At 67.0% G+C, this 111,972-nt stretch carries 107 protein-coding genes and 3 pseudogenes (1 of these 110 only partly in view); 47 read left to right on the top strand and 63 right to left on the bottom strand.

Going from position 1 to position 111,972, the window contains the following annotated elements; translation table 11 throughout:
- Positions 1-198 precede the first annotated feature (198 nt).
- From JTE92_RS11925 to JTE92_RS30695, 6 genes are all read left to right on the top strand, one after another.
- On the top strand, positions 199-855 hold the full coding sequence (locus JTE92_RS11925; protein WP_063237581.1) for a PepSY-associated TM helix domain-containing protein: 657 nt from the start codon (positions 199-201) through the stop codon (positions 853-855).
- Between the two features lie 75 nt (positions 856-930).
- Positions 931-1,455 carry a DUF2271 domain-containing protein gene (locus tag JTE92_RS11920; protein ID WP_063237580.1) on the top strand — a complete coding sequence of 175 codons (525 nt, stop codon included), beginning with the start codon at positions 931-933 and terminating at the stop codon, positions 1,453-1,455.
- A 70-nt stretch (positions 1,456-1,525) separates the two neighbouring features.
- Positions 1,526-2,341, top strand: coding sequence for a DUF4198 domain-containing protein (locus JTE92_RS11915; protein ID WP_371136912.1), 816 nt, complete (start codon positions 1,526-1,528; stop codon positions 2,339-2,341).
- 13 nt (positions 2,342-2,354) lie between these two features.
- A complete protein-coding gene (locus JTE92_RS11910) occupies positions 2,355-3,374 on the top strand; it encodes an FAD:protein FMN transferase (RefSeq protein ID WP_063237578.1) in 1,020 nt (339 codons plus the stop codon).
- Entirely contained in the window at positions 3,371-4,969 is a 1,599-nt protein-coding gene (locus JTE92_RS11905; RefSeq protein ID WP_174544839.1) for a sulfite reductase subunit alpha, read from the top strand. The genes JTE92_RS11910 and JTE92_RS11905 overlap by 4 nt, the downstream gene beginning before the upstream one ends.
- 78 nt (positions 4,970-5,047) lie before the next feature.
- Positions 5,048-5,221: a hypothetical protein gene (locus tag JTE92_RS30695; RefSeq protein WP_157096914.1), complete on the top strand. Its 174-nt coding sequence runs from the start codon at positions 5,048-5,050 to the stop codon at positions 5,219-5,221.
- A gap of 193 nt (positions 5,222-5,414) precedes the next feature.
- Here the strand turns inward: JTE92_RS30695 and JTE92_RS11895 are convergent, their stop codons facing one another.
- Both JTE92_RS11895 and JTE92_RS11890 read right to left on the bottom strand, forming a co-directional pair.
- Entirely contained in the window at positions 5,415-6,107 is a 693-nt protein-coding gene (locus tag JTE92_RS11895) for an SDR family NAD(P)-dependent oxidoreductase (RefSeq protein ID WP_063237565.1), read from the bottom strand.
- 173 nt (positions 6,108-6,280) lie between these two features.
- Positions 6,281-7,237 carry a LysR family transcriptional regulator gene (locus JTE92_RS11890; RefSeq protein ID WP_063237564.1) on the bottom strand — a complete coding sequence of 319 codons (957 nt, stop codon included), beginning with the start codon at positions 7,235-7,237 and terminating at the stop codon, positions 6,281-6,283.
- Between the two features lie 215 nt (positions 7,238-7,452).
- Between JTE92_RS11890 and JTE92_RS11885 the strand changes: the two genes are divergently transcribed.
- The 4 genes from JTE92_RS11885 to JTE92_RS11870 all read left to right on the top strand — a co-directional run bounded on the left by JTE92_RS11885 (position 7,453) and on the right by JTE92_RS11870 (position 11,091).
- Entirely contained in the window at positions 7,453-8,400 is a 948-nt protein-coding gene (locus JTE92_RS11885) for a hydroxymethylglutaryl-CoA lyase (protein ID WP_063237563.1), read from the top strand.
- Between the two features lie 8 nt (positions 8,401-8,408).
- The gene (locus JTE92_RS11880) at positions 8,409-9,566 is read left to right on the top strand and encodes a CaiB/BaiF CoA transferase family protein (protein WP_063237562.1); all 1,158 of its coding nucleotides are present in this window, start codon (positions 8,409-8,411) and stop codon (positions 9,564-9,566) included.
- 72 nt (positions 9,567-9,638) lie between these two features.
- Positions 9,639-10,628, top strand: a complete 990-nt coding sequence (locus JTE92_RS11875) for a Bug family tripartite tricarboxylate transporter substrate binding protein (RefSeq protein ID WP_063237561.1) — start codon at positions 9,639-9,641, stop codon at positions 10,626-10,628.
- Between the two features lie 76 nt (positions 10,629-10,704).
- Entirely contained in the window at positions 10,705-11,091 is a 387-nt protein-coding gene (locus tag JTE92_RS11870; RefSeq protein WP_063237560.1) for a DUF427 domain-containing protein, read from the top strand.
- 34 nt (positions 11,092-11,125) lie between these two features.
- On the opposite strand, the gene JTE92_RS11865 is transcribed toward JTE92_RS11870, so the two are convergent.
- The 5 genes from JTE92_RS11865 to JTE92_RS11845 form a co-directional block, all read right to left on the bottom strand.
- Positions 11,126-11,944 (bottom strand): GntR family transcriptional regulator, encoded by an 819-nt coding sequence (locus JTE92_RS11865; RefSeq protein WP_063237559.1) that lies wholly within the window; start codon positions 11,942-11,944, stop codon positions 11,126-11,128.
- Positions 11,945-12,034: 90 nt separating this feature from the next.
- Positions 12,035-13,024, bottom strand: a complete 990-nt coding sequence (gene puuE / locus JTE92_RS11860) for an allantoinase PuuE (RefSeq protein ID WP_063237558.1) — start codon at positions 13,022-13,024, stop codon at positions 12,035-12,037.
- 58 nt (positions 13,025-13,082) lie between these two features.
- Entirely contained in the window at positions 13,083-13,817 is a 735-nt protein-coding gene (locus tag JTE92_RS11855; protein ID WP_029045211.1) for an aspartate/glutamate racemase family protein, read from the bottom strand.
- Between the two features lie 43 nt (positions 13,818-13,860).
- On the bottom strand, positions 13,861-15,387 hold the full coding sequence (locus JTE92_RS11850) for an NCS1 family nucleobase:cation symporter-1 (protein ID WP_063237557.1): 1,527 nt from the start codon (positions 15,385-15,387) through the stop codon (positions 13,861-13,863).
- Positions 15,388-15,527: 140 nt separating this feature from the next.
- On the bottom strand, positions 15,528-15,893 hold the full coding sequence (locus tag JTE92_RS11845; RefSeq protein ID WP_147318596.1) for a hypothetical protein: 366 nt from the start codon (positions 15,891-15,893) through the stop codon (positions 15,528-15,530).
- On the opposite strand from JTE92_RS11845, the gene JTE92_RS11840 reads away from it, so the two are divergent.
- A complete protein-coding gene (locus tag JTE92_RS11840; RefSeq protein ID WP_063237577.1) occupies positions 15,892-17,235 on the top strand; it encodes a lysozyme inhibitor LprI family protein in 1,344 nt (447 codons plus the stop codon). The genes JTE92_RS11845 and JTE92_RS11840 overlap by 2 nt on opposite strands.
- 81 nt (positions 17,236-17,316) lie before the next feature.
- Here JTE92_RS11840 and JTE92_RS11835 read toward each other — a convergent pair whose 3' ends face one another.
- Entirely contained in the window at positions 17,317-19,479 is a 2,163-nt protein-coding gene (locus tag JTE92_RS11835) for a TonB-dependent siderophore receptor (protein WP_063237556.1), read from the bottom strand.
- 323 nt (positions 19,480-19,802) lie between these two features.
- On the opposite strand from JTE92_RS11835, the gene JTE92_RS11830 reads away from it, so the two are divergent.
- Both JTE92_RS11830 and JTE92_RS11825 read left to right on the top strand, forming a co-directional pair.
- Complete coding sequence (locus JTE92_RS11830; protein WP_063237555.1) at positions 19,803-20,069, top strand: type II toxin-antitoxin system RelB/DinJ family antitoxin; 267 nt, start codon at positions 19,803-19,805, stop codon at positions 20,067-20,069.
- Entirely contained in the window at positions 20,056-20,247 is a 192-nt protein-coding gene (locus JTE92_RS11825; protein WP_084254463.1) for a type II toxin-antitoxin system mRNA interferase toxin, RelE/StbE family, read from the top strand. The genes JTE92_RS11830 and JTE92_RS11825 overlap by 14 nt, the downstream gene beginning before the upstream one ends.
- A gap of 20 nt (positions 20,248-20,267) precedes the next feature.
- Here JTE92_RS11825 and JTE92_RS11820 read toward each other — a convergent pair whose 3' ends face one another.
- Positions 20,268-20,612, bottom strand: coding sequence for a lysozyme inhibitor LprI family protein (locus tag JTE92_RS11820; protein WP_063237554.1), 345 nt, complete (start codon positions 20,610-20,612; stop codon positions 20,268-20,270).
- A gap of 97 nt (positions 20,613-20,709) precedes the next feature.
- A complete protein-coding gene (locus tag JTE92_RS11815) occupies positions 20,710-22,236 on the bottom strand; it encodes an amino acid permease (RefSeq protein ID WP_063237553.1) in 1,527 nt (508 codons plus the stop codon).
- 380 nt (positions 22,237-22,616) lie between these two features.
- Between JTE92_RS11815 and JTE92_RS11810 the strand changes: the two genes are divergently transcribed.
- Positions 22,617-24,290 carry a phospholipase D family protein gene (locus JTE92_RS11810; protein WP_063237552.1) on the top strand — a complete coding sequence of 558 codons (1,674 nt, stop codon included), beginning with the start codon at positions 22,617-22,619 and terminating at the stop codon, positions 24,288-24,290.
- A gap of 108 nt (positions 24,291-24,398) precedes the next feature.
- On the top strand, positions 24,399-25,490 hold the full coding sequence (locus JTE92_RS11805) for a Zn-dependent alcohol dehydrogenase (protein WP_063237551.1): 1,092 nt from the start codon (positions 24,399-24,401) through the stop codon (positions 25,488-25,490).
- 17 nt (positions 25,491-25,507) lie between these two features.
- Here JTE92_RS11805 and JTE92_RS11800 read toward each other — a convergent pair whose 3' ends face one another.
- Positions 25,508-26,014: a DUF6630 family protein gene (locus tag JTE92_RS11800; protein WP_063237550.1), complete on the bottom strand. Its 507-nt coding sequence runs from the start codon at positions 26,012-26,014 to the stop codon at positions 25,508-25,510.
- A gap of 79 nt (positions 26,015-26,093) precedes the next feature.
- Positions 26,094-26,783: an ArsR/SmtB family transcription factor gene (locus tag JTE92_RS11795; protein ID WP_063237549.1), complete on the bottom strand. Its 690-nt coding sequence runs from the start codon at positions 26,781-26,783 to the stop codon at positions 26,094-26,096.
- Between the two features lie 255 nt (positions 26,784-27,038).
- Here JTE92_RS11795 and JTE92_RS11790 point away from each other — a divergent pair.
- The 6 genes and pseudogenes from JTE92_RS11790 (at position 27,039) to JTE92_RS11765 (ending at position 33,290) form a co-directional block, all read left to right on the top strand.
- A pseudogene (locus JTE92_RS11790) lies at positions 27,039-27,862 on the top strand (IS5 family transposase).
- 775 nt (positions 27,863-28,637) lie between these two features.
- Entirely contained in the window at positions 28,638-29,447 is an 810-nt protein-coding gene (locus JTE92_RS11785) for an alpha/beta fold hydrolase (protein WP_306431097.1), read from the top strand.
- Between the two features lie 41 nt (positions 29,448-29,488).
- Positions 29,489-31,102, top strand: a complete 1,614-nt coding sequence (locus JTE92_RS11780; protein ID WP_063237547.1) for an MFS transporter — start codon at positions 29,489-29,491, stop codon at positions 31,100-31,102.
- Positions 31,103-31,200: 98 nt separating this feature from the next.
- The gene (locus JTE92_RS11775) at positions 31,201-32,583 is read left to right on the top strand and encodes a sigma-54 interaction domain-containing protein (RefSeq protein WP_063237546.1); all 1,383 of its coding nucleotides are present in this window, start codon (positions 31,201-31,203) and stop codon (positions 32,581-32,583) included.
- Positions 32,584-32,690: 107 nt separating this feature from the next.
- Positions 32,691-33,044 (top strand): DUF779 domain-containing protein, encoded by a 354-nt coding sequence (locus JTE92_RS11770; protein ID WP_084254462.1) that lies wholly within the window; start codon positions 32,691-32,693, stop codon positions 33,042-33,044.
- 72 nt (positions 33,045-33,116) lie between these two features.
- The gene (locus JTE92_RS11765; RefSeq protein ID WP_157096913.1) at positions 33,117-33,290 is read left to right on the top strand and encodes a hypothetical protein; all 174 of its coding nucleotides are present in this window, start codon (positions 33,117-33,119) and stop codon (positions 33,288-33,290) included.
- Between the two features lie 269 nt (positions 33,291-33,559).
- Here JTE92_RS11765 and JTE92_RS11760 read toward each other — a convergent pair whose 3' ends face one another.
- The 9 genes from JTE92_RS11760 to JTE92_RS11720 all read right to left on the bottom strand — a co-directional run bounded on the left by JTE92_RS11760 (position 33,560) and on the right by JTE92_RS11720 (position 41,571).
- Positions 33,560-33,712 (bottom strand): hypothetical protein, encoded by a 153-nt coding sequence (locus JTE92_RS11760; RefSeq protein WP_157096912.1) that lies wholly within the window; start codon positions 33,710-33,712, stop codon positions 33,560-33,562.
- 152 nt (positions 33,713-33,864) lie between these two features.
- Positions 33,865-34,830, bottom strand: coding sequence for a Bug family tripartite tricarboxylate transporter substrate binding protein (locus JTE92_RS11755; RefSeq protein WP_063237545.1), 966 nt, complete (start codon positions 34,828-34,830; stop codon positions 33,865-33,867).
- A 107-nt stretch (positions 34,831-34,937) separates the two neighbouring features.
- Positions 34,938-36,476: an AMP-binding protein gene (locus JTE92_RS11750; RefSeq protein ID WP_063237544.1), complete on the bottom strand. Its 1,539-nt coding sequence runs from the start codon at positions 36,474-36,476 to the stop codon at positions 34,938-34,940.
- Between the two features lie 11 nt (positions 36,477-36,487).
- Complete coding sequence (locus tag JTE92_RS11745) at positions 36,488-37,510, bottom strand: NAD(P)H-dependent flavin oxidoreductase (protein WP_306431056.1); 1,023 nt, start codon at positions 37,508-37,510, stop codon at positions 36,488-36,490.
- 53 nt (positions 37,511-37,563) lie between these two features.
- Positions 37,564-38,376: an SDR family NAD(P)-dependent oxidoreductase gene (locus tag JTE92_RS11740; protein ID WP_063237542.1), complete on the bottom strand. Its 813-nt coding sequence runs from the start codon at positions 38,374-38,376 to the stop codon at positions 37,564-37,566.
- A gap of 51 nt (positions 38,377-38,427) precedes the next feature.
- On the bottom strand, positions 38,428-39,219 hold the full coding sequence (locus JTE92_RS11735; RefSeq protein ID WP_063237541.1) for an enoyl-CoA hydratase/isomerase family protein: 792 nt from the start codon (positions 39,217-39,219) through the stop codon (positions 38,428-38,430).
- A 25-nt stretch (positions 39,220-39,244) separates the two neighbouring features.
- Positions 39,245-40,390: a thiolase family protein gene (locus tag JTE92_RS11730; protein ID WP_063237540.1), complete on the bottom strand. Its 1,146-nt coding sequence runs from the start codon at positions 40,388-40,390 to the stop codon at positions 39,245-39,247.
- Positions 40,387-40,791: a PhlB family protein gene (locus JTE92_RS11725; RefSeq protein ID WP_147318597.1), complete on the bottom strand. Its 405-nt coding sequence runs from the start codon at positions 40,789-40,791 to the stop codon at positions 40,387-40,389. The genes JTE92_RS11730 and JTE92_RS11725 overlap by 4 nt, the downstream gene beginning before the upstream one ends.
- Before the next feature lie 96 nt (positions 40,792-40,887).
- The gene (locus JTE92_RS11720) at positions 40,888-41,571 is read right to left on the bottom strand and encodes a TetR/AcrR family transcriptional regulator (RefSeq protein ID WP_116386895.1); all 684 of its coding nucleotides are present in this window, start codon (positions 41,569-41,571) and stop codon (positions 40,888-40,890) included.
- 288 nt (positions 41,572-41,859) lie between these two features.
- Here JTE92_RS11720 and JTE92_RS11715 point away from each other — a divergent pair, with 288 nt between their 5' ends.
- From JTE92_RS11715 to JTE92_RS11695, 5 genes are read left to right on the top strand one after another with little or no spacing between them, the layout of a single operon-like run.
- Entirely contained in the window at positions 41,860-43,545 is a 1,686-nt protein-coding gene (locus tag JTE92_RS11715) for an ABC transporter substrate-binding protein (protein ID WP_063237537.1), read from the top strand.
- 3 nt (positions 43,546-43,548) lie between these two features.
- Complete coding sequence (locus tag JTE92_RS11710) at positions 43,549-44,547, top strand: ABC transporter permease (protein ID WP_063237536.1); 999 nt, start codon at positions 43,549-43,551, stop codon at positions 44,545-44,547.
- Positions 44,548-44,569: 22 nt separating this feature from the next.
- Complete coding sequence (locus JTE92_RS11705; RefSeq protein ID WP_116386896.1) at positions 44,570-45,457, top strand: ABC transporter permease; 888 nt, start codon at positions 44,570-44,572, stop codon at positions 45,455-45,457.
- Between the two features lie 43 nt (positions 45,458-45,500).
- Entirely contained in the window at positions 45,501-46,052 is a 552-nt protein-coding gene (locus JTE92_RS11700; protein ID WP_063237534.1) for a carboxymuconolactone decarboxylase family protein, read from the top strand.
- Complete coding sequence (locus tag JTE92_RS11695) at positions 46,039-47,751, top strand: ABC transporter ATP-binding protein (protein ID WP_371136890.1); 1,713 nt, start codon at positions 46,039-46,041, stop codon at positions 47,749-47,751. Before JTE92_RS11700 ends, JTE92_RS11695 begins: the two co-directional genes overlap by 14 nt.
- Before the next feature lie 154 nt (positions 47,752-47,905).
- Here the strand turns inward: JTE92_RS11695 and JTE92_RS11690 are convergent, their stop codons facing one another.
- From JTE92_RS11690 to JTE92_RS11670, 5 genes and pseudogenes are all read right to left on the bottom strand, one after another.
- Positions 47,906-48,562, bottom strand: a complete 657-nt coding sequence (locus tag JTE92_RS11690) for a methionine ABC transporter permease (protein WP_063237532.1) — start codon at positions 48,560-48,562, stop codon at positions 47,906-47,908.
- Between the two features lie 31 nt (positions 48,563-48,593).
- Positions 48,594-49,370, bottom strand: a pseudogene (locus JTE92_RS11685) (methionine ABC transporter ATP-binding protein); the annotation flags it as partial.
- A gap of 10 nt (positions 49,371-49,380) precedes the next feature.
- Complete coding sequence (locus JTE92_RS11680) at positions 49,381-50,193, bottom strand: MetQ/NlpA family ABC transporter substrate-binding protein (protein WP_063237530.1); 813 nt, start codon at positions 50,191-50,193, stop codon at positions 49,381-49,383.
- 114 nt (positions 50,194-50,307) lie between these two features.
- Complete coding sequence (locus JTE92_RS11675) at positions 50,308-51,648, bottom strand: LLM class flavin-dependent oxidoreductase (protein WP_063237529.1); 1,341 nt, start codon at positions 51,646-51,648, stop codon at positions 50,308-50,310.
- A 23-nt stretch (positions 51,649-51,671) separates the two neighbouring features.
- The gene (locus tag JTE92_RS11670) at positions 51,672-52,910 is read right to left on the bottom strand and encodes an acyl-CoA dehydrogenase family protein (protein ID WP_063237528.1); all 1,239 of its coding nucleotides are present in this window, start codon (positions 52,908-52,910) and stop codon (positions 51,672-51,674) included.
- 211 nt (positions 52,911-53,121) lie between these two features.
- On the opposite strand from JTE92_RS11670, the gene JTE92_RS11665 reads away from it, so the two are divergent.
- From JTE92_RS11665 to JTE92_RS11650, 4 genes are all read left to right on the top strand, one after another.
- Positions 53,122-53,826, top strand: a complete 705-nt coding sequence (locus JTE92_RS11665) for an alpha/beta hydrolase (RefSeq protein ID WP_063237527.1) — start codon at positions 53,122-53,124, stop codon at positions 53,824-53,826.
- A 49-nt stretch (positions 53,827-53,875) separates the two neighbouring features.
- Positions 53,876-55,498, top strand: a complete 1,623-nt coding sequence (locus tag JTE92_RS11660; protein ID WP_063237526.1) for an ATP-binding protein — start codon at positions 53,876-53,878, stop codon at positions 55,496-55,498.
- 66 nt (positions 55,499-55,564) lie between these two features.
- Complete coding sequence (locus tag JTE92_RS11655) at positions 55,565-56,155, top strand: sigma-70 family RNA polymerase sigma factor (RefSeq protein ID WP_063237525.1); 591 nt, start codon at positions 55,565-55,567, stop codon at positions 56,153-56,155.
- 46 nt (positions 56,156-56,201) lie between these two features.
- On the top strand, positions 56,202-56,405 hold the full coding sequence (locus JTE92_RS11650) for a zf-HC2 domain-containing protein (RefSeq protein WP_063237524.1): 204 nt from the start codon (positions 56,202-56,204) through the stop codon (positions 56,403-56,405).
- Positions 56,406-56,511: 106 nt separating this feature from the next.
- Here JTE92_RS11650 and JTE92_RS11645 read toward each other — a convergent pair whose 3' ends face one another.
- Complete coding sequence (locus JTE92_RS11645; RefSeq protein WP_063237523.1) at positions 56,512-56,817, bottom strand: hypothetical protein; 306 nt, start codon at positions 56,815-56,817, stop codon at positions 56,512-56,514.
- Between the two features lie 246 nt (positions 56,818-57,063).
- On the opposite strand from JTE92_RS11645, the gene czcI reads away from it, so the two are divergent.
- The 6 genes from czcI (at position 57,064) to JTE92_RS11615 (ending at position 64,536) form a co-directional block, all read left to right on the top strand.
- Positions 57,064-57,432, top strand: coding sequence for a cation efflux protein, CzcI family (gene czcI / locus JTE92_RS11640; protein ID WP_063237522.1), 369 nt, complete (start codon positions 57,064-57,066; stop codon positions 57,430-57,432).
- A gap of 96 nt (positions 57,433-57,528) precedes the next feature.
- Positions 57,529-58,809, top strand: coding sequence for a TolC family protein (locus tag JTE92_RS11635; RefSeq protein WP_063237521.1), 1,281 nt, complete (start codon positions 57,529-57,531; stop codon positions 58,807-58,809).
- Positions 58,810-58,826: 17 nt separating this feature from the next.
- Positions 58,827-60,137, top strand: coding sequence for an efflux RND transporter periplasmic adaptor subunit (locus JTE92_RS11630; RefSeq protein ID WP_063237520.1), 1,311 nt, complete (start codon positions 58,827-58,829; stop codon positions 60,135-60,137).
- A gap of 12 nt (positions 60,138-60,149) precedes the next feature.
- On the top strand, positions 60,150-63,362 hold the full coding sequence (locus JTE92_RS11625) for a CusA/CzcA family heavy metal efflux RND transporter (protein WP_063237519.1): 3,213 nt from the start codon (positions 60,150-60,152) through the stop codon (positions 63,360-63,362).
- A 50-nt stretch (positions 63,363-63,412) separates the two neighbouring features.
- The gene (locus JTE92_RS11620) at positions 63,413-63,769 is read left to right on the top strand and encodes an antibiotic biosynthesis monooxygenase family protein (protein ID WP_063237518.1); all 357 of its coding nucleotides are present in this window, start codon (positions 63,413-63,415) and stop codon (positions 63,767-63,769) included.
- 11 nt (positions 63,770-63,780) lie between these two features.
- On the top strand, positions 63,781-64,536 hold the full coding sequence (locus JTE92_RS11615) for a sulfite exporter TauE/SafE family protein (RefSeq protein ID WP_063237517.1): 756 nt from the start codon (positions 63,781-63,783) through the stop codon (positions 64,534-64,536).
- A 191-nt stretch (positions 64,537-64,727) separates the two neighbouring features.
- Here the strand turns inward: JTE92_RS11615 and JTE92_RS11610 are convergent, their stop codons facing one another.
- Together JTE92_RS11610 and JTE92_RS11605 are read right to left on the bottom strand one after the other, a co-directional pair.
- Positions 64,728-65,477, bottom strand: coding sequence for a carbonic anhydrase (locus tag JTE92_RS11610; protein WP_063237516.1), 750 nt, complete (start codon positions 65,475-65,477; stop codon positions 64,728-64,730).
- 213 nt (positions 65,478-65,690) lie between these two features.
- Entirely contained in the window at positions 65,691-65,891 is a 201-nt protein-coding gene (locus JTE92_RS11605) for a DUF3606 domain-containing protein (RefSeq protein WP_063237515.1), read from the bottom strand.
- Between the two features lie 152 nt (positions 65,892-66,043).
- Between JTE92_RS11605 and JTE92_RS11600 the strand changes: the two genes are divergently transcribed.
- Positions 66,044-67,144 carry an extracellular catalytic domain type 1 short-chain-length polyhydroxyalkanoate depolymerase gene (locus tag JTE92_RS11600; protein ID WP_063237514.1) on the top strand — a complete coding sequence of 367 codons (1,101 nt, stop codon included), beginning with the start codon at positions 66,044-66,046 and terminating at the stop codon, positions 67,142-67,144.
- 28 nt (positions 67,145-67,172) lie between these two features.
- Here the strand turns inward: JTE92_RS11600 and JTE92_RS11595 are convergent, their stop codons facing one another.
- Both JTE92_RS11595 and JTE92_RS11590 read right to left on the bottom strand, forming a co-directional pair.
- The gene (locus tag JTE92_RS11595; RefSeq protein WP_063237513.1) at positions 67,173-67,487 is read right to left on the bottom strand and encodes a 2Fe-2S iron-sulfur cluster-binding protein; all 315 of its coding nucleotides are present in this window, start codon (positions 67,485-67,487) and stop codon (positions 67,173-67,175) included.
- The gene (locus tag JTE92_RS11590; protein ID WP_063237512.1) at positions 67,480-68,097 is read right to left on the bottom strand and encodes an IMPACT family protein; all 618 of its coding nucleotides are present in this window, start codon (positions 68,095-68,097) and stop codon (positions 67,480-67,482) included. The genes JTE92_RS11595 and JTE92_RS11590 overlap by 8 nt, the downstream gene beginning before the upstream one ends.
- Before the next feature lie 306 nt (positions 68,098-68,403).
- Between JTE92_RS11590 and JTE92_RS11585 the strand changes: the two genes are divergently transcribed.
- Complete coding sequence (locus tag JTE92_RS11585; protein ID WP_063237511.1) at positions 68,404-70,392, top strand: PhoX family protein; 1,989 nt, start codon at positions 68,404-68,406, stop codon at positions 70,390-70,392.
- A 113-nt stretch (positions 70,393-70,505) separates the two neighbouring features.
- Positions 70,506-71,123, top strand: coding sequence for a DUF938 domain-containing protein (locus tag JTE92_RS11580; protein ID WP_063237510.1), 618 nt, complete (start codon positions 70,506-70,508; stop codon positions 71,121-71,123).
- A gap of 18 nt (positions 71,124-71,141) precedes the next feature.
- On the opposite strand, the gene JTE92_RS11575 is transcribed toward JTE92_RS11580, so the two are convergent.
- Positions 71,142-71,906, bottom strand: a complete 765-nt coding sequence (locus JTE92_RS11575) for a sulfite exporter TauE/SafE family protein (protein WP_063237509.1) — start codon at positions 71,904-71,906, stop codon at positions 71,142-71,144.
- Between the two features lie 205 nt (positions 71,907-72,111).
- Here JTE92_RS11575 and cysK point away from each other — a divergent pair, with 205 nt between their 5' ends.
- The gene (cysK, locus tag JTE92_RS11570) at positions 72,112-73,029 is read left to right on the top strand and encodes a cysteine synthase A (RefSeq protein WP_063237508.1); all 918 of its coding nucleotides are present in this window, start codon (positions 72,112-72,114) and stop codon (positions 73,027-73,029) included.
- Between the two features lie 50 nt (positions 73,030-73,079).
- Here cysK and JTE92_RS11565 read toward each other — a convergent pair whose 3' ends face one another.
- Both JTE92_RS11565 and alkB read right to left on the bottom strand, forming a co-directional pair.
- On the bottom strand, positions 73,080-73,565 hold the full coding sequence (locus tag JTE92_RS11565; RefSeq protein ID WP_063237507.1) for a GFA family protein: 486 nt from the start codon (positions 73,563-73,565) through the stop codon (positions 73,080-73,082).
- A gap of 105 nt (positions 73,566-73,670) precedes the next feature.
- On the bottom strand, positions 73,671-74,333 hold the full coding sequence (gene alkB / locus JTE92_RS11560) for a DNA oxidative demethylase AlkB (protein WP_063237506.1): 663 nt from the start codon (positions 74,331-74,333) through the stop codon (positions 73,671-73,673).
- 224 nt (positions 74,334-74,557) lie between these two features.
- Between alkB and JTE92_RS11555 the strand changes: the two genes are divergently transcribed.
- Complete coding sequence (locus JTE92_RS11555; RefSeq protein WP_063237505.1) at positions 74,558-75,541, top strand: tripartite tricarboxylate transporter substrate binding protein; 984 nt, start codon at positions 74,558-74,560, stop codon at positions 75,539-75,541.
- Between the two features lie 385 nt (positions 75,542-75,926).
- Here JTE92_RS11555 and JTE92_RS11550 read toward each other — a convergent pair whose 3' ends face one another.
- From JTE92_RS11550 to fliF, 6 genes are read right to left on the bottom strand one after another with little or no spacing between them, the layout of a single operon-like run.
- A complete protein-coding gene (locus tag JTE92_RS11550) occupies positions 75,927-77,363 on the bottom strand; it encodes a flagellar hook-length control protein FliK (RefSeq protein WP_063237504.1) in 1,437 nt (478 codons plus the stop codon).
- Between the two features lie 36 nt (positions 77,364-77,399).
- Positions 77,400-77,852: a flagellar export protein FliJ gene (gene fliJ / locus JTE92_RS11545; protein ID WP_063237503.1), complete on the bottom strand. Its 453-nt coding sequence runs from the start codon at positions 77,850-77,852 to the stop codon at positions 77,400-77,402.
- Positions 77,830-79,314: a flagellar protein export ATPase FliI gene (gene fliI / locus JTE92_RS11540; protein ID WP_063237502.1), complete on the bottom strand. Its 1,485-nt coding sequence runs from the start codon at positions 79,312-79,314 to the stop codon at positions 77,830-77,832. Before fliI ends, fliJ begins: the two co-directional genes overlap by 23 nt.
- Positions 79,307-80,140, bottom strand: a complete 834-nt coding sequence (gene fliH / locus JTE92_RS11535; protein WP_063237501.1) for a flagellar assembly protein FliH — start codon at positions 80,138-80,140, stop codon at positions 79,307-79,309. Before fliH ends, fliI begins: the two co-directional genes overlap by 8 nt.
- Complete coding sequence (gene fliG / locus JTE92_RS11530; RefSeq protein ID WP_063237500.1) at positions 80,127-81,149, bottom strand: flagellar motor switch protein FliG; 1,023 nt, start codon at positions 81,147-81,149, stop codon at positions 80,127-80,129. The genes fliH and fliG overlap by 14 nt, the downstream gene beginning before the upstream one ends.
- Positions 81,136-82,881 (bottom strand): flagellar basal-body MS-ring/collar protein FliF, encoded by a 1,746-nt coding sequence (gene fliF, locus JTE92_RS11525; protein ID WP_063237499.1) that lies wholly within the window; start codon positions 82,879-82,881, stop codon positions 81,136-81,138. Before fliF ends, fliG begins: the two co-directional genes overlap by 14 nt.
- Before the next feature lie 331 nt (positions 82,882-83,212).
- On the opposite strand from fliF, the gene fliE reads away from it, so the two are divergent.
- Positions 83,213-83,536 carry a flagellar hook-basal body complex protein FliE gene (gene fliE / locus JTE92_RS11520; protein ID WP_063237498.1) on the top strand — a complete coding sequence of 108 codons (324 nt, stop codon included), beginning with the start codon at positions 83,213-83,215 and terminating at the stop codon, positions 83,534-83,536.
- Positions 83,537-83,823: 287 nt separating this feature from the next.
- Here the strand turns inward: fliE and JTE92_RS11515 are convergent, their stop codons facing one another.
- From JTE92_RS11515 to JTE92_RS11480, 8 genes are all read right to left on the bottom strand, one after another.
- A complete protein-coding gene (locus JTE92_RS11515; protein ID WP_063237497.1) occupies positions 83,824-84,114 on the bottom strand; it encodes an EscU/YscU/HrcU family type III secretion system export apparatus switch protein in 291 nt (96 codons plus the stop codon).
- Positions 84,111-85,418 (bottom strand): flagellar hook-length control protein FliK, encoded by a 1,308-nt coding sequence (gene fliK / locus JTE92_RS11510; RefSeq protein ID WP_063237496.1) that lies wholly within the window; start codon positions 85,416-85,418, stop codon positions 84,111-84,113. The genes JTE92_RS11515 and fliK overlap by 4 nt, the downstream gene beginning before the upstream one ends.
- 108 nt (positions 85,419-85,526) lie before the next feature.
- Positions 85,527-85,859, bottom strand: a complete 333-nt coding sequence (locus JTE92_RS11505) for a flagellar protein FliT (protein WP_063237495.1) — start codon at positions 85,857-85,859, stop codon at positions 85,527-85,529.
- Between the two features lie 13 nt (positions 85,860-85,872).
- Complete coding sequence (gene fliS, locus JTE92_RS11500) at positions 85,873-86,268, bottom strand: flagellar export chaperone FliS (protein ID WP_063237494.1); 396 nt, start codon at positions 86,266-86,268, stop codon at positions 85,873-85,875.
- A gap of 18 nt (positions 86,269-86,286) precedes the next feature.
- Complete coding sequence (gene fliD / locus JTE92_RS11495) at positions 86,287-87,693, bottom strand: flagellar filament capping protein FliD (protein WP_063237493.1); 1,407 nt, start codon at positions 87,691-87,693, stop codon at positions 86,287-86,289.
- Between the two features lie 65 nt (positions 87,694-87,758).
- Positions 87,759-88,130: a flagellar protein FlaG gene (locus JTE92_RS11490; protein ID WP_063237492.1), complete on the bottom strand. Its 372-nt coding sequence runs from the start codon at positions 88,128-88,130 to the stop codon at positions 87,759-87,761.
- Between the two features lie 138 nt (positions 88,131-88,268).
- A complete protein-coding gene (locus JTE92_RS11485; RefSeq protein WP_063237491.1) occupies positions 88,269-89,825 on the bottom strand; it encodes a flagellin N-terminal helical domain-containing protein in 1,557 nt (518 codons plus the stop codon).
- A gap of 222 nt (positions 89,826-90,047) precedes the next feature.
- Positions 90,048-90,365: an RNA chaperone Hfq gene (locus JTE92_RS11480; RefSeq protein ID WP_063237490.1), complete on the bottom strand. Its 318-nt coding sequence runs from the start codon at positions 90,363-90,365 to the stop codon at positions 90,048-90,050.
- Positions 90,366-91,252: 887 nt separating this feature from the next.
- Between JTE92_RS11480 and JTE92_RS11475 the strand changes: the two genes are divergently transcribed.
- The gene (locus JTE92_RS11475; protein WP_063237489.1) at positions 91,253-93,250 is read left to right on the top strand and encodes a methyl-accepting chemotaxis protein; all 1,998 of its coding nucleotides are present in this window, start codon (positions 91,253-91,255) and stop codon (positions 93,248-93,250) included.
- Between the two features lie 62 nt (positions 93,251-93,312).
- On the opposite strand, the gene JTE92_RS11470 is transcribed toward JTE92_RS11475, so the two are convergent.
- Together JTE92_RS11470 and JTE92_RS11465 are read right to left on the bottom strand one after the other, a co-directional pair.
- Positions 93,313-94,281: an oxygenase MpaB family protein gene (locus JTE92_RS11470; RefSeq protein ID WP_063237488.1), complete on the bottom strand. Its 969-nt coding sequence runs from the start codon at positions 94,279-94,281 to the stop codon at positions 93,313-93,315.
- 242 nt (positions 94,282-94,523) lie between these two features.
- Positions 94,524-94,817, bottom strand: coding sequence for a hypothetical protein (locus tag JTE92_RS11465; protein WP_157096911.1), 294 nt, complete (start codon positions 94,815-94,817; stop codon positions 94,524-94,526).
- A 318-nt stretch (positions 94,818-95,135) separates the two neighbouring features.
- Between JTE92_RS11465 and JTE92_RS11460 the strand changes: the two genes are divergently transcribed.
- Positions 95,136-95,579, top strand: coding sequence for a BON domain-containing protein (locus JTE92_RS11460; protein WP_063237487.1), 444 nt, complete (start codon positions 95,136-95,138; stop codon positions 95,577-95,579).
- 118 nt (positions 95,580-95,697) lie between these two features.
- On the opposite strand, the gene ku is transcribed toward JTE92_RS11460, so the two are convergent.
- The 5 genes from ku to JTE92_RS11435 all read right to left on the bottom strand — a co-directional run bounded on the left by ku (position 95,698) and on the right by JTE92_RS11435 (position 103,944).
- The gene (ku, locus tag JTE92_RS11455; protein ID WP_063237486.1) at positions 95,698-96,783 is read right to left on the bottom strand and encodes a non-homologous end joining protein Ku; all 1,086 of its coding nucleotides are present in this window, start codon (positions 96,781-96,783) and stop codon (positions 95,698-95,700) included.
- A 210-nt stretch (positions 96,784-96,993) separates the two neighbouring features.
- Positions 96,994-99,090: a hybrid sensor histidine kinase/response regulator gene (locus tag JTE92_RS11450; RefSeq protein WP_063237485.1), complete on the bottom strand. Its 2,097-nt coding sequence runs from the start codon at positions 99,088-99,090 to the stop codon at positions 96,994-96,996.
- 281 nt (positions 99,091-99,371) lie between these two features.
- Positions 99,372-99,791 (bottom strand): hypothetical protein, encoded by a 420-nt coding sequence (locus tag JTE92_RS11445; RefSeq protein WP_063237484.1) that lies wholly within the window; start codon positions 99,789-99,791, stop codon positions 99,372-99,374.
- Between the two features lie 104 nt (positions 99,792-99,895).
- A complete protein-coding gene (gene ligD, locus JTE92_RS11440) occupies positions 99,896-102,667 on the bottom strand; it encodes a DNA ligase D (protein ID WP_063237483.1) in 2,772 nt (923 codons plus the stop codon).
- A gap of 218 nt (positions 102,668-102,885) precedes the next feature.
- A complete protein-coding gene (locus JTE92_RS11435) occupies positions 102,886-103,944 on the bottom strand; it encodes a GlxA family transcriptional regulator (protein WP_063237482.1) in 1,059 nt (352 codons plus the stop codon).
- Between the two features lie 154 nt (positions 103,945-104,098).
- Between JTE92_RS11435 and JTE92_RS11430 the strand changes: the two genes are divergently transcribed.
- A complete protein-coding gene (locus JTE92_RS11430; protein ID WP_198065776.1) occupies positions 104,099-104,689 on the top strand; it encodes an OsmC family protein in 591 nt (196 codons plus the stop codon).
- 94 nt (positions 104,690-104,783) lie between these two features.
- On the opposite strand, the pseudogene JTE92_RS30835 reads toward JTE92_RS11430, so the two are convergent.
- The 6 genes and pseudogenes from JTE92_RS30835 to JTE92_RS11405 form a co-directional block, all read right to left on the bottom strand.
- Positions 104,784-104,945 (bottom strand): annotated as a pseudogene (locus JTE92_RS30835) (MFS transporter); the annotation flags it as partial.
- A gap of 20 nt (positions 104,946-104,965) precedes the next feature.
- Positions 104,966-105,670, bottom strand: a complete 705-nt coding sequence (locus JTE92_RS11425) for an aquaporin (RefSeq protein ID WP_063237480.1) — start codon at positions 105,668-105,670, stop codon at positions 104,966-104,968.
- Between the two features lie 5 nt (positions 105,671-105,675).
- Positions 105,676-106,170, bottom strand: a complete 495-nt coding sequence (locus JTE92_RS11420; RefSeq protein ID WP_063237479.1) for an arsenate reductase ArsC — start codon at positions 106,168-106,170, stop codon at positions 105,676-105,678.
- A 43-nt stretch (positions 106,171-106,213) separates the two neighbouring features.
- A complete protein-coding gene (locus JTE92_RS11415) occupies positions 106,214-106,708 on the bottom strand; it encodes an arsenate reductase ArsC (RefSeq protein ID WP_063237478.1) in 495 nt (164 codons plus the stop codon).
- A 9-nt stretch (positions 106,709-106,717) separates the two neighbouring features.
- Positions 106,718-107,200: an ArsI/CadI family heavy metal resistance metalloenzyme gene (locus JTE92_RS11410; RefSeq protein ID WP_063237477.1), complete on the bottom strand. Its 483-nt coding sequence runs from the start codon at positions 107,198-107,200 to the stop codon at positions 106,718-106,720.
- Complete coding sequence (locus JTE92_RS11405; RefSeq protein WP_063237476.1) at positions 107,197-107,532, bottom strand: ArsR/SmtB family transcription factor; 336 nt, start codon at positions 107,530-107,532, stop codon at positions 107,197-107,199. The genes JTE92_RS11410 and JTE92_RS11405 overlap by 4 nt, the downstream gene beginning before the upstream one ends.
- A gap of 373 nt (positions 107,533-107,905) precedes the next feature.
- Here JTE92_RS11405 and JTE92_RS11400 point away from each other — a divergent pair, with 373 nt between their 5' ends.
- Both JTE92_RS11400 and JTE92_RS11395 read left to right on the top strand, forming a co-directional pair.
- Positions 107,906-109,198, top strand: coding sequence for a TrkH family potassium uptake protein (locus tag JTE92_RS11400; RefSeq protein WP_232353504.1), 1,293 nt, complete (start codon positions 107,906-107,908; stop codon positions 109,196-109,198).
- Complete coding sequence (locus JTE92_RS11395; RefSeq protein ID WP_084254461.1) at positions 109,188-109,886, top strand: potassium channel family protein; 699 nt, start codon at positions 109,188-109,190, stop codon at positions 109,884-109,886. The genes JTE92_RS11400 and JTE92_RS11395 overlap by 11 nt, the downstream gene beginning before the upstream one ends.
- A 207-nt stretch (positions 109,887-110,093) precedes the next feature.
- On the opposite strand, the gene JTE92_RS11390 is transcribed toward JTE92_RS11395, so the two are convergent.
- On the bottom strand, positions 110,094-110,651 hold the full coding sequence (locus tag JTE92_RS11390) for a DUF2062 domain-containing protein (protein WP_371136911.1): 558 nt from the start codon (positions 110,649-110,651) through the stop codon (positions 110,094-110,096).
- A 1-nt stretch (position 110,652) separates the two neighbouring features.
- Positions 110,653-111,972, bottom strand: the 3' portion of a protein-coding gene (gene nhaA, locus JTE92_RS11385) for a Na+/H+ antiporter NhaA (protein WP_063237474.1). 81 nt of this gene lie beyond the right edge of the window; only the last 1,320 of its 1,401 coding nucleotides appear in the window; the start codon falls outside the window, past its right edge; the stop codon is at positions 110,653-110,655.

Raw genomic sequence — 111,972 nt, 5'->3', positions numbered from 1 at the left:
TTGTAATGCGCCGTAACCTGCCGTGCCGCGGAACCGTTTGCGCATTCAAATGCGAACGATTATCCTTCTCTCCTGCGTTCGTCATTGTGATGACAATGACACAACCTCGCGTCGTGTGCGCGAGGCGGCGCTCCAGCTTCCCAGGATCCCGGCAGGGCCGGCCGCCGGCTCGGCCGGGCCACCCCGCTTACCACCGCAATGACCGAATCCCAGCCAGCTTCCGGCCAGCAGCGCCGCGCGTTCTGGCTCAAGCACCTTCACCAGTGGCACTGGATCAGTTCCGCGATCTGCCTGATCGGGATGATGCTGTTTGCCGTGACCGGTTTCACGCTCAACCACGCATCGCAGATCGAGGCAAGGCCCGCGGTCGAGACGCGCCACGCCACCGCGCCCGCCGCGCTGCTCGCCACGCTGCGCGCGCAGCAGCCCGCCGGCGAAGGCAAGTCCCGCGAGCGCAAGGCCCCGGTGCCCGCAGCGCTGGCCGCATGGCTGGCACAGGCGCTGGATGTCGATGCCGGCGGACGCGAGGCCGAATGGTCGGCCGACGAGATCTACGTGGCGCTGCCGCGCCCGGGTGGCGATGCCTGGGTCAGCCTTGCGCTCGACAGCGGCGAAGCCCAGTACGAGAAAACCACGCGCGGCGCGATCTCCTACCTGAACGACCTGCACAAGGGCCGCAACACCGGCACGGCATGGAGCCTGTTCCTGGATGTGTTCGCGTTCGCGTGCCTGGTCTTCAGCGTCACCGGCCTGTTCCTGCTCAAGCTGCATGCGGGCGGGCGCCTGGCGACCTGGCCGCTGGTCGGCCTGGGGCTGGTGGTGCCGCTGCTGCTGGCGGTGTTGTTCATTCACTGAGCCTGGCCTGCGCCAGGCACGCCGGCATCCCGAACGATTTTCCTGCTGCATCTCACTGACGAGGTTTCTCTGAATATGCGCCGACTGCTCTCCGTCACCCTGACCGGCATGGCCACGGTCCCGTTCGTGGGCCCCGCGCTGGCCGCCGACCTGAACGTCAAGGTGGAAATCCCGCGGCTCAACGTGGCCGAGTACCACAAGCCCTATGTGGCGATGTGGGTCGAGCGCGCCGACCAGGGCCCGGTGCAGACCCTGGCGGTCTGGTACGACGGCAAGCTCAAGGAAAACGAGGGCACCAAGTGGCTCAAGGACATGCGCCAGTGGTGGCGCAAGGCCGGCCGCGACCTGAACATGCCGGCCGACGGCATCTCGGGCGCGACCCGCGCGCCGGGCGAGCACACGGTCAGCTTCCGCGACGGCAAGAACCCGCTGGGCAAGCTGCCGGCGGGCGACTACCAACTGGTGGTCGAAGCCGCGCGCGAAGTCGGCGGGCGCGAACTGGTGCGCGTGCCGTTCACCTGGCCGCCGCAAGCCGCACAGACCGCCCGCGCCAGGGGCGACCACGAACTCGGCGGTGTCACCGTCGACCTGAAGCCGTAATCCTTCCCGGAGCCTGACGATGAAACCCACTGCCAACCTGTCTGCGATCCTGTCCCCAGTCCGTTCCCGCATGGCTACCCGCGTGGCTACGCGCGTGACCCTGCTCGCCCTGGCCGCGCTGGCGCCGCTGGCCGCGCACGCGCACCGCCAGTGGCTGCTGCCGTCGGCCACCGTGCTGTCGGGCAATGACCCGTGGGTGACCGTTGACGCCGCCGTCTCCAACGACCTGTTCTACTTCGAGCACGTGCCGCTGCGCCTGGACAACCTGCAGGTCACCGCCCCCGACGGCAGCGCCGTCAAGGCCGAGAACGCCGCCACCGGCAAGTACCGCAGCACCTTCGACCTGCACCTGACGCAGCCGGGCACGTACCGCGTGGCGGTGGTCAACCAGGGCCTGTTCGCCAGCTACAAGATCGACGGCCAGGCCAAGCGCTGGCGCGGCGCGGCCGAGAACTTCGCCAGGGAAGTCCCGGCCAACGCGCAGGACCTGACGGTCACGCAGGCCGAAGGCCGGGTGGAGTCTTTCGTCACCGCCGGCAAGCCCAGCGACAAGGGCCTGCGCACCACCGGCCGCGGCCTGGAGCTGGCGCCGATCACGCACCCCAACGACCTGGTCGCCGGCGACACCGCCAGCTTCCGCCTGCTGCTCGACGGCAAGCCTGCCGCCAACCTGAAGGTCGAGGTGGTGCCGGGCGGCATCCGCTATCGCGACAAGCTGCAGGAGCTCAGCGTCACCACCGACGCCGACGGCAAGTTCAGCGTCAAGTGGCCGGCGCCCGGCATGTACTGGATGGAAGCCGAGGTGCGCGACGACAAGGCGACCTTCAAGCAGGCCAAGTCGCGCCGCGCGACCTACGCGGTGACGGTGGAAGTGCTGCCGCAGTAAGCGTCGTCCTGACTTGAACCGCATCCTCGTTCCCGTCGCGCTGCAAGCGCCCCCGGTGCCGCCTGCGCGCGATGCGCGCCAGCACCGCTGGGGCGGCGCGAGCATGGGCACGACCTGGTCGGTCGTGGCCATGTTGCCGCCGGCTGCGGATGCCGATGCCATCGGTGCGGGCATCGTCGCCGTACTCGACGGCGTGATCGCGCAGATGAGCAACTGGGAGCCGGATTCCGATATCAGCCGCTTCAACCGTGCCGAGGCGGGCAGCTGGCACGCGCTGCCCGCCGATTGCTTTGCCGTGCTGCAATGCGCGCTGCAGGTGGCGCGCGACAGCGGCGGCGCCTATGACCCGAGCACCGGGCCGCTGGTCGACCTGTGGGGCTTCGGCCCGGCGCCGCGGCGCAGCGCGCCGCCGTCGCCCGATGCCGTGCAGGCGGCACGGGGCCGCTGCGGCTGGTCGCGCATCGAACTCGATGCCGACACGCGGCGCGCGCGCCAGCCCGGCGGCGTGTCGCTGGATTTCTGCGCCATCGCCAAGGGCTTTGCCGTCGACGCGGTGGCGCGCTACCTCGACACGCAGGGTGTGGAACACCACCTCACCGAGATCGGCGGCGAACTGCGCGGCCATGGCGTCAAGCCCGACGGCATGCCGTGGTGGGTCGCGCTGGAAGCGCCGCCGGGTCTCGGCAGCGGCGAACAGGAACAGCAGCACGGGCAGACCCTGGTGGCGCTGCACGGCCTGTCCGTCGCCACCTCCGGCGACTACCGCCGCTACTTCGACAGCGATGGCCGGCGCTATGCGCACACCATCGACCCGCGCACCGGCTACCCGGCCAGCCACGCGCTGGCTTCGGTCACGGTGATCCACCCGCAGTGCATGCTGGCCGATGCGCTGTCCACCGCGCTGACCGTGCTCGGCCCGCAAGCCGGTATGGCGCACGCGCGCCGCCACGGCATTGCCGCGCGCTTCCTGGTGCGCACGCCGGGCGGCTTCGACGAACATCTTTCCCCGGCTTTTGCCGCGCTGCTGGCATGAGCCGTCCCATCCTTTCCCCCTTTGCCGGCGCCAGCTGGCTGGCGCTGGCCGGCGGCGTGGCGCTGTCGCTGCTGGGCCCGTCGCGCAGCGCCACCGCCGCCGGCGTGGTCGCCGCCTATGCCGGCTTCTGCGGCACGGTGCTGGCGCACCACCGCCAGCGGCGCGCGCGCGTGGCGGCCCTGGCAAGTACCACGGACGGCGCCACGCTGGTCGCCTATGCCAGCCAGACCGGTTTTGCCGAGCAGCTGGCACTGCAGACCGCGACCGCGCTGCAGGGCGCCGGCATGCCGGTGCAATTGCTGTCGCTGGCCGAGGTCGACGCCGCCCGCCTGGCCGCCTGCCGGCAGGCGCTGTTCGTGGTCAGCACCACCGGCGAGGGCGACGCGCCCGACAGCGCCTCCGGGTTTGCGCGGCGGCTGCTGGCAGGCCGCGCGGACGGGCTGCGCGAGCTGCGCTACGGCATCCTGGCGCTCGGCGACAGCAGCTACGCGCGCTTCTGCGCCTTCGGCCACGCGCTCGACCACTGGCTGCAGCGCCATCGCGCGCAGCCGCTGTTCGACCTGATCGAGGTCGACAACGGCGATGCCGGCGCGCTGCGCCACTGGCAGAACCACCTGTCGGCGCTCAGCGGCGGCGCCGAGATTGCCGACTGGGAGCGCCCGCGCTACGGCGACTGGGTGCTGGCGCAGCGCCACCTCCTGAATCCCGGCAGCCAGGGCGCGCCGGCGTTCCATCTGGTGCTGGAGCCGCGGGACCGCGACGCGCTCGACTGGCAGCCGGGCGACATCGCCGAAGTCGGCCCATGCCATGCGCCGGCCGAGGTGGAGCGGCTGCTGGCGCGGCTTGCGCTGGACGGCGCCACGCCGGTGCGCTGCGACGCCCGCGACCTGACGCTGGCCGAGGCGCTGGCCACGCGCATGCCGCTGCCCGACGCCCACTTTGCCGCGATGCAGGGCGTACCGGCGCAGCAGCTGGTCGATGCGCTGTCGCCGCTGCCGCATCGCGAATATTCGATCGCATCGCTGCCGCAGGACGGCACGCTTGAGCTGCTGGTGCGGCAGGCGCGCCGCGACGACGGCCGCCTGGGGCTGGCCTCGGGCTGGCTGACCGGGCATGCGGCCGTGGGCGCGCACATTGCGCTGCGCATTCGCGCCAACCGCAGCTTTCATCCGCCCGCCGACGACCGGCCGCTGATCCTGATCGGCAATGGCACCGGGCTGGCCGGCCTGCGCGCCCACCTGAAGGCGCGCGCCGCGGCGGCACGGCGCCGCAACTGGCTGCTGTTCGGCGAGCGCTCTGCGCAGCATGACGCCTTCTTCGCCGACGAACTGGCCGCATGGCAGGCCGACGGCACGCTGCAGCGCGTCGACCATGCCTGGTCGCGCGACGGCGGCACGGCGCGCTACGTGCAGGACGCCCTGCGCGCGCAGGCGGCGCTGGCGCGCCGATGGGTGCAGGAAGGCGCGGCCATCTATGTTTGCGGCAGCCTGCAAGGCATGGCCGGCGGCGTCAACGAGGCCCTCACGGACATCCTCGGCGAATCCGCGCTGCGCGAGCTTGCCGACGAGGGCCGCTACCGGCGCGACGTCTACTGATTGCGCCACGCGCCGTGCGGAGATCGGCCGCGCCTTCCTTTACCCACTCGCGCCCCGGCCGCGCATGCACAATCATCGATGGGGACTGCAAAGCACGCAGCCAACACAACACCGAGGAGACCTGATGCGACGCACGCGCCCGCGCAGGCCGAACGCCTGGCTGCTTCCGGCCTGGAGAAACCGGCGACCGTGCTGGTCGACCGCTGGGGTGTGCCGCATATCTACGCCGGCACGCTTTACGACGTCTTCTAAGTGCAGGGCTTCATGGCGGCACGCGACCGCCTGTGGCAGATCGTGGGGGAGCAAACCGGTTGCAGGGGCCAAGGCTAGCGGTTGGCCGGTTGCCGCAAGCTGGCGCCGCTGGCAAAGGCTCCCCTCTCCCGCGCGCGGGAGAGGGGAGCAAACCAGTCGCAGCAGCCAAGGGCTAGCGCGCCGCGGCCAGCGCTCAGGCGCGGTTGACCACCGGCACCAGCGCGCCTTGCACCGCGCGTGCGGCGTCGGAGGCGAGGAACAGGATCACGTCGGCCATTGCATCCAGCCCGACCCAGCGCGAGGTGTCGGCATCCGGCATGGCCTGGCGGTTCTCGGGCGTGTCGAGGATGCTGGGCAGCACCGCGTTGACGCGGATGCCCTGGTCGCGCAACTCGGCCGACATCGATTCGGTGACACGCGCCAGCGCGTCCTTCGAGGCGCAGTAGGCGCCCATCTGCGCCAGCCCGCGCGCCGCCGAATTGGCGCCCACGTTGACGATGGCCCCGCCGCCTGCGGCCAGCATGTGCGGCACCACCGCGCGCGCCATGTTCAGCACCGTGCCCACGTTCATGTCGAACAGGCGGTTCCAGTCGGCGGCGCTGGTCTCGTGGATGCCCGTGCCCATCGCGAAACCGCCGGCCAGGTTGCACACCACGTCGATGCGCCCGCACGCCTGCACGGCTGCGCCGATGGCCTTGCCGAGGCTGTCCGCATCGAGCAGGTCGGCCTGCAGCGCCAGGTGGCCGCTGCCGACTTCCGGCAATGGTGCGTCGTGACGGTCCAGCAGTACTACGCGCGCGCCTGCCTGCGCGAAGGCGTGCGCGACCGCGCGGCCCAGGTTGCCGCGTGCGCCGGTGACCAGTACGTTCTTGCCGTTGAAGTTCATTTGCGTGCTCCTGCGCCGTGGCGGCGCGCATTGTCGTGATCAGGCTTCGCCCCGCTTTACCATCGTGGCCGGCAGCGAAAAACGCAAGCCAGTCTACGCAACGGCACGCAACATAAGCTTGCGAAAACGCCTCGGGGTAACCCTCGAAACGCACGAGAAGTTGCGCGCGCGGCTTACCGTTTGCGCCGTGCCGGGGTCTGCGCGGGCACAACGCCTGAAGCGGCCGCTTCCTTCGCCGCGGCTTCCTCCAGGAACTGCACCAGCAACTGCGCCGCGGGCGATAGCAGCGAGAAGTCGCGGCAGCAGATCGCAAAGCGCCGCCGCGCCCAGTCGTTGCGCAGCGGGATGACGCGCAGGCCGAAGGCCGTGGCAATGAGCGTGGCGATCTCCGCCGGGATGATGGCGATGCCGAGTTCCGCGCGCACGCAGCGCAGCGCGGCGTCGAAGGTGGACACCACCGCGCGATGCGCCATGCGGCGGCCCAGGATCGCGGCATAGCGCGTCAGCATGATCTGCACCGCGGTCTGCGCCGGCATGGCGATCTGGTCGTAGTCCAGCGTCTCTTCGAACAGGCAGGTATCCGCCCGTGCCAGCGGGTGCCCGGCATGGACCACGGCGGCAAGGTGGTCGGTGCGGTAGGGGCGGGTCTGGAAGCCCTCCAGGTCTGCCGCGTCCCAGCAGATGCCCAGCGGCGCGGTGCCGTCGCGCAGCGCGCGCACCACTTCGCTGCTCAGGCTCTCCTCGATGGTCACGCGCACGTCGCGGTGCGCGGGCAGTTGCATGAAGGCGGCGATGTCGTCCGGCAGCGATTCCGCCATCGTCGACACCGTGGCGAGCAGGCGCACCTGCCCGCGCACGCCGGAGCCGTAGTCGGCCATGTCGCGCGTCACCCGGTCGGCCGCGGCGAGCATCGCGCGCGCATGCGCCAGCACGATCTCGCCGGCGGGCGTGGGGATGACGCCGCGGCGGCGGCGTTCCAGCAGCGTGGCGCCGACGGTCTCTTCCAGTTGCGCCAGGCGCTTGCTGATGGCGGAAGCGACGATGTGTTCCTGCTCGCCCGCGCGCGCCATGTTGCGGGTTTCGCAGACGGCGACGAACAGGCGCAGCGTGGTGAGGTCGAGATCTCGCATGGCGGGGGGCGGCAATGTTTCCGGATTGGAATGTTACGCGCCTCCGCGGATCGATGACATCGCATCCGGGAAATTCCGTAGCATGGCAAGCGGCGCATCCGTGACTTTCCGTTTCGGCATGTTTGGCTGCGTAAATCACCGCTTCAGCTTGACCACAGAAACCCATAGAGTTCTTCCGTCGCCCCCGCCGAGGGACGCCTCAGTCTCCGAGAACCATGACCCACCCCATCCCCCGCCAGGCCGTGATCCGCGAAGTCGGACTGCGCGACGGCCTGCAAAGCATCCGCACCATCCTGCCCACCGCCAGCAAGCTCGCATGGATCCGCGGCGCGCATGCCGCCGGCCTGCGCGAACTGGAAGTTGGGTCGTTCGTTCCCGCGCGCCTGTTGCCGCAGCTGGCCGATACCGCCGAACTGGTCGCGTTCGCGCGCACGCTGCCGGGCCTGTTCACGTCGGTGCTGGTGCCCAACCTGCGCGGCGCGCAGGATGCGCTGGAGTGTGGCGCCGACCTGATGATCGTGCCGCTGTCGGCCAGCCATGCGCACAGCCTTGCCAACCTGCGCAAGACGCCCGATGAGGTGGTCGCCGACGTGGCGCGCATCCGCGCCGCGCGTGATGCCAGCGGCGCGAAGACGCTGATCGAAGGCGGCGTCGGCACGGCATTCGGCTGCACGCTGCAGGGCCATGTCGAGGCCGAGGAAGTGTTGCGGCTGATGCAGGCGCTGCTCGATGCCGGCGCCGACCGCGTCAGCCTGGCCGATACCGTCGGCTATGCCGATCCGGCCATGGTGCGCGCGCTGTTTGCGCGCGCCATCGCCATCGCCGGCGATCGCTTCTGGTGCGGCCATTTCCACGACACGCGCGGGCTCGGGCTGGCCAATGTCTATGCCGCGCTCGAAGCCGGCGTGACCCGTTTCGACGCCTGCCTGGCCGGCATCGGCGGCTGCCCGCATGCGCCCGGCGCCAGCGGCAACGTTGCCACCGAAGACCTCGCCTACCTGCTCGGCAGCATGGGCATCGATACCGGCATCGACATCGGGCGCCTGCTGGCGCTGCGTGAAGACGTGGCCGGCTGGCTGCGCGACGAAACCCTGCACGGCACGCTGTGGCGCGCCGGCCTGCCCAAGACTTTCGCGGCGCAGCGCGTCGCGGCCACCGCTTGAGAACGAGTATGCCCCAAGACAGCAACAGCAACTCCCTGCCGCTCGCCGGCGTCCGCGTGGTCGAATTCACGCACATGGTGATGGGCCCCACCTGCGGCATGATCCTGGCTGACCTCGGCGCCGAGGTGATCAAGGTCGAGCCGCCCGGCGGCGACAAGACCCGCAACCTGCCGGGCCTGGGCATCGGTTTTTTCCGCGCCTTCAACCGTAACAAGAAGAGCGTGGTGCTCGACATCACCACAAGCGAAGGCCGCGCCGCCGCCGCCGAACTGGCGGGCCAGAGCGACATCCTGCTGGAGAACTTCCGTCCCGGCCTGATGCAGAAGCTGGGGCTGGACTACGCCACGCTGTCGCGCGACTACCCGCACCTGATCTACGTCTCGCACAAGGGCTTCCTGCCCGGCCCGTACGAGAACCGGCTGGCGCTCGATGAAGTCGTGCAGATGATGGGCGGCCTGTCGTACATGACCGGCCCGAGCGGCCGGCCGCTGCGCGCCGGCACCTCGGTCAACGACATCATGGGCGGCATGTTCGGCGCGATCGGCGTGCTGGCCGCGCTGCGCGAACGCGACCGCACGGGCAAGGGGCAGGAAATCCAGAGCGCGCTGTTCGAGAACTGCGTGTTCCTGGCCTCGCAGCACATGCAGCAATTCGCGATGACCGGCGAGCCGCCGCCGCCGATGCCGTCGCGCGTGTCGGCGTGGAGCGTGTATGACGTGTTCACGCTGGCGCAGGACGAGCAGCTCTTTATCGGCGCGGTCAGCGACAAGCAGTTCGTCACGCTGTGCCATGTGCTGGAACACCCCGAGCTGATCGACAGGCCGGAATACGCCAGCAACACCTCGCGCGTGGCCGTGCGGCCGCAACTGCTGGAAGAACTGGGCGCGATCCTGCGCCACCGTCGTTCCGCGGAACTGGCGCCGAAGCTCGAAGCGGCCGGCATTCCCTATGCGCCGATCGTGCGCCCGGACCAGCTGCTCGACGATCCGCACCTGCTCGCCAGCGGCGGACTGGTGCCGATGCAGGCCGACGACGGCTCGACCACGCCCACGGTGCTGCTGCCGCTGCTGATGGGCGGCCGCCGCCCCGGCGTGCGCAGCGCGCTGCCCAGGCCCGGTGAGCACAACGAAGAGATCCTGGCGCAGCTCGGCAAGGGCCGCGGCTGAACTGTGCCTGGCCGGCAGCCGCGGCACAGCGGCGCCGGCATCGCCCTACGATAACGATACGGAGACAAATCCATGCAACGTCGCACCCTGCTCAAGTCCGCGCTGGCACTATCCGCCACGCTCGCCGTTACCCTCGTCGCCCCCGGCTTCGAAGCGCTTGCACAAAGCGGGGCGGGCAAGCCCGTGCGCCTGATCCTGCCGATCAGCGCCGGCTCCGGCGTCGACACCATCGCTCGCGCCGCGGGCCCCGCGCTGGGCAAGGCATTCGGCCAGCCGGTGGTGATCGAGAACCTGCCTGGCGCGGGTGGCATCACCGGCGCCGCGGCCGTGGTCAAGGCGCAGCCCGACGGCAGCGCGCTGGGGCTGGTATCGAACAATCACGTGATCAACGCCAGCGTGTTCCGCGCGATGCCGTTCGACGCAATCAAGGACATCACGCCGATCAGCGTGATCGGCACCACGCCGCTGGTGCTGGTGGTCAACCCCAAGGTGCCGGCCAAGAACGTAAAAGAGCTGGTGGCGCTGCTCAAGGCCAGGCCCGATGGCTACAACTATGCCTCGTCGGGCAACGGCACCATCATCCACCTGGCCGGCGAGATGTTCCTGGACGAGGCGGGCGTGACGGCACGCCATGTGCCGTACAAGGGCACCGGCCCGATGGTGAACGACCTGCTTGCCGGGCAGGTGGAAATGGGCGTGGTCGCGCTCAACGCCGTGGCGCCGCACCTGAAGGCGGGCACGCTGCGCGCGATCGGGCTGTGCGGCGACAAGCGCGCCGCCGCCGCGCCGGACATCGCCACCATCGCCGAGCAGGGTTTGCCCCATTACAACGTCGCGGGCTGGTTCGCTGTCATCGGCCCGGCCGGCATGCCGGCGCCGGAAGTCAAGCGCGTGCATGATGCCTTTGCCAGGGCCTTCACGTCGCCCGAAGTGCTGGAAGCGATGAAAAAGCAGGGCACGGTGATCGATCCCGGCACGCCCGAGGCCGCCGCCGCGTTCTTCCGCAGCGAAGCCGCGCGCTATGCCGCGCTGGTGAAGAAGGCCAACGTCAAGGTCGAATAGGCCGGCGACCACACACACGGCACATAAACCGGCAAGCGCCTAGAATGTCCTGATCCCGCCATGCAGGAGCACGACGATGTCAGGCAAGCCCGTCAGGATCCCCGGCCCCGACCATCCCATCACCATCACGCCGACACCGGGCCGCGTGGTGGTCAAGGTGGCGGGGCGCGTTGTCGCCGACAGCACCGCGGCGCTGACGCTGCAGGAAGCCAGCTACGCGCCGGTGCAGTACATCCCGCGCGCCGATGTCGACATGGCGCAGCTCGCGCGCAGCGATCACGCCACCTACTGCCCGTACAAGGGCGACTGCAGCTACTTCTCCATCCCGGCCGCCGGCGAGCGCGGGCGCAATGCGGTGTGGAGCTACGAGACGCCTTACGATGCGGTCGCCGCGATTGCGTCGCATGTGGCCTTCTACCCGGATCGCGTCGACCGCATCGATATCGGCGGTGCGGGCGGCTGAATGTGCCGGCGGCTGGATGCAGTCTGGTCGCGGATCAGCCCTTGCTGAAGATGCTGTAGAAGTCGGGCGCGCCGCTGTCGGGCATGCTCAGGTCGAGCGAGCCTTCGATGTGCTCGAGGTGCTCGGCCATCAGCGCGCTGGCGCGCGCGGCATCCCGCTGCTCGATGGCGTCGATCAGCTGGCGGTGCTCGTGCTCGGCGCATGCGGGCGCGCCGGGCCGGTCGTACAGCGTGATAATCAGGCAGGTGAGCGAGACCATCTCGCGGATCAGCTTTTCCAGGATCGCATTGCCGGCCATCTCGGCCAGCAGGATATGGAATTCACCGGACAGCCGGATCATCGCGGCGCGGTCGCCGCGGGCGCGTGCGTTGTCTTCTTCCATGGCATGGCGGCGCAGGCTGCGGACCTTGGCCGGCGTGGCGCCCAGCGCCAGTTCCGCGGCCAGCGCGGGCTCGACCACGCGGCGGGCCTGGAAGACCTCGCGCGCCTCGTCGACCGTGGGGCTCGACACGAAGGCGCCGCGGTTGGGCACCAGCGTGACCAGCTTTTCATGCGCGAGCCGGGCGAACACCTGCCGGATGCGCGCGCGGCTGGCGCCGGTGACTTCGCACAGGCGTTCTTCCACCAGCTTGGTGCCGGCCAGCAGGCGATGCTCCATGATCGCGGTCAGCAGGCCAAGGTAGATGGCCTCGGTGGCGGAGGCCTCGCCGGCGGCGGACTCGTTGCCGGCAGGCTCCTCCGTGGGGGCTGGAGGAGCGGCCTTGGTTGCGGCCTTGGTTGCGGCTTTGGATGCAGCCCGGCGCGGCGCTTTTGCCGCCGCGCCGGGCGCCGCGTTCTTCGATGTGGTTGCCATATCAGGGGACGGACAGTCGGGGTGTCGCCGGAAGTGGCGACGAAACACGGCTATATCGTACACAAATATGGCGACGTGGACGGCGCGGGGTCAGGCCGTGGCAGCTTCCCTCGCGGCACTGGCAACTGCGGAGGCAGCCGTCGCGGGGCGGAACGGGTGCACCTGCGCCCAGTGCCGCGCGATGTCGACACGGCGGCAGATCCACACCTTGCTGTGGCCCTGCACATAGTCGAGGAAGCGCTGCAGCGCGCGGAAGCGGCCGGGGCGGCCGAGCAGCCGGCAGTGCATGCCGATCGACAGCATCTTGGGGCTGTCCTGTCCTGCGGGATCGCCTTCCTCGTAGAGGACGTCGAACGCATCCTTCAGGTACTGGAAGAACTGCTCGCCGGTGTTGAAGCCCTGCGGCGTGGCAAAGCGCATGTCGTTCGAGTCCAGCGTGTACGGCACTACCAGGTGCGGCTTCTTCTCGCCGCCGGTGACTTCCACCTCGGTCCAGAAGGGCAGGTCGTCGCCGTAGTAGTCGGAGTCGTACAGCAAGCCGCCGTGCTCGACGACAAGCCGGCGCGTGTTGGGGCTGTCGCGGCCGGTGTACCAGCCCAGCGGCAGTTCGCCGGTCAGCTCCTTGATGATCTGCATGCCGATGCGCATATGCTCGCGCTCGGTGGCTTCGTCCATGTTCTGGTAGTGGATCCAGCGCCAGCCGTGGCAGGCGATCTCGTGACCCAGCTCGACGAAGGCGCGCGTCAGCTCCGGATGGCGCTGCAGCGCCATCGACACGCCGAAGATGGTCAGCGGCAGGCCGCGCTGCTCGAACTCGCGCAGGATGCGCCAGACGCCCGCGCGCGAGCCGTATTCATAGATACCCTCCATGCTCATATGGCGGTCGGGGTAGGCCGCGGCGCCGACGATCTCGGAGAGGAACTGCTCGGAGGCGGCGTCGCCGTGCAGCACGCAGTTCTCGCCGCCTTCTTCATAGTTGAGGACGAACTGCACGGCGATGCGCGCGCCGCCCGGCCAGCGGGCGTGGGGCGGCCGGGCGCCGTAGCCGGTCAGGTCGCGGGGATAAGGTGTCTGGAGCATGTTGCGCGATAAGGTAAGAGGTTCTCGAAGCATCAGTTCAGCGTCTCAGTTCAGTGCCTCAGTTCAGCGCATACGGCGCCAGCATGCCGGCATACGCCTTGGGCAACGGCCGCGCCCAGTCGCCGCGCTTGCTGGTGGCCAGCCGCACCGAGACCATCGCCTCGGCCAGCTTGACCGCGCACGTCACGCCGTCGATCACCGGCGCGCCGATGGCGTCGGCGATTTCGTCGCACAGGTCGGTCATGCCGGCGCAGCCGAGCACGATGCATTCGCTGCGGTCTTCCACCAGCGCGCGGCGGCAGGCCTCGGTGATGATGCGGCGCGCGTCCGAGCCGGGGCGCTCCAGGTCGAGCACCGGCAGGTCGCAGGCGCGCACATTGCTGCAGAAGCGCTTCATGCCATAGCGCTCGGCCAGGTGCCAGGCGATATTGCAGGTGCGCGCCAGCGTGGTGACCACGCTGAAGCTGCTGCCGACCATGCTGGCCATGTGCATCGCCGCCTCGGCGATGCCGATCACGGGGCCGCGCGCCACCTCGCGCGCCGCATACAGCCCGGGGTCGCCGAAGCAGGCGATGACGTAGCCGTCGACGCCTTCCTGCTCGCCCGCCAGGATCTCGTCGAGGATGCCGGGCACCGACAGCGCCTCGTCATAGTGGCTCTCGATCGAGGCCGGGCCCATGCGCGGGCTGACCGCGCTGATGCGCGTGCCCTGCTCGGCCACGGCGCGGGCGCACTGGCCGATCTTCTCGGTCATGCTCTCGGTGGTATTGGGGTTGATGATCTTCAGCTTCATGGGTGCGGCTCAGGGATGGATGCTGTCGAAGGAGAGTTGTCGTTCAAGCCTGGCCGGCAGCCGGCGCGGCAAGGTGGCCCGGCATCATGCGCGGTGCCAGCTGGCGGTACAGCACCAGCGCGATGCCCATGCCGATGAACCAGCTGTAGTTGGCCGCAGCCTGCCAGGCCGGCACCACCACGCACAGGATCGGAATGATGGCCGACGGGATCATGGTGGCCACCGCCGCCGGGTTGAAGCCGTTGCGGTACCAGTAGCGGCCGCGCGGGCTCAGCGTGTACAGGTCATCGACTTCCACGTGCTGGCGGCGCACCAGGTAGTAGTCGGCGATCAGGATGCCGAACAGCGGGCCAATGAAGGCGCCCAGCACGTCCAGCGTGTAGTGGATCACCGCCGGGTTGTTGTACAGGTTCCAGGGCGTGATGAAGATCGAGGCGACCGCGGCGATCATGCCGCCCGTGCGCCAGCTGATGTGCTTGGGCGACACGTTGGAGAAGTCGAACGCCGGCGACACGAAGTTGGCGACGATGTTGATGCCGATGGTCGCGGTCATGAAGGTGAACGCGCCCAGCAGCATGGCGAAGGTGCTGTCGATATGGCTCACCGTCTCAACCGGGTCGGTGATCAGCTTGCCGAACACCGGCAGCGTGGCCGAGGTGGTGATCACGGTCAGCAGCGAGAAGCCCAGGAAGTTGACCGGCAGGCCCCAGAAGTTGCCGCGCTTGACCGACTTGAAATCCTTGGCATAGCGCGAGAAGTCGCCGAAGTTCAGCATCGGGCCGGAGAAATACGACACCACCAGCGCGATCGCGCTCAGCATCACCGGCACCGCTTCCCAGCCGGTGTACTTGACGAAGCTCAGCGTGAAGTTGACGTTCTCCCAGCCGGCCTTGTTCACCAGCCAGATCGCCAGCGCGATCATCACCACGTACACCGCGGGGCCGGCCCAGTCGATGAACTTGCGGATGGTCTCCATGCCGGTCCAGAACACCAGCGCCTGCAGGAACCACAGCACCATGAACGACGCCCAGCCCAGCGTGGACAGCCCGGCGAAACCATGCAGCTTGAGGTCCGCGTACGGCGCCAGCGCCGGGAAGAAGTGCAGCGCCAGCACCAGGAACGCGCTGGATGCCAGGTAGGTCTGGATGCCGTACCACGCCACCGCGATCAGCCCGCGGATGATCGCCGGGATATTGGCGCCCAGCACGCCGAACGAAGCCCGGCAGATCACCGGGTAAGGCGTGCCGGTCACCTGGCTCGGCTTGGCCACCAGGTTGCAGAAGAATTGCACGATCACGATCCCGACCAGCAGCGACACCAGCACCTGCCAGCTGGTCAGTCCCAGCGCGAACAGGCTGCCGGCGGTGATATAGCCGCCCACGCTGTGCACGTCGGACATCCAGAAGGCAAAGATGTTGTAGGTGCCCCAGGTCTGCTTGCGCAGCGGCGCCAGGTCCTCGTTGGTCAGCCGTTCGTCGTAGGTGGGCTTGATCAGGGCATTGCCATGTGTGGCATGCCCTGCCTGCGGCGCGCCGGCGGTCGCGTCTGGCGTTACGGTCGTTTGCATCATCTGAGTCTCCTGGCAGATGGTTGTCTTGACGATAGGCGAACGTGCGGCCGTCTGGCTCTTTTGTGCGCCGTGGGATTGCTTGCTGTGCTGTCTACTAAATTGTCTACAAAATCTGTTTAGTGTGTAGACGATGTTGTAGATCACGGTTTGATGATTGTCAACATTCGTTTTCCCGAAAGAGCGAGGTGGGTAGACGTGCTGGCCGGTAGGCGGAGGGAAGCTGCAATATGCGGAACAGGGCACATGAATGCCGTCCCGGCGAGCGGCGTCTTACCGCAGATAAAAGACACGTGGCAGGGGATAGCCGCGGCTGCCGTATTGGATCGGGCGCAGTGCATGGCAAGGTAAGATCCCGACCCGATCACTTGCGCGCCGTTGAACCAGGCGGCCAGTTGCGGCAGCACGGCATCTAGCCAGCCTTGGGGCAATAGCAGTTTGTTTGCCACCCGCCTGTACCGCCTAAACGTGAATGTGAACATCAGAATTTTTTCGTCGCTGATCGCCATGCTTGCGCTCCATGCCACCGCGGCGCAGGCAGCGCCGCCCGGCATGCAATGCGATCGCGCCGCGAGCACGACAGAGATCGCGATTTGCGCCGATGCAGACTTGCTCAGGCTGGATACCCAGCTCTCTGCCGTGTACGGCAAGCTCGCCGGCGCCCAACCCCAGCAGCATGCGCGATTACGGCAGGCCCAGCTCGCGTGGCTGAAGGCACGGGATCAATGTGGCTCGGACACGCACTGCAGCAGCGCACGATACGAAGAGCGGATCGCCGCGCTGCAGGCGCAACTGCGGAAAGCAATTGCCTACAAGCCGGACAGCGTGGATCTGCAGGCGATTGAGGACCTGCGCCAAGCCGTGGAAGCCGCGCGCAAGACAGATCCGGTATTCCCGCTCGAAAGGGCCATCGATGCGATCCGCATCAAGACGGGCATGACGAAGTTCGCCAACGTGAATGACAAGAAGCAGCCGTACACCGGCGCGAAGTTCCCGACGGTGCGTCCCGCCGGCGTTAGCCGCGATGAATGGCGCGCGTTGCAGGCATCGCGCATCGATGGCGGCGGCGAGAATGGCGTTGCGTCTTACACGCTAATGGATGTCGACGGGGACGGCCGGCGCGACCTCTTTATCGACAGCTATTCCGGGGGAACCGGTCTGTTCTCGTTCGTGAGCGCGCTGCACCGGGAGGGCGGTAAATTCGTCGACGAACTGGAGGGCGACGGACACCTTTACCTGATCAATGGCCGCGGCGCCAATCAGGCAGCTGACTTGATCAAGCTACGCGGACGCGTTTATGTAGCGTACCGGAACAGCTACTACGGGGTGGACAACATTTATTTGCTGAGACCGCTGACTGTCGTTGGCGAAGTGCCCAGGCTGGCCGTGCACTACCGCTATCGGTTATCCGTCCCCAAGGTTCAGAAGGACGAGGGGAAGGGTACGGTGACGAGGCTGGACAGCGCCTTGCATGCGGCCATCACGAGAGCGCTTGCTCAAGTGAGCAGCGAAGTCGCTCGTGATGCAGGCCTGCAGGACAAACCCTTGTGCCCTGTCCCCGACACAGTCAAGGACGACGACCGCGATGCCTACTACAGCTACGGCGCGGGCCACTACGCCTATGAAATCGTGAGGGATATGCCGGTCTGGGTTGGCGGCCAATGCTTTATCGGGCGCCTGATCGACTGGTTCGGCGGCTATTCACGCAAGGATGGTCTGTTCGCGCAACTCCGGGTGCGCAGCCTGAAGGGCGATGATGAGCAGACGTATGCCGTCCACGGCTTGCGCACCGCCATCGCAGGCGGGATCAAGACATCGGTAGGCAAGGTCGGAGGCGACAACGGCATGTAGCCTGCCTCTCGCCTCCCCTTTTTTGGCTTGTCAGGAGCACCGCTGCCCTCCCGCACTCGGGAGAGGGCAGCCAAGCCTCACTCAATAAGCAATCCTCGCCGTCAGGCTCACGCTGCGCGGATCGCCCGGCTGCAGGTAGTTTTCATACTGGTAGCCCCAGTAGCGCTTGTTGGTCAGGTTGTTCAGCGCCGCGCGCAGCGTCAGGTCCTTGCCGTACACGCGGGTGTTGTAGGTGGCGCCGAGGTTGAATACGGTATAGCCGCCCGCGTCCAGCGTATTGGTTGCGTTGACCTTGATATTGCCGGTGTACTTGCCGTCGACGCCAACCCGCAGGCCCGGCACGTACGGCACGAGGTAGCTGATGCGGCCTGCCAGCACCAGTTCGGGCGCGCCGGCGACGCGGTTGTCGAGGTTGGCGTTGCCCTTGTCGTAGTAGGTGTCGAGGTACATCGCGCTGCCGCCGAATTCCCACTGCGAACCCAGGCGGTACACGCCGGCCAGTTCCACGCCCTGGTAGATCGAGGAGCCGTCCTGCACCCGCGTCGGCACGCCGTTGCTGACGCTGTCGTATTCCGCGCCGCGCTCGATGCGGAACAGCGCGGCGGTGGCGCTCCACTTCTGCTGGTCGGCCTTGACGCCGAGCTCATACTGCTTGCTGCGGATCGGGCTGAGCAGCTGGCGCGCGTTGGTGTAGCCGTCCGGCACGATCGAGCCCGGCTCCAGCGCTTCCACATAGCTGGCATACACCGTGGCCGCCGGCACCGGCTTGAACATCAGCGCCAGCGTGGGCGTGACCACGCCGTTCTTGGTGTAGTTGGTAGCCGCCGGCACGTAGCCGTTCTGCTCGAAATTGGTCACGCGCAGGCCGGCCAGCACCGACCAGCGCTCGCTCAGCTGCACGGTATCGCTGGCAAAGATCGACTTCTGCGTGATGTCGCTGTTGCGGACCTTGTTGAAGGCGGTCGAGCTGAAGTATGTGTTGGTATTCGGCTCGAAGATATTGCCGGTGCCGATCGTGCCGGCAAAGCCGTTGTTGTCATAGCGGTCGATCTGCTTCTGCCACGACAGCCCTGCCACCAGCTGGTGGCCGAACGGGCCGGTGCGGAACTTGCCTTCGAGCATCGCCTGCCAATAGCCCACCTGCTGGTTCTGCGCGGTGTCGTAGCGCGTATCGGTGTAGTCGCCGGCCTGGTTGATCATGCCGTACAGGCTTTCGTTGCGGCTGCGGTTGACCTTGCTGAAGCTGTAGTTGGTGCTGACCGCCCAGTCCGGGTTGACCTGGTAGCGCAGGCCCGTGGTGTAGAGCTGCAGGTTGGTGTTCAGGTGCTGGTCGCTGCCGGCGAAGTTGCGGATGCGGCCGGACACCGCGGCGGGCAGCGCCGGGTCGGTGTAGGTCCAGAAGCTGAACGACGGCATCTGCCCGGTGGTGCGGCGATCATGGTAGATCGAGTCGAAGGTCCAGGTCAGGTCTTTGGTCAGGCGCGCGTCCAGGCCCAGCGATACGGTGTCGCGGTTCACATTGCGCGCGTTGTACGGCGTGCCTTCCTCGTGCGTGTAGTTGAGCCGGTAGCCGAACATGTTGTCCGGGCCCGCGCGGCCGCCGAGGTCGATGTGCTCGCTCCACACGTTGGCGGCGCGATAGCCCAGCTCGAACGAAGCGGTAAAGGTGTCGGTCGGCTTCTTGGTGACGTAGTTGACGATGCCTCCGGGCGTGCCGAAGCCGTACATGAAGCCCGGCAGGCCCTTGAGCAGTTCCACCTGCTCCATGTGCTCGTACGGCAGCGTGATGCCGTACGCGACAAACGGCAGACCGTTGATCTTGAAGCCGTTCTGCCAGTCCACCTGCAGGCCGCGCACGGTCAGGTAGCTGGACCAGCTGTTGTAGGCGTTGCTGTTGTCGGTGACCGAGGCATCCATGGCAAACACGTCGCCGAGCTTGCTGACCTGGCGGTCGGCCAGGTCCTCGCCGGTGACGATGGTCGTGGAATACGGCGTGTCGAGCTGCGTGCGCGAGCCCAGGGCCCCGGTGCTGGCTTTTTTCTGAAGCTGCAGGCCTGCGTCATCGACGGCGGTGGCGCTGACCGTCACGGCGGGCAGCGATTGCGTCTCGGCACCCGCCGCTGCCTCCTGCGCCAGCGCGGCTGCCGCCGGGAAGCCAGTGAGGACGGCCACATGCGCCAGTACGGCGAGATGGCGAGGCTTGGGTGCGCGCAGGCGGGTGGCGCGGGTGTCGGCGTGGTTCATGCTTGGCGGTAAGACAGGCAGGCCTGTATGTAAATGTAGATACAAATGCGAATAATTCGCATTTAAGAAAAGTCGGAATGATGGGCATGTGCAGAGGCGGCGTCAAGGCGGAACGCCTGGGGTGTTGTGGTGAAAGCAACGGTGGGAACGTTCCGTGCAGCGAGGCGATCGCCACGTAACGTGCGGCCGGGCCGCGACGGAACGTAGCAAGGCTGCCAACGTAGCCCAATTGAGGTGAGCCCGTCCGGGCTGGATTTCTCTGAAAACCGGCCGCCCAACAAGTAATTGCTCGCCCACTTTGTTATTGTCCGCAGGAGCCTGCCATGCCCGCCTCGACTTTCGTTCGCGCCCGGATCGATCAGCAAATCAAGGAAGAGGCCGCGGCCGTGCTGGAAGCAATGGGTTTGACCGTTTCCGACGCCATCCGCATGCTGTTGACCCGCATCGCGCTGGAGCAGGCTTTGCCTTCGGGGCTGATAACTCCGAACCCTGCAACCATTGCCGCGCTGAAAGAAGCGCGGACCGGCGGCCTGCGCAAATTCGGGTCCGTGGCGGCGTTGATGGCGGATCTCAACGATGAGGATGATTGAACTGACGAGCCAGTTCAGACGAGACTACAAACGCGAATTGAAAGGCCCATACCGGTCGGCGTTGCGGGACTGCCGGGACTGCCACGTCAGGCCGGATCTCCTGCTGATTTATCGGAAACCGGACGCCGTGACTCTTCAGTGGATCCGGCTGGGCTCGCACAGCGAACCGGGCTTTTGATGGCAGATGGCCAAGCCCGGCTACAACGGCTTCTGAATCCCCTCATAAACCCTGTCCAGCTCCCCCAGCCGCTCGTTGTACCGCTGCTTCAGGCATTCGACATTGCGCCCGCACTGGCGCCGCTGCCTGAGCCAGGCGCGCTGCTCGTCCTGCATGGTGCCGCGCACGCCCATGGCGAACAGGCCGCTGAGCAGCTTGTACTTGGTGGCCAGTTCCACGTCCTTGTCGTTGAGCGAGCGGTTTGCACAGATGGCGATCTCATCGGACAGGCGCGCCTTGCCGCAGTCGAAGCTGGCGGCGCCGGCGGCCGGCGCGGCAAGGGCGCCCAGCAGGGCCAGGAAGAATAGACGGTGGCGCTTACGCATCGGGCTGTCCTCGGGCAGGGGCTGGCGTCGGTAAAAAAAAGCGCGCGGCGCTTTCGCGCCGCGCGCCTGCCTCAAGCATAGCGTGCGGATGGGGCGTCTATTCGGCCGGCACCGGGGCCGCGCCGCGCGTAGCGACGCCGTCGCCGCCGACCGGCAGCGCGGGGAATTCCATCTCGGCATAGCGCACGAAGCGGGTCTTGTGCACGATGCGATAGCCCGCCCAGATCGCCAGGAAGATCGGGATGCCGATGTAGGTGGCGGCCACACCGACCCAGTCGATCTTGCCGCTGGTGAAGGCCTGGTAGTTCTGGCCGAGCGTGACGATCAGGCACAGCACGAAGGCGAAGATCGGCCCGTAGGGAAAGAACGGCGAGCGGTAGGGCAGGCGCGACAGGTCATGGCCCTGCGCGACAAAGCCCTTGCGAAAGCGGTAGTGGCTGACCGCGATGCCCAGCCACGCAATGAAGCCGGTCATGCCCGACAGGTTCAGCAGCCACAGGTACACGGACTTGCTTTCGAACAGCGAGGTGAGGAAGCACAGCGCGCCCACCGCGGTGGTTGCCAGCAGCGCCACCAGCGGCACGCCGTTGCGCGTCAGCCGCGCGAACATGCGCGGCGCGCGCCCTTCGGTGGCCAGGTTGTAGAGCATGCGGGTCGATGCGTACATGCCGGAATTGCCGGCCGACAGCACCGCGGTCAGGATCACCGCGTTCATCACGCCGGCGGCAAAGGCCAGGCCGGCATGGCGGAACACCAGCGTGAACGGGCTCACGCCCACGGTCTGCACGTCGCTCTTGAGCAGGCTGGGGTCGGTGTACGGGATCAGGATGCCGATGATCAGGATCGCCAGCACATAGAACAGCAGGATGCGCCAGAACACCTGCCGCACCGCGCGCGGGATGTTCTTCGCCGGGTCGGCCGATTCGCCGGCGGCGATGCCGATCAGCTCGGTGCCCTGGAACGAGAAGCCGGCGATCATGGCCACCCCGATCAGCGCCGGCAGCCCGCCGACGAAGGGCGCATCGCCGAGGGTCAGGTTGGCCAGCCCGTGAGAGGCCGGCATGTCGCCGCGCAGGATGCCGAAGATCATCAGCGTGCCGATGCCGATAAAGGCGATCACCGTCACCACCTTGACCAGCGCGCACCAGTACTCGGCCTCGCTGAAGCCGCGCACCGAGATGGCATTGAGCGCGAACATCAGCCCGAGGAACAGCGCGCTCCACAGCACGCCGGGCGTGTCGGGGAACCAGTACAGCATCACCAGCTGTGCCGCGGCCAGTTCCACCGCAATGGTCACCGCCCAGTTGTACCAGTAGTTCCACCCCAGCGCGAAGCCGAAGCCTTCGTCGACGTAGCGCGCGCCGTAGGTGGCGAACGATCCCGATACCGGCATGTACGCAGCCAGTTCGCCCAGACTCGTCATCAGGAAATACACCATCGCGCCGATCAGGATGTAGGCGGCCAGCGCGCCGCCCGGCCCGGCCTGCGCGATGGTGGCGCCCGACGCCACGAACAGCCCCGTGCCGATCGAGCCGCCGATGGCGATCATGGTGAGATGGCGGGCGCGCAGCGTGCGGCGCAGCGTGGGCGCCGGAGCGCCGGAAGTGGAAGGTTGGCTGGACATCGGGATTCGGGTCGGGACGCGCAAAAGCGCGCAACTATGCCGGGGATCGCCTGCGGAGGCAACGCGGGCCGGAGGTGTCGCCCGGCGCCGCCGCCGGGGCGGCTACAGGCCAGTATATACAACCTGGCGGCGGGATCATAAGAGAAAACGCAGAGCCGGAAAAGCCGCAGCCTTGATGCCATCCTGATGCCATCCATGCCGCAGCGCACAAGCCATGTAGGACAAAGTCCCAGCGCGGAAAGGAGTGGCACCGCTGCCGTCACCTGTTGCCGCGGTGTATTGTCGTGATAGCGGGTCTGGCACGCCACATGCAGTCTGTGTGCAGTTGCCTGCACAGCGAGTGCCAGGCCGGCGCCTTCCCGGCGCAGGGAGATCCATGGATGTTCCAGACATTCTTCTGCCACTATCCGTTCTATCCGTTCGCTACCTGCCGCCAGCGCATGCGGCCGCTGGCCGCGCTGCCCCTGGCAATCACGCTGGCACTGGCGCTTGCCATGGGGCTGACCGGTTGCGCCAGCCTGCCGGCATCGGCCCAGCGCCCGCCGTCCAGCGCGCCCGCCGCCACCGCCACCACCGCGAATACGCCGCTGGGCAAGGCGCTGGCCCCGCGCCTGGCGCAGCGGCCGGGCGAGTCCCTGTTCTACCCGCTCTCGTCCGGCCCCGATGCGCTGGTCGCGCGCCTGGCGATGGCCCGCGCGGCGCAGCGCAGCCTTGACCTGCAGACCTACATCCTCGAGCCGACCGGTACCGGCGCCGCGGTGCTGGGCGACATCATCGACGCCGCCGACCGTGGCGTGCGCGTGCGCATGCTGCTCGACGACCTGCGCACCGGCGGCGAGGTGGACAAGATCCTGTCGGCGATCGATTCGCATCCCAATATCGAAGTGCGCCTGTTCAACCCGTTCGCCAACCGCAGCCTGCGCTGGCTGGAAATGCTGGTGGACTTCAGCCGGCTGGACCGGCGCATGCATAACAAGTCGATGACGGTGGACAACCAGATGTCGGTGGTGGGCGGGCGCAATATCGGCGATGCCTACTTCTCCGCCCGCACCGACATGGACTTCAGCGACCTCGACGTGCTGATCGCCGGCCCGGCGGTGCCGCAGGTATCGGCGGTCTTCGACGAATACTGGAATGACGAGTCTTCCTACCCGGTAGCGGCGCTGATTCCCGAGGGCAAGGAGGCGCCGGTGGAAATGCGCAGCCTGCGCAAGCGCCTGGAAGCGCGCGGCGACCAGGCCAAGGCCAGCCAGTATGTGCAGGAACTGCTCGACTCGGGCCTGGCCAAGGGCATCGAAAGCGGCCACATGCCGGCCTACACCGGCAAGGCCACGGTGGTCTCCGACAAGGCCGCCAAGATCACCCACCAGATCCATGACGATCCCGGCCATGCCACCGCCCGGCTGGAGAAGATGATCAGCAGCGCGCAGAAGGAAGTCCTGCTGATTTCGCCATACTTCGTCCCCGACGACGACGGCGAGGCCTGGCTGATTGCGGTCGCTAAGCGCGGCATCCGCGTGCGCATCCTGACCAATTCCTTCGCCGCCACCGATGTCAGCGCCGTGCATGCGGGCTATGCCCCGCATCGCAAGGCACTGGTGGCCGCCGGGATCGAACTGTACGAGCTCAAGCCCAGCGCCTATGCCGAACTGGCGCAGCGCGGCAAGGCCGCCAAGGGTTCGCGCTCGCGCTCCTGGCTGTCGTCCAGCCGCGCCAGCCTGCACGCCAAGAACTACATCGTCGACCGGCGCCTGGTGTTCATCGGCTCGCTCAACATGGATCCGCGCTCGGCCAGGCTGAACACCGAGATGGGCATCGTGCTCGACAGCCCGGCGCTGGCCGATCGCATGATCAGGACCACCGAGGACGGGCTGCTCGACATGGCCTACCGCATCGGCGTGCGCACCGATGCCGACGGCAACAATGCGCGCCTGACATGGACCACGCGCGAGAACGGGCAGCTCACCACCTACGACAGCGAGCCCGGCATGGGCGCGCTGCAGCATCTGGGCATTGGTGTGCTGCGTGTGCTCCCGATCAAGGAAGAGTTATAAACATCGCAGCGCGGCTGCGACGCGCCTTTCCTGAACCATCGTTTACGGTTATGGTTTTCAGCTTCATTGCACTGTGCCGTCCCGGCACGCCCGCCGCAAAGGAGCGTTATGAAAGCCGCCGTCCTGCATCAACCCAAGACCCCGCTCGTGATCGAAGACGTTGCCATCGGCAAGCCCGGCCCGCGCGAAGTGCTGGTGCGCACCGCTGCCGTGGGCGTCTGCCACTCCGACCTGCATTTCCTGGACGGCGCCTATCCGTACCCGATGCCGGCCGTCCTGGGACACGAGGCTGCCGGCGTGGTCGAGCAGGTGGGCGCCGAGGTGCGCACGGTCAGGCCCGGCGACCACGTCATCACCTGCCTGTCGGCGTACTGCGGCCATTGCGAGCATTGCCTGACGGGGCACCTGTCGCTGTGCATCGAGCCCGATACCCGCCGCCGCGAAGGCGAGGAGCCGCGCCTGATGGCGCGGCAGGGCGGGCCCATGAACCAGTTCCTGAACCTGTCGGCCTTTGCCGAGCAGATGCTGATCCACGAACACGCACTGGTGGCGATCCGCCGCGACATGCCGCTGGACCGCGCCGCGCTGATCGGCTGCGCGGTCACCACCGGCATGGGCGCGGTCATCCATACCGCCAGGGTGCAGCCGGGCGAGAGCGTGGCCGTGATCGGCTGCGGCGGCATCGGGCTGGCCACGGTCAACAGCGCCGCCATTGCCGGCGCCGGCCGCATCATCGCCATCGACCGCGTGCCGGCCAAGCTGGAACTGGCGCGCAAGTTCGGCGCCACCGACGTGATCGATGCCGGCAATGCCGACGTGCCCGATGCCGTGCGCGCGCTGACCGGCGGCGGCGTGCATCACGCCTTCGAGGCGATCGGCCTGAAGCAGACCACCGAGCAGGCCTTTGCCATGCTGCGCCGCGGCGGCACCGCCACCGTGATCGGCATGATCGCGCCGGGCGTCAAGATCGAACTGAAGGGCAGCGATTTCCTCGGTGAGAAGCGCATCCAGGGCTCGCTGATGGGCTCGAACCGCTTCCCGGTCGACATGCCGCGCATGGTCGATTTCTACATGGGCGGCCGGCTGCACCTGGACGAGCTGATCGCGCAGCGCCTGCCGCTGGAGTGCATCAACGATGCCTTCGACGAACTGCGCCGCGGCGAGCTGGCGCGTTCGGTGATCCTGTTCGAACAGGCGTAGCGAGTTGCCACGCCGGCTCAGTAAGGCTGGTCCGCGGGCCGGATCTCGAAGCGCAGTTGCTCGGCCAGGTCGAGCATCTCTTCATCATCCTCGCTGCGCGTGATCCAGCCGGCGTAGGCATCGCCGCCGGTATCCCAGTTCCACAGCGTATAGCCGGCCACGCGCAGCTGGTTGTGCGCCAGCTCCATCAGCTCGGGCACGCTGGTGTTCTCCAGGAATGACTCGTCCTCGGGCTCGTCCGTGCCCCAGTCGATTTCCAGGTCGATGCGCTCGCACAGCTGGTTCAGGCAGCCGATAAAGGACTGGCAGTCCTTCCAGTCGACGAAGAAGCCGGATTGCCAGTCGATGACTTCGCGCACCACCCACAGCAGCTCGCTGCCGTCGGTGTCGTCGTCCTCGGCGTCAAGCAGCGCGTCTTCGAACATCGACAGCTGCGCCGCCGTCTGCGCGCTGTCGTCGAGGTTGATCAGGGCGAAGAAACGCGCAATCGCGTCCTGCGTGTCGTCGTCCAGTGGTGTGGCCATGCGGGATCTCCTGTGGTGCGGTGCGGCTTGATCATGCCGCGAGTTATGCCGCAAGTTATGCCGCGATTCATGCCGGGATTCATGCCGCGATGCGCATGATCTCGCGTTGGCCCGCCGGTGTCACGCGCAACGCGCGCGATGTGCGCGTGCTCTCGACCCAGCCGCGCTCCAGCAGGCTGCCCAGCAGCGCCGCACCCAGCGCGCCGCCGAGGTGGGGTTTGCGCTCGCTCCAGTCCGGGCAGGTGCAGGCAAACTGCCGCCGCTTGCGCCGCGCTGCAGCAATGTCGATGCCCAGTCCCGCCAGCGCCTGCGCGCCGTCTCCGCTCAGCTCCACGCGCTGCGCGTCCAGCACCAGCCAGCCGCTATGCGTCATCCGTTCGAACAGCCCCACCGCCAGTTCGCCGGCCAGGTGGTCATAGCAGGTACGCGCCTGCCGCAGCGCCGCCGGCGCGGTGCGCGACACCGGCACGCCGCGCAGCCGCGGCGGCCGGCTGGCCAGCGACGCCGACGCCAGCGCCTCGATTGCCACGCCGATCTCCGGCGCGGCCAGCCGGTAGTACCGGTTGCGCCCGCGCGTCTCCACCGCCAGCAGCCCACCCTCGGTCAGCCGCGCCAGGTGCCCGCTGGTGGACGACGCCGACAGGCCGGCGATCAGCGCCAGTTCACCGGCGGGGCGGGCGCTGCCGTCCATCAGGGCCCATAGCATGGCGGCGCGGCCGGGATCGGCGAGCAGGCCGGCGAGTTGGCTGATGCCGGGGGTGTAATCCATGGTTTGGTTCCGGGTGAAGGGTGCAATGCGGAGTATAGGATCGAACTCGGGACCTGACCTCGGACATAAAAATCCCTCCTAAACACAAAAGTCCTTCGCTAGACATAATTGTGCTTTCGCAATGTATTGTTGGATTTCCAAAGACCGCCTCGCAGGCCACTAGAAGCAGCAGAACAACACTGCTATTCGGGAGCGGCACTCCAAGCATCTCAGAGCCCGTTTGAAAATTCGCCGTAGATGCGATCTAACGTTCGGATGTGGAAGAACGAACATCGAGAGCGGCAGGCAAGTATGGCGGCCAAGACAAAGCGATATCCGAGCGACCTGACGGACATGGAATGGGCGGCGATGGAAGGGCTGCTGCCAAAGCCAGCCCAGCGTGGGCGACGTAGGAAGGCCGACCTGCGCGAAGTCATCAATGCACTGCGATACCTGGTGCCCTCGGGCTGTGGCTGGCGCATGCTTCCCAAGGACTTCCCGGCTTGGCAAACGGTGTATTGGTGGTTTCGCCGACTGATGCGCTGGTTCCTGTTTCGCACGCTCCACGATATTGTGCTGATGCTCGACAGGGAATTGGAAGGAAGGCAGCGCTTGCCCAGCGCGGGTGTCGTGGAAGTCAGTCGGTGAAAGCGCCAGCGGCGCAAGAGCGCGGCTATGACGCGGGAAAGAAGGTCGTCGGACGCAAACGTCATATCGCGGTCGATACAAACGGCAAGCTCTTGATGGTGAACCTGAGGCCAGCGGATATTGCTGATAGCACGGGAGCCATCGCGGTTCTTGAGGCGCTGCAGAAGCGCTGGCCTGGCCTGAAGCATTTCTTTGCCGACGGGGCATACGACCGTCGTGCGCTGATGAACAAGGCGGCGACGCTCGATTTTGTGGTGGAGGTGGTGCGCCGCCATGAGGACCAGTTTGGTTTCGCTGTGCTGCCCAGGCGCTGGGTCGTTGAGCGAACCTTTGGTTGGATGGTCCGTTGGCGCCGGCTGGTCAGGGATTACGAGCGCCGAACTGACGTGTCCGAAGCTATGGTCTATATCGCAATGGGCGGCTTGCTGCTCCGCAGAATTGCTCATCCTTGAATTTTCAAACGGATACTAGGTTAGCTCGACCAATCCTGTATGTGCAGCGCGGACAAACTTCGACGCTGCGCATCGGGTGAGCGAAGTGGCCGCCCGGAATAACCAAATACAAATCCGCTATTTCTCGGACATGGGGGCCGAGGTTATCAATAAGTGTGGATGTAGACCGCTTCGCGGTCGGCCAACCAGGGGCGGGCAGGCATGAAGCCAAGCCTGCGCTCACCCTTCGCCTCGCTAGCCCGATCGACGGCAATAGTGCCACGGCAGCGTTACCCGGTTCCTTCGTCTTCATCCCTGGCTGCCACCGCTTATTGGCAACTTTGCCTACAACCGCGGAAAGCCGTGCATAAGGCCAAGATTGACCGATTGACCGAATGGAGGTCCCGTGGCACATCTGGGTGTGCAACCATGGACCGAACGGAGTTTCCCCTGCTCTTCCGGCTAGCTTCCCGCCCGGGGTCCGGGGTCCTCAGGCTTGTCCATTCGGGCCACATATGCGGGCGGGATACCCACGTTGAACGTTCTCCCGGCGCAATAGCCTGTGTCGCACCGCACAAACACATGGGGCCCCGCCAATTGTCTCGGCGCTGAGACCTGACGAGTCGCAGTTCTTGGATTATCGCGACGCTGCCGCGGCCGTTCACGCGTCTCCCTCTGTCATCAAAATCCTTTAAAATCAAACGGTTACACTTAATCCCGGCCCAGCCGTTAGCCGTGGCATACCGATTGCGAAGTCTCCCCGGCAGCCGACCCGCGCATAGTGCGCGTGCCGGGCATGCAAATAAACTGGAGACAAGCAATGGTCCAAAAGAAGCTGTTGGCAATCGGCGATGTACGTGCCTGGGTGTCTGGCCAAGGCCCGGCGGTAGTGCTTTGCCATGGATTCACGACAACTAGCGAGTTTTGGAGGTCGCAGGCTGAGGAGCTGTCGGCAACTCACACTGTGGTTTGCGTCAACCTGCCCGGCCATGGGATCTCTCCAGCCCCACGAGAGCGGGCCTATACGATGGCTGCATTCGTCAACGACCTGCATGCGGTTTTTACCACGCTGGGCCTCAAGGAGGCGGTCTTGGTTGGACTGTCAATGGGCGGCACGATTTCACAGCTATTCGCGCTAGAGCATGGGTCGCTGCTGCGAGGACTCGTTCTTGTCGGCGCAACCCCGCATGGCCTGGGCGAAGACGTCGACGCGGCGCGCGTGCTAGAGGCCATTGAGATATACGGTGTTGCCAAGGCAAGCCAGAACGTCATCGAGCGGTCGTTCGCGCCATTAGCCAGCCGCGAGCTCATCGATTTCGGCAAGGCCGAAGTAGCTCAGACCCCTGAGCATGTCGCGCGTCAGGCAATTGTCTCCCTGAATGTCAGCGACACGCGCGACCAGCTATCGGACATCGCAGTGCCCACACTCGTCGTTTGCGGTACCGAAGACACAATCACACCGCCGCGGGAATCTGTGCAACTTGCTGCAGGTATTCCCGGAGCCAGGCTGCGCATGGTTGAAGGCGCCGGCCACTTCCCGATGCTGGAAGCGCCGCAAGCATTCAACGCGATCCTCGGCGCATTTCTTGCCGAACGAACCTGCTGAAGCGCCCTCTTCACGCATCCCTGCCATTTAGGAGTTCCATCATGTCAGCAGGAACCATCGCCGCGCAGCCGTCGGCAGTCAACACCCGCGAATCGCGCCAGGTCGTCCTGGCCGCAGCCTTGGGTACAGTATTCGAGTGGTACGATTTCTTTATCTATGGGAGCCTTGCCGTTTTCTTTGGCGGCTTGTTTTTCCCGAAGGGCAACGAAACGGCAGCGGTGCTTGCATCGCTGGCTACCTTTGGCGCGGGCTTTGTCCTGCGCCCGTTCGGCGCCATCGTGTTTGGCAAGCTCGGCGACACCATCGGCCGCAAGTACACCTTCCTCGTGACGATGTTGATCATGGGGCTGGCTACCGCGGCAGTTGGATTACTGCCCACTTATGAGACCATTGGGTGGCTGGCTCCCGCCACGCTGGTCACACTACGACTCCTGCAGGGCTTAGCGGTCGGTGGCGAGTTTGGCGGCGCGGTGACCTACATTGCCGAGCATTCGTCGGCAAGGGACCGTGGCCTGATGACAAGCTGGCTGCAGATCACCGGAACTGTGGGACTGCTCATGTCACTGCTGGTCATCATGGGGCTGCGGCAAGTCATGTCCGAGGCGGCATTCTCAGCCTGGGGCTGGCGCATCCCCTTCCTGCTGTCGATCGGGCTACTGGTGGTGTCGCTGTATATCCGGCTGCGTCTGCACGAATCCCCGGTGTTTAGCGAGATGAAGGCGCATGGCAAGACCTCTCGCAATCCGATCCGAGACATCTTCGCGGATCGCAAGACCCTGCGGCTCGTCTTGCTGGCAATCTTCGGCATTGTGGCAGGCCAAGCTGTTATCTGGTACACCGGGCACTTCTATAGCCTTTACTTCCTGACTTCTACCCTCAAGCTCGACTACCAGTCAGCCTACCTGTACCTGACCATTGCGTTGGTACTGGGCACGCCGTTCTTCGTCGTATTCGGCCGGCTATCAGATCGAATTGGACGCAAGTGGATCATGCTGACGGGCTGCCTGTTGTCTGCTCTTTTGTTCATACCGATTTTCAAGGGCCTGACCACCTATGGGAATCCGCAACTCGCCGAGTTTCGCGAGCGGACCAGCGTAGTAGTTCAGGGTGGCGATTGCCGGGAGGAGCAGTCTTTCCTAGGCCAGCTGTTCAGCCCTAGGCTGACCGTGCCGTGTACGCGCGCCAAGGCTTTTCTTTCCGCCAATGCAGTACCCTATGTCGCGAAGCCTAGTGATGAGCCGTTCGCCATCATCCTGAATGGCAAGCGCACCGAAGGCTTCGACGAAGCGCAACTCAAGGCCGACTTAGTGGCCGCGGGCATGCCGCTGAAGGCAGACCCGGCACGCGTGGATGCTCCTCGCATGATTGGGCTCTTGTTTGTCTTGGTGCTGCTCGCGACCATGGTCTATGGCCCGCTTGGTGCGTGCTTGGTCGAATTATTTCCCACACAGGTGCGCTACAGCGGCGTATCAGTGGCGCTGCAGTTCGGCAATGGCTGGATTGGCGGCTTTGCGCCGTTCATTGCGACAGCGGTCGTGGTGCGGACTGGCGATATTTTTGACGGCCTGCTTTACACCGTCATTGTCGCTGCGGTCTGCTTCATTATCGGCGCTTGGAGGTTGCCGGAAACGCGCGGACGCGACATGCGCGCCTAGCGCGGACGAAGGTCGGGCGGTCGGCATGCCTCTTGTCCACTGCCCGGCGACGATCTAATCTAGGGAGCGAGACAAGGCGTCTCACTGATGAGTTTATTATGCCCTTCCCCGAACTCTCCGGCACGAGCGACCCACATGCGTCGTTTCTCAAGCTCGTCCTTGACCATGTCTCCGACTGTCTTGTGGCCGTGGATACAGAGGGTATTGTCGTACTCATCAATGAGCCCTACTGCAAGCTACTCGGTGGCTCGGAAGCCGATTTCCTCGGCCGGCATATCACCGAGGTGGTCTCTCCGCATACGCACCTGCACAAGGTAGCGCGTGGCGAGGAAGTGGTCTGTGGCGCGCCGCTGGAGGTGCGGGGCTGTAAGCTGATCACCCGACAAGTGCCCGTGGTTCAGGAAGGACGCATTGTCGGTGCCGTTGGTCTCGCGCTTTTCTCCAACTACGAGTTGCTGAAGCGTACGTACTCGCTAGCGTTCTCCCCAAGCATCGCGCTGCAGAACGCACGCAGCGGCTGGACGACTCAGCATACAGCGAACGATATCCTCGGCAACGGACCGGAAATGGACGAACTGCGGCAGCAGATTCGCGTTGCGTCGGCCCACGCATTTCCCACCTTGCTGCAGGGAGAGACCGGAACGGGGAAGGAGCTTGCCGCACATGCCATCCACAGTGGCTCCGATCGCGCCCAGCGACCGTTTGTTTGGGTGAACTGCGCGTCCATCCCCGAGCAGTTGATAGATGCGGAGCTGTTCGGCTATGAAGGAGGTTCGTTCACTGGTGCATCTAGTCGCGGAAAGCCTGGCAAGTTTGAACTCGCTTCCGGTGGCACGCTGTTCCTCGACGAGATTGGCGACATGCCGTTGGCGCTTCAAACCAGCCTGTTGAGAGCCATCCAACACCAGCAAATTGTGCGCGTAGGTGGAACGGCTCCCATTGCCGTAGACGTTCGCATTATCTGCGCCACCCATCGCAATCTCGCGCAATCCGTAGAAGACGGCCGGTTCCGCGCCGATCTTTATTTCAGGCTTGCCATGTTTCGCATCGCTCTGCCCGCCCTGCGAGAGCGCAGCGACCTTCATGGGCTTATCACTCAACTGTACGCCAGACTTTTGGCCCGGCACGGCCTAGCTCCGCGAGGATTATCGAGCGATGTGTTGAACGCCCTGAAACGGCACAGCTGGCCTGGCAATGTTCGTGAGTTGGAAGGGGTTCTGATTCGCTACAACTTGGACGGAAAGCTTGATTTGTCAAGTATCCAAGGCCATGCCGAAGCGAAAGCATCCATCGCGCCAGCGACATTCGATCTTCATGCGCACCTCGAACGAGAAAAGGCTGCAATCATCCACGCTGCACTACGGCACTGCTCACAGGACCGGAACCGAGCCGCTGCTCTTTTGGGAATCAGCCGCGCGTCGCTCTATCGAGAGCTTCAGGCTGCACGACCCAAATCTCTGACTGGCTCATCGTCGAGCTGAGTCGAAAATACGGAAGATGACGCCAACATGCTATCGCGACGTGAAGATCGAGCAGCATCTTGGCATGGCCACGTCTCTGACGTCCCTGGTAACCCGCACACAGTCCAATGTTTTCTCCGCCCGAAGCTACAATCAGCGTTGTTGTCACCAAGGCGGCAGCTCGGCTGCTGTCCAAACTCCATGACCAGTGCGGACCCGTGGTCCTATATCAGGGGAAGGGCTCGTTCGCGAGTAAGAATCTTGATTGCTTCCCTTCCAGAGAATTTTTGCCCAGTTCGAATGAACTGATAATTGCCAGTTTTGGCAATGCCACGCTCTATGTCCGCAAGGACGATATCGAATCGCTACGCCAGCGCCAACTGGTTGTGGACGCGGGCCACGGTAACGGTGGATTGTTTTCAATGGAGAGAAGGCTTGGTGTTCGCTTCTTCACTCGTCTACGCAAAGTGCCAAATATCTAGCTTTCATTCCGCCAAATTTACCCCAATGCAGTCTACGAGATAGCGCGGCAAAATCCCGCCTTCGATGCGCCGATGGAGTTGAGCCGTACCTCGCAAGGTCGTGAGCTGGTCGAGGACCTCGACCATGTCGGCGGCCTAATCATGGCGGCACTGATCATGGCGCTGGAGAAGCGCCGATGGCTGGTGCTGCTGGTTCTGAAATCGGACAGAGGCAGTCAGTACAAAATGACCGCCGGGTGGTGTTGACACACGTCGTCTCTGCTACCCCGCCAGCGGGCCGCCGCCGAAACCGAAAATCGCTTGCAGTGGGTCACCGGCCACGCAGGTCAGCGACCGCTGCAGCCAAGACGGCGTACCGGCGGATCGAGCCCCTTTGGTAGTCATCCACCCAGAGGCGCGCGTAGCTGCAATGCAGGCACGTGGGTCACCTCTCCATGGCTTTCCGTCGAAAGCTACGCTGCGGCACGCTGTGGACCTGTCCGAAGTCCGGCGAATGACATAGACGATTGTAGTGGTCAAGTTTTTTCAGACAGGCAGATAGGTTGTTTTGCTGTCAGCTTGGCCTCGTAGGCCTGGGGCGACAGATAGTCCAGGGTTGAGTGCCGGCGCACCGGGTTATAGAAGCCGACGATGTACTGGGTCGCGCTTGGCCTCATCATGATTGGCATAGCTGCGCTGATTATTGACCGCGTCGAATTGTGACCTCGGACATTCGAGCCCTTGCGAGACATTAAAGCTCCTTCTTGAACAGGCCGTAGTGTTGATGACGGGTGGGCGCGCCACGGACCAGGTAATAGCAAAGCATTCCCCGGCGCCGGACTCATTCAAGCGTGATTCCCGCCCTCACGACAGTGCGCTCGACACGAGCGCGCTCTTTGTCCACCAGCGCAGAGAACGCGTCGGGCCCCGGTCTGGCTATACGGCCGCCGCGCTGCTCGAGGCTTGACACGAAATGCGGATCGCGCGCGCTGTGTTCGACCGCCTTGGCCAAGGCGGCGACTACAGCCGGCGGAAGATCTGGTGGCCCCGTCACACCCAGCCAGGACGAAGCGATGAAATCCGGGTACGTTTCTGACAGCGTCGGTATGTCCGGCAACTGTGGCAGGCGGCTGGATCCACCTGTTGCCAGAACCTTGATCTGGCCTGCGCTCACTTGCTGTGCGACGGAGCCAAGACTGTCGATCATGAAGTCAACACGCCCGGCAATGAGGTCGTTGGTTGCCTGCGAGCCTCCGCGATAGGGCACATGAACAGCCTTGATGCCGCCGAACACCTGCAACATCTCGGCAGCGATGTGCGAGGTGGTGCCGATGCCAGCCGATGCATAGGTGAGCTTTCCCGCATTGGCTTTGCCCCAGGTTACCAGCTGCGGCACGCTCCTGAACCTGGAGTTTGCCGGCACCACAAAGACGAAGGGCCCCTCATTGACAAGGCTGATGAGTGTGAACCGGGTCTTTGGGTCGAAGCCAATGGCCTTCTGCGTCAATGGATTTACCACCAGCTGCCCGGGCGTAGTCGCCATTATTGTGTAGCCGTCAGGGCGAGCCCGGGAAAGCTCGGCGCTGGCAATATTGCCGCCGGCGCCGGTACGGTTGTCCACCACGACAGGCTGGCCCAGCACTTTACCCATTCCGGCGGCAATCTGCCGGGCCGTAATGTCCGTGATGCTTCCGGCGGCAAAGCCCACTATCAAGCGGACAGGCCGGGTCGGATAATCCGGCTCGGCAGATGTCGCCGAAGCGCTGAAACACGCCGCGGCAAGCAGCATGGTTGGGATGAGGTTCACCTGTCGTCTCCTTCTGCTATGAATTTTTCGTCGTACTGGTTCACTGCGTCATTCGAAAAGCTCCCCCGTTCGACTGTGCCTTAAGGCCATATGCGCGGTTGCGGCCATCAGATGGCCCGCCCTGCACGTTCCCAGTGCGGTGCGCGCAACTGGTTCTTGAATACCTTGCCCATGCTGTCGCGTGGCAGGGCATCGTGAAATTCCACCAGCCGCGGCACCTTGTAGCCAGCGACCCGCTGGCGCAGCCAGTCACACACTTCGGTCTCGGTGATCGCTCGGCCGGGCGCGCGTACTACGGCAGCGGCCACGGCTTCACCGAACTCGGCATCCGGTACGCCAAACACGGCGCAGTCCGCAATCAGCGGGTTGGCCACCAGCGCATGTTCGATCTCGGCGGGGTAGATGTTCACGCCGCCGGAGATCACCATGTCGCGCTTGCGGTCCGTGATGTACAGGTAGCCGTCCGCATCCAGGTAGCCCACATCCCCGTTGGTGATGTAGCCGTCCTGCTCGATGGCATGCCGCTGCGCGTCATTGTTGCGATAGGTGAACGGCAAGGTGTTGTCTCCGGTGTTCACGTAGATCTCGCCCACTTCCCCCGCGGGCAACGCCCTGCCTTCTGCGTCAAGAATGCGGATCGAGGTGCCGGGAAATGGCTTGCCTGCCGTGCCGGGGCGCGCCAGCCAGTCCGCCGAGGTGGCGAACGTCACCAGGCCGGCTTCGGTCGAGCCATAGGTTTCATTTACGATGGGACCCCACCATTCGATGATGGCGCGACGGACCTCGGGCGCGCAGGGCGAGCCACCATGGGTCACATTCTCAAGCGAAGACATGTCGTAGCGCTGGCGGACGGTCTCAGGAAGCTTCAGTAGCCGCACCAGCATGATCGGCACGAGGGACAGATGGGTGATCCGGTGTTGCTCGATGGTTTGCAACAACTGCTCAGCGTCAAAGCGCGGCAGCACCACGATTTCCGCGGCAAGCTCCAGCGCCATGCGTGCCGCCGAGTTGGGGCCGGCATGGTACAGCGGCCCGACAATTGCGCAATGCATTCCCGGTCGCGCCTGGCTCGCCATGGCGCGCAGGCGCACGGAGCCTTCATGCTGTCGCGCCGAGCCAGGCAGGCGCATGACCCCCTTGGGTCGTCCAGTGGTGCCGGATGTATAGAGCATGCTGCCAACCGAGCGAACGCGCTCGGCGGTCGACGGTGGGAAGCTGTCGCGCCATGCGGGCCAGGCGTGCGCGCCTTCCGGGAGCTCATGCGCGGTCGCCGGGAGCCCGTAGGCGGTCACGATCTCGGCCGGCGTCGGCACGACCAGCACCTGCATCCCTGCTGGAACGGCGCTCGCTATGCCGGCAAGCAGGTCGGCATGGACGACCAGAACCCTGGCCTCGCAATCTCGCAGGAGATAGCCGGTTTCCTCGGCATTGAAATGCCAGTTGATGGCCACAAGATGCACCCCCAGGCGGTCGAGCGCCAGCATGGCTTCGAGGTAGGGCACGTCGTTGCGCAGCATGACGGCGACCGCGTCGCCGGGCTGGAGCCCAAGCTGCGCAAAACCCGTAGCGGCACGGTCGGCGTTCTGGTGCAACGTTTCCGCACTGACCCGGCGGTCGCCGAAGTGGATGGCAAGGTTTGAATTCATTCAGTGATCTCTCAAAGTCGCGAAGCCAGGGCAGCGTCGGCGCTGACAGCGGGCACCGGCGTGGCCATCGACGCAAGCCGGCTAGCGGCTTGCGTCGCTTGCGCCATCAATCGGGCGACAATGCTTGCAGCCGGTTCAATCGCATCGGCAAAGCCGATTGCCGGTCCCATGGACAACAGGCCTGTGTTCCAGTCACCTTGCCGATAGCAGTGGTCGCGGCCGAGCCGGCCGGTTGCCAGGGCTCCGAACTCGGCGTAGTGGCGGGCTCCGTGTTGTTCAAGGCGTTCAATTTCCCGCACGGTGGCGTTGTCCAGCACGCGCCATGGGTTGCCCGAGGCACGCATCGCCAGCGTTGAGGCCTCGGCGGGCTGCTCGACCAGATGGCGTTTGTAGTTCTCATGCGCCCAGATTTCCTCCGATACCAGAAAGCGCGTGCCCATGACCACGGCGTCGGCGCCCAACGCCAGCGCTGCGGCGATCTGGCGGCCATCGCCGATGCCGCCTCCCAGCGCCATGGGAACTGTCAGCCGTTGCAGCGCCAAGGCTCCGCAGAGGAAGGAGGGAAGCTTATTGGTACCGGGATGCCCGCCGGCCTCGGCGCCCACCAGCGCCACGGCGTCGGCGCCGGCCTGCTCCGCTTTCAGTGCGTGCTCGACAAATGCCGACTTGTGAATAGCCTTTGCTCCACCGGCATGGATCTGCGCGATCAGGCGCTCGGGAGACGGACCGACGGTTTCAAAGCATCGGACACCGTGCTCCAGCGCCATGTCGATCCAGGCGGCAACCATCGCGTTCTCGGCGGCGCGACGGGATTGCGTGATGTTGACCCCGAACGGGCGATCGCCGGCCATGCGGCTGCAATCCCGCAGTGCTGCCCGATAGGCCTCAGGACCATCGAAGGAGCGAGGCGTGATAAAGGCCATGGCACCCGCCCTGGCCAGTGCCGCTACGTAGCGGGCGTCGGATAGCCACATCAAGCCGCCCGCCAGGATCGGGTACTCGATGTCAAGGAGTTCGGTGATCCGGGTGCGCAATGGCCGTGCTCCGGGCTTAGCGTCTTGATGGGGAAACATGACTCGTCGCGGCGTCAGATCATCACCAGGCCGCCGCTGATGCCGATGCTCTGTCCCGTGATGTAGGCGGCACGGTCAGAGGCGAGCAGGCAAACCATGCCGGACACATCCTCGGGGCGTGCCAGGCGTTGCAGGCCGCGGGCGATGGGGTAGGCCTTGAGCATCTTGCCCAGGCGCTCATTGGTTTCGGGCGTGGCTGACGGGTGGAGGGCGCCTTCGGCGATCCCTTCGTGGGATACGGCGCCCAGGGCGATGACGTTGACATTGATGCAGTCGCGGCCATGCTCCTGCGCGATGGCCTTGGCGAAGCCAAGCATCGCGGCCTTGGCGCCGGAGTACACGGCCAGGCGGGCTTCACCCGCGCGGCCTGCTTCCGACATGATGTTGATGATCTTGCCGTGGCGTCGCGCCTTCATGCCCGGCAATACGGCCTTGCAGCAATGCATCATGCCGAACAGGTTGAGATCGATGATGCGCGCCCATCCCTCCGTGGTGGTGTCGAGGAAGAGAGGGGCGGCGCCACCCTTCTCGCGGCGCTCCACCGGAACGCCGGCGTTGTTGACCAGGATATCGATGTCACCAAGCGCTTCGCGCGAGGCCGCAATGGCGGCGTGGACCCCGGCTTCGGAGGTGATGTCCGCAACTGCGGCGAAGGCCCTTCCGCCGGCAGCCTCGATCTCGGCGACCACGGCATCTGCCCGCTCGGCAAACAGATCGTTCACAGCTACCCTGACGCCCTCCGTGGCCAGGTCCAGGCAAATGCGCCGGCCCACCCCTTGCCCACCGCCGGTGACGAAGGCAACCTTGTCTTTCAGGTTCAGATCCATGGAATTCCCCTTGTTGGTTCAGTGATCCAGCGTGTCGTTGCCTGTCAAGGCTCACAGCCCGCGAAAGACGGGTTTGCGCTTCTCCACGAAGGCGCGCATGCCTTCCTTGCGGTCCTCGCTGGAGACCACGAGCGCCGCGGCATAACGTTCGTATTCCAGGCCAGCGTCAAGGCCGACCTGCAGGCCGAGGTCGATCGCATGCTTGACGTAGCGAAGTGCCAGCGGTGCGTTGGCGGCCATCCGGCCGGCCATGGCCAAAGCCGTGGGCAGAAGCTCTGCTGCAGCGACCACCTGATTGACCAGCCCGATTGAGAGGGCGCGTTCGGCGTCGATATGGTCGCCGGTGAGCATCAGTTCCTTTGCGATGCCTGACCCGACCAAGCGCGGCAGACGTTGTGTGCCGCCGGCGGCGGGCAGCACGCCGATCCTGGCTTCGGGCAGGCCCAGCCTGGCGCCGTGCACTGCGATGCGCACGTCGCAGCAAAGTGCAATCTCCAGGCCGCCGCCCAGCGCCACACCATTGATCGCGGCGATGATCGGCTTCTCGAACTGCTCGATGGCGCGGAACAGGTCGTGCGTGGCCTTCTGCTCCAGGTGGTACTGCGCCTGCGGAACGATCCGTGCGGCGCGCTCCTTGATGTCGGCGCCTGCGCAGAAGGCGCTGTCGCCGGCGCCAGTGATGACTACGCAGCGGACGGCGTCGTCGCAGCGCGCCCGCTCGAACAGCGCATGCGACAGGTCGGCCTTCATGCTGCCGCCGATTGCGTTCATGCGCTCGGGGCGATTCAGCCGGATCAGCGCTACGCCATCGACGACTTCGTAGAGGAGGGTTGAGTATTCCATGTGAGTCCGTAAATAAGGGTTTGCGTCAGGGACGGGCCAGAACGTGCGCGACGGCCACTGACCCCAGGCCGATCATGTGCGCCAGGCCCAGCCGGGCGCCCTGGTGCTGGCGGCCTTGCGCTTCACCACGTAGCTGGCGGGTGATTTCCGCTACTTGTCCGACCCCGGTCGGACCTAATGGATGCCCCATGCCGATCAGGCCGCCCGACGGATTGATCGCGCATTCGCCCCCGATTCGGGACGCGCCGCGCGCCACGAAGGCAGCGCCCTCACCGGGGGCGCAGACACCGACGGCCTCGCTGTACAGCAGTTCTTCAATGGTGAAGGCGTCATGCAGCTCGACGATGTCGAGCTCGCTGGCACCGACGCCCGCCTGGGCAAGCGCTTCGGCCGAAGACTTGCGGACCAGCTCGACCAGCGCCGGTGCCTCTTGTGCCAGTTCCTCGCTGCCAGCCACGGATGACAGGACTCGCACTGCGCGAGCGCGGGCGAGGCCCAGGCGCCGGATTGCCTCATCCGAGACGACGATGACGGCGGCAGCGCCTTCGCCACGTGGACAACACTGCAATGCGGTCAGGTCGCCGGCAACTTTTGGCGAACGCAAGACCTGTTCAAGCGTGCGTGGCTTGCGGAACTGCGCATAGGGATTCCGTGACGCGTTGCCATGGTTCTTGACAGCTACCGCGGCGAGGTCTTCGTGCCTCAAGCCTCGTTCGCGCATATAGCGGCGTGCCAGCAGGGCAAACTTCACCAACGGAACATGAGCCGTGGGACTCAACGGCGGCAGGCCATCCTTCAGCACTGCACGCCGGCCGTCGCCAAACTTGTCCACGCCTGCCGCCAGCACGACATCGCGCTCTCCGGAGGCCACCTGGAGGCAAGCCAGCCTGAAGGCCGTCGAGCCGGACGCCGAGGCGTTTTCGACCTGTGCAACCTCCAGGCCGGTCGAGCCGAGGTGGCGCAACATCACGCGGCCGGCGGCCATGCCCAATGCGGCGGTGCCGACGAAAGCGCTCTGCACCTGAGGCCAGGCAAGGCCGGCATCTCGCAGCGCCTCACGGATTGCTGCAAGGCCTAGCTGGAGGTACGGTGTTTCGCTGGGAAACTGGTAGGGATGCACGCCAATGCCGATGACATAGACCGGGCGCTGCTTGAGCAGTGGGCCGTTCATTCTGCGTCTCCCTGATGCGGGTCAGCTTTTTCCGGCACAGGACGGAACACCCAGCTGCCCCCATCCGTGTCTTCGGACCAGACCGGCATCAGCCACGTACCAGGAGGCACTGCGGCCTCGTTCTCGGCTTCGATACGCACTTCCTCGACAACACGTGGGCACAGCTCGATTTCGCCGATGATGGCGGGCACGCCAATGCCGGGGGCCAATGCGGTATGGACGGTGATGACATTGAGCAGTTGCACGGGTCGGCTGCAATCCACTGTGGTGAGCGCTTCAGGGGCCGCGCCGCAATGACGGCAGCCAGGCACGCTTGCCGGAAAGCTATAGCCTTTGCACTGGCTGCAATGCGCGGCCTGCAGGACGCGGGTGCCGTTTTCCGCGATGGAGCTTCGTTGCACCGGTATTTCCTCCAATTTTCGAATCGAATGGGCGAGCGCAGCCCCACCGGGCGTTGCAACGCCGGTGTTGGGGGGGCGGAATCAAAAAAACGGGGGCTAGGCTTGTTGTGGCGGCACGCGCAACCGCGCGCTCAGGCTATTTTTCAGCGCCTGGATAGCGACCGCGATATTGCTTGTCGTCGGACTCAGCATGGATTGCGTGCGCAAACCGCGTACGGTGGCAATCAGCAACTGCGCTTCATCCGCTGCGGTGATTTCAGGGCGAATTTCGCCCGCCCGCTGGCCGGCTTCGATATGCCGCGTAATAGCGCGGTGCCAGCGCGCGCTGATGGCTGCAAAGGTTGGTCGGATATGTGGCGCCGGCCCGATGGATTCGAGCATCAGCACAAAAAAGGCACGGGAATTTACGGACGGGTGGTCCACTCCTTCCAGGTAGCAGTCAATTTCGCAGAAGATGGCATCCAGACCCGTCAGGCCACGCATGCGGACCAGCAGACGCTCGCGGTGGGCATCTGCAATGTGCTTGATGAGTTCTTCGAGAAGACGGTCTTTTGTACCGAAGCGGTGCTGCACCAGGCCGCGGCTATAGCCTGCTTCAATGCCTGTCGCTTCGAGCGTGGTATGGGTGTAGCCACGCTCCGCAACCAGGCGGGTTGCGGCTTCCAGCAGGCGGCGGTCGGACTCCGCGACACGTTCGGCCTGGGTTCGACGCGGGCGCTTTGGCTGGGCTGCCGCATTGGCCTGATCAGTGATCAAGGGGGTAGTTGCGAGTTTCGTCATGCAAAGCATTCTATTTACAAGCGGTACGTACCGCAAGTTAATGCGCATAGGGGTAAACCAATATACTTGCGGTGCATACCGTAAGTATCTGGTGGCGGCCAGCTCGTTGTCAGGCGGCAGGCCTGGAACTGCCGTCTTGTCATGTAGATAGGCGCATGCCGCGCATATCGCCATGCGCAAACGTTCGTTCGCCGCGCGCAACGCGTTTCATATATTGGGGGTCCCTGTCGTTCCACGACTTCCTTCACCCTGGCGCCTGCATGGCGCCCGGTCCTGCTTCGAGCCACCATGACGAACTATTTCCGGACCTTCCGGCCGGCCACGCCGCTCGCGTGGCTGCTGCCTGTCGCAGTTTCCCTGGGCCTGCTTGGGGGGGCCGCGCAGGCCAGTGCCGCGCCCGCAGCGGACAAGCCCCGCCCCGGCGGCACCCTCACCACCATCATCCAGCCCGAGCCCGTCATCCTGACCTCGGCGCTGAACTCCGCCGCGCCGACCGGCTTCTTCAGCGCCAACGTATTCGACGGGCTGATCGAGTACGACAACGACTTCAAGCTCAGGCCGGCGCTGGCCGAGCGCTGGGAGATCTCGAAGGACTCGAAGACGCTCACCTTTCACCTGCGCCCCAACGTCAAATGGCACGACGGCAAGCCGTTCACCTCGGCGGACGTCAAATGGACGCTGGAGAACGTGTGGAAGAAGCTCCATCCGCGCAACCAGATCCTGTTCGGCAAGGTCACGCAGGTCGATACGCCGGATGCGCTGACCGTGGTGCTGCGCTTCTCGGAGCCGTCGCTGGCGGTGCTCAGCTCGCTCAACAGCAACGGCGCGCAGGTGCTGCCCAGGCACCTGTACGAGGGCACCGACATCCTCGACAACCCGTACAACAACAAGCCGGTCGGCACCGGTCCCTTTGTCTTCAAGGAATGGAGCAAGGGCAACTACATCGTGCTCGAGCGCAATCCCAACTACTGGGACAAGGGCAAGCCTTACCTGGACAAGATCATCTTCAAGGTCATCCCCGACGCGAGCGCGCGCGCCGCCGCGCTGGAGAAGGGCGAGGCGCAATATGCGCCGTTCAACCCGGTGCCGCTCAAGGATGCGCAGCGCCTGGCACAGCTGCCGTCGCTCAAGCTGGAGACGCGCGGCTATGACTGGCTGTCGCCGTGGCTGTTCATGGACGTCAATGTCGACCGCCCGTACTTCAAGGATGTGCGCGTGCGCCAGGCGCTGGCGCATGCCATCGACCTGAATGCGCTGAACAAGGTGGTGTGGTTCGGCTTCGGCAAGCCGGCGGTGAGCCCGGTGGTGTCCACGCTCGGCCAGTTCTTCAACGGCAACGTGCCCAGGTACCCGTACGACCCGGCCAGGGCCGAGGCGCTGCTCGATGCGGCCGGCCTGAAGCGTGGCGCCGATGGCAACCGGCTCAAGGTCCAGATCGACTACCTGCCCTACGGCGACGACTACAAGCGCAGCGCCGAGTACATCAGGCAGGCGCTCAAGCGCGTGGGCGTCGACGTCACCGTGCGCACGCAGGACACGCCGACTTATACCCGTCGCGTCTATGGCGATCGCGATTTCGACCTTGCGGTGGTGTGGTTCGCCGGCTTTGCCGATCCGCTGGTGGGCGTGACCCGCGCCTACCGCGCCGATACCGTTGGCAAGAACATCCCGTGGTCCAACGGCTCGGGCTATCGCGGCGACGAAGCGAACAAGCTGATCGACCAGGCGCAGGGCTCGCCCAGCCAGGCCGAGCGGGTGGAGTTGTTCAAGAAGTTCCAGAGCGTGGTGCAGAGCGACCTGCCTTCGGTGCCGCTGCTGGAGCTGCGCTTCTTCACGGTGCAGTCCGCGCAGCTGCGCGATACCGTCAGCGGTGTCGACCAGGTCTACGCATCGCTCAAGCACGCGTGGTTTGCCGTGCCGCCGGGCGGCAGTGCCACGGTTGCCACGGCCGGCAAGGCCGACGCGGCACGCTGACCGATGGCTGCGCACACTGGCTCGCGCGCGCCCGGCTGGCAGCGGCTGCTGCAGGCGGTCGGGGTGGTGGCGGCGATTGCCGTCGTCAACTTCTTCCTGCTGCGGCTGGCGCCCGGCGACGCCGCTCAGGTGCTGGCCGGCGAAGCCGGCGCCGCCACGCCGGAATACCTGGCGGCGCTGCGCGCGCAGTTCGGGCTGGACCAGCCGCTGTGGGTGCAGCTGGGCAAGTATCTCTGGCACCTCGCGCGGCTCGACCTGGGTTTCTCCTTCCGCCAGGGCATGCCGGTGCTCGACCTGATCCTGCAACGGCTGCCGGCGACGCTGCTGCTGATGGGCGCAAGCATCGCCTTCGCGGTGGTCGCCGGCGCCACGCTGGGCGTGCTGGCGGCGGCCCGCGCCGGGCGCCTGCTCGATACGGTGATCTCGACGCTGGCGCTGCTGTGCTTTGCCACGCCGCTGTTCTGGACCGGCCTGATGCTGGTGCTGGTGTTCTCGGTATGGCTCGACTGGCTGCCGGTGGGCGGCATGTTCACGGTCGAGTCTGGCCTGGGCGGCTGGGCCTATGCGCTGGACGTGGCGCGGCACCTGCTGCTGCCGGCGGTGACGCTGGGCTTGTTCTACATGGCCGTCTACGTGCGGCTGATGCGCGCCAGCATGATCGAGATGGGCCGCCAGGACTTCGTGCGCACCGCGGTGGCGAAGGGCGCGCCGGGCCGGCGCGTGCTGATCCATCACGTGCTGCGCAATGCCTTGCTGCCGCTGGTGACAATGGTCGGCGTGCAGGCCAGCTCGGTGATCGGTGGCGCGGTGGTGGTCGAGACCGTGTTCTCGTGGCCGGGACTGGGCCGCACTGCCTTCGACGCGCTCTACCAGCGCGACTACAACCTGCTGCTCGGCATCCTGCTGTGCAGCTCCGTGGTGGTGATCGTGGTCAACGCGATCGTTGACCTCGTCTACGCGCGCATCGACCCGCGCATCCGGCTGCCACGCCAGGAGTCCTGAGGTGTCTTCGTCTTTCCAGGTATTGCCGGCCGAGGTGGCCGGAGAATCCGATGCCGGCGCGCCGGCCCTGCCGCGGCGACGCCGCGGCGCGTGGCACCGGCTGTGGTCGTCGCCGAGCGCGCTGGCCGGCGGTGTGCTGCTGCTGGTGGTGCTGGCCGCTGCCGCAAGCGCGGGCTGGCTGTATCCCGGCGACCCGCTCGACATGGCCACCGAGCCATTGCTGTGGCCGGGGCACGACCGGGCCTTCCCGCTCGGTTCCGACATGCTCGGCCGCGATATCGCGGCGGGCCTGTTCCACGGCGCGCGCACGTCGTTGCTGATCGCCGCGGTGTCGACCGCGCTGGCGGTGGCGCTGGGCGTGGCGGGCGGGATTGCCGCGGGCTTTTACGGCGGCCGGGCCGACCGCGTGTTCGGCGCGCTGACGACGTTCTTCCAGACCATACCGTCGTTCCTGTTCGCCCTGGCCATCGTCGCCATCGCGCAACCGTCGGTGGCCAGCATTGCGCTGGCGATCGGCATCACCTCGTGGCCGGCGCTGGCGCGGCTGGTGCGTGCCGAGGTGCTGCGCCTGCGCCATGGCGACATGGTGCTCGCCAGCGAAGCGCTGGGGGCGAGCAACGTCCGCATCATCGTCCACGACATCCTGCCCAATACGCTGACGCCGGTGCTGGTGTCGGCCTCGCTGATGGTCGCCACCGCGATCCTGACCGAATCGAGCCTGGCCTTCCTCGGCCTGGGTGATCCCAACGTGGCGAGCTGGGGCAATATGGTCGGCGCCGGGCGCGAAGTGCTGCGCACCGACTGGTATGCCTGCGTGTTGCCCGGCGTGGCCATCGGCATCACGGTGCTGGCACTGAACCTGATCGGCGACGGGCTCGCCGCTGTCTTCGATCCGCGCGAGGGCCGCTGAGGCGGCCCGCGCGGCCTAATGTCTTGTCCCAAGGAGAATCCCTTTGGCCCGCGTCAACCCTATCGATGCTTCCAGCCTTCCCGGCGATGCCCGCGCCGTGTACGAGCGCGTGGAGCGTGAGTACGGTGCCTTCGGCAACATGCTCAAGGTGCTCGGCCACCGCCCGCCCGCCGTCGAGCACCTGTTCGGCCTGCTGCTCGACTCCGCCCGCGACGCGCTGATCACGCGCCGGCATCTCGAGATCGTGCTGGTCACGGCCTCGCGGCTCAACGCCTGCCACTACTGCATCACGCATCACGAGCCGCGGCTCCAGGCCCTCGGCGTGGCTGCGGCCACCGTGGTCAATATCCTCGAACCCGACGTGCCGGGGCTGGATCCGGTCGAGCGGCTGGTGCGCGACTACACCGTGCAGGTTACCCGGCAGCGCGTCACCGACACGCTGGTGGCGAAGCTGCGCGAGCATTTCTCGGAGGCACAGCTGGTCGAGCTGACCCTGCGCGCGGCGCTGTGCGCGTTCTTCGCGCGTTTCAACGAGGCGCTGGAAATCCAGGTCGAGCCGGAGCTGCTTGCCGCCGAGGTACATGCCGACACGTGAACCCGATCCGACGATGACGCAATCCCTGCTTTCGCTGCGCGGCCTGACCATCCGCTACCCGGGCGCCGGACGGCCCGCGGTGTCCGCCCTCGACCTCGATATCCGCCAGGGCGAAACCGTGGCGCTGGTGGGCGAGTCGGGCTGCGGCAAATCGACCACGGCGCTGGCGGTGCTGCGGCTGTTGCCGCCGTCGGCACTGGCCAGCGGCCGTATCCTGCTGGAAGGGCGCGACCTGCTGGCACTGTCCGGGCGGGCCATGACCGCGGTGCGCGGCAACGCCGTGTCGATGGTGTTCCAGGAGCCGATGACGTCGCTGAACCCGGTGCTGACCATTGGCGCGCAGATCGTCGAGGCGTTGCGGCTGCACCAGCCGCTGTCGGCGCGCGCCGCGGCCGCACGGGCGCTCGAATTGCTGGAACGGGTGCGCATGCCCGAGCCGGCGCGGCGCTTCCACGCCTATCCGCACCAGCTTTCCGGCGGGCAGCGCCAGCGCGTGATGATCGCCATGGCGATCGCGTGTTCGCCGCGTTTGCTGGTCGCTGACGAGCCCACCACCGCGCTCGATGTCACGGTGCAGGCCCAGATCCTGGAACTGCTCGATACGCTGCGGCGCGAGCTGTCGATGGCAATGCTGCTGATCACGCATGACCTGGGCGTGGTGTCGCGCTGGGCCGACCGCGTGGCCGTGATGCATGACGGCATCAAGGTGGAAGAGCAGGCCACGGCCGCGCTGTTCAGGCAGCCGGGGCATCCCTATACCCGCGCGCTGCTTGGCGCTTCGCTGAGCAGCGGGCATGGCAACGGGGAGGCACCGCATTTCCGCACTGAACGCCTGCCCGAGTTGCGCGTGGCGCGGCGCGCCGACGGCACACCGTCCGCGTTCCGGCTGACGCGGCCGGAACTGCGCGCACCGGCGCCGGCAACTACAACGGCGCCGCTGGTGCGGATCGACGACCTGCACGTCGTCCATCGCAACGGGGTGCACCAGACGCATGCGGTACGCGGCGTATCGTTCGAGATTGCCCCGGGCGAAACCGTGGCGCTGGTGGGCGAGTCCGGTTGCGGCAAGTCCACGCTGGCGCGTGCCGTGCTGCGGCTGGCCGACCATGAACGCGGCCGCATCGAATTCGACGGCACCGACCTCGCCGCCATCGACCGGCGCCACATGCGCCCGTGGCGCGGCGCCATGCAGTTGGTGTTCCAGGATCCCTACGGCTCGCTGAACCCGCGCAAGACCGTGGGCGAGCTGCTCGGCGACGCGCTGCAGATCCACGGCGTGCGTGACCGCCGCGTGCGCCGCGAACGCGCGCTGACCATGATCGAACGCGTTGGCCTGCCGGGCGCTGCGCTGGGGCGCTATCCGCACGAGTTCTCGGGCGGGCAGCGGCAGCGCATCGGCATTGCGCGCGCGCTGGTGGTGCGGCCACGGTTTCTGGTCTGCGACGAGCCGGTGTCGGCGCTGGATGTTTCGGTGCAGGCGCAGGTGCTGAACCTGCTGGCCGACTTGCAGGCGGAGTACGGGCTGGCGTGCCTGTTTATCTCGCACGACCTCGGCGTGGTCCGCTATATCGCGGATCGCGTGCTGGTGATGCGGGACGGGCAGTTGGTGGAAGTCGGGGATCGTGACGAGATCTGGGCCGCGCCGCGGCATCCCTACACGCGGGAGTTGCTGGCGGCGGTGCCGGCGATGGCGGCCTGATGCGGCCGCACGCCGAATGTTTTCTCCCCTCTCCCGCTTGCGGGAGAGGGGCAGGGGGTGAGGGCCGGCGCTTCGCAAGCATCACGGCCGGCTACTCCGTGGAGGCCCCCGCCCTCACCCCCGCCATCGCTTCGCCAGGCGCATTCAGGGCCTTTCACCGCCGATGATCAAAATACCGCGCCAGCCTCTCCCCACCAAACTGCACCACTGTCACCAGCGCCACCAGGATGATGATCACGTTGAACATCACCGCGGTCTCATAGCGCTCATACCCATATCGAATCGCGAGGTCGCCCAACCCGCCGGCCCCTACTGCACCGGCCATTGCCGACGATCCAATCATCGCGATCACCGTCACCGTGGCGCCGCCGATGATCGCCGGCATTGCCTCGGGCAGCAGCACATGGCGAACGATATGCCAGCGCCGGCATCCCATTGCCCGCGCCGCCTCGACCAGCCCGGGATCGATCTCGTTGAGCGCCACTTGCGAGATGCGCGCAAAGAACGGGATCAGGTGCGCGCTCAGCGGCACCACCGCGGCCCATGTTCCCATGGTCGTGCCGACGATCATCCGCGTCACCGGCAGCATTGCCACCAGCAGGATGATGAACGGAATCGAGCGGAACATATTGACCAGCACCGACAGCGTGCGATGCAGCCGCGGCCGCGGCGCCAGGCCGCGCGGCGCGGTAACGGTCAGCACGACCGCCAGTGCCATGCCGGCAACGAACACCACGGCGCAGGCGCTGCCGGTCATCAGCAGGGTCTCGCCGAGCGCCTTGATGTACTTGTCAACCCAGGGCAGCGACACGATGCGAGGTCTCCATGTTGTGGGGCGGTTCGGGCAGCCGCTGCCGCAGCGGCCGCAGCAGCGCGATGGTCGCCGGTGCCTGCGGCTCGGCAAACACCTGCCACACCGGGCCAGTTTCGACCATGCGGCCGTGGTCGAGCACCAGCACCCGGTCGCAGGCTTCGCGGATCACAGCCATGTCGTGCGTGATCAGCACCACGGTCAGGCCGAGTTGCCGGTTGATATCGCGCAGCAGCGCCAGGATCTGCTCGGTGGTCTCGGGGTCGAGCGCAGAGGTGGCTTCGTCGCAGAGCAGGATTTCAGGCCGGTGCACCAGCGCGCGGGCGATGCCGACGCGCTGCTTCTGTCCGCCCGACAACATCGCCGGATAAGCATCCGCCTTGGACGACAGGCCGACCAGGTCGAGCAGTTCGCCGACGCGCGCGCTGATCTCCTGCCGCGGCACGCCGGCTACGCGCAGCGGCAGCGCCACGTTGTCGAACACGGTCTTGGCCGAGAGCAGGTTGAAGTGCTGGAAGATCATGCCGATGCGCCGGCGCAGCGCCACCAGCCCGTCTTCATCGAGCGCGCCGATGTCGGCGCCGTCAATGCGGACCTGGCCGGCGTCGGGGCGCTCCAGCATATTGATGGTGCGCAGCAGCGTCGACTTGCCGGCGCCGCTGCGGCCGATGATGCCGAAGCGCTCGCCGCGCCCGATGGTGAAGGACACAGCGGCCAGCGCGGGCGCTGCCGCGCCCGCATAGGTCTTCCCGACGTCCCTGAACACGATATGCGGGGCCGCTTCCCGCAATGGCAATACGGTTTGCATAGGGTCTCGGTCAGAAGGCCGGGATCACCGATCCCTGGTATTTGGTCTGGATGAACCTGCGCACTTCGTCGGACTGGTACGCCTTGACCAGCGGCGCCACCCACGGCGCATTCCTGTCCTTCTCGCGCACTGCGATCACGTTCACATACGGGTTGTGCTCCTTCTTCTCCACGGCGATGCCGTCGCGCGTGGCGATCAGGCCGGCCTGGTAAGCAAAGGTGTTGACGATGGCCGCGGCGTCGACATCGGGCAGCGCGCGCGGGAGCACCACCGAGGCGCTTTCGATGAACTCGAGCTTCTTCGGGTTGGCAGTGATGTCGGACAGCGACGCGGTGCCTGTGAAGGGATCGAAGCCGTCGCGCAACTTCACCAGGCCATGGTCGCGCAGGATCACCAGCGCGCGCGTCTGGTTGCTCGGGTCGTTGGGGATGCCGATGCGCGCGCCGTTGGGCAGCGCTTCGAGCGACTTGACCTTGCGCGAGTAGAAGGCGATCGGCGAGATCAGCGTATCGGCGACATTGACGATCGTGTAGCCGCGCTGCCTGATCTGGTCGCGCAGGAAGGGGATGTGCTGGAACGCGTTGGCGTCGAGGTCGCCGTTGTTGAGCGCCTCGTTGGGGCTGGCAGTGCCCGTGATGACGATGGGCTGGACTTTCAGGCCCTGCTTTTCGGCAACGCGCGTGACGACTTCCCAGATTTCTTCATCGACACCGCCGCGCACGCCCACCTTGAGCGGGCGGTCGCTGCGCTGGGCCTGGGCGTTGCCGATGGAGAACGCGGCAAGCGCGAGAGCAAGGGTTGCAAGGACGTGGCGGCGTTTCATGACTGGCTGAAAGGAGTGATGGAAACGCCAGTCTATGGAGCGCGCCGCACCCGGTCCACGAAGGAATCCGCGCTAGCAAATGCAATTGGCCGCACGCTGGCGCGGACCCTTCGCTCAAGCCGCCGCGCGTGTCACCGTGCGCCCGGCCGGCCGCTGCAGGCCAAGATGCTGGCGCAGCGTCGTGCCCTCGTACTCCGTGCGGAAGATGCCGCGGCGCTGCAGGATCGGCACCACGCCGTCGACAAAATCCTGCAGCCCGTCGGGCAGCGCATCGGGCATCAGGTTGAAACCGTCGGCGGCGCCGTGGCGGAACCAGTGCTCGATATCGTCGGCGATCTGGTCGGGCGTGCCGACGATCACGCGATGCCCGCCGCCGCCGGCCAGTTCGCGGATCAGTTCGCGCACCGTCAGCCGCTCGCGCCGCGCCAGCGCCAACGTGGCGCGGAAGAAGGTGTGGTTGCCGTCGGCCGGCAGCGCGATCTTCTCCGGCAGCGGCGCATCCAGGCGCAGGCGCTCAACGGGAATGCCAAGCGTGCCGGCCAGCCGGTTCAGGCTGTAGTCCCATGGGATCAGCTCGACCAGTTCGTCGCGGCGTTGCCGTGCCTGCGCTTCGGTGGCGCCGATGATGGTGGTCAGGCCCGGCAGGATCTTGACTGCATGCGGCCCGCGCCCGAGCGCCTCGGCGCGCGCGTTGATCTCGCGTTTGTAGGCGAGCGCTTCCTCGAACGACTGCGATGCGGAGAACACTGCCTCGGCGTGCAGCGCGGCCAGCTCGCGGCCATCGGCCGAGCCGCCCGCCTGGAACAGCACGGGGTGTCCCTGCGGCGGACGCGGCAGGTTCAGCGGGCCATGCACGTCGAAAAAGGTGCCGTGGTGCGCCACCGGCGCCAGCTTGCCGGTATCGACGAAGCGGCCGGTGTTCTTGTCGCCAATGAAGGCATCGTCTTCCCAGCTGTCCCACAGCGCCTTGACGATGCGGGTGAACTCATCCGCGCGGGCATAGCGCTGGCCATGCTCGATCGGCGCGCTGCGCCCGAAGTTGCGCGCCGAGCCCGCGTCGGCGGTGGTGACGACGTTCCAGCCGGCGCGGCCGCCGCTGAGGTGGTCCAGCGTGGCGAAGCGCCGCGCGATGTTGTAGGGCTCGTTGTAGCTGGTCGAGACCGTGGCCACCAGGCCGATGTGCGTGGTCGCCGCCGCCACGCTGGCCAGCAGCAGCGTCGGCTCCAGCGCGGTGATCGGGCGGAAGTGGATCTGGTCGGCGATCGACGCATTGTCGGCCAGGAAGATGGCGTCGAACTTGCCGGCCTCGGCGATGCGTGCCAGCCGCACGTAGTGCTGCACGTCGACAAAGGCGCGCACGTCGCTGCGCGGCAGCCGCCAGGCCGACGGCACGAAGCCGGAATGCAGCGCGTTGATGTTCAGGTGCAGCTGGCGCTGCGGAGTGCTCGCTGTCATGGTTGGTCTCCGGGCGCGGCGCGTCAGAACACGCGGCCTTCGGTCAGGTGCGTGGTCTCGCCGTTGAGGTGGTAGGCGCCCACCACGCGGCCCTTGTGCAGCAGCGGGTTGTGGCTGAAGATCGTGCGCAGGTTGCGCCAGTGGCGGTCGAAGTTGTGCTGCCTGGACGTGGCCGAGGCGCCGCCGGCCTCGAACATGCGCTCGCCCGCATGCAGCGCCAGCTTGCTGACCACCAATTGGGTCTGCGCGGTGGCCAGCGCGGCTTGCAGCACCAGCGCCTCGGCATTGTCGGCGCCGGCGCCGGGGCCGGCGCGGAGGGCGTCGGCGGAGCGGTCGAGCGCGCGCGCGTTCTCGCGAACCAGCGCGTCGATGGCGTGGCTGTGCGCGGCGAGGTCGCCGATCACCTGCTGGATGAAGTGGTCCTCGCGCGCGGAGGGCGCCGGGCTGTGCAACACGGGGCGGCCGTGCTCGCGCACATAGCGCGTGGCGTCGGTCCAGGCGTTGCGCACGATGCCGGCGGCCACCGCCACCAGGTGCAGCTGGCGCAGCGCGCCGCAATGGCGGCCGGCCAGCGTGGTGTTGCCGCGCCGCGCCACTTCGCCGGCCTGCACGGCCACGTCGTCGAGCACCAGGCTGCCGCTGGCCGTCATGCGCTGGCCCATGCCGTCCCAGTCGTCGATCACGCTGAGGCCGGGACGGTCGGTCGGGATGATGATGAAGACCGGTTCACCATCGGGATCCTGCACGTTGATGCGCGCATAGTCGGCAAAGGCCGTGCCGGTCGAGTAGTACTTCTTGCCGCTGACGCGGTAGTGCGCGCCGTCGCGCCGCAGTGCCGTGGTGATCTCGCCTGGCCGCGCGGTGCCGCGCTCGGTCGAGGCGCCGCCGAAGATCGCACCGCCGACGATGCGCTGCACCTGCAGGTCGTTGAACGCCGAGCGCGGCGACAGGCGCAGCGATTCGGTCTGGTCGAAGTGGATGCGCAGCGCGTGCGCCACATTCGATTCCTCCGCCGCGATCGCGGTAATCACTTCGAACAGGTCAACCAGCGAGCCGCCCAGCCCGCCCCATTCCACTGGAATGCGCAGCAGGCCCAGGCCGGACTGGCGGAACAAGGCAAAGCCGTCATGCGGCAGCACGCGCAGCGCTTCGCGCGCGGCGGCATCGGTGCCGATCTGCCTGGCCAGCGCCGGCACGCCGTCCAGCGCGGCGCGCAGGGCATGCCGGGCATGCGGGACATCGATGGCCAACGGTGCGTTCATGGGTGGTTCCTCCGTATCGAAAATCGCAGGGGCCCAGCATAGGCAACGCGGGCAGGCGGGGGAACGAAGGAAAGCCCATATCGATATTCATGCACTCGGCGGGCTGGGTGGCGCGAAATAACGTTTGTATGTAATATACAAAATATCAGAAAGGCGGGCGCTGCCCTTAGCTCACTGTCAGACGTTCCGCCAGTCCATCCGGATCCCCCCTATGCTCGATCCTTCTTTGTTCGGCCGCCTGTCTTTCACCTTCGACGAGCCGGTGCACCGTGCCGCCCCGTCCGGCCCGTTCCCCGCGCCGCTGCCACCAGGCCGCCACGGACTGGGTGTTGCGGCCGAGCGCGATCCGGTACTGTTCGTGCCGGAGGGCCTGGATGCCGGCGCACCGGTACCGCTGCTGGTCATGTTCCACGGCGCTGGCGGCCATGCCGAAAAGGTCCTGCCGCACATCGAGCCCCACGCGCAGCGCCACGGCTTCCTGGTGCTGGCGCCGCAGTCGCTCTACCCGACCTGGGACATCGTGATCGGCGGCAACGGCCCCGACCTGGAACGCCTGCAGCTGGCGCTTGCCGCGGTCACGTCGCGCTATCGCATCGACCGCGAGCGCGTGGGCTTCGCCGGTTTCTCCGATGGCGCCAGCTACGCGCTGTCGATCGGCATCACCAATGGCGATATCGCCAGCCACGTGCTGGCGTTTTCCGGCGGCTTCATGTCGGTCTTCATGCAGGAAGGCGCGCCGAAGGTATTCGTCGCGCACGGACGCGACGACGAGCAGCTGCCCATCGCCACCAGCGGCCGCGCCAACGCGGCCAAGCTCAAGGCCGCCGGCTATGCGGTCGAGTACGTGGAATTCGACGGCCTGCATGTCATCCACCCGCCGGTGGTGGAGCAGGCCGTCGCGTTCTTCCTGCAGTGACTCGCCGCGGCGTCCCGCGCGGGGCGTACGGCCAACGGGAGTGTGTTCGATGGATTTCGAGATTCCGGAAGCGCTGATCCACCCGCTGCTCGCCATGATCGGCACGGGCACGCCGCTGGCCCGCCAGCTGCAGGAGCACGGCGTGTGCCACGGCGACATGCTGGTGTCGAGCAAGCTGTTCGACGCGCAGGCGCTGAACTCGCTCTACACGCTGAGCAAGAGCCAGGACCAGCGCGCGCTGATGTTCCAGATGCTGGCGCTGGACAATATCCACAATGCGCCGCAGGCGCGTGTCATCCCGGGGCTGGACCAGCTGATCGGCGGACTGGTGGCCTACCTGTCGCGCGATGCCATCGATGGCTGGCTGTACCAGCGCAACCGCGACGGCGTGCTGCTGCCCTGGCTGGTACGGCGCATGCGCTACGTGGCGCCCGAGCAGGGCCTGGCCTACGTGGTGGTGGACCTGCTGGCCAACACCATGCAATCCGCCAATTCCGAGCTGACCGACCACCACAAGCGCCGCGCCGGCATGACCACGTCGATGGTGATCACGCGCGACGACATCGCCAACCGCACCATTCCCGAGCTGCTGGCCGAGTTCGGCTTCTACAAGGAGTGCGCAGAGTTCCGGCAGGAGTACGAGCATCACGCGCGGCGCTTCGTGCGCTACCAGCAGCGCTTCGGCGCGCAGTTTGTCGCCAGCGGGCCGGCGTGGTCGCTCGATGCCAAAGGCGCGGCCGAGCTGACGCGCGTGCCCGACGGCGTGGCGGCGCGCTGCGTCAATGACGAGGAACGGCTCGCGCGCCGGTTCGAGATGAGCTGCGATGCCGCGTTCTGGCGCGAGGCCGGGGTGGAAGCCGGCTTCGAGGCGGTGCCGCTGCACGGCTACGTGCACCTCTTCCACCTGGAGTGGCACCGCAACCTGTGGGTGCATGTGCAGCACCTGACCGAATACCGCTACCAGCCCGAGCTGCGCGACAAGCTGGTGCTGCCCGACCCCCACCGCGACCTGATCGATATCCTGACCTCGCACATGGACGTGCTGGTGCCGGACTTCGTGCCCGGCAAGTCGGGCGGCACCACCATCCTGTGCCAGGGCGCGCCGGGGCTGGGCAAGACGCTGACCGCCGAGGTCTATGCCGAAGTCGTCGGCAAGCCGCTGTACCGGGTCCATTCGGGACAGCTCGGCACCACCGCGGCCTCGGTCGGCGCCAGCCTGGGCGGCATCCTGCAGCGCGCCATGCGCTGGAACGCGATCCTGCTGCTGGACGAGGCCGACGTCTATATCCGCTGCCGCGACAACGACCTCGAGCACAACGCCATCGTCGCCGAGTTCCTGCGCACGCTGGAGTACTTCAACGGCCTGCTGTTCATGACCACCAACCGCATCGGCGATGTCGACGATGCCATCCTGTCGCGCTGCATCGCCACCATCCACTACGAAACGCCGGGCAAGGACGATGCGCGGCGCCTGTGGCGGCTGCAGGCGGCGCAGTTCGGCGCCGAGCTGGGCGACGGGCTGGTCGAGGCGCTGCTGCGGGCCTATCCGAAGGCCAGCGGGCGCGATATCAAGGAGCTGCTCAAGCTGGCCACGCGCTATGCCCGCGCGCGGGAAGTGCCGCTGAACGAAGACGTGTTCAGGCTTTGCGGGCAATTCCGGGGACTGAACTGAAGCGCATGCCGTGAAGCGCGGGCCAGCGGTATCATGGCGCATCTGCCAACGCCGCCGACGCGCCCCATGAGCCTCGATCCTGCCGAACTGCAGGCCGTACGGCCCTACCTGCTGCGCTTTGCGCGCCTGCAGCTGCGCGATGAGGGGCTGGCGGAAGACGCCGTGTCGGAAACGCTGCTGGCCGCGCTGGAGCACCCGGACCGTTTTGCCGGCCAGTCGTCGCTGCGCACTTACCTGGTCGGCATCCTCAAGCACAAGCTGATCGACAGCCTGCGCAGCGGCCGGCGCGAGGTGCGGCTGGCGCTGGTGGCGCCGGAGGACGGCGAGGCGCTGTCCGAGCAGGAGGCGCTGGATGCGCTGTTCACACGCAACGGCCACTACCAGGATCCGCCTTCCGACTGGGGCGACCCCGAGCGCGCCTTCGAGCGCCGCGAGTTCTTCGAGATCCTGCAGCTATGCGTCGACCGGCTGCCGCCGCGGCTGGGCCGGCTGTTCATGATGCGGGAATGGCTGGAGCTCGATACCGAAGAAATCTGTCAGGTCTTGCAGATCAGCGCGACCAATGCATGGGCCATGCTGTACCGGGCCCGCATGCGGCTGCGCGCGTGCCTGGAACTGCACTGGTTCGGGCAGCGTGGCGCTGCCGGCAAGGGCTGATCGGCCTTTGCCAGCGATATCGTCCACTTAACCCTTGGCAACTACGATGCCCGACCGTCCCGCCCGCCGCCTGCTGCCGGACTGCGAAGAGGTTCACCACCTGACCATGAAGGGTTTGGACCAGCCTTTGTCGTGGGTGGAACGGCTGCGCGTGCGTGGCCACCTGGCGATCTGCGAAGCCTGCACCGCGTTCAGCGCGCAGATGCGGACCATGCGGGAGGCGATGCGGCGGATGGGGCGGGAGGATTGAAGCTGCGTCCGCAGTCAGTGTTCGCAATTGCGCTAAACGCAAGCCGACACCACTGGCAAAGGCTCCCCTCTCCCGCACGCGGGAGAGGGGAGCAAACCAGCGGCAATCACGCACGCGCACCTTCGCCGTAAGGATCGAAGCCACCCACGCGGCTGCCTTCGCTATACGGGTCAAAGCTGCGCGCCGGGGCTGCCGACACGCCGCCGCGGTCCAGGCCGGCCACCGTGCGGGCCCCGTCCACATACGGATCGGGCTTGCCGGCGCGGGCGCCATCGGTAAAGGCATCGTGCGAACGGAACTCATAACCGTACTTGTCGCCGGGCAGCCGTTCGGCGGCGGTAGCGGCGTGGGCGGCGCCGAGGGCGGCCAGCGACAGGAACAGGGCGGAAGCGAAGCGGGCGGTCTTGGTCATGAGGTTTCTCCAGTATTGTTCGTTGAATTTGCCAGAACGTGGTGCATTGTGTGCGTGCCGTTCATGTAACGAACTATAGGAGCCTTGACCGAGCGCAAGCGGGGAATGGTATGGATATATCGTTCAAATAAATTGAATATCAATCGGCTGGCATTCCACCGTTACGCCATGACGCAAATGTAATCGGCGCGCCGCGTGAACACCGGCCGGCCTCGGTTAAACTTGCGGCTCGCTGCCATTGCCGACATGCAACGCCTGCTCCTCATCCTCCTCGCGCTGATCCTGCCGCTCCAGTTCGCCTGGGCGGGAGCGGCCGCGTATTGCCGGCACGAGGTGGCCGCAGCGGCCAAGCAGCACCTGGGGCATCACGAGCACCAGCACAAGGCCGATGCCGGCCAGCATGCGGCCAAGGACAGCGCCGATGCCGACAAGCTGGGCATGGCCGATCCCGACTGCGGGGTCTGCCATGTCGCCTCGGTGCCGTTCGCGCGCGCCGACGGGCCGCGCGTGCAGGCCAGCCAGCGCGTCGAACAGGCGCAGGCCCCGCCGCAGGCCGGCTTCTCCTCCCACAGCGCCAGGGCGCCCGACCGCCCGCAGTGGCCCCGTCTCGCTTAGCCGGCGAGACGACGCTACCCGCTTCCCTGATTTCTCCCTGATTCGCTGAACTCAGGCGTCTCGCCGAATTCCCGGTTTCTTTCCTGGTGCAATTCGATGCGAAGACTTTTGCTGCCGCTGGGGCTGGCGGCCGTACTGACCAGCCCGCTTGCCGGCGTCGCCCAGACGCCACCATCCGCCATCCAACCCTCGCCGTACGCCGCCAGTGCGGACGGCGCGGGCGTACGCGAGCCGTCCGGCACGCTGACGCTCGACGCCGCGCTGGCGCTGGCCGAAGCCGGCAGCTTCGCGCTGTCCGCCGCCGGCAAGGAGCTGGATGCCACCGAGGGCGACCTGACGCAGGCGCGCGTGATCCCCAATCCCGAGCTGGCTGTGTTGATGGAAGACACGCGCCGCGCCACGCGCTCGACCACCGGCCAGTTCAACGTGCCGATCGAACTGGGCGGCAAGCGCGCCGCCCGCATCGGCGTGGCCGAGCGCGGGCGCGAACTGGCGCAGGCGGAGCTGGGCGGCGTACGCGCCGAGCTGCGCGCGGCGGTGATCGCGCGCTTCTTCGGCGTGCTGGTCGCGCAGGAGCGCATCAAGCTGGCCGAGGGCTCGGTCGATATCGCCAGCCGCGCCGCGCAGGCCGCCTCGCGCCGTGTTGCCGCCGGCAAGGTGGCGCCGCTGGAAGCGACGCGCGCGCAGGTCGAGCAGGCCAACGCCGAGCTGGAACTGGCCGAGGCCACCGGCGCGCTGCAGTCGGCACGGCAGTCGCTGGCCGCGCTGTGGGGCAACGCCGCGCCGCGCTTCGCGCAGGCACAGGGTGACCTCGACGCGCTGCCGTCGCGCCCCGCGCCCGCCGCGCTGGAAACGGCGCTGGAAGACTCCCCGCTGCTGGCCGCCAGCCGCCTCTCCGCCGAACGCAGCCGCGCCGAAGTCGCGGTGGCGCGCAGCCGCCAGTACCCCGACGTCACCGTCAGCCTCGGCGCCAAGCGCGACAACGAGGCCAACCGCAACATGGCCGTGCTGGGCGTGGCGATCCCGCTGCCGCTGTTCGACCGCAACCAGGGCAACCTGTACGCGGCCCTGCGCCGGGCCGACCGCGCGCAGGACGCGCATGCGGCCAACCGCATCCGGCTGGCCAATGCGCTGCAGCAGGCGTCGACGCAGCTGTCTGTGTCGCGCGCCGCGGCGCAGACGCTGCAGGGCTCGGTGCTGCCCGCGGCGGAGCAGGCGTACGCCGCCGCTTCGCGCGGGTTCGAGGCCGGCAAATTCAATTTCCTTGATGTGCTGGACGCCCAGCGCACCCTGTTCCAGGCGCGCATCCGCTACCTGGACGTGCTGGCCCGCACCTATGACGCGGCCGCCAGCATCGATCGCATCCTCGGACACTGATACGGAAGGCTCCAAGCATGGCAATGAGCAAGCAACAACGGGCCGCGGTGGTGGCCATCCTGGTCGCGGGGCTGCTGGGCGGCGCGGCGATCCTGTTCACGGGCAAGGGCGGCGGCTCAGGCGAGGCCGGGCATGAGCATGGCGAGCACGCTGAACAAGGCGAGCATGTCGACCATGACGACCATGACCACGGCCACGCGCACGACAAGCCGGCGGCAACGCCGGCCAGCGCAGCCGCTGCCGCCGCTGCGCCAGCGCAGGCGGCCGACCAGCCCCACGTCATCAAGCTGACGCCGGAGCAGGTGCAGCAGGCCGGCATCGGCATCGCCACGGCGGGTTCCGCGCCGCTGCGCGGCAGCGTCGATTTCCCCGGCGAGATCCGCTTCAACGACGACCGCACCGCGCACGTGGTGCCGCGCGTCGCGGGCGTGGCGCAGGCGGTGCCGGCCAACCTGGGCGAGCAGGTCGCCAGGGGCCAGGTGCTGGCCGTGATCGCCAGCACGGCACTGGCCGAGCAGCGCAGCGAACTGCTCGCGGCGCAGCGGCGCGAGGCGCTGGCGCGCGCCACCTACGCGCGCGAAAAGACGCTGTGGCAGGAGAAGATCTCCGCCGAACAGGACTACCAGCAGGCCCGCACCGCGCTGGAGGAAGCGCAGATCGCGGTGCAGAACGCCAGGCAGAAGCTGGTCGCGATCGGCGCAGCGGAGAGTGCCGGCAAGGACGGCAAGGACGGCAAGGGCGGCAGCCTGAACCAGTTCGCGCTGCGCGCGCCGTTCGACGGCATCATCGTGGAGAAGCACCTGTCGCTGGGCGAGGCCGTCAAGGAAGACGCCAGCGTCTTCACCATCTCCGACCTGAGCTCGGTCTGGGCCGAGTTCGTGGTCTCGGCGCGCGACCTCGACCAGGTGCGCGTGGGCGAGACCGTCAGGATCCGCTCCACCGCCTCCGAGTCGCAGGCCGAGGGCAAGGTCTCCTACGTCGGCGCGCTGCTCGGCGAACAGACCCGCACCGCCAAGGCACGCGTGACGCTGGCCAATCCGGGCATGGCGTGGCGGCCCGGGCTGTTCGTCACGGTCAGCGTGCTCGGTGCCGCGACGCAGGTGCCGGTCACGGTGGCAGCCGATGCCGTGCAGCAGGTCGATGGCAGCAGCGCCGTGTTCGTCGCGGTGCCGGGCGGGTTTGCCGTGCAGCCGGTCAAGACCGGCCGCAGCGGCGGCAAGCTGGTCGAGATCACCGAAGGCCTGCAGGCCGGCGCGCGCTACGCCGCGGCCAACAGCTTCATCCTCAAGTCCGAGCTGGGCAAGGCCAGCGCCGGGCATGAGCACTGAGCGGGAGGCGCCATGTTCGAACGCCTGATCCGCTTTGCCATCGAGCAGCGCTGGATGGTGCTGCTGGCCGTGCTCGGCATGGCCGCGCTGGGCCTGTACAACTACACCCGGCTGCCGATCGACGCCGTGCCCGACATCACCAACGTGCAGGTGCAGATCAACACCGCCGCGCCCGGCTATTCGCCGCTGGAGACCGAGCAGCGCATCACCTATCCGGTCGAGACCGTGATGGCGGGCCTGCCGGGGCTGGAGCAGACCCGCTCGCTGTCGCGCTACGGGCTGTCGCAGGTCACGGTGATCTTCCGCGAAGGCACCGATATCCATTTCGCGCGGCAGCTGGTCAACCAGCGCATCCAGGAAGCGCGCGACGGGCTGCCGCCCGGCATCACGCCGGCGATGGGGCCGATTTCCACCGGCCTTGGCGAGATCTACCTGTGGACCGTCGAAGCCGAGCCCGGCGCGCGCAAGCCGGACGGCACGCCGTACACGCTGTCCGACCTGCGCGAGATCCAGGACTGGGTGGTGCGCCCGCAGCTGCGCAACGTGCCGGGGGTGACCGAGGTCAATGCCATCGGCGGCCATGCGCGCGCCTATGTGGTCGCGCCCAGCCTGGAGCGGATGGCATCGTACGGCCTGTCGCTCGCCGACGTGGTGGCCGCGCTGGAGAAGAACAACGACAACGTCGGCGCCGGCTATATCGAGCGGCGCGGCGAGCAATACCTGGTGCGCGTGCCGGGCCAGGTGCGCTCGCTCGACGATATCCGCGACGTCATCGTCGGCACCGCGCAGGGCCAGCCGATCCGCGTGCGCGACCTGGCCAGCGTGCAGACCGGCGGCGAGCTGCGCACCGGCGCCGCCACCGAGGACGGCCGCGAGGTGGTGTTGGGCACGGTCTTCATGCTGATCGGCGAGAACAGCCGCACGGTGTCGCAGGCGGTCGACCGCAAGATGGCGGAGATCAACCGCACGCTGCCGGCCGGCGTGAAAGCGATCACCGTGTACGACCGCACCACGCTGGTCGACAAGGCCATCGCCACGGTGAAGAAGAACCTGCTGGAAGGCGCGGTGCTGGTGATCGCCATCCTGTTCCTGTTCCTCGGCAACCTGCGCGCGGCGCTGATCACCGCGCTGGTGATCCCGCTGTCGATGCTGTTCACCTTCACCGGCATGGTCCACACGCGCACCAGCGCCAACCTGATGAGCCTGGGGGCGCTGGACTTCGGCATCATCGTCGACGGCGCGGTGGTGATCGTCGAGAACTGCGTGCGGCGCCTGGCGCATGCGCAGCAACGCCATGGCCGCGCGCTGACGCGCACCGAACGCCTGCACGAGGTCTTTGCCGCCGCGCGCGAGGCGCGCCGGCCGCTGCTGTACGGCCAGCTCATCATCATGGTGGTGTACCTGCCGATCTTTGCGCTGACCGGCGTCGAGGGCAAGATGTTCCACCCGATGGCGATCACCGTAGTGCTGGCGCTGCTGGGGGCGATGGTGCTGTCGGTGACCTTCGTTCCCGCGGCGGTGGCGCTGGCGATCGGCAATCGCGTGGCCGAGCGCGAGAACCGGCTGATGGCATGGGCGCGGCGCCGCTATGCCGTGCTGCTTGACCGCTCGCTGTCGGCGACGCCGGTGGTGCTGGCACTGGCCGGCGTCGCGGTGGCGCTGTCCCTGGCAATTGCCACGCGCCTGGGCAGCGAGTTCGTGCCCAACCTCAACGAGGGCGACCTCGCCATCCAGGCGCTGCGCATTCCCGGCACCAGCCTGACGCAGTCGGTGGCGATGCAGCAACAGATAGAGACCACGCTGAAGGCGAAATTCCCGGAGATCCAGCGCGTGTTCGCGCGCACCGGCACCGCCGAGATCGCCTCGGACCCGATGCCGCCGAATATCTCGGACGGCTACATCATGCTCAAGCCGCAGTCCGAATGGCCCGCGCCGCGCCGCACGCGCGACGAGCTGATCGCCGCGATCCGCGCGGAGGTCGGCAAGCTGCCCGGCAACAACTACGAGTTCTCGCAGCCGATCCAGCTGCGCTTCAACGAGCTGATCTCGGGCGTGCGTTCCGACGTCGCGGTCAAGGTGTTCGGTGACGACAACGCCGTGCTGGAGGACACCGCCAACCGCATCGCCGCGGTGCTGCAGGGCATTGCGGGCGCGGCCGAGGTCAAGGTCGAGCAGACCACCGGGCTGCCGATGCTGAGCGTCAATATCGACCGCGACAAGGCCGCGCGCTACGGCCTCAACCTGAGCGATATCCAGGAGGCCGTGGCGATCGGCATCGGCGGCAAGGTGTCGGGCACCTTCTTCAGCGGCGACCGGCGCTTCGACATCGTCGTGCGCCTGCCGGAAGCCGTGCGCGAAGACGTGGAAGCGCTGCGGCGCCTGCCGGTGGCGCTGCCGAAGGACACCTCTGCCGGCGCGCGCACCAGCTATATCCCGCTCAGCGAAGTCGCCACCGTGGAGATCGCGCCCGGCCCCAACCAGGTCTCGCGCGAGAACGGCAAGCGCCGCATCGTGGTCAGCGCCAACGTGCGCGGCCGCGATATCGGCAGCTTCGTGCCCGAGGCGGAGGCCGCCATCCGCGAGCGCGTGCGCATCCCCGCCGGCTACTGGACCAGCTGGGGCGGCACCTTCGAGCAGCTGCAGTCCGCGACCGCAAGGCTGCGCGTGGTGGTGCCGCTGGCACTGGGGCTGGTGTTCGTGCTGCTGTTCGCCATGTTCGGCAACGTCAAGGACGGGCTGCTGGTTTTCACCGGCATCCCGTTCGCGCTGACCGGCGGCATCCTTGCGCTGTGGCTGCGCGGCATTCCGCTGTCGATCTCGGCAGCGGTGGGCTTTATCGCGCTGTGCGGCGTGGCGGTGCTGAACGGGCTGGTGATGCTGTCGTTTATCCGCTCGCTGCGCGAAGAGGGCATGGGGCTGGACCAGGCGATCCGGGATGGCGCGCTGACGCGGCTGCGGCCCGTGCTGATGACCGCGCTGGTGGCGTCGCTGGGCTTCGTGCCGATGGCGCTGGCCACCGGCACGGGCGCCGAAGTGCAGCGCCCGCTGGCCACGGTGGTGATCGGCGGCATCCTGTCGTCGACGGCGCTGACGCTGCTGGTGTTGCCGGTGCTGTACCGGCTGGCGCACAGGAGTGATGAGCCGGTGGCGGAGTTGGCGCAGGATGGCGATGAGCCGGCAACTGTGGACCGCCACGCCAGCAATCCATCTTTCACGCCGCCGTGAAGCGTTTCTCCTGTGCACGCGGCACACTGGCGGCAGCACAAGGAGCCCCCATGATCGCCATCCTCTTCGAAGTCGAGCCCGCACCGGGCCGCCGCGACGCCTATCTCGACATCGCGGCAACGCTGCGCCGCGAACTGGAGACCATCGACGGCTTTATCTCGGTCGAGCGTTTCCAGAGCCTGGCCAACCCCGGCAAGATACTGTCGCTGTCCTTCTTCCGCGACGAGGCCGCGGTGACTGCCTGGCGCAATACCGTGGCGCACCGCGAGGCACAGGCCGCCGGCCGCGGCGGCGTGTTCGCCGACTACCGGCTGCGCGTGGCGCAGGTGCTGCGCGACTACGGCATGCACGCGCGCGACGAAGCCCCCGCCGACAGCCGCGCGGCCCACGACCGCAAGCCCGGCTGAAGGCGCCAGCGATGACGATGGAAGCAATCGGGACGCAGGCCGCCTTCATCGGCCTGACTTTCCTGCTGGCGGGCTTTGTCAAAGGCGTGGTCGGCCTGGGCCTGCCCACCGTCGCGGTGGGACTGCTCGGGCTCGTGATGCCGCCGGCGCAGGCCGCGGCGCTGCTGGTGGCGCCGTCGATGGTGACCAACCTGGTGCAGCTGGTCAGTGGTCCGCGTTTCGGCCAACTGGTACTTCGGCTGTGGCCGATGCTGGCGGCGATCTGCGCCGGCACGTGGCTGTGCGCGGCGCTGGTGCCGGCCGGGATGATGACCCATGCCACCTCGGCGCTTGGCGTGGCGCTGGTGCTGTATGCGATGGTCGGGCTGGCTGCGGTGAAGTTGCACGTGCCGCCGGCGGCAGAGGCCTGGCTCGGGCCGGTAGTCGGGCTGGTGACCGGCGCGATCACCGCGGTGACCGGCGTGTTCGTGATTCCCGCCGTGCCTTACCTGCAAGGGCTGGGGCTCGAAAAGGAAAGCCTGGTGCAGGCGCTGGGGCTGTCCTTCACGATCTCGACCATTGCGCTGGCGGTCAGCCTGGCGCTGGGCGGATCGTTGCTGCACACGCCGGTGCTGGGGGCTTCGTTGCTGGCGCTGGTGCCTGCGCTCGGCGGCATGTTCATCGGGCAATGGCTGCGCCATCGCATCAGTGCGGAGCGCTTCCGCAAGGTGTTCTTCTGCGGGCTGCTGGTGCTGGGCGGCGAGCTGGCGATGCGCGGGCTTTCGTGACATTGCCCTTGAAGACCGCCGGTTTGCTCCCCTCTCCCGCCTGCGGGAGAGGGGCAGGGGGAGAGGGCAGGCGCTGGCATACCGACGCGCTTTACTTCGTTGACACCCCCGCCCTCACCCCAACCCTCTCCCGCAAGCGGGAGAGGGAGCACCAATCGGCTAAGCAAAGGTCATTGGTAAGCGCATGAAACTCACCGTCCCGCCTGCACCACCCGCCCGTTCAACGGCTGCACCGGCCGCGCATTCATCCGGTAGAGCTTGCGGAACGCAGCCAGTTGCGCCGCCGAAATCTCCACCGGCGTCTTCAACACCTGCCACTTCACATCCTCGCTGCAGGGCGGCGTGGTCAGCGAGCCGGTGAACGCCCAGTAGGATTGCTGTGCGGGCAGCAGCGCCGTTACGTCGATCGGCGCATTCAGTTGGCGCGATTCACCGGTCTTGGCCGGCAGGCTGGCAAAGACCGGCTGCAACGCCGCATTCTCGCGCCCGGTCTTGAACAGCACCGCCACCACCGCCAGCTTGCCTGCGGCGTCCTGGTGCACCAGGTGCGCCACCAGCGGATACGCCTTGCCGTTGATCTTCTCCTCGCTTGGCGTGTGGAAGTGGAACTGCACCAGCTTGTACGCCGCGCCGTCGAACTCGGCCTGACCGCCCGCGGGCAGGTTGACCTGGACGGTATGGCCGTTGTTGACCACGGTTGCCTGCGTCGCGGTGTAGCCAAAGCCGATCGGCTTCAGGTCCGCGCTCACCGTCTTGTCGGTACGGATATCGATGGGCGACTGGTGCTTGCCCAGCGTGCAGGTCTTGTAGCCGGCGTCGAGCTCGCCCCAATGGCCGGCGCCGGTCGGTCCGGCGTAGCTCCAGTGGGTGTCGTTGCCTGCCCAGGCGGCAGGGGCGAGCATCGCTGCGCAAATGGTGATGGCCGGCAGCTTGATGGTCATGTCGATGCGTCCTCGTGTAGGTGACCCCCATGGTTTCGGATCTCCCGGGCCGGCGCGGTCTGCCGCCAGGCCTGGCCCGGGCCCGAAATCATGCAGCAAAACTCATCCTACGCGAACACAGCATTACTGAATTCCGGTCTGCACCGCGCTTATTGCGGGGACGTGGCAGACATCATGACAGGCACGGCCGGAAGATCCGGCCGTGCCTGCGCTTCAGTGCGGCGGGGTGCCGGGCTGGCTTGACTCCAGCTGGTCCCGCACCGCGGCGATATGGTCGCCGGCGGCATCGACGGCCGCTTCGAGATCCTGCTCGCTGCAGCGAAGCTCGCGGCACCAGTACTGCACTTCAAGCGGATCCATCAGGTTAATGCGGCCCGGATCCAAAGGCCTGAACTGGCTCGTTGCATCGATCATGCTCGCCTCCTGTCCGTGCCTCGGCGCGACACGGCCCTTGCATTGTAGGCAGTGATCGGAATCGCGTTGCATGCAATGCCGAAGCTGTGCGCCATGCCATGCACGCGACTCGGCATATGATGCACGGGTTACCCACGCCGACAGGACGCCGCATGCCCCGCTCTTCCGGTGCAAAGCTCTGGTCCACGCTGAACAAGGCCGCCACGCGCAATGCCCGCCGCATGCAGCGCGCGGTCAACCGCAATATCACCAGGCCGATGACCGAGGCCATCGTGCGCAACGCGGTGAAGCAATCCGCTGCAGTCACCGCGGCCACGCAGCGCGCGCTGTCCGGCGTGGTGTCGCCGGCCGAACCGCCGCGCAGCCGCGGCAGCGGGCGCTGGGAGGAGGGCAGCTGGGGCGCCGGCCCGCTCGCGCCGCGGCGCTATCGCATGTTCGTGCCGGCGGGCGCCAATGGCAGGCGCCGCGCGCCGATGCTGGTGTTGCTGCATGGCTGCGGGCAGGACACCGCCAGCTTCGCCGCGGTCACGCGTGCCGCCGCCGTGGCGCGCGAAGCGGGCTGGGTGGTGCTGCTGCCCGAGCAGAGCTCGCAGGCGAACGGGCAGCGCTGCTGGAACTGGTTCAAGCCCGCCGGGCAGGGCGCAGTGGAAGCGGGCCTGCTGATGGCGCTGGTCGAGCAGGCATGCCGCACGCATCCGGTGGCCGCTGACCGCGTCAGTGTGCTCGGGCTGTCAGCGGGCGGGGCGATGGCGTTGACGCTCGGCCTGCGCTATCCCGCGCGCTTCGCAGCGGTCGGCTCGCATTCCGGCGCGGTGCCATGGAGCGCCACCAATGCCACGCAGGCGGCACGGGCGATGCGCGGCCAGCGCGGGCCCGATGCCCGGGCCGTCCACGCGCTGCGCCTGGGCCTTGCCGGCCGGCGCCCGCCGCCGCTGTTGCTGCTGCATGGCGATGCCGACGCCATGGTCGATGTCAGCAACGCCACCGCGGCGGCGGCGCTGTGGATGCAGCTGCAGCCCGAAGGCGCGCATCCGCTCGCTGCGGTGCCGGCGCGGCGCATCCAGCGCGGCATGCGGCGTGCGGTCGATGTATTCGACTGGACCGAGGGCAAGGCGCCCTACCTGCGGCTGGTGCGGGTCGAAGGACTGGGCCACGCCTGGAGTGGCGGGGCAGGCGGACATGCGTTCTCGGATCCGGCAGGTCCGGACGGCCTGAAGCTGGCGCTGCGGTTTTTCCTGGCGGTTGGGGGGTGAGAAGCGTCAGCCCAGCGACACCCCGGCGTCACCCCAGCGACACCGGCTCAATCACCACATCGCTGACCGCACAAGCCACGCACGGCAGGATCAGCCCTTCCTCTTTCTCATCCAGGCTCAGCCCGGGCCATTCGATCCGGTAGCGGACCGATCCGGCATGCAGCCGGCTGGCACAGGCCCGGCAGGTGCCGTTGCGGCAGGAGTTGGGCAGCGGCACGCCGTCGAGCAACGCGGCTTCCAGCAGGCTCAGCTCGGGCGAGGCGGCAAAGGTCTGGCCGCCCGGCAGTACCTGCGCGGTGAATTCGCCATCGTTGTCGGCCACGGGCGCGTCGTGCTCAGCCATCGGAATCTTCCTGTGCCTGCGGAAACTGCGCGCGCCCATGGGTGGCGTCGCGCAGGGCATCGCGTGCCGCATCCACTTGCGTGGCAGGCAGGCGCAGCACCAGCGTTGCCAGCGCCCCGTAGGCGGTATCGGCCAGCGTGCAGCCCTGCTGGGCGGCCTGCTCGATCCAGCGGCGCACGCGTGGCTCGTCGGCATAGTCGACCGATATCGCCAGCGTGGCGTAGGCGATGCGCTCGATGCGCTCGGCCGATTTCAGTGCGGCGGCGATGGCATCGGTGTAAGCGCGCACCAACCCGCCGGCGCCCAGCTTGACGCCGCCGTAGTAGCGCACCACCGCGGCCAGCACGCCGTCGAGGTCATGGTGGCGCAGCACTTCCAGGATCGGCCGGCCGGCGGTGCCCGAAGGTTCGCCGTCGTCGGACATGCCCGACGCGCCGCCGGCGAGCAACGCCCAGCACACATGGGTAGCGGTGGGGTGTTCCGCGCGCAGCGCCTGCAGCGCGGCCATGGCCGCGTCGCGGTCGGCCACCGGCAAGGCCAGGGCCAGGAAACGGCTCTTGCGGATTTCGATTTCGGCCTGGACGGGGTGGGCTAGCGTGTAGGTCGGCAAGCGGGAGGTGCGGAAAGGGGCGGAAATTGGCGGAAAGGGGCGGAAAAAGCTGGAAAAAGCTGCGCGGTGCGGTCACGGACAGGACCCGCAAGTGTACCGCAGCGGATTATCCACCCACCGGCCGTGCTTCCGCCTCAAGTGTTGCATCGTCAACTCGCTGTCACAAACGCGCCCTACGATCTGCAGCGGTCGGGCGCAATGCCGCCCGCCGCCCGCCTGTGCCAACAGGTGCCCGGCCGCCCGTGTGGTGCCGGCGCGATCAAGCCGTCAAAAAAACCAGATCCATCCCTTTCCCCGGATAAAACCATGCAACAACAACCCGATGCCGGCCGCCGCAAGGCCCTGAAACTGCTGGCGGGCGCGCCAATGCTTCCGCTTGGCCTGGCTTCCGCCGGCCTGCTGGCCGGCTGCGGCGGCGGCGACGATGCCGTGGCAGCGCCTGCACCCGCCCCGGCGCCCGGCGCCACCTTCACCACGGCCGAGTTCATCCCCATGAACGCGCCCACGCTGGCGGAGCCCGCCGCGATGGCGACCACCACCGTCGGTTCGAGCCTGAAGGTGTCGTTCAGCGACGGCAGCAGCACCACCTGCAAGCTTGCCTACCAGCCGTTCTTCGTCACCGGCGACACGCTGCCGGACGGCAAGGGCGGCACCATCGTGGCCGGCGGCTACTACGACATCAACAACCAGCCGATTTTGGACAACTCCGTGGCCGGCAAGGAACGCCAGTTCTTCTCCGACGCGCCGGACGGCAGCTCGCTGCTGACGCTGGCCAACCCCACCGTGCCCGGCGTCAAGGGCAATACCGTGTTCGCGGTGGTGCAGTTCGAGTACACCACGCGCAACCAGAACAACGCCAGCATGTACGGCCTGCTGCCGTCGCCGATCGCGGTCGTGACGCTGGACCAGGACCCGGCCACCGGCAAGCTGACCCCGGTGAAGTACCACAACGTCGATACCTCCGGCGTCAACGGCCTGTGGATCACCTGCGGCGCGAGCCTGTCGCCGTGGAACACCCACCTGTCGAGCGAAGAGTACGAGACCGACCTGATGGACGCCGCCGCTGTCACGCAGCTGCAGGGCTACAGCCAGAACCTGTATGGCGACTCCACCCGGGCCAACGCCTACCACTACGGCCACCTGCCCGAAGTGACGGTCAACCCCGACGGCACCGGCACCATCAGGAAGCACTACTGCCTCGGCCGCATCTCGCACGAACTGGTGCAGGTCATGCCCGACGAGCGCACCGTGCTGATGGGCGACGATGCCACCAACGGCGGGCTGTTCATGTTTATCGCCGACCAGGCGCGCGACCTCTCCAGCGGCTCGCTGTACGTGGGCAAGTGGCAGCAGACCTCGGGCGTTGGCCCGGGCAGCGCCACGCTGTCGTGGATCAGGCTGGGCAGCGCCACCAGCGCCGAGATCCGCGCGCTCGTCGATGGCGGCATCCGCCTGGCCGACATCATGGACGTGCAGACCGCCGACCCGAACGACAGCAGCTACACCCGCATCCTGTACAACGGCAAGGCCAACTGGATCAAGCTGGTGCCGGGCATGGAAAAGGCCGCGGCCTACCTGGAAACCCACCGCTACGCCGCGCTGGTCGGCGGCAGCCTGGGCTTTACCAAGATGGAAGGCACCACGGTCAACATCAAGGACAAGAAGGCCTACTCCGCGATGTCGCGCATCGAGTCGAGCATGCTCGCCGGCAATGCCGCCAACCAGGGCGACATCCAGGTCGAAGGCCCGTACTCCGGCGCCGTCTATGAGCTGAACCTGAAAGGCGGCCAGACCGACAAGAGCGGCAACGCCATCGACAGCGAATGGGTGCCGGTCGACATGGCCGCGGTGCCGGCGCTGGTCAGCGAAGATTTCGGCGGCGGCAAGCTGAAGCAGCAGGATGCGCTCGGCAACTTCGCCAACCCGGACAAGGTCGCCACGCCCGACAACCTCAAGTTCTCGGAGAAGCTGCGCACGCTGTTTGTCGGCGAGGACAGCAACACCCACGTCAACAACTTCCTGTGGGCCTACAACGTCGATACCAAGGTGCTCAGCCGCGTGCTGTCGTGCCCGGCCGGCGCCGAATCGACCGGGCTGCATGCGGTGGACGAGATCAACGGCTGGACCTACGTGATGAGCAACTTCCAGCACGTGGGCGACTGGGAATCGCCGCTGCACGACATGGTCAAGCCCACGCTCGACCCGCTGGTGCGTGCCAATTACAAGGACCGCTTCGGTGCGGCGGTGGGGTACCTGACCGGCGACCCGACGGGCGTGAAGCTGGCGAAGGCCTGACGGCACGGGTCGCCGTGGCATGAAGGCGGCGGCGCTGCGCCGCCGCCGGTGCATCCCGGCTCCGCGCAGACTCTGCTACGCTAGCCGTTCCCCCGGCAAACGAGCCAGTCGCCATGACCGACCAGACCCACGACCCCGACGCGCGCCGCATGGCGCCCGCCACCGAGCGCAATCGCGAGCCCATCCTCGCGGTGCTGCGCAATGTGCTGCCCGCCAGCGGCACGGTGCTGGAAATCGCCAGCGGCACCGGCCAGCACGCGGCGCACTTTGCCGCGGCGTTTCCTGGCCTGACCTGGCAGCCGAGCGATCCCGACCGTGCCGCGCGCGAATCGATTGCCGCATGGACCGCGCATGCGGGGTTGACCAACGTGCGCGCGCCGCTGGACCTTGACGTGTGCCGCCAGCCCTGGGGCATCGCTGCCGCCGACGCGATGGTCTGCATCAACATGCTCCATATCTCGCCGTGGGCCGCGGCCGAGGCGCTGTTCGCCGGCGCCGGAAAGCTGCTGAAGCCCGGCGGCGTGCTCTACCTGTATGGCCCCTATCGCCGCGGCGGCGCGCATACCGCGCCGAGCAATGCCGCCTTCGACGCACAGCTGCGCGCCACCGACGCCGACTGGGGTGTGCGCGACATGGAAGACGTGGTCGCGCTGGGCGCCGCGCAGGGATTGCGCTGCGACGAGCCGGTGCCGATGCCGGCGAACAACTTCAGCCTGGTGTTCCGCAGATAGCCGCGCCGCAAGGCGTTCTCAGCCGCGCACCAGCATCACGATGGCCGTGGCGATCAGGCACACGGCAAACAGCGCGCGCAGGCGCCGCTCGGGCATCCGGTGCGCCAGCGCCACGCCCCATGAGATCGTCAGCATGCCGCCCAGCGACAGCGGAATGCCGCTGGCCCAGTCGACATGCCCGGCGTGGGCATACGTGCCCAGTGCCACCACGGCTCCTGGTGTCACCAGCGCCAGCGCCAGCCCTTGCGCCGCGGCCTGGCGCAGCCCGAACAGCCCCACCAGCGCCGGCGCCGCGACCACGCCGCCGCCCACGCTGAAGAAGCCGGAAAAGACGCCGCCGACCACGCCCACCAGCGGCAGCCAGCGCGGCGACACGCGTGCCTGCTGCACGGTGGCCGCGCGTCCCGGCAGCAGCCGCCACAGGAAGTACAGCGCCAGCCCGATCATGAAGACCGCGAAGACGCGCCGCAGCGCCTGCGCGTCCATCGCGGTGGCCGCGCGCGCCGACAGCCAGGTGGCCAGCACCGCCGACAGGCCCAGCACCAGCGCGGTACGCAGGGCAATATCCGCGCGCCTGCGGTACTGCCAGAAGCCGATCAGCACATTGGGCGCGATCATCACCAGCGCGGTGCCCTGTGCCAGCTGCTGGTCCATGCCGTAGATCAGGCCCAATGCGGGGATCGCGATCAGCCCGCCGCCGATGCCGAACAGCCCGCCCACCGCACCCAGCACACCGCCAAGGGCAAAGATCAGGAGCGAGGACAGCAGGGAATGGTCAGGCATCGGCGGGGGCAATGCAGGGGCAAAGGTGGGGCGTGAACGCGCAGGGGCGGAACACCGCAAGCGCGAAAGCGGCAAGCGCAGCGGGGCATCATCATACGCCACGGGCGCGCTGGCCGCTTTGCACTAAAATCTTCCGGTCATTTCGATCCAGCGACGCCGTTGCCCGCCAGGGCCCTGCCGCGCCGCGCCCGCCAAGGAGAACACGATGAAGGTCCAGAACATCCTGCAGACGATCGGCAACACCCCGCATATCCGCATCAACCGCCTGTTCGGCAGCGGGCACGAAGTCTGGATCAAGTCCGAGCGCAGCAATCCGGGTGCCTCGATCAAGGACCGCATCGCGCTGTCGATGGTCGAGGACGCCGAGCGCCGCGGCGTGCTGAAGCCGGGCGGCACCATCATCGAGCCGACCTCCGGCAACACCGGCATCGGCCTGGCGATGGTGGCCGCGGTCAAGGGCTACAAGCTGGTGCTGGTGATGCCGGACAGCATGTCGATCGAGCGCCGCCGGCTGATGCTGGCCTATGGCGCCGCCTTCGACCTGACCCCGCGCGAGAAGGGCATGAAGGGCGCGATCGCACGCGCCGAGGAACTGGTTGCCGCCACGCCCGGCGCCTGGATGCCGCAGCAGTTCGAGAACCCCGCCAACGTCGACGTGCATGCGCGCACCACCGCGCAGGAAATCCTGAACGACTTCCCCGAAGGGCTCGACGTGCTGATCACCGGCGTCGGCACCGGCGGCCACCTGACCGGCTGCGCCCGGGCGCTGAAGGACAAGTGGCCGCAGCTCAAGGTCTTCGGCGTCGAGCCGGTGGCCTCGCCGGTGATCTCCGGCGGCGCGCCGGCACCGCACCCGATCCAGGGCATCGGCGCGGGCTTTATCCCGAAGAACCTCGACACCGAGCTGCTCGACGGCGTGATCCAGGTCGATGCCGAACCCGCGCGCGAGATGGCCCGCCGCTGCGCGCGCGAAGAAGGCATCCTGGTTGGCATCTCGTCCGGCGCGACGCTGGCCGCGATCGCGCAGAAGCTGCCGGAGCTGCCGGCCAATGCGCGCGTGCTGGGCTTCAACTACGACACCGGCGAACGCTACCTGACGGTGGAGGGCTTCCTGCCGGCCTAAGGCCACTGGCCGGCAGAGATGCCGCGCCAGGGAGTCGGGGATGCGCGCTGTCAGCAGGACAAGCGATGGCGCTTGTGCCAGTCGGCCAGCGACTCCTCCGGCCAGGTGTCGCAGCGCACGTGGCCCTTGCCCCTGGGTACATCGACCCAGGGCGCGGCGGATTCCAGCGAGGCCTCCACCACCTCGGGCGGGCGCGGCAGCGGCGTATCGATGGCCGACGCATGCGGATACACCAGCTCCGGCCAGCGCGGATCCCACAGCCACAGCGCGCTGCCGCATTTCACGCAGAAATGCCGCTGCGCCGGCGAGCGCCGCGCGCGCTTGCCCGGCTCGCGCAGCACGGCGTGGTAGATGCCCAGGTGCTTGCGCCCGCGCACGTGCAGCGTAGCGGCATCGCCGCCGATATTGATCGCATAGCCGCCGCCGCCGGCGGTCTTGCGGCAGATCGAGCAATGGCAGTGCATGTACGGATACGGCGAGTCCGATTCGAGCGAGAAATGGACGGCGCCGCAATGGCAGGAGCCTTCGAGATGCATGGTGGAGTCCTTTGCGCATTGGCGATTTCTGCAGTTCCTTGACTGTAGAAAACCTTGCACAAAGTGCAAAACCAGTCGCGCCGGGCTAGCGTCACAGCGCTGTGGTTACAGCGCCTTGCGGAACGTCAGGTTGATGCGCGCGCGTCCCAGCAGCGGATGATCCCCATCGGCCAGCGGCGCCACGCCGTGGAAGGCCAGCCGCGACGGGCCGCCCCACACCACCACGTCGCCATGCGCCAGCCGCACGCGCTGCGGCCGCTCCGCGCGGCGCATGCCGCCGAACAGGAATACCGCCGGCAACCCCAGCGAAACCGAGACGATCGGCGCGCCGAAGTCGCGTTCATCGCGGTCCTGGTGCAGCGACAGGCGCGTGCCGGGCACATAGCGGTTGACCAGGCAGGCATCGGGTGCGAAGCCGGCGAAACCCGCCAGCGCTGCCGCTTCCTCCGCCAGCGCGCGCAATCGCGGCGGCATCGCCGGCCAGGGCTGGCCGCTCAGCGGGTCGGTGCGGTCGTAGCGGTAGCCCCGGGCATCCGAGACCCAGCCCGCATCCCCGCAGTTCGTCATCGCCACCGACATCGTCAGGCCGCCGGGCGTCACCATGTGGCGCAGCGGGGCGGCGGCAATGACCGCCTGCACGTCGGCGAGCAGGGCTTCGGCGTTCGTACGCGCCAGGCCGCGCAGCACCACTGCGCCGTCTGCCAGGGGCTCGGGCGCCGGGTTGGCCGGGGCGGGGTCGTCGAGGTTGTCGAAGAGGTCGAAGGTCATGGCTTGAGGGTGGACCGCGCGTGGCTGAAAATCAACAACTTCGCACTGAAGGACGCGTCAGCCCCCGCATGCAGCCTGCGCATGCCGGCGATGAAATCGGTAGATAAGCCGGCGCTATCCACCGATTCCCGATAGCCGGGCCCCAGGCGGCATTGTCATACTATGCGGACAATATCGCAGACCGGACATGGCAGATCCGGCGAACATATCAGGAGACAAAACTCATGCAACGACGTCGCTTCTTCCGCGTCGCGCTGGCTGCCGCCGGCGTCGCGCTGACAGCACCCCTTGGTACCCAGGCGCTGGCTGCCGACGACTTCCCGACCCGCCCGATCCGGCTCATCGTCCCTTATGGCGCTGGTGGCGTCACCGACCAGGTGACGCGCGCACTGGCTGACGCGGCCAGCCGTGAACTGGGCCAGGCGATCGTGGTGGAGAACAAGCCCGGTGTCAGTGGCACGCTTGGCGCCACGCAGATGGGAACCGCCGAGCCGGACGGCTACACGCTCAGCATGGCGCCCGTGGTGATCTTCCGCCTGCCGCACGTGCAGAAAATGCGCTATGACCCGCTCAAGGACCTGACGTATATCTCCATGATCGCGGACTACAACTTTGCGGTGGCGGTGAAGAAAGACGCCAAGTGGCAGACCATGCAGGAGCTGATCGCCGATGCGAAGGCAGACAAGAAAGGCATCAGCTATGGCACCACCGGCATCTACGGCAGCCAGCACCTGACCATTTCAGAACTGGCGCGGGTATCGCAATCGAACTGGACCCACGTGCCGTACAAGGGCGACGCCGAGGCGATCACCGCGCTGCTGAGCGGCTCGTCCGACGTGGCCGTGTTGTCGAACACGTTGCTGCCCTACGTGCAGAACGGGCAGATGCGCGTACTGGCGACGCTGTCGGAAAAGCGCGCCGCGGATTTCCCTAACGCGCCCACGCTGAAGGAGATCGGCTATCCGGTGTGGTCGAATTCGCCGTTCGGCATCATCGGCCCGGCGAACATGAAGCCCGCGGTAGTGAAGCGGCTTGACGAGGCCTTCCGCAATGCGCTCAAGGATCCAAAGTTCCTGAACGTGACGCGCCAGTACGGCATGGTCACCAACTACATGAACCCCGAGCAATACGCCGCCTATGCGCAGAAGGCCTTCAAGAGCGAGGGCGAGATCATTGCGCGGCTGGCCGAGGCGATGAAGAACCAGTAAGCGGTACCGCTTCGGAAACACGCATGGAGAAAGATCGCCGTGGACGTTCGCTGAAGAATGTCCACGGAAGTCATACGGCGGCCAAAGGGGGCATATCCCGGCCGTTTGTCGAGCAGATATTGTGTTCCGGTGGTGCCTGAATGCATGACACCTCCCTTGCTCTTCCTGCCTGTTTGCTCCCCTCTCCCGCCTGCGGGAGAGGGGCCGGGGGTGAGGGCCGGAGCCTCAACGAAGTCCAGCGCTTCACTTCGTGGACATGCCGGCCCTCACCCCAACGCTCTCCAGCAAGCGGGAGAGGGAGCACACTACCGGCACGTTCGGGCCGCCGTAGTGCCCAAAGGGCAATGCATTACCGTCCCCGCAAATCGGCGAAGAACCAAAAAAATCAGACGAACGTATCAATCTCGCCGCGCGCCGGCACTCGTGCAGAACGGACCACCGGTTCCGCCGGTGCGGCGGCCTCGGTGCCGGCCAGCGTGGCCGTGCCGAAGGCCGACTGCCCGCGCCCGTTGCCCGGCGCCTGCTGCTGTTGCTGCCCGTTGCCGGCCTGGTTGGCAAAGCCGTCCGCGCCGACGGACGTCTGTCCCAGCTGGATGCCGTTCTCGGACAGCGCGGTGCGCAGGTGCGGCAGCGCCGCTTCCACCGCGGCCCGTACCGCCTGGTGCGGCGAGACGAACTGCGCCTGTGCCTGGTCGTTGACCACGTTGAGCACGACCTTCAGCGGGCCGAGGTCGGGCGGGTTCAGTTGCAGTTCGGCGCTTTGCGAGCCTTGCGTGCTGAGGCGGATCATTTGCTGGCCGAGGGCCTGCGGCCACTGGCTGTCGTACAGCGCCGGGGCGACCACCGGGCGAGCGGCTGCGGCAGCCGCCGGCGCCTGGGTCGTGTGCTGGCCGGCGAGCGTGGCGGCCAGGGCCGGCGCGTTGTCGGCGTTGGCCGATACCGTGGCGGCCTCGGTGGCGCGCGCCGCGGCTTGCGCGGCGGCGAACGAGCTGGCGGCCGGGCGCGCTTCGCCGGCGCCATTGGCGGCGGCAAGCGGATCGGCGCGATGCCGGCCGATGCCGCTGTCGGGCTGCTGGCCGGTGTGGTCCTGCTGCGCCGGCATGCCGGCGGCCGGCACGGATTGCGCGAGGGCAGAGCCCGACCTGGCGTCCGTGGCGGCCGGCGTGCTGCCGTGCATCGCGGCGCGTTGCGAGGCGATGGTGGCGAGCGTGGCGGCGACCGAAGGCTGGGCCGGCGCGGCCTCGGCGGTCACGACCTGCAGCGTGTCGGGCAGTGCGGCGTTGCCCCGCAGCGCCTGCGCCTGGGCGCTGGCAATGTCGGATGCGTCGGCAGCCGCCGGCTGCGCGGCGCCGGCAAGCGCGGCTTGCAGGGCAGTGCTGCCGCCTGCGTCGGCGGCCGAGCCGACCGCTGCGCCGGCAGCGCCGGCCGCTGCGGACGCTGCCGGGGCCGTTGCCGGCAACAGCAATGCCAGCGCCGCGGCTGCGGCTGCGGCCGCGGCATCGGCGGCCACGGTGCTGTCATCGTTTTCCTTGGCCTTGTCGGCGGCAGCCGGCTTGTCCGCCGGCGCCGCCGGCGCCTTGGTGTCGGCGCGCGCCGGCTCCGGTGCTGCCTGCTTGTGGCTTGCGGACTTGTCCTGCGCAGCACCTGCGTCCCGGGTCTTGCTTGACGGGGTTTGCTGCGGGCTGCCTTCCCGCGCGCGCGTCAGCGCGTCGCCGAAGCCGTTGCCGGTATCGGAGCCGGCGCGCCTGGCGGCCTCGGCCGTGCTGGCAGCCGCCTTGGCGGCATTGGCCGTGTTGCTGACAATCTGGCTGATATCGATCATGTCGTCCTGCTGCGGAATTCCGGTTGCGGTCCAGGCTTAGCCGAGCCGGGTGGCGGCGGTGCGCGCCAGCCGGGCCGCATATTCATCATTGGCGCGCTGCTCGCGGCGCGCGGCGACCTGTTCTTCCCTGGCCTCGGCACGCGCGATCAGCGTGTCGAACGAATTCAGGCGGCGCTTCTGGTGCTGCCAGCGGTTGCGCCCGGCCAGCAGGTCGGCTTCGGCCTTGGCCAGCGCCGCTGTCTGCTGGCGGATAGCCTGGTCGAGCGAGTCGAGGAAGCGCGAGAAGTCCTGCCAGCGGCTCGAGGTCATGCCCTCCGCCGCCACGGCCTGCATGCGGGCGCGGTACTCGTGGCGGTATTGCGTCAGCTGGTTCAGCTGCTGCTCCGCCTGCGTGCGCAAGCCCTGCAGCCGGCCGAGTTCGCGCGCGGCGGCGTCGGTATCGTTCTGGGCGAGGTCCGCCAGGGTATCAAGCGGTGAAGGCTTGGCCATGTTCACTCCTGTCGAAGAGGCTGTGCAGCTGGGCGATGGCGTCGTCGTAGCCGGCGCGCTGGTGGATATCCTGTTGCAGGAAGGCTTCCATGCGTGGATGCAGGCGGATCGCGAGATCCAGCTCCGGATCGTTGCCCGGCACATAGGCGCCCACGCTGATCAGGTCGCGGTTGCGCTGGTAGCGCGACATCAACTGCTTGAAGCGGCGCACCGAGGCGAACTGCTCATGCGGGATCAGCGCGGTCATGGCGCGGCTGATGGAGGCCTCGACATCGATGGCGGGGTAGTGCCCCGACTCGGCCAGGCTGCGCGACAGCACGATATGGCCATCCAGGATCGCGCGCGCCGAATCGGCGATCGGGTCCTGCTGGTCGTCGCCCTCGGTCAGCACGGTGTAGAACGCGGTGATCGAGCCGCCGCCCTCGGGGCCATTGCCGGTGCGCTCGACCAGCGTCGGCAGCTTGGCGAAGACCGATGGCGGATAGCCCTTGGTCGCGGGCGGCTCGCCGATCGCCAGCGCGATCTCGCGCTGCGCCATGGCGTAGCGCGTCAGCGAATCCATGATCAGCAGCACATGCTGGCCCTGGTCGCGGAAATACTCGGCCAGCCGGGTCGCATAGGCGGCGCCCTGCATGCGCAGCAGCGGCGAGCAATCGGCCGGCGCCGCCACCACCACGGAGCGACGGCGGCCCTCCGGCCCCAGGATGTTCTCGATGAACTCTTTGACCTCGCGGCCGCGCTCGCCGATCAGGCCGACCACGATCACGTCGGCGCTGGTGTAGCGCGCCATCATGCCCAGCAGCACGCTCTTGCCCACGCCCGAGCCCGCGAACAGGCCCATGCGCTGGCCGCGCCCCACCGTCAGCATGCCGTTGATGGCACGCACGCCGGTATCGAGCACCGTTTCGATAGGAGCGCGCATCAGCGGGTTGATCTGCTCGCCGGCCAGCGGCACTTCCATCGCCGCGGCCAGCGGGCCCAGGCCATCGAGCGGACGGCCCGCGGCATCGAGCACGCGGCCGAGCAGGCCCGCGCCGACGGGCAGGCGCTTGGAGCCCGGCTCGCGCGGCGCGGTGGTGCCGGCCGGCTGCGGCGACGGCTCCAGCGGATAGACGCGGGCGCCCGGCAGCAGGCCGACGACGTCGGATTGCGGCATCAGGTAAAGGCGGTCGGCGCCGAAGCCCACCACTTCCGCTTCGGCGGTGCGGGGTGCGTTGCTGTCGGCGCTGAACTGCCCGGCGGGCAGCTCGATCAGGCAGTCGCTGCCCACCGGCAGGCGCAAGCCCACGGCCTCTAGTACCAGGCCCGCGGCACGCGTCAGGCGGCCGCAGCTGCGCTTGCTGTCGAGGCCGGCAATGCCGGCCGACGCAGTTTCGAGCGCGCCGATCCAGCGTTGCGCATGCTGGCTCGGTGCGGCCGGTGCGACGGCCGGTGCGACGGCTTGAGCGACGGCCTCAGTCATGCGGCGGCTCCCACGGCTCGTCGCGGCCCAGCGCCTTGACCACGCGCGTCCAGCGCGTGGCCAGCGTGGCGTCGCGCTCGCCGCTGGCGGCGCTGGCGATGCAGCCTCCGCGCGCCACCGTCGGATCCGGGCGCACGGTCCAGCCCGCGGCCTCGAGTTCGCCTTGCAGGTGCGTCTCGACCAGCGCCACGTCGTCGGGATGCAGCAGCACGCTGGGCGACCCCTGCAGCGCGGGCTCGCTGGTCAGCAGCTCGCGCACGGCGGGCAGCAGCACCGAGGGATCCCCGGCAACCGTGGTGCGCACCAGCTGGCGCGCCACATCCAGCGCCAGCGTCACCAGCGCGCGCGCGACCTGATCGTCGACGCCCGCCAGCGCGCCCCGGAAGTTCGTGGCCAATGCCTGTAGCTGCGCGGCCTCGTTGCGCGCCGCTTCCAGCCCGCGCGAGTAGCCTTCGCGGTGGCCGTCGCCGTAGCCCTGGGTCTGGCCCTGCGTGTAGCCCTGCGCATAGCCTTCCTTGCGCGCGCCTTCGCGCATCGCATCCAGCGCCGCGAAATCGATCGGCGGTGGCGCGGGCTCGGCCGGCAGGAGGTCGGCAGGCGCCTCGGGCGCGTTGCTGCGCGCATCGCGCGGGTCGAGCGAGCCCATCTGCCAGCGCTGCCAGCCGGCGCCGCCACCGCGCGCGCGGCGCGGCGGCTCGAACGGCGCAAAGCCGCCGACGGGCGCACTGTCAGGGGGATCGCCCCGCACCACGCGGCGTGCGCTCAGTGCGTTCGGCGCGCTCTGTGTGTTCAGGCCGCGCTCGGGTAATGCATCAGACATAGGCATCGTCGCCTCCGCCGATCTGGACTTCGCCCGCATCCGCCAGGCGTCTTACCACCTGCAGGATGGCCTTTTGCTCGGCTTCGACCTGCGACACGCGCACCGGGCCGAGCGCATCCAGGTCCTCGCGCAGCATCTCGCCGGCGCGCGTGGACATGTTGCGGATGAACTTGTCGCGCAATTCCGACGGCGCGCCCTTGAGCGCGACGATGAGCGACTCGGTGGCGATTTCCTTGAGCACGCGCTGGATGCCGCGGTCGTCGACCTCCAGCAGGTTCTCGAACAGGAACATCTCGTCGATGATCTTCTGCGCCAGGTCGCCGTCGTGCAGGCGCACGCCGTCGATGACCGCCTCCTCGTGCGCGGTGCTCATCAGGTTGATGATTTCCGCCGCGGTGCGTACGCCGCCCATGCGGCTGCGCTTCAGGCTCTGGCCCGCCAGCAGCTTGGTCAGCACGTCGGTCAGCTCCTGCAGCGCGCCCGGCTGCACGCCGCCGAAGGTGGCGATCCGCAGGATCACGTCGTTGCGCAGGCGGTCGGTGAACAGGCCCAGCACCTCCGACGACTTCTGGCGGTCCAGGTGGATCAGGATGGTGGCGATGATCTGCGGGTGCTCGTCGCGGATCAGCTCGGCGATCGAGGTCGCGTCCATCCAGTTGAGCGAGTCGATGCCGCTGCCCGGATCGCGCGATTCCAGGATGTCCTCGATCACCGACTGCGCGCGCTCCTCGCCCAGCGCCTTGTTCAGCACGCTGCGGATAAAGGCGCTGGAATCGACGTTCAGGGCCAGGTATTGCTCGGTCTCGGCGCGGAACTCGCCCAGCACGTCGGCCATTTCCTCGCGCGTGACCGAGCTGAGCGTGGCCATGGCCGCGCCCAGTTCCTGCACCTCGCGCTGCGACAGGTGCTTGAACACCTCGGCCGCGGCATCCTCGCCGATCGCCATCATCAGGACGGCGCTCTTCTGCAGGCCGCCGGCGGAGACTTCCTTGGAGATGGCCTTAGCGGTTGTCATTGGCAATCCAGTTCTTGATCACGCTGGCGACCAGGCGCGGGTCGCGCTGTGCGGCGTCGCGCACCAGCGCGAGATCGCTTTCATACTTGGCGGCAAGCCGCAGGACTTCCGGATTGGCCGGCTCTTCCGGCGGCAGCAGCACGGCCTCGGTCTCGTCCCTGGCTTCCGGTGCCGGCAGCGGCGGCGTGGTGTAGCGGCGCAGGATCGGGCGCGCCACCTTGAACCACGCGAACAGCGCCAGCAGTGCCAGCAGCAGGTAGCCCGCGCCGGTCTTGGCCAGGTCGATCATTTCAGGTTGCTTCCACAGCGGGACTTCCGGCGTGACCTCGCGGTCCACGGTGAACGGGCTGTTGACCACGTTGATCGAGTCGCCCCGATCGGACGAGAAGCCCATCGCCTCCCGGGTCAGGTTCTGGATCTGCGCCAGCAGCGCCGGCGGCAGCGGCTGCGCCACCATCTTGCCGTTGGCATCGGCCACCTGGCGGTAGTTCACCACTACCGCCACCGACAGCCGGCGCACGCCGCCCGGCGCCTGCTGCACGTGGCGCACGGTGCGGTCCAGCTCGTAGTTGACGGTAGAGTCGCGACGGTTGCTGCTCGGGCCGCCGGGGGCGGCCTGGCCATTGGCAGTGCCGGCCTGCGCGCCTTGCGCGGCCTGGCCTTGCTGGCCCGGTTGCCCTGCCTGGCCCGCTTGGCCGCCAGCGGGTGCGCCGGCCTGTCCGGGCGCCTGGCCCGCACGCGGCGTCTGCGGCGTGGTCACCGGCGCGACCGCGGCAGCGGGCGGCTGGTTGGACAGCGCGCCGGGCACGCCGCCCGGCGGCGTCGCGCCCTGCTGGCTCGACTCGCTGACCTGCTGGCTGCGGATGGCAGAGCGGGTGGGATCCTGGTTGGGCTTGTAGCTCTCGTCGGTGTGCTCGACGATGGAGAAGTCCACGTCGGCCGTCACCTGCGCACGCACGTTGTCCTTGCCGACGATCGGCGCCAGGATCGCCTCGATGCGCTTCAGGTAGTTCTGCTCCAGCGCCTGCACGTACTTGAGCTGGGTGGCGTCGAGCATGCGCTCGTTGCCGGAATTCGACAGCAGGTTGCCGTGCTGGTCGACGATCGAGATCGACTTGGGCGTCAGCTCCGGCACGCTCGACGACACCAGGTGGCTGATCGCCGCGACCTGGCCTTCATCGATGGCGCGGCCCGGGTACAGCTGCAGCACGACCGAGGCGGTGGGCTTCTGGCGCTCGCGCACGAACAGCGTCGGCTTGGGGATCGCCAGGTGCACGCGCGCCGACTGCACCGCGGCGATCGATTCGATCGAGCGCGCCAGCTCGCCTTCCAGCCCGCGCTGGTAGTTGACCTGTTCGGCAAACTGGCTGATGCCGAACTTCTGGTTGTCCATCAGCTCCATGCCCGCGGTGCCGCTCTTGGGCAGCCCTTGCGAAGCCAGCCGCAGCCGCGTCTCATGGACCTTGTCGGCCGGCACCATCACCGCGCCGCCGCCTTCGGCGAACTTGTACGGCACGTTCATCTGCTGCAGCGTCTGCAGCACCGCGCCGCCGTCGCGCTCGGACAGGTTGCTGTACAGCACCTTGTAGTCGGGCGCGCGCGACCACAGCACGCCCACGGCGATGGCGGCGGCCAGCGCCGCGCCACCCAGCATCAGCGGCAGCCTGGGATTGGCCTTGAGGCGCTCCAGCACCTCGGCCGGCCGGCCGGGCATGGCAACCGCCGCGGTCACGCGCGTGCTCCTGCGCCGGCGCCGCGATGCTCGCGGCGGCTCGGGCGATGATGGCGGCCATGGTCGTCGGCGCGGCCCATGGCGCGGCTGACGGCGCGGCTCACATTACGCTGCGGAGAAAACACGCGTACTCCCGGATCGATGGTTGGTCTGCAGGTTCCGGAAAGCGACGCTGGGCGGCTGCCCGCGCTTGTCCGGCACGGTGGCAATGATCGGCCAGACTTGAGTAGGACAATCCCGCAAACAGACCCGGTTTTCCGCCCGATTTCGGGCCATGGCGGGTGCGTGGCGGCGGGTACTCTGCAAACCGCTGAAAATCGTTGACCACGCCATGACCACTATCTCTTCCATCGAGGGCATGCTGCAGCAACTGCGCGGCCTGTCACAGGTTGCCTCGGGCAACAGCGCCACCCAGTCGGCACCGGTTGCCGGCGGCGGCTTCGCCAGCGAGCTGCAACGCTCGCTGGGCAAGATCAATGCGGCACAGGAGCGCGCCTATGGCCAGGCCGAGGCCTTCGAGCTGGGCAAGCCGGGGGTGGCGCTCAATGACGTGATGATCGACCTGCAGAAGGCGAATATCTCGTTCCAGACCGGGGTGCAGGTGCGGAACCGGCTGGTGCAGGCGTATCAGGAGATGATGAGCATGCCGATCTGATCGGCGTCATCCGATAAAAAAGCCCAAGTACCAAGGGCTTCAAACTGCTGAACAAAGCGTCGATGCCGCTGGTTTGCTCCCCTCTCCCGCCTGCGGGAGAGGGGCCGGGGGAGAGGGCCGGCGCTTGTCAAGCACGGTGGCGCCTCACTTCGTGGACGCTTCGGCCCTCTCCCCCCACCCCTCTCCCACTGCGCGGGAGAGGGGAGCGACTGCATGAGGCAATGGCCATGGCAGGCGGTTCCGCATGTCGCAGGCTTGAGTAGATAACCCTTGCAGTTTGGCCGCTGTCAGTCTTCTTGCCCGGCCGCGTCCACGCCAGCTTCCAGCTGATAGATCCACGCCAGCAATTCCGCCACCGCCACATACAGCTGCGGCGGGATCTGGCTGTCCAGGTCCACCTGCATCAGCAGGTTGACCAGCGTGGGCGAGTCGTGGATATAGACGCCCGCTTCCTTCGCGCGGGCAATGATGGCCTCGGCCACCACGCCATAGCCCTTGGCCACCACGCGCGGTGCCGGGTTGTTGTGCTGGTAGCTGAGCGCGATGGCCGCGCCGCGGTCTGCTGCGCCGTCGCTCATGACGCGGCTCCGGCAATCAGGTCGTCCTGGGTCTGGATATTGAGCCGCTGCAGCGGGATCCCTTGTGCTTCCAGCCGGCTGCGCAACAGCGGCCGCGCCGCGATCAGGCGCGCGGCGATATCGGTCTCGCCGGTGGCGACACGCGCTTCCAGTCCGCTCGGGCCCAGCGTCAGCAGCGCGTCGACGGTGCCAAGGCTGGGCAACTGCAGCCGGATCCGGCTCGACCATGGCCGGATCGTGTCGTCAGGCCCCAGGCCATTCGCATCGGGGTCCGTACGCCGGATGTCCCACTCCATGGCTGCGCCAGGCCAGGCTTCGCCGGCGAAGCGGAACTGCTGCGTGGCGAGCAGTTCGAGCTGCTGCCGCACCACGCCCTCGGTCGCAGGATGAATCGCCGGTCCGGCTGGCGCCGCTTGCCGGGCCGCTTCGCTGGCGATGCTGTCGGTATCGCCGGTGTGCGCCGCATGCGCTGCCATCGGCTCGGCAGCCGCCGGGCGCGCGGCATCCGCGGTGGCCTGGTAGGCCTGCGTCGCCAGCATGCCGGTGGATGGGCGCTGAGCCGGCGTATCGGCATCATGGCTATACACGGCGGTGGAGCCGGTCCCCTGGCGAACACCCTGCTCGGAAGGCACGTGGCTGTGCGCCACGCGCGGATTGCGGGGCGAGGCCAGCGCTTCGGCCAGGACCTGCGAGGCTGGCAGCAGGGGCGGTGCGCTGATGCGAGGCACGTCACCGCTGGCCGACCCGTTGTAGGTCAACCTGGCTGAGGCAGAAGCCTGCGGCTGCGCGGCGGATGGCTGCCCGGGTGCCGCCTGCGATGCCGGACGCGGCACGCCGGCCTGCGGCTCCTGCAGGATGGCCGACAGAGGGCGAGCACCGCTCACCCACTGCGCCAGGTGCGACTCATAGAACAGCCCGCTTTGCCCCACCGCATTCGCCAGCGCCGCCGCGGCGGCCTGCATCGAGCCGGCGGCCGGCGGTGCGGGCAACAAGGGCGTGCCCGGCTTGACCGGCTGCGGCTCGGCGCCCTCCATGACCGCCAGGATCGCGCGCGCGGCGCTGCTCAGCGATTCACGCGTGGACGTGCCCGGCAGCAGCGCGGCCTGCGCCGGCATGCCACTGGCGCCGCCGGCGTGCTGGCTGTGGCGGATCGCCTGGCCGGTGGAATTCCGGACATTCGATTCCGTGGCTGCGGGCACGGGCTGCAGTGCCGCGAGCTTGTCGACGGCGATTGCCGTGCGCAGCGATTGCGGGTCCGGGGCCTGACCGGGTGCCAGGCCTGGCGGCAGGAGGATGCCGGTCATGGTTCAGGAAGCAGCGGGAAAAGGCGGCGCGGCGCAGGGCCGTGCGCGTGTGTGGTCCGGCGGGGAAAGCGCGCCGGTGCTGGCGCGCGGCATCTGTCTGGTTGCTGCTCAGGCCATTGCGCCGTACGCCGACTTGAGCTCCACCTGGCGGCGCGAACTGGTCAGCATGTCGCCGAGCTTCTTCAGCTCCGGCATGGCCAGCTCGCGGATGCGGGCATCGTAGGTGAGGATGCGGTCCAGCAACTGGTAGCGGCGCATGCGCTCGGCATCGGAGAACGGAGTCTCATGGTCGAGCTGGCGCAGGTGCTCGACCTGTTCCAGGTAGCTGCGCTGCAGCCCGGTGACTGTGTCCCAGTCGGCCGCCTGGGCGGCGTCGTGCATGCGGGACGACAGGGCCAGGATGGCTTCGTAGCAGGTGACGATGGGGGAATAGGGGGCCATTTCAGTTGTCCTGTCAGGCGGGTTGCGGCTCGTCGATCTGCGCCCAGGCCGAGGCCAGGCTTTCCAGCAGGGCATCCACCTCGGCCAGCAAGGCCGCGTCGCCGCGCAGGTTGGCCAGCATCAGGCGGCGGACCATGTATTCGTAGAGGGATTCGAGGTTGGCGGAGATCTCGCCGCCGGCGTCGTGGTCGAGTACGGCGCGCAGGCCGTTGTCGATGATGTCGATGGCTTTGGAGATGGCGGTGCCGCGTTCGGCAATGCTGCCGCCTTCCAGGTGGAATTTCGCGCGCGCGATGGCGGCGCGGGCGCCGTCATACAGCATCGTGATGAGCTTGTGCGGGCTGGCGCTCATGGCGCCGGTCTGGACGCCAACCTGGGCGTAGGCGTTGATGGCTTGGCGGGCGAACATGGCACGTTTCCTTAATGATTACTTGCTGGTCTGAGCCTTGAGGGCGTCGAACTGCTGGGTCAGATAGCTGCTGGTGCGGTTCATTTGGGCGACCAGCATGTCCAGTTGCGTGAACTGGGTCTTGTAACGTTCAATGGTCGAATTGACGCGGTCTTCAACACGCGTGTAGTCGTCTTCCAGGTCCTTGAGCGTGTTGGTGATGCCATCCTGCGCTACCTTAAGTGCACCGTTGGTGGTCGAAAGGCTGTCAACGAAATCCGTGACTTGCTTGCCCAGGCTGGTCGTGTCGCCGGTACCCGAGAACATCGCGGTCACGCCGGCCAGGTTGTTACTGATGGCCTTGGTCAGCTTGCCGTCATCCACTGCCATGGTGCCGTCCTTGTTGAACGTGACACCGATATCGATGAGGGTGAGCGACCCGCCATTCCCGTCAGACGTGGCGCCCCCAAGCATGCCGCGCAGTCGCGCCTGGATATTGCGCAACGTGCCATCGCCAGTCAAGGCAGCGGAGGTCCCAGAGTCGGTGTCGAAAGCGGTCAGCGATTTTGCCGTGGACTGGATATTGTTGTACGCGGTGACAAAGGCCTGGATCGTCGACTTGATCGCAGCATTGTCGCGGGTAATGGTGAGTGAGGTCGTGCCGGCCTTGGTCAGGGTCATCGTCACGCCCTGAGCGGCGTCTACCACGGTATTGCTCTGGCTGACGACGTCAATGCCGTTGATTTTCAGCGTGGCGTTTGCCGGAGGAACCTTCTGTTCCATCTTGTTGTCGGTGGCCAGAGGGTCCGGGTCGAAGCCAACCAGGTCATTCAGGGCCGTATCGGCGGAGGACACCTTCATGGTGGCCTGGGTACCGGTCTTGTCCGACGTTAGCACCAGACGGTACGGATTGCTGCTGCCGTCGTTGATGATGCTGGCGGTCACGCCGATGCCGGCCTTATTGATGGCGTCGCGCACTCCTTCCAGTGTGGCGCCGGCAGGTACGGCTACCTTCTTTGTGCTGGTAGCCGTGCCGCCGCTTGCCAGCGCCTCGCCAAACTGGAAGACGATCTCTCCGCCGCCGATCGCAGTTTTCTGGTCGGCTACGTTGCCACTTACCAGCGATTGCGCGGTCGCCAAGTTGCTCACAGTGATGTCATAGTTGCCCGGCACCGCGTTGCTGGCAGTGCTGACCGTCATGATGTCTGTGGTGTTCAGCGAAGCCTTCACCACGCCGAAGGACGAAGCATCGGCCAGCTTCTTGGCGGAAGCTTGATAGGCTGTCAGCACACTCTGTACCTGGCTGTAGGCCGACAACTTAGTCTGATAGCTCTTGGCCCGTGCTGTAATCGCAGTCAACGGTGCCTGCTCCGCCGTCTGCAATTGCTCGAGCAGGGTGTTCAGGTTCAGATTGGAGCCGATGCCAAGGGAGGAGATCGATGCCATGCTTGTCTTGCCTCTTCTTCAACTGTTGTTCGTGCCTGTTGCGCTACCCGGTGGTTCGTATCACTTCAGGCTGACTGCCTGACAAACAATCCCTGCACCTTGTCTATCGCCCGCGCGATGCGTAGCACTTCTTCGATGGGCATTTGCCGGATCAGCTCACCGGTTTCTTTGTCAATCACCTTGGTGATGACGCGGTGAGTGTCTTCGTCGATTTCGAACCGCAAGCCGATGGACGTGGCCTTCAGTGCGTCCGCGAGTTCGGACAGCGCAACTGAATCAGCGCCGGCGTTCAGGTCAGCGCTATTTGTGGTGGCCTCCGGTGCCGTACCAGCGGCGTAGCGCCGCGCATGGGTTGCAACGTGTGCGGAAGCGACGGCAGCCGGCGCTTCTGAAGGCTGGAGCGCGGCGCTCGAAAGCACAGGAAAGGGAGTCGCCATGGTTTGCTTTCGCCCGGGTTAGCAATTTCGGTCGTTGGAAACGCTTTGCAGGCGGCGGCCCGCCTGCAAAATGCTCCCGATGCGCGGTGGAAAAAAGACCGGGCCTCGCGGCCCAGCCTTTTGCCTGCGCAGATGCGATTAACGCAGCAGCGACAGCACGTTTTGCGTGGTCTGGTTGGCCTGGGCCAGGACCGACGTGCCAGCTTGTTGCAGGATCTGCGCGCGGGTCATGTTCGACACTTCCGTTGCGTAGTCTGCGTCCTGGATACGCGAGCGTGCGGCCGACAGGTTGGTGGTCGTGTTGGCGAGGTTGGTGATGCTTGACTCGAAGCGGTTCTGCACGGCACCCAGTTGGCTACGCAGCTCGTCCACGCTTGCCAGGGCGTCGTCGATCGCGGCCAGCGGGTCCGGGTTGTACTGCTCGCCCAGCGTGACCGTGCCGTCGGTCGCAACGTTAGCCTTGTAGTAAACATCCGAGCCGTTCTGGGACCCCTTGACTACATAGCCGCCGTCCGACCCATCCTCGTTGGTGACCTTGTGCAGCGAGGGCGAGCTGCCGACCTTATCGGCGTCCAGGCCGGACAGGTCAGCGGTCACTGCGGGCACTGCGACCGGCGGAATTTCATAGGTCGTCACTGGAGCGGCTGACAGAGCTACGCCAGCGCCCGGTGCAGCGGCGCTACCCCAGTCCGCGCCGTCATACGATACTTCGCCGGTGGTGTCGTCGAACGTGGCCGACAGGACAGTCGCGCCGTTGTCCTGCGAGACATAGAAGTTGCCGTCCTGGTCGATGTAGATGTCCGGAGCCGTCGCAGCGTTGGTATCCACGGCCTTCACGTTGTCGACGTTGACCGTCTTGCCGCCACCAACCGAGAGTTCCTGGCCGGCAGCAGCTTGAGTGGCCGTCGGAGCAGCGCCCAGTGGGGTGCTGCTATCGAATTTGACTTGGCCGGTTGCGGAGTCGTAGCTGGTCACGTCGAAGTACGTGGTGCCGTCAGCCGAAACATAGAGCTTGTCGGCATCGGCATCATCCACGTACACTTTGTAGGCGCCAGCCACCTGCGTGTCCACTGCCGACAGCGTCACCGACTCGGTCGCGCCGGACGAGGCAGGAGTCACCGTGGTCGTGGCAGCCGTTGCAACGGTCGACAGATCCAGGCTCTTGCGCGAGATATCCAGGTTGCCGAGGCCGAGGGTCTTGGAGGTGATTTCCTTCAGGTTGATGCTAATGGTTTCACCGTCCTTAGCGCCAACTTGGATGGTCATCTTGCTGTCGCCGGCCAGCACCTTCACGCCGTTGAATTGCGTCTGGGCCGACACACGGTCGATTTCGTCCAGGCGCTGCTTGATTTCAGCCTGGATCGATTCCAGGTCGCTCGGCGAGTTGGTGCCATTGGCAGCCTGCACGGACAGTTCACGGACGCGTTGCAGGTTGTTGTTGATTTCGTTCAGCGAACCTTCGGTCGTCTGAGCCAGCGAAATGCCGTCGTTGGCGTTGCGCTGAGCCTGGGTCAGGCCCTTGATGTTGGCCGTGAAGCGGTTGGCGATGGCCTGACCCGCCGCGTCGTCCTTGGCGCTGTTGATGCGCAGACCCGACGACAGACGCTGAATCGCAGTATTCAGCTGCGATTGCGACGCGTTCATGTTGTTCTGAGTCATCAGAGACAACGAATTGGTGTTAATGACTTGCGCCATGGTACGACTCCTATATGCAAAGTTTTTGGCATTCCGGCTAGCGCCGTAACGTTGGCGGCCTGCTTTGCAGGGCGTAGAGTGCCTCCGTTGCTTGGGTTATCGACCGGCCCAGACAAAGGTTTAGAGTGATCTCCGCGATAGTTTCGGGGGAGACTGGCAAGACGCAAGGAGCCGCGCCTGCGGCGTAGCTGCGGCGGGCGGGAAGGGTAGGGATGGCTGGAATCAGCGCCGCTTGCGCGTCCGCGGTATATAGATCGGCACGAATTCCGCCGCAATCGCCGGGTCGATCCCGACCGCCGGCGTGTCCAGCGGCGTCACCAAACAAATCGCCTGCTTGTAGACAAGCGTCGGCTGCGGATCGTCCAGTTGCCGACCGAGCAGCAGCATATAGTTGTCCGTTGCCAGAACCACCCCCTGCAGGCGCGTTCCATTGGACAAATGGACAACCACCGGCGCGCGGTTGGCCGATTGGGCGACAAGCTGCTGGTACTGCAGTTCTTTTCGGCTGGAGCGTTTGGGCCGGGTTTCCTTCTTCTTCACAACGACTCCGGAAGAGCCCGCAAGGGTTCTGGCGGCTGATGACGGTCCGTTGGCCGGCGGCTTGGTGGGCGGCGCGGCCAGGGCGGCTGGGGAAAGATCCGCTCTCGGAACCGGCCTCGGGTCGGGACGTCGGCGTTGCGGTGCCTGCGGGCCTCGTATGCGGGCCCCAGGGCGTCGCGCACATGCCGGCGAGGGGCGCTGCCAGAAGAGAAGGGGAATACTTCAGGGCCGAGAGTAACAAAGTTTTACAAGGGTTGACGGGCGGAGTGCCTCGCTGGGCCTAGAGCATACGCTCTATAAAATTTGTTGCGCTCGGAGCTGTGATATTGTAGCGGCTTTTGTGCAACTGCACATGATCTTCGCAGGCAGCGCTCGCCGCCCTGCGTGGACGGGGCCCGCGGGAAAAACTGAGGAAAAATCAAATTCGCCCTGAAAGTGATCTCAAGGCCAAAATCATTAAAAGTGCGCAAATTACCGCATAGAGCATAAGGGATTTCCCTGATAGAAACGGGATTTACACCTCATGTAAGCGCGTTTATATTCTTGACACGAGCTTGTGTTGAGCTCGTGCAGTCCTGGAAAGCCTACGAGCACCCCGCGCGTGGGCTTCTTTTTTGGTGCCTACGTCGTTTGGGTCGCGCTCTGTGGCGCTGTGGTCGTGAATAAACCGACCGTTCGGGATGCCCAGCGTGATTAAAAGCCACCTTCCGGACAGGCAATTCACCGAACTGCGGGTGTTTTTGCCTCTAATTCTCATTTCCCCTCAAGAACTGTTCGCTGACCGCCGATAGCGCGGCTGCGCTGCCGTACGTATTGCCGTCGTTTGGCCCCGGCAGGACCGCGCTCGTACGGACATAACAACATTGGGTTCAGGAGGGAGCGTAGTGATGGCATGGTTTCGCAACATTGGCATCGGGGTCCGGCTTTCCCTGGCCTTTTCGGTGGTGGTGGTGCTGCTGGTGGGCATTGCCTTGTCGGGCGTCTTTGCGCTGGGCGGCATGAACCAGGCGATGCGCATGACCGTGGAAGGCCGCCTGCTGAAGGTGCTGGACCTGAACCGGGTCAAGGAGGACGCGCTGGCGGTCGGCATCATGGTGCGCGATGCCACCCTGACCGAAGACCCCGCCATGGCGGCGCAGAATGCCGGGCGCATCCAGGCGCTGCGCGAGTCGATGCAGGAAACGCTGGCGGCGATGGGCAAGGTGATGGAGGCTTCCGGCCGGCCGGACCTGCAGAAGCGCTTTGCCGAGCTGGAGGTGGCGCGGCACGCGTATGACGGCCAGCTCGACATGGTGCTGCGCCAGGTCGGCGCCGGTGAATTCGCCGGCGCGCGGGCGGGGCTGGTGGTGACGCTGCCGGCGGCGCAGGGGCCGTATTTCGAGCAGCTCGATGGCCTCGTGGCGATGGGGCGGGCCGGCGCGGTCGCGGCGGTCAGGGAATCGGACGCGCGCTATGCCTGGACCCGCAACATGCTGCTGGGCATGGCCGCCGCGGCAGTGGCGCTGGCAGCGTTGCTGGGGTGGGCGATCACGCGTTCGGTGACGCGCCCGGTGCGGCAGGCGCTGCAGGCCGCCGAGGCACTGGCGACCGGCAACCTGCGCTACCGCGTGGCGGTGCGCAGCCGCGATGAGACCGGGCGCATGCTGGCCGCGCTGGAACGCGCCTTCCGCCACCTGTCGGGCCTGGTGCAGGGGATCCAGCGCGCCTCGGGCTCGATCGAGGGCGCGACGCGCGAGATCTCGCGCGGCAATGCCGACCTGTCGGTGCGCACCGGCCAGCAGGCGGCGTCGCTGCAGCAGACCGCGGCGTCGATGGAGCAGTTGACCTCGACCGTGCGCCAGAACGCCGACAATGCGCGCCAGGCCAGCCAGCTGGCGCTGAATGCGTCGGAGGTCGCTTCCGAGGGTGGCCGCGCCGTGCGCGAGATGGTGCAGACCATGGAGACCATCTCGCGGTCGTCGTCGCAGGTGGCCGAGATCACCGGCGTGATCGAGGGCATCGCCTTCCAGACCAATATCCTGGCGCTCAACGCCGCGGTGGAGGCCGCGCGCGCGGGCGAGCAGGGGCGCGGCTTTGCCGTGGTCGCGGCGGAGGTGCGCAGCCTGGCGCAGCGTTCCTCGGCCGCCGCCAAGGAGATTGCCGGGCTGATCGGCGGCTCGGTGCAGCAGGTGCAGGAAGGGGCGCGCCAGGCCGAGCAGGCCGGGCGCACCATGGACGATATCGTCGGGGCCGTCGGGCGCGTGACGCATATCATCGGCGAGATCACGGCGGCCAGCGCCGAGCAGACCACCGGCATCGAGCAGGTCAGCCTGGCGGTGACGCAGATGGAAGGGGTGACGCAGCAGAACGCGGCGCTGGTCGAGCAGGCCGCCGCCGCGGCGCAGAGCCTGCTGCACCAGGCCGACGGGCTGGTGTCTGAAGTGGGGCGGTTCGAAGTGGAGGGGCAAGGGGCGCCGGCGACCGAAACGGTGATGCCCGTCGCTCGGCCGGCACCTCGTGCCACGCCGGTAGTCCCGCGCACTTCGGCCGGGGCGAAGCGCAAGGCGGGGCCGGCGCGCGCCACGGCGCCCGTCAACGAGCCAGCCAACCGGTCTTCCGCGCCAGTTGTTGTGCCCACCGTCACATCCACGCCGCCGCGCCCGCCCCGCGCCCCTGCCGCGGCCCCGCGTCAGCCCGCGGTGCCGGCCGCGGCGCGCGCGCCGATCGAGCGCAAGCCGCAGAAGTCCGTGCTGCCGACCCGCCCGCCGACCCGCACGCCGGCCCTGCCGACGCACCAGCGCCCGGCCGTCACGCACCGCCGCCAGGAGCCGGTGCTGCCGGCCGCGCCGCGCCGCCGCGCAGCGCAGCCGGCCATGACCGATGGCGGCGACTGGGAGACGTTCTGAGCCGATCCGGCCCAGATCCGGACATTTCGGCAAGCTATCTGCGTATTGCGGAACAGAACTAGTCAGCCCGCAGCCCCGGCCACATCCTTGCCGCGGGCCACGCGCCGCCGTGCCCGGGCCGCCAGCCCCGCGCCCAGCGCCCAGCGCAGCGCCGGCGCCAGCACGCCCATGCCGGCCCGCGTGGCCGAGCGCCGCAGCAAAGGCTCGTCGAGGTCCAGCTGCTGCCGCGCCCACGGTGGCAGCAAGGCAATGCCGGCATCGGCCATGATCCGCACCGCCGGTTGCAGCAGCGGGTTGGCCACGGGCATCCTGCGCACCAGCCGCACCACTTCACGGGTGCGCTCGCTGGCCTGCAGCTGGGGCCGCATCGCCTCCAGGTAGGCCGCCACCGCGGCGCGCGAGCGCGGCACGTCGGCCGCGCCGAGCAGCAGCGCGATGCGCGCGACCTCGTCGTAATAGCGGTCCTGGTCGGCTTCGCCCAGCGGCCCGACATAGCGCAGGTAGCCCGCCATGAAGCTCGACACCTCGGCCACATGCACCCACGTCAGCAGCGCCGGATCCGTCGCCGCATAACGCCGCCCGTCCGGCGCCACGCCGGTGACGCCGGCATGGATGCGCCGCACGCGCCCGATCAGTGCCATGGCATCGTCGCGGCTGCCGTAGGTGGTGCCGGCAATGAACTGCGCAGTGCGGCCGAGCCGGCCCTGCATGTCGGTGCGAAAGCTGGAGTGGTCCCATACGCCGGCCAGCGCCAGCGGATGCAGCGTCTGCAGCAGCAGCGCGCTGACGCCGCCGGCCAGCATGGCCGGGAAGTCCGCATGCACGCGCCAGCAGACCGCGTCGGGGCCGAACAGGCCGGGGTCGCCGGGCGGGTTGTCATAGTCGAGGGTGAGGCCGGAATTGCTGCGGGTCAGCGCGCGCACGTGCGCGCCGGCGTGCGCGCGCACCCGGGCCATCGGTCCAGGCGCGCTGCGTTCGCGCTGGGCGGGGCGGGAGGCCGCGGGATCGGCGGGATCGGTGTGGCTGGACAAGACCGTGTGGCAATCAGGAAGACGTCACGGCCAGCATACACGGTAAGCCGCGCAAGCGCGCACGCACGGCCCGCGGCAGCACCGGCAAGCGCAGCGAACGCAGCGAAAAAGGGCCGGACCTTCCCTTCGGAAGATCCGGCCGGTCAAGTTCCGGCGTATGCCCCTGCGGCCGCACCGCATGTTGCTGCCGCACATACCCGGATAGCTGCCTCTATGTCAGCAGGCGAGCCTGGCTGCTGAAGTTACTGCTGGCGTTGTCCGCCTTGCTGGCCGCCCTGACCACCCTGGCCGCCCTGTTGGCCGCCCTGCTGGCCACTGCGTTGACCGCTTTGCTGGCCCGGTTGCGAGCCGCCGCGATCCTGCTGTTGCTGTTGGCCTTGACCGCGGTCCTGATTACCCATTTGACCGCCGCCTTGTTGTTGTCCCATGCCGCCTGATTGCTGGCTGCCGCGTTGGCCAGATTGCTGTTCTTGTTGCTTTTGTTCCTGTTGCTTTTGGCCCGACTGCGATTGACCCGGCTGTTGCTGCTGTCCCATTGCTAGTCTCCTTGACGCGGCGGACTGCCGCATTCCCGATTTTGCAATCGCCATGCCAAGCCCGCGCCTTCCTGCGGCGGGGCTTGCCGTGGAGGATCGCCTCGCATGCTGCACCTGGCAGGGTTGCCGGCTTTTACAACAGGTGGCCCGATTTACACACCCGTGTCGCCGCGGGTCTTGCGTGGCGTTGGGCGAACTCCCGGGTATGGAGTTTGCGGACTGACAGGTGCCAAGGGTTTTCCGTGTGCCAGGCGCGCATCGCGGTTGGTGGCGCCGGAACCCCCGGGGCCGGAAACCCGTATATGAGAGGAGATAGCCATGCGATTTTCCCGATTTTCCGCGCGCAGCGTGAAGCTGGCCTGCGTGGCCGCGGCGCTGGCGGCGGCTGCCGGCGGCGCGCAGGCGCTCGACAAGAGCGGCCTGATATTCGTCGCGGCCGACAACACGCCGGCGGCGCCGGTCAACTCCGCGCCAGGCATGCCTGGCCGGCCCGACCCGGATCGCGGCGCCAGTGCCGACATGAGCGCCGACAAGGCCAAGCAGGCCGTCGAGGATGGCGCCATCACCACCAAGATCAAGACCAAGCTGCTGACCACCAAGGATCTCAAGTCGACCAGGATCCACGTGAAGACGAAGAACGGCACGGTCGACGTGGGTGGCACGGTGCCAAGCCAGCAACAGCGGGACCTTGCGCTGGACGCGATCCGCAGTGTTGAAGGCGTGACGTCGGTAAACGACAACCTCAAGGTTTCTTCGCGCTGATCGCCTGAACCCGCCTGAAGCGCAATGTCCGGCACGCCGATGCTCCGCGTCCACGCTTGTGCGGAACGCAGGGCACCGGCGCCAGCGCCGGTTTTCCGGATTTCAACTCCGATTTCAACTAGGCCGCTTTGCGGCGTGTCGTGCCCGCGCTCTTGCGCGCCGTGGCAGGGGACTTCGCGGGGGCCTTGGCCGGCGCATGCTTGGCGGCGGTGGTGCGCTTGGCCGTAGTGCGCTTTGGCGGCTGCTTTGGCGGCGTTTTCTTCGCCGCGGCATGGCGTGCAGGTGTCTTGCGGCGGCCGCGGCTCTCGCTGGCGCGGCCGTCGTCGGCTTCGGTCTCCTCCGCCGCTTCGGCTTCCTCCGCCGGCTTCGCGCGGCGCCGGCCCTTGCCTTCATCGTCCTTGCCGCGCTCGCCCAGGCTCTTGCGCAGCAGCGCCACCATGTCGATGACCTTGGCGCCGCGCTGCGGTGCTTCCTCGTCCTCGGTGGGCTGGGTCAGCTGGTGTGTCTTGCCGGACTCGATCTTCGCCTCGATGCGCGCCATCATGTCGTCGCGATAGGTGTCCCGGTACTGCTCCGGATTCCAGTCCTCGGTCATGTCCTCGACCAGCCGGGTTGCCATCTCGATCTCGCGCGCATGGGCGCCGCTGCCCTTGGCGCTCGAGGCCTTCGGCACGCGCAGCTCGGAGATCGGCAGCACTTCGTCGGCAAAGCGCATGGTGTTGAGCACGAGCGCGTCGCCGTGGACCAGCATTGCCGCCAGGTGCTGGCGATTGCGCAGCACCACCAGCGCCAGCGCGGCGCGGCCGGTGCGCCGCATCGTCGCATGCAGCAGCGCATAGCCGCGGTCGCCGCGCTTGTCCGGCTCGAGGTAGTAGGGCGTGTCGAAGTAATAAGGCGGAATGCTTTCCGCGTCGACAAAGCTGACGATGTCGACCGTCTGCGTGGCTTCGACGTTGGCCTGGCGGAAATCCTCGTCGTTCAGCAGCACGTACTCGTCCTTGGCGTACTGGTAGCCCTTGACGATGTGCTCCTTGTCGATCGGCTTGCCGGTGCTCTTGTTGATGCGCTGGTAGCCCACCGGGGCCATGTCGCGCACGTCTAGCAGGTCGAGGTCGAGAGTCTGGCTGCGCGACGCCGGCCGCAGGACGACCGGGATATTGACGAGGCCAAAGGTAATGGCGCCTTTCCAGATGATGCGGGACACTTGACGGCTCCTTTATCGCATTGATCGCGCGCGCGTTGCGGCGGCGGTGGCGGCTGGTCGCCCGGTGGCGGGTCGGAGACGGGTTCGGGCGGGCCCGGCGGCGGCTCGGGCGGCGGGACTTCCGGCTCTCGCGGGGGGATGTCGGGGTCGGGCGTGGTATGCACGTAGGCTCCTTGTCAGGGTTGATGGCGGACCGGCATGGCTGGGCGGCTAACCATGGTTCTCGCCGAGCGTGTCGAGCAGGCGGGTCAGCGCGTCCAGGTCGGCGGGCTTGACCAGGTGCTGGTCGAAGCCCGCTTCCATGGCGCGCCGGCGGTCCTCGGGCTGGCCGAAGCCGGTCAGGGCGACCAGCGTGGCGCCGCGCATCTCGGGCAGCGCGCGCAGCCGGCGCGCGGTCTCGAAGCCGTCCATGGCGGGCATGCCGAGATCCAGCAGCACTACCTCCGGACGCGCGGTGGTTGCGCGGGCGACGGCAGTGGGCCCGTCCAGCGCGGTCACCACGGTGTGGCCCAGGGTCTGCAGCGTCATGGTCATGGCTTCGAGCGCGTCGGCGTTGTCGTCCACCACCATGATCCGCCGCGGCACGCCGCTGTGCACCGCGGACTTGCCGGTGCCGGGGTGCCACTTGTGCCACGGCTCGACCGGCAGCGTGACGGTGAAAGTGCTGCCCTGGCCAGGGCCGGGACTGTCGGCGCGGATCGTGCCGCCATGCAGCATGACCAGCTTCTGCACCAGCGTCAGGCCGATGCCGGGCCCGTCGTGCGGGAAGGTGTTGCGCGGCGCCGTGCGGCTGTCGAGGTTGCCGTTGCCGGCGCGACGGTCTTGGCCGGCAGGCTCACCGGCGGGATCGTGCGGGGCCAGCGGGTCGAACAGCAGCCGCTGCAGCGCCTCGGACAGTCCGGTGCCGTTGTCGCGCACACGCACCGTGACGTAGCCGCCGGCGGAATTGCCGGCAGACTGGCCGGCCGGATCGTGGTCGAGCGTGGCGTCGACCACGATCTGGCCGCCCGTGGGCGTGTAGGCGGCGGCGTTGTGCAGCAGGTTGCTGAAGATCTGCGTGAGCCGCACCAGGTCGCCGCGCACCGGCAGCGGTTGCTCGGGCAGCGACAGGCGCAGCGTGTGGCGGTAGGCGTCGATCTCCGGCCGCACGGCTTCGACCGCGGTATTGAGCGCGGCGCGCAATTCCACCAGGTCCTGGCGCAGCGTGATGCGGCCCTGGTTGAAGCGCGAGATATCGAGCAGCTCGTCGACCAGCCGGGTCAGGTGGTGCAGCTGGCGGGCGAGGATGTCGCGCGCGCGGAACATGTCCTCGCGCGAGGGTGACAGCTGCTGCAGCATGTCGGCGGCGCTGCGCAGCGGTGCGAGCGGGTTGCGCAACTCATGCGCGAGCATGGCCAGGAACTGGTCCTTGCGCTGCTCCTCATCGCGCAGCGTGCGTCCCGCACGGTTCTGCAGCGTCACGTCCTGGCAGATGCCGGCAATGCGCAGCGGCCGGGCAGGCGTGGCAGGCGGGGCAGGCGGGGCAGGCGGGGTATTGCCGGCACCGGCGCGCGCGGCTGCCTGACTCGCGCCGTTCACGGGGAAGGCGCGCGCGCGGATCTCGCGCAGCTGGCCGTCCGGCCGCGTCATCTGGAATTCGATATCCATGCGGCCGTCGCTCAGCATGCTGGCGAGGGCGGCCTCGACGCGCGGGCGGTCGGCCGGGACCAGCCGGTCCAGGCACCCACGCGGGTCTTCCATCACGTTTTCCGCCGAATGGCCCCACAGCGCCTCGAATGAAGGGCTGACGAACAGCAGCCGCCGGGCGGCGGGATCGAGGATCCAGACCACGTCGGCCAGCGACTCCGCCAGCTGGCGGAACAGGTCCTCGTTGTCGTGCAGTGCCTGCGTGGTGCGGTGGTAGGCCTCTTCCGCGCCGCGCAGCCGCAGCAGCGCCTGGATGCTCGACAGGACCTCCTCGGGCTCGGCAGGCTCGACCAGGTAGCCGTCGGCGCCGCAATTCAGCGCCTCGACCCGCTGGCGCGCCTGGGCCACGCCGGGCGAGGTCAGCAGCACCACGGTGCGCGCGATCTGCGGGTCGGCCTTGATCAGCCGGCACACCTCCAGCCCACTGATATCGGGCAGGCGCGAGGACAGCAGCACCAGCGCCGGCGCATGCTGGCGCACTAGCGCCAGCGCCGACTGGCCGGTGGCCGCCTCGATCACGGAGAACTCGCCGCGATGCAGGATGCGGCTCTTGACGTAGCGCGGGCCTTCGCGGTCCTCGACGTTGAGGATCAGCGGGGCGGGCTTGGCTTGCGGGCGCATGGCGTCACGCTGACGCGCGCTTTCGCGCACGTCCGCAGCCGATCACGGGCGCGCAGGCGCGTGACGGGTTCGCAAACAGGTAAAAGTGGGCCCGCGCCGTGCCCGCGTGTGCAAATCTTGCCAGCCCGGACGACGCCTTGGTTGTAGTTCTTACATGCATGCAGAAGTGATCCATTGCCTTCCCCCTTGTTGCGGCTTGTCCACGGGCCCTCGATGAGGCCGTTCCGCTTCGCCGTGGCAAGAGGCGTGCCGGGGCGCCGGCATCAGGGCGCGGCCCGCCTTCAGCGGCGCGCGGCCTCCCCGCTGTGGGCCTCGGCGCTCGGCGAGGTGCCGCCTTGCGGGCCGGTCGAGCGAGGGGCTTCGGCGGCTTTCTGCGGGACCTTGCCCGGGTCGGTAGCGCCCGTGGCGGTGGCGCCCTTGCCGAAGCGCGCGGCCAGCTGGTCTTGCACGCGCGTCAGGGCGTCGGCCTGCTGCCTGGCGGTTTCCGCCTCCTTGGCCTTCTTGGCTTCGGCGGCCTGCTGCTGCTCGGGCGTGGGTGCGGGCAGGCGCGCCTGCACCGGGGCGGCGGCGAACGACAGCATCGCGCAGGAAACCAGCAGGCTGCGCAGCGCGCGCCGGTTGCGCGGCGCACCGGTGCGGGTGCCGGCGCGGGTGCCATTACCGGCGGCGCGGATCGTACCGGGAATGCTGAGATGGGTCATTGCGGTCTCTCCGTAGGTTGCGGCCCGGCGCTCCTGCCGGCTGTCCATGGAAAGCGGGGCAAGAAATATGCCGCGGCTTGGTCGCGAATGGGCTGCCACGTGGCTCAGCCGGTGCGCCCGAGCCGCGCCGCGGCACGGGTGATGGACTGCCGCACGCCGGCATAGCCGGCCCACGGATCGTCGGCCTGCAAGGCCTCCAGCCGCGGGCCGGCGTTGGCGACGGTCCATTGCGCCGAGCTCTCCAGCGTCTCGAGTTCTTCCCATGAGACCGGGATCGACACGCCCAGCCCGGGCCGCGCGCGTGCCGAGAACGCCGCGACGGTGGTCGCCCCGACACCATTGCGCAGGTAATCGATGAAAATCTTCCCTACGCGGTTGCGCGCACCGCTCTTGGCGACGAAGCGCTGCGGGATGGTGGCCGCGACATGGCGCACCACGTCCTGCGCGAAGTCCTTGACCTCGTCCCAGCCGGCGCGCGGCGTGACCGGCACCACCACGTGCAGGCCCTTGCCGCCGCTGGTCTTGAGGAAGCTGGCCAGGCCAAGCTCGTCGAGCAGTGCCTTCATCAGCGCGGCAGCCTCCTGCATCCGGTTCCAGGGCACGCCTTCGCCGGGGTCCAGGTCGAAGATGATGCGGTTGGGCCGGTCGATGCTGCGCTTGCTGGCGTTCCAGGTGTGGAACTCGACCACGTTGAGCTGGGCCGCCGAGACCAGCGCTTCGGCCGACACGATCTCCAGCAGCGCGGGATGTCCCGGCCACAGCGACGGGTCCAGGATATTGATGCCGTCGACGCGCAGCGTGTCGCCATGGCGCTGGAAGAACTGTTCGCCGCCCACGCCGGCAGGCGCGCGCACCATCGCGATCGGGCGCCCGCGCAGGTGCGGCAGCATCAGCGGCGCGGCCTGCTCGTAGTAGCGCACCAGGTCGCCCTTGGTCAGGCCGGAGGCGGTGTCGATCACGCGTTCGGCATGGCTGATCCTGACCTTGCCGCCCAGCGCGGTGGTCCCGGCTGCGCGCTTTGCGGGGGGCTTCGCTGCCGCCTTTTTCGCAGTCTTCGCTGCGGCCTTTTTTCCCTTGCCGGCCGGTGCCGCCGGCATCTCGACCGACACCGCACCGGCCGGCTTGTCGGTGCGCAGCCCGTGGAACACGGCATGGCGCACGCGGCCTTCGCGGGTCCAGCTGCCGAACGAGACCTCCGCCACCAGCTTGGGCCGCACCCAGTGCCCCTTTACCCCCTTCACGCCGGCCGGCACGGTCGCGAACGGCGACGTGTCGGCGCGCAGCGCGTCGAGCTGCGCGCGCAGTTCGCCGAGCGTGCGCGTGTCGAAGCCGGTGCCGACATTGCCGGCATAGCGCAGCCGGCCGCCGCTGTCGTGCACGCCCAGCAGCAGCGAGCCGATGCCGGTGCGGCTGCCCCTGGGATCGGTAAAGCCCGCCACCACGAACTCCTGGCGCAAGGTGCATTTGAGCTTGATCCAGGTGTTGCTGCGCGCGCTGACATAGCTGGAGTCGGCGCGCTTGCCGATCACGCCTTCGAGCTTCATGCGGCAGGCGGCGTCGAGCATCTCGCCGGGGCTGGCTTCGAAGTCCTCGCTGAACTGCAGCCGCGGCGATGTGTTGCCGGCAAAGATATGCCGCAGCAGCGCGCGGCGCCCGGCCAGCGGCACCTTGCGCAGGTCATGGCCGGCATAGAAGGGCAGGTCGAACACGAAGTACTGGATAGCCTCGACGCGCGCGGTATCGAAGGCGTTCTGCAAGGCCTGGAAGTCGGTCTCGCCATGCTTGCCGAGTACCACGATCTCGCCGTCGAGCCAGCCGTCGGGCAGGCCCAGCGCCCCGACGTCGCGCGCCAGCGCGCGCAGCTTCGCGGTCCAGTCATGGCCCTGGCGCGTGAACAGCCGCACGTCCTTGCCGTCGATGCGCGCCAGCACCCGGTAGCCGTCGAACTTGATCTCATAGCGCCAGGCCGCGGCATCGGCGGGAGGCTTGTCCACCAGCGTCGCCAGCTGCGGCGCCAGCGCCAGCGGCAACGCCGCGCGCGGCGCGCCGGGGGGTGGCTTCAGCGCCTTGGCGGACGGGGCGCCGCCGGCATCCCCGTCGGCTTCCCTGTCGGGATTGGCCTTGCCGGCACGCTTTGCCGCCGGCCTGGCGGAGCGGCCGGCACCTTTTGCCTTGCGCGCCGTGCCGCCCAGCACGCTGTCGGGCAGCGCCTCGACCACGTCGAACTCTGCGGCCGGCACCGCGGCGGCGTCGCGCTCCTTGATCAGCAGCCAGGCGTCCTGCTCCTTTTCCTTTTGCCGGCTGCCGTGCATCCGCACCAGTGTCCAGTGGCCATGCAGCTTCTGGCCGCGCAGCTCGAACTTGAGTTTGCCGGCGCGGTAGCCGGCCTCGGCGTCGCCGACCGGCACCCAGGTGCCGCGGTCCCAGACGATCACCGTGCCCGCGCCGTAGTGCCCGGCGGGGATGACCCCCTCGAAGCCGGCGTAGTCCATCGGATGGTCTTCGACATGGACCGCCATGCGCTTGTCGCTCGGATCGAGGCTCGGGCCCTTGGGCACCGCCCAGCTTTTCAGCGTGCCGCCGAGCTCGAGCCGGAAGTCGTAGTGCAGCCGCCGCGCCGCGTGTTTCTGGATCACGAACGACAGCTCGCCGGCGCGCTTGCGCGGTGCGCCGCGCGTGCGGGCGGCGGCACCGCTGGGCTCGGGCGTGGCGCCGAAGTCGCGCATGCGCCGGTATTTGTCCAGCGCGGCGCTGGCCGTGCTGCGCTTGCGCGCCGGCGGCGGCGAGCCCTTGCGGGCAGGGCTGCCGCTGCGCGCGGTCGTGCGCTTTGCCGCGGTGCGGCTGCCGCCGGAGTCCTGTCGCGTCGTCTTGGCCATGGCTGTTGCCGGTTGGGGGAAGATGCATCCAGCTTAGGCAGCACATGGCGCTGCCGAAATCGGCGCCAGTCCTACAGCGGGACGAAGCGGCAGAATGTCACGGTGAGGTTTGACGGCGAGCCGTCTGATGCCGCGCCAGCCGCGACGGGCGCGAGCAGTGCGGCTGCCCTCACGAGACCTGCGGAACGAGGCCTCATGCGGGTACTCCTGTCGCGCCTTCATCGGTGCGCGGCCGAGAACATCTGCCGGTATTGACGTGGCGCAAGCCCGGTGCGTCGCTTGAACAGCCGGCGAAAGAACGAAGGATCCTCGTAGCCTACTTCCGCACTGATGTCGTCAGCCGCGCGATTGGTGGATTCCAGTTGCCGCTTGGCTTCCTCGATGCGCAGGTTCTGCACGTAGTCGATCAGGCTCATGCCGGTTGCCAGCTTGAAGCGGCGTTTCAGTGTGCGCTCTGGGATCTGCGCGTGCCTTACGGTTTGCGCGACCGCTGCGGGTTCGGCGTAGTGCCTGGCCAGCCAGGCCTCGCAGCGCCGCACCACGGCATCTTCATGCGGCTGGATGCGGATCAGCGGCGTGTAGGGCAGTTGCCCCTCGTCGTGCCACTTGAGCAGATAGACCTTGGCCGTGCGCAGTGCCTCACCGGGGCTCGCGTGCCGTCCGATGATATGCAGGGCAAGGTCATGCCAGCTGCTGGCACCGCCGGATGTGACGATGCGTCCGGTCGGCTCGGAGAAGCAAAGGGTGGGCTCGGGGTGGAAGCGGATCCGCGGGTAGCGATGGCGGAACAGGTCCTGGTAGCCCCAGTGCGACGTTGCATCCCGCCCGTCCAGGAGGCCGCTTTCCGCTAGCAGAAGTGAGCCCGAGCAGGCTGAATAGATGAAGGCGCCGGTGTCGTGCCGTGCGCGTAGCCATGCCAGCAAGCGCACGTGCCGTCCGCCGAGATGCTCGTCGGGTCCGAGCCAGAGTTCAGGGATGACCACGATATCGCCATGCGGATTGCTGCCGACCGACAGGTCCGGAATCACGGGAATGCCATTGCCGCAGCGAAAGGGGCGTACCCAAGGTGCCACGATGCGCACGCGGAACAATGCCGTTTCGGTGCCGGCGCGCGCCAGCGATTGCCAGACGCGGCCTGCGGCAGTGAACACATCAAGCATGCCGTACAGCGCCGAGCCAGCGGTCTCCGGCAACGCGACGAGCAGCACATCTAGCGGCCCGCGCCGTGCCCGGTTGCGTGCAGCGTCGGTGCCTGGGCTTCGTTCTGTTTCGCGCATGCCATCCTCCTGGCACGAATGAACCGATAGTGGCAAGAATCCAGCTTATCCCGATGGTCGTCAAATCCTACCCTGCATTCAGCTGGCAACGTGGTTCGTGCGCAAGCAGTGTCGCCAGCCTTCACGCAGGGATTTTGGAAGGAAGAGGTTAATCATGGATATGCAAGTTGCAATGCAGGAAGAGCAAGTGAACAGCCTGAACGGCATGGATCTGGGGAAGATGGCGCAGACCGTGGAGGCGCTCAAGCGCGATCCGCTGCTGGCTCGGTTCGAGTTTCGCGCGCGTAATGAATGGATAGATGGTGGCGAGAATCGCTCGACGATCCGTGACTTCTACGGCGCTGGTGCCGAGGACACCTCGCGTTCGGCCCCGTTCGAGTTTGTCAACGGTGAGCCTCCGGTGCTCCTTGGCAACAACGAGGGTGCGAACCCGGTCGAGTTCCTGCTGCATGCCCTGGCTGGTTGCGTGACGACCACAACGGTGCTGCATGCCGCAGCCCGCGGTATCCGCATCGAGTCCATCTCCACGCAATTGCGCGGTGCCATTGATCTGCAGGGCTTGCTGGCGCTGGATGAAGGCGTACCCGCCGGCTATGGGTCGATCCGCATCGACATGGAAATCAAGGCGGATTGCAGCGATGACGAACTGGATACGCTGCTGCACTTCGTGCAGGGACACTCGCCGGTCTGCAATACGGTCTGCCGTCCGGTGCCGGTGACGATCGTGCGTAACGTAAAGGCGTAGCGAGCGGGTGCGGCGAGGCCAAGTCACGCTGCAAGGGGTCCGCCATCGTTCCATGCGCTGCGATGGCGGGCTTTCGTGCTACCTGTCCGGAGGCCACCGCGCCCTGCGCAAATCCAGGCCCCGCAAGACCGAGTGCAAATATCAGCCTCGTCACCACCAGCACCGACCTGCCGCCGGTGCGGTCGATCATCCTTTCCGCAGGCGGCCCAATCAACGCCGAAACAACGAGCGCGACGCTGAACGCTGCAAATGCTGTCAGACATGGTGTTTTCAGAATCAATCGACTTGGTGCTCGCCAGACGACTCGATGACATTGGGGTGCCCACGGCGCACATGGCGGGGCTCGAGCATCCGGTGCAACATGAGTCCGATCGCGGCACCTGCGCATTGAGCCAGCACGAATCCCGGTACGCTGCCCGGCGCAATACCGGCGAAGCTGTCGCTGAACATGCGCCCAAATGCCGCCGCGGGATTGGCGAACGACGTGGAAGCGGTGAACCAGTAGGCAGCACCGATATACGCCGCCACCATGGCCGAGGCCCGGCCGTTCGGCGCGCGCAGGATCACCAGAAGGAGGCCGGCGGTCGCCACCGTCTCTGCAATCCATTGCCCCGGACTGCTACGCACCTTGGCCGAGAACTGCAGGATCGTCATGTCGAACATGGCATGAGCCAGCCACGCTCCCAGAACCGCGCCGACAAGTTGTGCAGCGATATACGGAACCAGGGCGGCGCCAGGCAGCTCGCCTTGCGCCACCATGACCGAACTGACTACCGGGTTGAAATGAGCGCCGCTGACCGGTCCGAAGACCTCGATCAGGATGTACAGGCCACCGACGGTTGCCGCCGTATTGGCCAGGAGCGCCACAGCGACATTGCCGCCTGCAAGCCGCTCGGCCATGACCCCCGAGCCGATGACGATGGCAAGCAGCAGGGCTGTCCCAAGCGTTTCGGCGGCCAATCTGTTGCGTAAATCGATCATGGCCTTCAGCTCTTCGAGATACGATCGAGGTGCGCCTGCAACTCGGCGTTGCTCAACGAATCCAGGGGCACCATCAGCAGTTGCATCATCCGATAGCCAATGGCCTGCCGCGTGAGTTCGAAGGCCTGACGCTTCCCTTCCTCCCCGCCTGGCGCATTGGAGGGGTCGGCATATCCCCAATGCACCTTGACCGGGCTTCCCGGCCAGTACGGGCATTCCTCGGCTGCCGCGCTGTCACAGACAGTGATGACGATGCGCATTTCGGGAACGCCGTCGCCAACGAATTCATCCCAGCTCTTGCTGCGGAAACGGCTAACGTCGACGCCGGCGTTGCCGAGCGCCTCGATCGCAAACGGGTTGATCTGTCCGCTGGGTGAGCTTCCGGCACTATAGGCGCGTACGTCTCGGCCGAAATGTTGGGCCAGATGGTTCAACATCCCTTCGCTCAGCACGCTGCGGGCTGAATTATGGGTACAGAGAATCAATACGTTGGTCGTCATGGGGGCGCTGCGAAACAAGAATGAATGCGGAGTGGAAAACGTGTCAGCGCTTTCCGATGTCCTGGACAGCCTTCTGAAGCGCGACTGCGTCCAGCTTGGGAAAAGGCAATGCCAGGAACAATTCGATACGGCGCTTGAGCGTAATGGTTGCGTCGTTGATGGCCTGCTGCTTCCGGGCTTCCGTTCCATCGCAGGCAGCCGGATCGGGGACGCCCCAATGCGCTGTCACGGGCTGGCCAGGCCAGACGGGGCAGACCTCACCCGCTGCCTTGTCACATACCGTGAAGACGAAATCGAGTTGTGGCGCGCCGTCCTGCGAGAATTCGTCCCAGCTCTTGCTGCGAAAAGCCGTTGTATCCAGTCCGTGTCGCGCCAGTGCCGCCAACGCCAGCGGATTGACCACGCCGGTCGGATGGCTGCCGGCGGAATACGCCCGGAAGCGCCCCTTGCCCAGAAGGTTCATCAGCCCTTCCGACAAAATCGAGCGCGCCGAATTGCCGGTGCAGATGAACAGCACGTTGTAGGTCTTATCGCTCATAAAGCACCATTAGCAGCAGGAGGACTTCGAGTTGACCGCAATGCCGATCGGCTTGCCTTTCGGAGCACGAGGGGCGCAACAGGCCGATTCCTGGCCAGACGTGTCGGCGTTTCGGGATTCGCCGTACACCGGTACATTGCCCAGGGTGTGGAAGTGCTCCCACGCGATGTCTTGCGGATCCGTGACCCAGTACTTCTCGCTCCGGGCATAGCAGCAGGTCGTTTCGCCTTCGTCGAGCAGCGCCATGTCGGCGGCTTGGGCGCGCCGTTTCAGCTCGGCCAGCTCGCCAGCATCGTCTGTTTGAAACCCGAGGTGGTCGACGCCGGTCTGCGCACCGCGCGCCGAAATCGCAAAGTTCAGGTGGGGATCCTCCAGCATCCATTTCGCGTAGTCTTCTTTCACCACGGTGGGTTCGGCGGCGAAGAGGGCCGAGTAGTAACGGATGCTCGCGCACAGGTCTGCGACGCTGACGTGAACGTGGAAGCGTTTCATGATTTTGGCTCGGAGGCGACGGAACAGTTGGACACAGGAGAGCACGGATTGCCGCTGCAGCAGTTCTCCGTGAGGTAACCCAGCAATGCGTTCATGGTCTCGAATCGAGCCATATAAATGATGGACCGCCCATCCTGGCGGCTGGCAAGGAGGCCCGCGCGGTGTAATTCCTTCAGATGGAAGGACAGCGAGGATGCGGGCATTTCCATCAGCTCGGCAATCCGGCCAGCCGCCAGTCCTTGTGGACCGGCCTGAACCAGCAGCCTGAACACGGACAGGCGGATCGAATGTGCGAGCGCGGCAAGCGCTTCAAGGGCGTGGTCTGTGTCCATGATTCGAATATAGTCGAATCATGGAAGTCTTGCGAGTGAATTTTTTATGACAAGTACGAGTGATGCGTTTGGGGGTCTCTAATCGCCGCCTTACGGCTTTCGAGCCGAGCGGCTCGGCGGCTAGACTCTCGCCAAACTCTGGAAGCCCGCGGCCGGGCGTCGATGCATGACATAATGCACTTCCACAAGGAGAGATTCACGCCATCCAATGCGCCGAACGTTGCCCCAGAGGACTCGTCTTGGCCCCCCCAGCCGCGTCGGCGGTGGGCCCTGGTCCGACGCGGGCAGTCTGTTTGAAAACGTGCATTTGTGACGCTCTTCAAGACTCAATTCCGTAATGAGAGCATCTCTGCATCCAACCCGGGCTGTTGCCATGGGTTTTCTGCTTGCCATCGTGGCAGGCAGCCTACTGTTGATGTTGCCGTGGTCGCGGGTCGATGGCGAAAGCGCGCCCTGGCTGACCGCATTCTTCACTGCGGTCTCGGCGGTCTGCGTGACCGGCCTGGTGGTTGTCGATACGGGAACTTACTGGTCTGGCTTCGGTCAGGCGGTCATCATGATGCTGTTCCAGCTTGGCGGTTTTGGCATGATGACCGCGTCCACGCTGCTGGGCCTGATGGTCAATCGCTCGCTGCAATTGCGGACCAAGCTGATTGCTCAGGTCGAAACCCATGCGGTCGGACTGGGCGATATCGCCGGCGTGGCCAGGCTGGTGCTGTTGGTGACATTGGGGTTCGAGCTGGTCCTCGCGGCGTGGCTAACGTCCAGGCTGCATGTTACCTATGCCCTTCCCTGGCACGAGGCAGCATGGAGTGGCTTGTTTCATTCGATCTCAGCCTTCAACAACGCCGGCTTCTCCATCCATGCCGACAGCCTGACGCGCTATGCCGCTGACCTGTGGATGCTGGGACCGGTGATGGTAGCGATCATCGTCGGCGGCATCGGGTTTCCTGTGCTGCATGACTTGCGGAACAAGGTATCCGATCCGCGTCGATGGTCCTTGCATAGCAAGCTCACCTTATCCGTTACCGCGATCCTGCTGGTCACGGGTTTTCTTGGCCTGCTACTGTTCGAATGGAATAATCCAAGGACGCTCGGTGCGATGCCGTCTGCCGGGAAGCTGTTGTCCGCGGCGTTTGCCTCGGTCTCCGCCCGCACCGCTGGATTCAACTCGATTGACATCGGCGCGCTGACCCACGAAAGCCTCGCGCTGCATTTCTTCCTGATGTTTGTCGGCGGAGGCAGCGCCAGTACTGCCGGCGGCGTCAAAGTCGGTACTGTCGCAATTCTCGCCTTGCTGGTGATTGCCGAGATCCGCGGTCGCAGCGACAGCGAGGCATTCGGGCGGCGCGTCAGCAGTTCTGCGCAGCGGCAGGCGATCACAGTGATGGTATTGGGAAGTGCCTTGATTATGCTGGGAACGCTGACCATCCTGTTCGTTACCGAGTTGCCGACCGATCAAGTCATCTTCGAAGTCATTTCGGCCTTCGGCACCGTTGGCTTATCGACGGGCATCACGCCGGAGCTCCCGGCTTTCGGCCAGCTTACCCTGACAGTGCTTATGTATGCCGGCCGGGTAGGCACCATCACGCTCGCGGTATCTCTGGCGCTGGGCGAACATCGCATGCCATACCGCTACCCGGAGGAGCACCCAATTGTTGGCTAGATTGTTTACCGAGCAGTTCGCCTTTTCTGCAGGCGACAGCGTCGCCGTGATCGGACTTGGACGCTTTGGCAGTTCCGTGGCGCAATCGCTCGTGCGCCTGGGCCACGATGTCATGGGCATCGATAAGGATGCCGATCTTGTGCAGCGCTGGTCGAATATCTTGACCTGTGCGATCCAGGCCGACTCGACTGATGTGAACGTGATGCGTCAGCTGGGCGTGGCCGATTTCTCTCACGCAATTGTCGGAATCGGCACGGACATGTCGTCCAGCCTGATGACCCTGATGGCGCTGACCGAGCTTGGGATCAAGGACATCTGGGTCAAGGCCTTTACTGCCGAGCATGGGCAGATCGCACAACGCATCGGGGCTCACCACGTCGTCTACCCGGAAGCAGATATGGGGGCGCGGGTTGCGCACTTGATCACAGGCCGGATGATTGATTTCATCGAATTCGACGATGGCTTTGCCATCGCGAGGATCCATGCACCGGCGTCAACCCACAACAAGTCGCTGTTGGCGTCCCGAGTACGCGAGAATTACGGCGTCACAGTAGTTGGCATCAAGCGTACGAACGAAGAGTTTGAGCATGCGACTGCCACCACCTTGATCCAGCCGGGGGACTTGCTGGTCGTCTCCGGGCCGACCAGCAAAATCGAGCGCTTCGCGGGCAGTACGGAAAAGCGATAGCAGCCATGGTCGTCGCGGTGCGGCCTTTGGGGGAGCAGCGTCGCTTGCGGCAGCGCCCAGTCTCCCGTTTCGACTGGGTGCACCCATCTGCGGCACGTCGGACATCTCAGCCTCGTGTCGGCCGACCAGGCCAACTTTGGCAGGCGTACGCCTGCTTCGCAGAAGAGCACTTGGGATCGCTGGCGTCGCACGCAGGAGAAACCACTGTCAATTGCGCCGGCGATGCCGTTTCCATAGCACGGACATCCTCCATGCCGCCGAGACCAGGAAGTAGGTCGTGACCCCGACCACGATCGCCATGATCGCCAGCCCGAGCAGCAGGGGCTTGCCGACGCCCAAGAGTCGCCGAGACACCATACGCCAACAGCTCTCGTCCGCCGGCTCGTCCTGTGCGGCGGCACCTGGTCCTGGTGCCGGCGGAGCATCGACCGATTCCCCAAGAATCGCGCTGCCCACGCGCCAGGCGGCATAGTAGATCGGTCCGAAGGTCAGCGGATTGGTCACCAAGGTGCTGGCTACCGCGGCGGGCACGTTGGCGCGCAGCGCCACCGCAGCGGCCGCGCTCAGTGGTATCTGGGCCAGCGGGATCAGCAGGCCGAAGAAGAATCCGAGCGCCATGCCCAGCGCCAGTCCTCGCCGGCTTATGTGCCACAGCCGCCGGTGGTGCAGCGCTGGACCGAGCCAACGCAGCCATCGGTTGCTCCGTATGGCCTCGGCGCTGGGCAGCCATTCGCGCAGCGCCAGAGTTAATCGGCATTTGCGCAATTCAATCTGAGGCCGTAGCAGCAGACTCGCCGGCACGTCCCTCGGCCGCAGGTTTCAGGCGCCTTGCATAGATAAAACCCCAGCACAGCCCAATGACCGCGGCCGTCGCTGATGCCAGGAGCACCCCAAGCTTGGCGACACCAAGGAGGTTGGCCTCCTCAAAGGCAAGCGTCGCGATAAAAATAGACATCGTGAAACCAATGCCGGCCAGCAGGCCAACCAACCATACGCCACGCCACGTCACGCCGGGCGGCAGCTGGCACCAGCCTAACCGCACTGCCAGCCAGCTGACCGACACAATGCCGAGAGGCTTGCCTACGACCAGCGCCATGACGACGCCCAACATCACGCCTTGCGATCCACCCGTAGTCAGATCGACGCCATCAATGCTTACCCCCGCATTTGCCAGGGCAAAGAGCGGCATGACGAGGTAGGCAACCCAGGGATGAAGTGCCATCTGCACGCGCGTCACCGGCGGCAGCAGTTCCCGCTGCGCCTGACGGAGTTGCTTAAGCGGTGCCACGAGGCGCTCCGGCTCGGGGGTCGGGGCAGTTGCGCGCGCGCGAAGATCGTCGAGCGCATGCATGGCTATGTCCAGCGGCCGCTCTCTTGTGCGACCAGGCAATACTGGCGTCATCATGCCCAGCACGACGCCGGCAAGCGTCGGGTGGGCCCCGGTCTTCAGCATTCCCAGCCACAGAATGGCGCCAGGGATGACGTACGCATAGGCGGTCCCCACGCCGATCCATTGCAGCCCCAGGACCATCAGAATGCCTGCGCCGGCAATGAGAAGTCCCTCATAGCTCAGCCCGCCTGAGAAGGCCACCGCGATGATCAGGACAGCGACAATGTCGTCGATAATCGCCAGCGCGAGCAGAAACACACGAACACTGCCAGGGATGGACTTGCCCAGCAGCGCGAGCACGCCGACCGCGAACGCGATATCGGTGGCTGTCGGCACCGCCCAGCCCTGGCGCTGGGGCATCTCCGCGTTCATCGCGAGGTAGAGCAACGCGGGAACCATCACGCCGCCAAGCGCCGCCGCCATTGGCAGGGCCGCAAGCCGCACGTTCGCGAGCGCTCCCTCATGGATCTCGCGCCGAATTTCCATCCCCACGACGAGAAAGAAAATCGTCATCAGGGCATCGTTGATCCAGAAATGCAGGGATTGTGACACCAGATAGCTGCCCACACCGAACGAGAGCGGCGTGTGCCACAGCGCGTGGTAGCTCTCGGCGGCTGGCGAATTCGCCCAGAGCAGCGCGATCCCTGCCGCGGCCAGCAGGACGATGCCGCTCACGGCTTCGATATGGAGAAAGTG

This window comes from Cupriavidus oxalaticus (assembly GCF_016894385.1).
Lineage (GTDB): Bacteria > Pseudomonadota > Gammaproteobacteria > Burkholderiales > Burkholderiaceae > Cupriavidus > Cupriavidus oxalaticus.
The sequence above is the reverse complement of the archived record's forward strand: the minus strand, read 5'-3'. Positions and strand labels throughout refer to the sequence as shown.

Coding starts and splice junctions, on each gene's coding strand:
- JTE92_RS11490 (WP_063237492.1), bottom strand. CDS start 88,130: ATGGCGACTCCCTTTCCTGTGCTTTCGAGCGCCGCGCTCCAGCCTTCA.
- JTE92_RS11435 (WP_063237482.1), bottom strand. CDS start 103,944: ATGCGCGAAACAGAACGAAGCCCAGGCACCGACGCTGCACGCAACCGG.
- JTE92_RS11485 (WP_063237491.1), bottom strand. CDS start 89,825: ATGGCGCAAGTCATTAACACCAATTCGTTGTCTCTGATGACTCAGAAC.
- JTE92_RS11615 (WP_063237517.1), top strand. CDS start 63,781: ATGACGATGGAAGCAATCGGGACGCAGGCCGCCTTCATCGGCCTGACT.
- JTE92_RS11765 (WP_157096913.1), top strand. CDS start 33,117: ATGGAGTTGAGCCGTACCTCGCAAGGTCGTGAGCTGGTCGAGGACCTC.
- JTE92_RS11605 (WP_063237515.1), bottom strand. CDS start 65,891: ATGATCGATGCAACGAGCCAGTTCAGGCCTTTGGATCCGGGCCGCATT.
- JTE92_RS11585 (WP_063237511.1), top strand. CDS start 68,404: ATGCAACAACAACCCGATGCCGGCCGCCGCAAGGCCCTGAAACTGCTG.
- JTE92_RS11710 (WP_063237536.1), top strand. CDS start 43,549: ATGGCTGCGCACACTGGCTCGCGCGCGCCCGGCTGGCAGCGGCTGCTG.
- JTE92_RS11885 (WP_063237563.1), top strand. CDS start 7,453: ATGACCCACCCCATCCCCCGCCAGGCCGTGATCCGCGAAGTCGGACTG.
- fliG (WP_063237500.1), bottom strand. CDS start 81,149: ATGACAACCGCTAAGGCCATCTCCAAGGAAGTCTCCGCCGGCGGCCTG.
- JTE92_RS11445 (WP_063237484.1), bottom strand. CDS start 99,791: ATGACCCATCTCAGCATTCCCGGTACGATCCGCGCCGCCGGTAATGGC.
- JTE92_RS11420 (WP_063237479.1), bottom strand. CDS start 106,170: ATGACGACCAACGTATTGATTCTCTGTACCCATAATTCAGCCCGCAGC.
- JTE92_RS11795 (WP_063237549.1), bottom strand. CDS start 26,783: ATGGATTACACCCCCGGCATCAGCCAACTCGCCGGCCTGCTCGCCGAT.
- JTE92_RS11780 (WP_063237547.1), top strand. CDS start 29,489: ATGTCAGCAGGAACCATCGCCGCGCAGCCGTCGGCAGTCAACACCCGC.
- JTE92_RS11770 (WP_084254462.1), top strand. CDS start 32,691: ATGTTTTCTCCGCCCGAAGCTACAATCAGCGTTGTTGTCACCAAGGCG.
- JTE92_RS11875 (WP_063237561.1), top strand. CDS start 9,639: ATGCAACGTCGCACCCTGCTCAAGTCCGCGCTGGCACTATCCGCCACG.
- JTE92_RS11475 (WP_063237489.1), top strand. CDS start 91,253: ATGGCATGGTTTCGCAACATTGGCATCGGGGTCCGGCTTTCCCTGGCC.
- JTE92_RS11715 (WP_063237537.1), top strand. CDS start 41,860: ATGACGAACTATTTCCGGACCTTCCGGCCGGCCACGCCGCTCGCGTGG.
- JTE92_RS11800 (WP_063237550.1), bottom strand. CDS start 26,014: ATGGCCACACCACTGGACGACGACACGCAGGACGCGATTGCGCGTTTC.
- JTE92_RS11865 (WP_063237559.1), bottom strand. CDS start 11,944: ATGGCAACCACATCGAAGAACGCGGCGCCCGGCGCGGCGGCAAAAGCG.
- JTE92_RS11655 (WP_063237525.1), top strand. CDS start 55,565: ATGAGCCTCGATCCTGCCGAACTGCAGGCCGTACGGCCCTACCTGCTG.
- fliJ (WP_063237503.1), bottom strand. CDS start 77,852: ATGGCCAAGCCTTCACCGCTTGATACCCTGGCGGACCTCGCCCAGAAC.
- JTE92_RS11625 (WP_063237519.1), top strand. CDS start 60,150: ATGTTCGAACGCCTGATCCGCTTTGCCATCGAGCAGCGCTGGATGGTG.
- JTE92_RS11850 (WP_063237557.1), bottom strand. CDS start 15,387: ATGATGCAAACGACCGTAACGCCAGACGCGACCGCCGGCGCGCCGCAG.
- JTE92_RS11825 (WP_084254463.1), top strand. CDS start 20,056: ATGAGGATGATTGAACTGACGAGCCAGTTCAGACGAGACTACAAACGC.
- JTE92_RS11670 (WP_063237528.1), bottom strand. CDS start 52,910: ATGAACGCACCGTTGGCCATCGATGTCCCGCATGCCCGGCATGCCCTG.
- JTE92_RS11830 (WP_063237555.1), top strand. CDS start 19,803: ATGCCCGCCTCGACTTTCGTTCGCGCCCGGATCGATCAGCAAATCAAG.
- fliK (WP_063237496.1), bottom strand. CDS start 85,418: ATGACCGGCATCCTCCTGCCGCCAGGCCTGGCACCCGGTCAGGCCCCG.
- JTE92_RS11505 (WP_063237495.1), bottom strand. CDS start 85,859: ATGGCCCCCTATTCCCCCATCGTCACCTGCTACGAAGCCATCCTGGCC.
- JTE92_RS11630 (WP_063237520.1), top strand. CDS start 58,827: ATGGCAATGAGCAAGCAACAACGGGCCGCGGTGGTGGCCATCCTGGTC.
- JTE92_RS11595 (WP_063237513.1), bottom strand. CDS start 67,487: ATGGCTGAGCACGACGCGCCCGTGGCCGACAACGATGGCGAATTCACC.
- JTE92_RS11555 (WP_063237505.1), top strand. CDS start 74,558: ATGCAACGACGTCGCTTCTTCCGCGTCGCGCTGGCTGCCGCCGGCGTC.
- JTE92_RS11785 (WP_306431097.1), top strand. CDS start 28,638: ATGCAAATAAACTGGAGACAAGCAATGGTCCAAAAGAAGCTGTTGGCA.
- JTE92_RS11730 (WP_063237540.1), bottom strand. CDS start 40,390: ATGAACGGCCCACTGCTCAAGCAGCGCCCGGTCTATGTCATCGGCATT.
- JTE92_RS11515 (WP_063237497.1), bottom strand. CDS start 84,114: ATGAGCGACGGCGCAGCAGACCGCGGCGCGGCCATCGCGCTCAGCTAC.
- JTE92_RS11635 (WP_063237521.1), top strand. CDS start 57,529: ATGCGAAGACTTTTGCTGCCGCTGGGGCTGGCGGCCGTACTGACCAGC.
- JTE92_RS11405 (WP_063237476.1), bottom strand. CDS start 107,532: ATGGACACAGACCACGCCCTTGAAGCGCTTGCCGCGCTCGCACATTCG.
- JTE92_RS30695 (WP_157096914.1), top strand. CDS start 5,048: ATGGGGACTGCAAAGCACGCAGCCAACACAACACCGAGGAGACCTGAT.
- JTE92_RS11840 (WP_063237577.1), top strand. CDS start 15,892: ATGCTTGCGCTCCATGCCACCGCGGCGCAGGCAGCGCCGCCCGGCATG.
- JTE92_RS11750 (WP_063237544.1), bottom strand. CDS start 36,476: ATGAATTCAAACCTTGCCATCCACTTCGGCGACCGCCGGGTCAGTGCG.
- JTE92_RS11450 (WP_063237485.1), bottom strand. CDS start 99,090: ATGCGCCCGCAAGCCAAGCCCGCCCCGCTGATCCTCAACGTCGAGGAC.
- JTE92_RS11810 (WP_063237552.1), top strand. CDS start 22,617: ATGTTCCAGACATTCTTCTGCCACTATCCGTTCTATCCGTTCGCTACC.
- JTE92_RS11425 (WP_063237480.1), bottom strand. CDS start 105,670: ATGATCGATTTACGCAACAGATTGGCCGCCGAAACGCTTGGGACAGCC.
- JTE92_RS11820 (WP_063237554.1), bottom strand. CDS start 20,612: ATGCGTAAGCGCCACCGTCTATTCTTCCTGGCCCTGCTGGGCGCCCTT.
- cysK (WP_063237508.1), top strand. CDS start 72,112: ATGAAGGTCCAGAACATCCTGCAGACGATCGGCAACACCCCGCATATC.
- JTE92_RS11675 (WP_063237529.1), bottom strand. CDS start 51,648: ATGACAGCGAGCACTCCGCAGCGCCAGCTGCACCTGAACATCAACGCG.
- JTE92_RS11410 (WP_063237477.1), bottom strand. CDS start 107,200: ATGAAACGCTTCCACGTTCACGTCAGCGTCGCAGACCTGTGCGCGAGC.
- fliE (WP_063237498.1), top strand. CDS start 83,213: ATGACCACTATCTCTTCCATCGAGGGCATGCTGCAGCAACTGCGCGGC.
- fliH (WP_063237501.1), bottom strand. CDS start 80,140: ATGCCTATGTCTGATGCATTACCCGAGCGCGGCCTGAACACACAGAGC.
- JTE92_RS11880 (WP_063237562.1), top strand. CDS start 8,409: ATGCCCCAAGACAGCAACAGCAACTCCCTGCCGCTCGCCGGCGTCCGC.
- JTE92_RS11580 (WP_063237510.1), top strand. CDS start 70,506: ATGACCGACCAGACCCACGACCCCGACGCGCGCCGCATGGCGCCCGCC.
- JTE92_RS11920 (WP_063237580.1), top strand. CDS start 931: ATGCGCCGACTGCTCTCCGTCACCCTGACCGGCATGGCCACGGTCCCG.
- JTE92_RS11845 (WP_147318596.1), bottom strand. CDS start 15,893: ATGGCGATCAGCGACGAAAAAATTCTGATGTTCACATTCACGTTTAGG.
- JTE92_RS11430 (WP_198065776.1), top strand. CDS start 104,099: ATGGATATGCAAGTTGCAATGCAGGAAGAGCAAGTGAACAGCCTGAAC.
- JTE92_RS11575 (WP_063237509.1), bottom strand. CDS start 71,906: ATGCCTGACCATTCCCTGCTGTCCTCGCTCCTGATCTTTGCCCTTGGC.
- JTE92_RS11775 (WP_063237546.1), top strand. CDS start 31,201: ATGCCCTTCCCCGAACTCTCCGGCACGAGCGACCCACATGCGTCGTTT.
- JTE92_RS11835 (WP_063237556.1), bottom strand. CDS start 19,479: ATGAACCACGCCGACACCCGCGCCACCCGCCTGCGCGCACCCAAGCCT.
- JTE92_RS11870 (WP_063237560.1), top strand. CDS start 10,705: ATGTCAGGCAAGCCCGTCAGGATCCCCGGCCCCGACCATCCCATCACC.
- JTE92_RS11415 (WP_063237478.1), bottom strand. CDS start 106,708: ATGAGCGATAAGACCTACAACGTGCTGTTCATCTGCACCGGCAATTCG.
- czcI (WP_063237522.1), top strand. CDS start 57,064: ATGCAACGCCTGCTCCTCATCCTCCTCGCGCTGATCCTGCCGCTCCAG.
- JTE92_RS11925 (WP_063237581.1), top strand. CDS start 199: ATGACCGAATCCCAGCCAGCTTCCGGCCAGCAGCGCCGCGCGTTCTGG.
- JTE92_RS11895 (WP_063237565.1), bottom strand. CDS start 6,107: ATGAACTTCAACGGCAAGAACGTACTGGTCACCGGCGCACGCGGCAAC.
- JTE92_RS11660 (WP_063237526.1), top strand. CDS start 53,876: ATGGATTTCGAGATTCCGGAAGCGCTGATCCACCCGCTGCTCGCCATG.
- JTE92_RS11550 (WP_063237504.1), bottom strand. CDS start 77,363: ATGATCGATATCAGCCAGATTGTCAGCAACACGGCCAATGCCGCCAAG.
- JTE92_RS11695 (WP_371136890.1), top strand. CDS start 46,039: ATGCCGACACGTGAACCCGATCCGACGATGACGCAATCCCTGCTTTCG.
- JTE92_RS11680 (WP_063237530.1), bottom strand. CDS start 50,193: ATGAAACGCCGCCACGTCCTTGCAACCCTTGCTCTCGCGCTTGCCGCG.
- JTE92_RS11905 (WP_174544839.1), top strand. CDS start 3,371: ATGAGCCGTCCCATCCTTTCCCCCTTTGCCGGCGCCAGCTGGCTGGCG.
- JTE92_RS11460 (WP_063237487.1), top strand. CDS start 95,136: ATGCGATTTTCCCGATTTTCCGCGCGCAGCGTGAAGCTGGCCTGCGTG.
- JTE92_RS11805 (WP_063237551.1), top strand. CDS start 24,399: ATGAAAGCCGCCGTCCTGCATCAACCCAAGACCCCGCTCGTGATCGAA.
- fliS (WP_063237494.1), bottom strand. CDS start 86,268: ATGTTCGCCCGCCAAGCCATCAACGCCTACGCCCAGGTTGGCGTCCAG.
- fliD (WP_063237493.1), bottom strand. CDS start 87,693: ATGGCATCGATCTCCTCCCTTGGCATCGGCTCCAATCTGAACCTGAAC.
- puuE (WP_063237558.1), bottom strand. CDS start 13,024: ATGCTCCAGACACCTTATCCCCGCGACCTGACCGGCTACGGCGCCCGG.
- JTE92_RS11740 (WP_063237542.1), bottom strand. CDS start 38,376: ATGGATCTGAACCTGAAAGACAAGGTTGCCTTCGTCACCGGCGGTGGG.
- JTE92_RS11815 (WP_063237553.1), bottom strand. CDS start 22,236: ATGTCCAGCCAACCTTCCACTTCCGGCGCTCCGGCGCCCACGCTGCGC.
- fliI (WP_063237502.1), bottom strand. CDS start 79,314: ATGACTGAGGCCGTCGCTCAAGCCGTCGCACCGGCCGTCGCACCGGCC.
- JTE92_RS11600 (WP_063237514.1), top strand. CDS start 66,044: ATGCCCCGCTCTTCCGGTGCAAAGCTCTGGTCCACGCTGAACAAGGCC.
- alkB (WP_063237506.1), bottom strand. CDS start 74,333: ATGACCTTCGACCTCTTCGACAACCTCGACGACCCCGCCCCGGCCAAC.
- JTE92_RS11650 (WP_063237524.1), top strand. CDS start 56,202: ATGCCCGACCGTCCCGCCCGCCGCCTGCTGCCGGACTGCGAAGAGGTT.
- JTE92_RS11465 (WP_157096911.1), bottom strand. CDS start 94,817: ATGGGACAGCAGCAACAGCCGGGTCAATCGCAGTCGGGCCAAAAGCAA.
- JTE92_RS11760 (WP_157096912.1), bottom strand. CDS start 33,712: ATGCCAATCATGATGAGGCCAAGCGCGACCCAGTACATCGTCGGCTTC.
- JTE92_RS11645 (WP_063237523.1), bottom strand. CDS start 56,817: ATGACCAAGACCGCCCGCTTCGCTTCCGCCCTGTTCCTGTCGCTGGCC.
- JTE92_RS11565 (WP_063237507.1), bottom strand. CDS start 73,565: ATGCATCTCGAAGGCTCCTGCCATTGCGGCGCCGTCCATTTCTCGCTC.
- JTE92_RS11665 (WP_063237527.1), top strand. CDS start 53,122: ATGCTCGATCCTTCTTTGTTCGGCCGCCTGTCTTTCACCTTCGACGAG.
- JTE92_RS11610 (WP_063237516.1), bottom strand. CDS start 65,477: ATGACCATCAAGCTGCCGGCCATCACCATTTGCGCAGCGATGCTCGCC.
- JTE92_RS11855 (WP_029045211.1), bottom strand. CDS start 13,817: ATGAAGCTGAAGATCATCAACCCCAATACCACCGAGAGCATGACCGAG.
- JTE92_RS11400 (WP_232353504.1), top strand. CDS start 107,906: ATGGGTTTTCTGCTTGCCATCGTGGCAGGCAGCCTACTGTTGATGTTG.
- JTE92_RS11720 (WP_116386895.1), bottom strand. CDS start 41,571: ATGACGAAACTCGCAACTACCCCCTTGATCACTGATCAGGCCAATGCG.
- JTE92_RS11735 (WP_063237541.1), bottom strand. CDS start 39,219: ATGGAATACTCAACCCTCCTCTACGAAGTCGTCGATGGCGTAGCGCTG.
- JTE92_RS11915 (WP_371136912.1), top strand. CDS start 1,526: ATGGCTACCCGCGTGGCTACGCGCGTGACCCTGCTCGCCCTGGCCGCG.
- ligD (WP_063237483.1), bottom strand. CDS start 102,667: ATGGCCAAGACGACGCGACAGGACTCCGGCGGCAGCCGCACCGCGGCA.
- JTE92_RS11890 (WP_063237564.1), bottom strand. CDS start 7,237: ATGCGAGATCTCGACCTCACCACGCTGCGCCTGTTCGTCGCCGTCTGC.
- JTE92_RS11620 (WP_063237518.1), top strand. CDS start 63,413: ATGATCGCCATCCTCTTCGAAGTCGAGCCCGCACCGGGCCGCCGCGAC.